Source organism: Ferrimonas aestuarii, from assembly GCF_005116665.1.
Lineage (GTDB): Bacteria > Pseudomonadota > Gammaproteobacteria > Enterobacterales > Shewanellaceae > Ferrimonas > Ferrimonas aestuarii.
The window spans coordinates 1-115,343 of sequence record NZ_SWCJ01000014.1 but is presented as its reverse complement, the minus strand read 5'-3'; the positions used below and the strand labels follow the sequence as shown (position 1 = coordinate 115,343).

Annotated in this window: 93 protein-coding genes and 2 tRNA genes (1 of these 95 running past the window's edge); 35 read left to right on the top strand and 60 right to left on the bottom strand. The window is 50.9% G+C overall.

Going from position 1 to position 115,343, the window contains the following annotated elements; translation table 11 throughout:
* The 10 genes from FCL42_RS16020 to FCL42_RS15975 form a co-directional block, all read right to left on the bottom strand.
* A protein-coding gene (locus tag FCL42_RS16020) for a glycoside hydrolase 5 family protein (protein WP_136864437.1) crosses the window boundary here: on the bottom strand, window positions 1–838 show its 5' portion. The gene continues 764 nt to the left of window position 1, outside the view; 838 of the gene's 1,602 nt are visible here — the first part of the coding sequence; its start codon is at window positions 836–838; the stop codon falls past the left edge of the window.
* A 162-nt stretch (window positions 839–1,000) separates the two neighbouring features.
* Window positions 1,001–1,990, bottom strand: coding sequence for a helix-turn-helix domain-containing protein (locus FCL42_RS16015; protein ID WP_136864436.1), 990 nt, complete (start codon window positions 1,988–1,990; stop codon window positions 1,001–1,003).
* A 204-nt stretch (window positions 1,991–2,194) separates the two neighbouring features.
* Window positions 2,195–3,865, bottom strand: a complete 1,671-nt coding sequence (fadD, locus tag FCL42_RS16010) for a long-chain-fatty-acid--CoA ligase FadD (RefSeq protein ID WP_136864435.1) — start codon at window positions 3,863–3,865, stop codon at window positions 2,195–2,197.
* Window positions 3,866–4,181: 316 nt separating this feature from the next.
* On the bottom strand, window positions 4,182–5,291 hold the full coding sequence (gene rnd / locus FCL42_RS16005; protein ID WP_136864434.1) for a ribonuclease D: 1,110 nt from the start codon (window positions 5,289–5,291) through the stop codon (window positions 4,182–4,184).
* Window positions 5,292–5,294: 3 nt separating this feature from the next.
* Window positions 5,295–6,971 (bottom strand): long-chain-fatty-acid--CoA ligase FadD, encoded by a 1,677-nt coding sequence (gene fadD, locus FCL42_RS16000; RefSeq protein ID WP_136864433.1) that lies wholly within the window; start codon window positions 6,969–6,971, stop codon window positions 5,295–5,297.
* Between the two features lie 146 nt (window positions 6,972–7,117).
* Complete coding sequence (locus tag FCL42_RS15995; RefSeq protein WP_136864432.1) at window positions 7,118–7,975, bottom strand: alpha/beta fold hydrolase; 858 nt, start codon at window positions 7,973–7,975, stop codon at window positions 7,118–7,120.
* Window positions 7,976–8,060: 85 nt separating this feature from the next.
* The gene (locus tag FCL42_RS15990) at window positions 8,061–8,885 is read right to left on the bottom strand and encodes a class I SAM-dependent methyltransferase (protein ID WP_136864431.1); all 825 of its coding nucleotides are present in this window, start codon (window positions 8,883–8,885) and stop codon (window positions 8,061–8,063) included.
* 87 nt (window positions 8,886–8,972) lie between these two features.
* Entirely contained in the window at window positions 8,973–9,248 is a 276-nt protein-coding gene (locus FCL42_RS15985) for a hypothetical protein (RefSeq protein ID WP_136864430.1), read from the bottom strand.
* A 37-nt stretch (window positions 9,249–9,285) separates the two neighbouring features.
* Window positions 9,286–9,975, bottom strand: coding sequence for a tRNA (adenosine(37)-N6)-threonylcarbamoyltransferase complex dimerization subunit type 1 TsaB (tsaB, locus tag FCL42_RS15980; RefSeq protein WP_136864429.1), 690 nt, complete (start codon window positions 9,973–9,975; stop codon window positions 9,286–9,288).
* Window positions 9,975–11,897 carry an ATP-dependent DNA helicase gene (locus FCL42_RS15975; RefSeq protein ID WP_136864428.1) on the bottom strand — a complete coding sequence of 641 codons (1,923 nt, stop codon included), beginning with the start codon at window positions 11,895–11,897 and terminating at the stop codon, window positions 9,975–9,977. Before FCL42_RS15975 ends, tsaB begins: the two co-directional genes overlap by 1 nt.
* Window positions 11,898–12,358: 461 nt before the next feature.
* Between FCL42_RS15975 and hisG the strand changes: the two genes are divergently transcribed.
* The 8 genes from hisG to hisIE all read left to right on the top strand — a co-directional run bounded on the left by hisG (window position 12,359) and on the right by hisIE (window position 19,705).
* A complete protein-coding gene (gene hisG / locus FCL42_RS15970) occupies window positions 12,359–13,303 on the top strand; it encodes an ATP phosphoribosyltransferase (protein ID WP_136864427.1) in 945 nt (314 codons plus the stop codon).
* Window positions 13,304–13,319: 16 nt separating this feature from the next.
* Entirely contained in the window at window positions 13,320–14,606 is a 1,287-nt protein-coding gene (hisD, locus tag FCL42_RS15965) for a histidinol dehydrogenase (RefSeq protein ID WP_136864459.1), read from the top strand.
* A gap of 8 nt (window positions 14,607–14,614) precedes the next feature.
* Complete coding sequence (gene hisC, locus FCL42_RS15960) at window positions 14,615–15,745, top strand: histidinol-phosphate transaminase (protein ID WP_136864426.1); 1,131 nt, start codon at window positions 14,615–14,617, stop codon at window positions 15,743–15,745.
* A complete protein-coding gene (gene hisB, locus FCL42_RS15955; RefSeq protein ID WP_136864425.1) occupies window positions 15,742–16,809 on the top strand; it encodes a bifunctional histidinol-phosphatase/imidazoleglycerol-phosphate dehydratase HisB in 1,068 nt (355 codons plus the stop codon). The genes hisC and hisB overlap by 4 nt, the downstream gene beginning before the upstream one ends.
* The gene (hisH, locus tag FCL42_RS15950; RefSeq protein ID WP_136864424.1) at window positions 16,809–17,477 is read left to right on the top strand and encodes an imidazole glycerol phosphate synthase subunit HisH; all 669 of its coding nucleotides are present in this window, start codon (window positions 16,809–16,811) and stop codon (window positions 17,475–17,477) included. The genes hisB and hisH overlap by 1 nt, the downstream gene beginning before the upstream one ends.
* On the top strand, window positions 17,474–18,214 hold the full coding sequence (gene hisA / locus FCL42_RS15945; RefSeq protein ID WP_136864423.1) for a 1-(5-phosphoribosyl)-5-[(5-phosphoribosylamino)methylideneamino]imidazole-4-carboxamide isomerase: 741 nt from the start codon (window positions 17,474–17,476) through the stop codon (window positions 18,212–18,214). Before hisH ends, hisA begins: the two co-directional genes overlap by 4 nt.
* A 130-nt stretch (window positions 18,215–18,344) precedes the next feature.
* Window positions 18,345–19,118, top strand: coding sequence for an imidazole glycerol phosphate synthase subunit HisF (gene hisF / locus FCL42_RS15940; RefSeq protein WP_136864422.1), 774 nt, complete (start codon window positions 18,345–18,347; stop codon window positions 19,116–19,118).
* Entirely contained in the window at window positions 19,115–19,705 is a 591-nt protein-coding gene (gene hisIE, locus FCL42_RS15935; protein WP_136864421.1) for a bifunctional phosphoribosyl-AMP cyclohydrolase/phosphoribosyl-ATP diphosphatase HisIE, read from the top strand. The genes hisF and hisIE overlap by 4 nt, the downstream gene beginning before the upstream one ends.
* Before the next feature lie 84 nt (window positions 19,706–19,789).
* Here hisIE and FCL42_RS15930 read toward each other — a convergent pair whose 3' ends face one another.
* The 5 genes from FCL42_RS15930 to FCL42_RS15910 all read right to left on the bottom strand — a co-directional run bounded on the left by FCL42_RS15930 (window position 19,790) and on the right by FCL42_RS15910 (window position 23,847).
* Complete coding sequence (locus tag FCL42_RS15930; protein ID WP_136864420.1) at window positions 19,790–20,611, bottom strand: SAM-dependent methyltransferase; 822 nt, start codon at window positions 20,609–20,611, stop codon at window positions 19,790–19,792.
* A 191-nt stretch (window positions 20,612–20,802) separates the two neighbouring features.
* Window positions 20,803–21,135 carry a hypothetical protein gene (locus FCL42_RS15925; protein WP_136864419.1) on the bottom strand — a complete coding sequence of 111 codons (333 nt, stop codon included), beginning with the start codon at window positions 21,133–21,135 and terminating at the stop codon, window positions 20,803–20,805.
* A 127-nt stretch (window positions 21,136–21,262) separates the two neighbouring features.
* Complete coding sequence (locus FCL42_RS15920; RefSeq protein ID WP_169308420.1) at window positions 21,263–23,008, bottom strand: GGDEF domain-containing protein; 1,746 nt, start codon at window positions 23,006–23,008, stop codon at window positions 21,263–21,265.
* 10 nt (window positions 23,009–23,018) lie between these two features.
* Entirely contained in the window at window positions 23,019–23,249 is a 231-nt protein-coding gene (locus FCL42_RS15915) for a hypothetical protein (protein ID WP_136864417.1), read from the bottom strand.
* Between the two features lie 331 nt (window positions 23,250–23,580).
* A complete protein-coding gene (locus FCL42_RS15910; protein ID WP_136864416.1) occupies window positions 23,581–23,847 on the bottom strand; it encodes a hypothetical protein in 267 nt (88 codons plus the stop codon).
* A 554-nt stretch (window positions 23,848–24,401) separates the two neighbouring features.
* On the opposite strand from FCL42_RS15910, the gene FCL42_RS15905 reads away from it, so the two are divergent.
* Window positions 24,402–24,650, top strand: coding sequence for a hypothetical protein (locus tag FCL42_RS15905; protein WP_136864415.1), 249 nt, complete (start codon window positions 24,402–24,404; stop codon window positions 24,648–24,650).
* 7 nt (window positions 24,651–24,657) lie between these two features.
* Here FCL42_RS15905 and lpxM (FCL42_RS15900) read toward each other — a convergent pair whose 3' ends face one another.
* From lpxM (FCL42_RS15900) to FCL42_RS15890, 3 genes are all read right to left on the bottom strand, one after another.
* The gene (gene lpxM, locus FCL42_RS15900; RefSeq protein ID WP_136864414.1) at window positions 24,658–25,605 is read right to left on the bottom strand and encodes a lauroyl-Kdo(2)-lipid IV(A) myristoyltransferase; all 948 of its coding nucleotides are present in this window, start codon (window positions 25,603–25,605) and stop codon (window positions 24,658–24,660) included.
* Window positions 25,606–25,765: 160 nt separating this feature from the next.
* Window positions 25,766–26,719 (bottom strand): lauroyl-Kdo(2)-lipid IV(A) myristoyltransferase, encoded by a 954-nt coding sequence (lpxM, locus tag FCL42_RS15895; RefSeq protein ID WP_136864413.1) that lies wholly within the window; start codon window positions 26,717–26,719, stop codon window positions 25,766–25,768.
* Between the two features lie 194 nt (window positions 26,720–26,913).
* Entirely contained in the window at window positions 26,914–27,339 is a 426-nt protein-coding gene (locus FCL42_RS15890) for an OsmC family protein (RefSeq protein ID WP_136864412.1), read from the bottom strand.
* Between the two features lie 143 nt (window positions 27,340–27,482).
* On the opposite strand from FCL42_RS15890, the gene FCL42_RS15885 reads away from it, so the two are divergent.
* On the top strand, window positions 27,483–27,917 hold the full coding sequence (locus tag FCL42_RS15885; RefSeq protein ID WP_136864411.1) for a nucleotide triphosphate diphosphatase NUDT15: 435 nt from the start codon (window positions 27,483–27,485) through the stop codon (window positions 27,915–27,917).
* Between the two features lie 10 nt (window positions 27,918–27,927).
* Here FCL42_RS15885 and FCL42_RS15880 read toward each other — a convergent pair whose 3' ends face one another.
* From FCL42_RS15880 to pheS, 6 genes are all read right to left on the bottom strand, one after another.
* Complete coding sequence (locus tag FCL42_RS15880; RefSeq protein WP_136864410.1) at window positions 27,928–28,635, bottom strand: SGNH/GDSL hydrolase family protein; 708 nt, start codon at window positions 28,633–28,635, stop codon at window positions 27,928–27,930.
* Window positions 28,636–28,683: 48 nt separating this feature from the next.
* On the bottom strand, window positions 28,684–29,757 hold the full coding sequence (locus FCL42_RS15875; RefSeq protein ID WP_169308418.1) for an NAD(P)/FAD-dependent oxidoreductase: 1,074 nt from the start codon (window positions 29,755–29,757) through the stop codon (window positions 28,684–28,686).
* Between the two features lie 4 nt (window positions 29,758–29,761).
* On the bottom strand, window positions 29,762–31,825 hold the full coding sequence (locus FCL42_RS15870; RefSeq protein ID WP_136864408.1) for a LodA/GoxA family CTQ-dependent oxidase: 2,064 nt from the start codon (window positions 31,823–31,825) through the stop codon (window positions 29,762–29,764).
* Window positions 31,826–32,079: 254 nt separating this feature from the next.
* A complete protein-coding gene (locus FCL42_RS15865; RefSeq protein WP_136864407.1) occupies window positions 32,080–32,379 on the bottom strand; it encodes an integration host factor subunit alpha in 300 nt (99 codons plus the stop codon).
* Between the two features lie 4 nt (window positions 32,380–32,383).
* Window positions 32,384–34,771 carry a phenylalanine--tRNA ligase subunit beta gene (gene pheT / locus FCL42_RS15860; RefSeq protein ID WP_136864406.1) on the bottom strand — a complete coding sequence of 796 codons (2,388 nt, stop codon included), beginning with the start codon at window positions 34,769–34,771 and terminating at the stop codon, window positions 32,384–32,386.
* A 10-nt stretch (window positions 34,772–34,781) separates the two neighbouring features.
* Window positions 34,782–35,765, bottom strand: a complete 984-nt coding sequence (gene pheS, locus FCL42_RS15855; protein WP_136864405.1) for a phenylalanine--tRNA ligase subunit alpha — start codon at window positions 35,763–35,765, stop codon at window positions 34,782–34,784.
* A 326-nt stretch (window positions 35,766–36,091) separates the two neighbouring features.
* Between pheS and FCL42_RS15850 the strand changes: the two genes are divergently transcribed.
* A complete protein-coding gene (locus FCL42_RS15850; protein ID WP_136864404.1) occupies window positions 36,092–36,694 on the top strand; it encodes a GNAT family N-acetyltransferase in 603 nt (200 codons plus the stop codon).
* A 244-nt stretch (window positions 36,695–36,938) separates the two neighbouring features.
* Here FCL42_RS15850 and FCL42_RS15845 read toward each other — a convergent pair whose 3' ends face one another.
* Window positions 36,939–40,007, bottom strand: coding sequence for an efflux RND transporter permease subunit (locus FCL42_RS15845; protein WP_136864403.1), 3,069 nt, complete (start codon window positions 40,005–40,007; stop codon window positions 36,939–36,941).
* A gap of 2 nt (window positions 40,008–40,009) precedes the next feature.
* Window positions 40,010–41,101, bottom strand: coding sequence for an efflux RND transporter periplasmic adaptor subunit (locus FCL42_RS15840; protein WP_136864402.1), 1,092 nt, complete (start codon window positions 41,099–41,101; stop codon window positions 40,010–40,012).
* 154 nt (window positions 41,102–41,255) lie between these two features.
* Between FCL42_RS15840 and FCL42_RS15835 the strand changes: the two genes are divergently transcribed.
* Entirely contained in the window at window positions 41,256–42,194 is a 939-nt protein-coding gene (locus FCL42_RS15835) for a LysR family transcriptional regulator (protein WP_136864401.1), read from the top strand.
* 72 nt (window positions 42,195–42,266) lie between these two features.
* Here FCL42_RS15835 and FCL42_RS15830 read toward each other — a convergent pair whose 3' ends face one another.
* Both FCL42_RS15830 and FCL42_RS15825 read right to left on the bottom strand, forming a co-directional pair.
* The gene (locus FCL42_RS15830) at window positions 42,267–43,520 is read right to left on the bottom strand and encodes a peptidoglycan DD-metalloendopeptidase family protein (RefSeq protein WP_229359883.1); all 1,254 of its coding nucleotides are present in this window, start codon (window positions 43,518–43,520) and stop codon (window positions 42,267–42,269) included.
* Window positions 43,521–43,649: 129 nt separating this feature from the next.
* Window positions 43,650–44,423 (bottom strand): methyltransferase, encoded by a 774-nt coding sequence (locus FCL42_RS15825; RefSeq protein ID WP_136864400.1) that lies wholly within the window; start codon window positions 44,421–44,423, stop codon window positions 43,650–43,652.
* Window positions 44,424–44,674: 251 nt separating this feature from the next.
* Here FCL42_RS15825 and FCL42_RS15820 point away from each other — a divergent pair, with 251 nt between their 5' ends.
* On the top strand, window positions 44,675–45,865 hold the full coding sequence (locus FCL42_RS15820) for a class I SAM-dependent methyltransferase (RefSeq protein WP_136864399.1): 1,191 nt from the start codon (window positions 44,675–44,677) through the stop codon (window positions 45,863–45,865).
* A gap of 78 nt (window positions 45,866–45,943) precedes the next feature.
* On the opposite strand, the gene FCL42_RS15815 is transcribed toward FCL42_RS15820, so the two are convergent.
* Both FCL42_RS15815 and FCL42_RS15810 read right to left on the bottom strand, forming a co-directional pair.
* Window positions 45,944–46,372, bottom strand: a complete 429-nt coding sequence (locus FCL42_RS15815; protein WP_136864398.1) for a hypothetical protein — start codon at window positions 46,370–46,372, stop codon at window positions 45,944–45,946.
* Between the two features lie 63 nt (window positions 46,373–46,435).
* Window positions 46,436–46,756: a hypothetical protein gene (locus FCL42_RS15810; RefSeq protein ID WP_136864397.1), complete on the bottom strand. Its 321-nt coding sequence runs from the start codon at window positions 46,754–46,756 to the stop codon at window positions 46,436–46,438.
* Window positions 46,757–46,929: 173 nt separating this feature from the next.
* Between FCL42_RS15810 and yfcE the strand changes: the two genes are divergently transcribed.
* Complete coding sequence (yfcE, locus tag FCL42_RS15805) at window positions 46,930–47,475, top strand: phosphodiesterase (RefSeq protein ID WP_136864396.1); 546 nt, start codon at window positions 46,930–46,932, stop codon at window positions 47,473–47,475.
* Complete coding sequence (locus FCL42_RS15800) at window positions 47,465–48,031, top strand: VOC family protein (protein ID WP_136864395.1); 567 nt, start codon at window positions 47,465–47,467, stop codon at window positions 48,029–48,031. The genes yfcE and FCL42_RS15800 overlap by 11 nt, the downstream gene beginning before the upstream one ends.
* On the opposite strand, the gene FCL42_RS15795 is transcribed toward FCL42_RS15800, so the two are convergent.
* Entirely contained in the window at window positions 48,028–49,164 is a 1,137-nt protein-coding gene (locus FCL42_RS15795) for a MalY/PatB family protein (protein WP_136864394.1), read from the bottom strand. The genes FCL42_RS15800 and FCL42_RS15795 overlap by 4 nt on opposite strands.
* Window positions 49,165–49,240: 76 nt before the next feature.
* Between FCL42_RS15795 and FCL42_RS15790 the strand changes: the two genes are divergently transcribed.
* Window positions 49,241–50,161, top strand: coding sequence for a DUF368 domain-containing protein (locus FCL42_RS15790; protein ID WP_136864393.1), 921 nt, complete (start codon window positions 49,241–49,243; stop codon window positions 50,159–50,161).
* Window positions 50,162–50,303: 142 nt separating this feature from the next.
* On the opposite strand, the gene FCL42_RS15785 is transcribed toward FCL42_RS15790, so the two are convergent.
* The 4 genes from FCL42_RS15785 to FCL42_RS15770 form a co-directional block, all read right to left on the bottom strand.
* The gene (locus tag FCL42_RS15785; protein ID WP_136864392.1) at window positions 50,304–51,107 is read right to left on the bottom strand and encodes an SAM-dependent methyltransferase; all 804 of its coding nucleotides are present in this window, start codon (window positions 51,105–51,107) and stop codon (window positions 50,304–50,306) included.
* The gene (locus FCL42_RS15780) at window positions 51,083–52,870 is read right to left on the bottom strand and encodes a GGDEF domain-containing protein (protein WP_136864391.1); all 1,788 of its coding nucleotides are present in this window, start codon (window positions 52,868–52,870) and stop codon (window positions 51,083–51,085) included. Before FCL42_RS15780 ends, FCL42_RS15785 begins: the two co-directional genes overlap by 25 nt.
* Entirely contained in the window at window positions 52,870–53,091 is a 222-nt protein-coding gene (locus tag FCL42_RS15775) for a hypothetical protein (protein WP_136864390.1), read from the bottom strand. Before FCL42_RS15775 ends, FCL42_RS15780 begins: the two co-directional genes overlap by 1 nt.
* Window positions 53,092–53,275: 184 nt before the next feature.
* A complete protein-coding gene (locus FCL42_RS15770) occupies window positions 53,276–54,091 on the bottom strand; it encodes a M23 family metallopeptidase (RefSeq protein ID WP_136864389.1) in 816 nt (271 codons plus the stop codon).
* Window positions 54,092–54,172: 81 nt separating this feature from the next.
* Here FCL42_RS15770 and FCL42_RS15765 point away from each other — a divergent pair, with 81 nt between their 5' ends.
* The gene (locus tag FCL42_RS15765; protein WP_136864388.1) at window positions 54,173–55,519 is read left to right on the top strand and encodes a dihydroorotase; all 1,347 of its coding nucleotides are present in this window, start codon (window positions 54,173–54,175) and stop codon (window positions 55,517–55,519) included.
* Window positions 55,520–55,573: 54 nt separating this feature from the next.
* Here the strand turns inward: FCL42_RS15765 and FCL42_RS15760 are convergent, their stop codons facing one another.
* From FCL42_RS15760 to yejK, 4 genes are all read right to left on the bottom strand, one after another.
* Window positions 55,574–56,053, bottom strand: coding sequence for an immunoglobulin domain-containing family protein (locus FCL42_RS15760; RefSeq protein WP_136864387.1), 480 nt, complete (start codon window positions 56,051–56,053; stop codon window positions 55,574–55,576).
* Between the two features lie 10 nt (window positions 56,054–56,063).
* Window positions 56,064–56,768 (bottom strand): SIMPL domain-containing protein, encoded by a 705-nt coding sequence (locus FCL42_RS15755; protein ID WP_136864386.1) that lies wholly within the window; start codon window positions 56,766–56,768, stop codon window positions 56,064–56,066.
* A 114-nt stretch (window positions 56,769–56,882) separates the two neighbouring features.
* Window positions 56,883–58,253, bottom strand: a complete 1,371-nt coding sequence (locus FCL42_RS15750; RefSeq protein WP_136864385.1) for a YjiH family protein — start codon at window positions 58,251–58,253, stop codon at window positions 56,883–56,885.
* Window positions 58,254–58,698: 445 nt separating this feature from the next.
* Window positions 58,699–59,721, bottom strand: coding sequence for a nucleoid-associated protein YejK (gene yejK, locus FCL42_RS15745; RefSeq protein WP_136864384.1), 1,023 nt, complete (start codon window positions 59,719–59,721; stop codon window positions 58,699–58,701).
* 88 nt (window positions 59,722–59,809) lie between these two features.
* Between yejK and FCL42_RS15740 the strand changes: the two genes are divergently transcribed.
* The 3 genes from FCL42_RS15740 to FCL42_RS15730 all read left to right on the top strand — a co-directional run bounded on the left by FCL42_RS15740 (window position 59,810) and on the right by FCL42_RS15730 (window position 62,576).
* Window positions 59,810–60,037: a YejL family protein gene (locus tag FCL42_RS15740; RefSeq protein ID WP_136864383.1), complete on the top strand. Its 228-nt coding sequence runs from the start codon at window positions 59,810–59,812 to the stop codon at window positions 60,035–60,037.
* Window positions 60,038–60,225: 188 nt separating this feature from the next.
* Window positions 60,226–62,016 carry a DUF3413 domain-containing protein gene (locus FCL42_RS15735; protein ID WP_136864382.1) on the top strand — a complete coding sequence of 597 codons (1,791 nt, stop codon included), beginning with the start codon at window positions 60,226–60,228 and terminating at the stop codon, window positions 62,014–62,016.
* A 53-nt stretch (window positions 62,017–62,069) separates the two neighbouring features.
* Window positions 62,070–62,576, top strand: a complete 507-nt coding sequence (locus FCL42_RS15730) for a M48 family metallopeptidase (protein WP_136864381.1) — start codon at window positions 62,070–62,072, stop codon at window positions 62,574–62,576.
* Here the strand turns inward: FCL42_RS15730 and FCL42_RS15725 are convergent.
* Window positions 62,573–63,139, bottom strand: coding sequence for a TetR/AcrR family transcriptional regulator (locus tag FCL42_RS15725; protein WP_136864380.1), 567 nt, complete (start codon window positions 63,137–63,139; stop codon window positions 62,573–62,575). The two genes, FCL42_RS15730 and FCL42_RS15725, sit on opposite strands and share 4 nt — an antisense overlap.
* Window positions 63,140–63,212: 73 nt before the next feature.
* On the opposite strand from FCL42_RS15725, the gene FCL42_RS15720 reads away from it, so the two are divergent.
* Entirely contained in the window at window positions 63,213–63,749 is a 537-nt protein-coding gene (locus tag FCL42_RS15720; RefSeq protein ID WP_136864379.1) for a dihydrofolate reductase family protein, read from the top strand.
* A gap of 74 nt (window positions 63,750–63,823) precedes the next feature.
* On the top strand, window positions 63,824–65,119 hold the full coding sequence (locus FCL42_RS15715; RefSeq protein ID WP_136864378.1) for an MFS transporter: 1,296 nt from the start codon (window positions 63,824–63,826) through the stop codon (window positions 65,117–65,119).
* 300 nt (window positions 65,120–65,419) lie between these two features.
* Here the strand turns inward: FCL42_RS15715 and FCL42_RS15710 are convergent, their stop codons facing one another.
* Window positions 65,420–65,752 carry a DUF4231 domain-containing protein gene (locus FCL42_RS15710; RefSeq protein ID WP_136864377.1) on the bottom strand — a complete coding sequence of 111 codons (333 nt, stop codon included), beginning with the start codon at window positions 65,750–65,752 and terminating at the stop codon, window positions 65,420–65,422.
* A 58-nt stretch (window positions 65,753–65,810) separates the two neighbouring features.
* Here FCL42_RS15710 and FCL42_RS15705 point away from each other — a divergent pair, with 58 nt between their 5' ends.
* Window positions 65,811–66,479, top strand: coding sequence for a cupin domain-containing protein (locus FCL42_RS15705; protein WP_136864376.1), 669 nt, complete (start codon window positions 65,811–65,813; stop codon window positions 66,477–66,479).
* A gap of 219 nt (window positions 66,480–66,698) precedes the next feature.
* Here the strand turns inward: FCL42_RS15705 and FCL42_RS15700 are convergent, their stop codons facing one another.
* The 7 genes from FCL42_RS15700 to FCL42_RS15670 form a co-directional block, all read right to left on the bottom strand.
* Entirely contained in the window at window positions 66,699–67,487 is a 789-nt protein-coding gene (locus tag FCL42_RS15700; RefSeq protein WP_136864375.1) for an ion transporter, read from the bottom strand.
* A 78-nt stretch (window positions 67,488–67,565) separates the two neighbouring features.
* Window positions 67,566–69,359: a hypothetical protein gene (locus FCL42_RS15695; RefSeq protein WP_136864374.1), complete on the bottom strand. Its 1,794-nt coding sequence runs from the start codon at window positions 69,357–69,359 to the stop codon at window positions 67,566–67,568.
* Between the two features lie 9 nt (window positions 69,360–69,368).
* Window positions 69,369–70,298 carry a DNA repair protein gene (locus FCL42_RS15690; RefSeq protein WP_136864373.1) on the bottom strand — a complete coding sequence of 310 codons (930 nt, stop codon included), beginning with the start codon at window positions 70,296–70,298 and terminating at the stop codon, window positions 69,369–69,371.
* A 3-nt stretch (window positions 70,299–70,301) separates the two neighbouring features.
* Window positions 70,302–70,706 (bottom strand): hypothetical protein, encoded by a 405-nt coding sequence (locus FCL42_RS15685; protein WP_136864372.1) that lies wholly within the window; start codon window positions 70,704–70,706, stop codon window positions 70,302–70,304.
* 12 nt (window positions 70,707–70,718) lie between these two features.
* Window positions 70,719–71,897: a hypothetical protein gene (locus tag FCL42_RS15680; RefSeq protein WP_136864371.1), complete on the bottom strand. Its 1,179-nt coding sequence runs from the start codon at window positions 71,895–71,897 to the stop codon at window positions 70,719–70,721.
* A gap of 102 nt (window positions 71,898–71,999) precedes the next feature.
* Window positions 72,000–72,926 carry a WYL domain-containing protein gene (locus FCL42_RS15675; protein ID WP_169308416.1) on the bottom strand — a complete coding sequence of 309 codons (927 nt, stop codon included), beginning with the start codon at window positions 72,924–72,926 and terminating at the stop codon, window positions 72,000–72,002.
* 677 nt (window positions 72,927–73,603) lie between these two features.
* Window positions 73,604–75,061 carry a cryptochrome/deoxyribodipyrimidine photo-lyase family protein gene (locus tag FCL42_RS15670; protein ID WP_136864369.1) on the bottom strand — a complete coding sequence of 486 codons (1,458 nt, stop codon included), beginning with the start codon at window positions 75,059–75,061 and terminating at the stop codon, window positions 73,604–73,606.
* A 228-nt stretch (window positions 75,062–75,289) separates the two neighbouring features.
* Here FCL42_RS15670 and FCL42_RS15665 point away from each other — a divergent pair, with 228 nt between their 5' ends.
* Window positions 75,290–75,856 carry a DUF1415 domain-containing protein gene (locus FCL42_RS15665; protein ID WP_136864368.1) on the top strand — a complete coding sequence of 189 codons (567 nt, stop codon included), beginning with the start codon at window positions 75,290–75,292 and terminating at the stop codon, window positions 75,854–75,856.
* A 130-nt stretch (window positions 75,857–75,986) separates the two neighbouring features.
* Here the strand turns inward: FCL42_RS15665 and FCL42_RS15660 are convergent, their stop codons facing one another.
* From FCL42_RS15660 to FCL42_RS15645, 5 genes are all read right to left on the bottom strand, one after another.
* Entirely contained in the window at window positions 75,987–76,121 is a 135-nt protein-coding gene (locus FCL42_RS15660) for a DUF1826 domain-containing protein (RefSeq protein ID WP_267873239.1), read from the bottom strand.
* Window positions 76,122–76,338: 217 nt separating this feature from the next.
* Complete coding sequence (locus FCL42_RS15655; protein WP_136864366.1) at window positions 76,339–77,088, bottom strand: aspartyl/asparaginyl beta-hydroxylase domain-containing protein; 750 nt, start codon at window positions 77,086–77,088, stop codon at window positions 76,339–76,341.
* Window positions 77,051–84,058 carry a type I polyketide synthase gene (locus tag FCL42_RS15650; RefSeq protein WP_169308415.1) on the bottom strand — a complete coding sequence of 2,336 codons (7,008 nt, stop codon included), beginning with the start codon at window positions 84,056–84,058 and terminating at the stop codon, window positions 77,051–77,053. The genes FCL42_RS15655 and FCL42_RS15650 overlap by 38 nt, the downstream gene beginning before the upstream one ends.
* Before the next feature lie 75 nt (window positions 84,059–84,133).
* Window positions 84,134–84,787: a hypothetical protein gene (locus FCL42_RS21735; RefSeq protein WP_169308414.1), complete on the bottom strand. Its 654-nt coding sequence runs from the start codon at window positions 84,785–84,787 to the stop codon at window positions 84,134–84,136.
* An 11-nt stretch (window positions 84,788–84,798) separates the two neighbouring features.
* Complete coding sequence (locus FCL42_RS15645; RefSeq protein WP_136864364.1) at window positions 84,799–85,425, bottom strand: hypothetical protein; 627 nt, start codon at window positions 85,423–85,425, stop codon at window positions 84,799–84,801.
* An 870-nt stretch (window positions 85,426–86,295) separates the two neighbouring features.
* Here FCL42_RS15645 and FCL42_RS15640 point away from each other — a divergent pair.
* From FCL42_RS15640 to FCL42_RS15615, 6 genes are read left to right on the top strand one after another with little or no spacing between them, the layout of a single operon-like run.
* Window positions 86,296–87,957: a DUF4135 domain-containing protein gene (locus FCL42_RS15640; protein WP_169308413.1), complete on the top strand. Its 1,662-nt coding sequence runs from the start codon at window positions 86,296–86,298 to the stop codon at window positions 87,955–87,957.
* A gap of 11 nt (window positions 87,958–87,968) precedes the next feature.
* Complete coding sequence (locus FCL42_RS15635; protein WP_136864362.1) at window positions 87,969–93,158, top strand: DUF6603 domain-containing protein; 5,190 nt, start codon at window positions 87,969–87,971, stop codon at window positions 93,156–93,158.
* A gap of 8 nt (window positions 93,159–93,166) precedes the next feature.
* Window positions 93,167–94,876, top strand: a complete 1,710-nt coding sequence (locus tag FCL42_RS15630) for a hypothetical protein (protein ID WP_136864361.1) — start codon at window positions 93,167–93,169, stop codon at window positions 94,874–94,876.
* A 12-nt stretch (window positions 94,877–94,888) separates the two neighbouring features.
* Window positions 94,889–95,893, top strand: a complete 1,005-nt coding sequence (locus tag FCL42_RS15625; protein WP_136864360.1) for a hypothetical protein — start codon at window positions 94,889–94,891, stop codon at window positions 95,891–95,893.
* Window positions 95,893–100,989, top strand: coding sequence for a hypothetical protein (locus FCL42_RS15620; protein WP_136864359.1), 5,097 nt, complete (start codon window positions 95,893–95,895; stop codon window positions 100,987–100,989). Before FCL42_RS15625 ends, FCL42_RS15620 begins: the two co-directional genes overlap by 1 nt.
* Window positions 100,990–100,993: 4 nt before the next feature.
* Window positions 100,994–103,465: a hypothetical protein gene (locus tag FCL42_RS15615; RefSeq protein WP_136864358.1), complete on the top strand. Its 2,472-nt coding sequence runs from the start codon at window positions 100,994–100,996 to the stop codon at window positions 103,463–103,465.
* A gap of 13 nt (window positions 103,466–103,478) precedes the next feature.
* On the opposite strand, the gene FCL42_RS15610 is transcribed toward FCL42_RS15615, so the two are convergent.
* The 3 genes from FCL42_RS15610 to FCL42_RS15600 all read right to left on the bottom strand — a co-directional run bounded on the left by FCL42_RS15610 (window position 103,479) and on the right by FCL42_RS15600 (window position 106,506).
* Window positions 103,479–104,363 (bottom strand): phosphotransferase, encoded by an 885-nt coding sequence (locus FCL42_RS15610; protein WP_136864357.1) that lies wholly within the window; start codon window positions 104,361–104,363, stop codon window positions 103,479–103,481.
* A gap of 810 nt (window positions 104,364–105,173) precedes the next feature.
* A tRNA-Pro gene (locus FCL42_RS15605) sits at window positions 105,174–105,250 on the bottom strand.
* A 125-nt stretch (window positions 105,251–105,375) separates the two neighbouring features.
* Window positions 105,376–106,506, bottom strand: a complete 1,131-nt coding sequence (locus FCL42_RS15600; protein ID WP_136864356.1) for a M14 family metallopeptidase — start codon at window positions 106,504–106,506, stop codon at window positions 105,376–105,378.
* 138 nt (window positions 106,507–106,644) lie between these two features.
* On the opposite strand from FCL42_RS15600, the gene FCL42_RS15595 reads away from it, so the two are divergent.
* A complete protein-coding gene (locus FCL42_RS15595) occupies window positions 106,645–107,169 on the top strand; it encodes a DUF2058 domain-containing protein (protein WP_136864355.1) in 525 nt (174 codons plus the stop codon).
* A 63-nt stretch (window positions 107,170–107,232) separates the two neighbouring features.
* Here FCL42_RS15595 and FCL42_RS15590 read toward each other — a convergent pair whose 3' ends face one another.
* Together FCL42_RS15590 and FCL42_RS15585 are read right to left on the bottom strand one after the other, a co-directional pair.
* A complete protein-coding gene (locus tag FCL42_RS15590; RefSeq protein ID WP_136864354.1) occupies window positions 107,233–108,405 on the bottom strand; it encodes a MalY/PatB family protein in 1,173 nt (390 codons plus the stop codon).
* Between the two features lie 96 nt (window positions 108,406–108,501).
* Window positions 108,502–109,362, bottom strand: a complete 861-nt coding sequence (locus FCL42_RS15585) for a LysR family transcriptional regulator (RefSeq protein ID WP_136864353.1) — start codon at window positions 109,360–109,362, stop codon at window positions 108,502–108,504.
* Window positions 109,363–109,459: 97 nt separating this feature from the next.
* Here FCL42_RS15585 and FCL42_RS15580 point away from each other — a divergent pair, with 97 nt between their 5' ends.
* Together FCL42_RS15580 and FCL42_RS15575 are read left to right on the top strand one after the other, a co-directional pair.
* Window positions 109,460–110,524, top strand: coding sequence for an HlyD family secretion protein (locus FCL42_RS15580; RefSeq protein ID WP_136864352.1), 1,065 nt, complete (start codon window positions 109,460–109,462; stop codon window positions 110,522–110,524).
* A gap of 10 nt (window positions 110,525–110,534) precedes the next feature.
* Window positions 110,535–111,536, top strand: a complete 1,002-nt coding sequence (locus tag FCL42_RS15575; RefSeq protein ID WP_136864351.1) for a DUF2955 domain-containing protein — start codon at window positions 110,535–110,537, stop codon at window positions 111,534–111,536.
* A 7-nt stretch (window positions 111,537–111,543) separates the two neighbouring features.
* Here the strand turns inward: FCL42_RS15575 and FCL42_RS21730 are convergent, their stop codons facing one another.
* The gene (locus FCL42_RS21730; RefSeq protein WP_169308412.1) at window positions 111,544–111,702 is read right to left on the bottom strand and encodes a hypothetical protein; all 159 of its coding nucleotides are present in this window, start codon (window positions 111,700–111,702) and stop codon (window positions 111,544–111,546) included.
* 63 nt (window positions 111,703–111,765) lie between these two features.
* Window positions 111,766–111,856: transfer RNA gene (locus tag FCL42_RS15570), tRNA-Ser, on the bottom strand.
* Between the two features lie 221 nt (window positions 111,857–112,077).
* Between FCL42_RS15570 and FCL42_RS15565 the strand changes: the two genes are divergently transcribed.
* Window positions 112,078–113,184, top strand: a complete 1,107-nt coding sequence (locus FCL42_RS15565; protein WP_136864350.1) for a M20/M25/M40 family metallo-hydrolase — start codon at window positions 112,078–112,080, stop codon at window positions 113,182–113,184.
* Between the two features lie 569 nt (window positions 113,185–113,753).
* Entirely contained in the window at window positions 113,754–115,166 is a 1,413-nt protein-coding gene (locus FCL42_RS15560; RefSeq protein ID WP_136864349.1) for a DUF4397 domain-containing protein, read from the top strand.
* The last annotated feature ends 177 nt before the right edge of the window (window positions 115,167–115,343 follow it).

The window sequence follows — 115,343 nt, the reverse complement described above, 5'->3', positions numbered from 1 at the left end:
TGACTGGCTTTAATGCCTTGCCGACTAATGTGGCATAGCCCTTAGCGTTATTAGAGCCACCGAATACCGAACTAAAACTCTGAGGCTGATAACTGTTCACCCCCCAGAAATCCACACTCGGGCATGCTGCCATTTCGGTCTCACACAATCGAGGGATTTTCGGGTCATCATGGTTGGCAATGCCAACTAATTTATCTGGTGCAGCCGCTTTGGCTTTCGCCGCCATGGATTCAATTTGCCTCCACCAATACTGTTTTTTCTCGGCATCACGAGAGTAGGTATCGACAGTATTATTGTCGACCTCATTGGCGATCACAAACCCCATCACAGCGGGGTGTTGCCCTAGAGCAGTGAGTGTTTGTGTAAGATTATCTTCCCACCAACTGGCTCCAAGTTGGGGTGACTGTCCATAGTCAAACAATGTCGGTGGTAATGGGAACCCCACTAATACGAACAGCTCAAGCTCGAAGCAGGCATCCAAAAACGCTTGGTGGGTATAGACTGTATCGGCATTATACTCAGTGGGCAACTGCTTGCTTAGCATGCTGTAAACCCTGATGGTATTTACTCCGAGCGCTTTAATTTTTTTTAAATCACTACGCCAAGTTTGCTCCCAACTGGTAATTGTGGCTGCCCCTGCTTGATAGGTATCCCAAAACCAATCACCACAATTAGCCCCCTCCTTATTGGAAGCACCTATCGGACAAGGAGAGTAGCAGATCCCTTTAATTCTAAACTGAGTCTGCGCAGATTGATTGCTGATGCAGGTTAAAGCCGCCACCGGCCCTGCCGAAGTTACAGTAACCGAACAACGCCATTGAGTACGATGGTCACTCATAAACACCTCCTGTGTTTCTAATTAAAAATCCATTTGACGGCGTATTACCCGCCATAATTGCCAGTTAAGTTTGGAACAGCTGCAGTGATCTTCAAGGTATTAAAAAGAACAACGGCAGCCCTTGGGCTGCCGTTGTTCTATCTGGTGATAGTGCTCTACTCACTAACTGGCTAGAGGCCACTGAGAGCGAAGCTGTCTCGGTGTACAGCCATACCATTTTTGGCAAGCGCGTCCAAAACTGCTCTCATCCTCGAAACCCAGAAGCAAAGTCAGCTCCTGCAAGCTGACGTACTCAAACTTCAGATAGCTGTTGAGCAGCATCCTCCGAGCCTCGACCTGAATCTTCTTTAGAGTTTTGTCTTTGCTTGCCAAACGGCGCTGCAAAGTCTGGCAACCGATTCCCATCTGCGAGGCCACCGCTTTGCTTTGAATCTTGCCCGCAGGCAGCGCGTTCAGCAGCACCGACAACGCCCGTTCACCGTCGCATTCACTGGACGACAATCGGCGGATGTTGGTTAGAACGTCTTGCTCATAAAACTGCCACACGCCATCGGCAAGGGGCTTAAACTGCAAACTGGCCTGGCCGCGGCCAATCACCAGGGTGTTCGATTGAGCTGGAATCACCTGTGCGCCGAACTGTTTAGCCCAGCAATGAGCTTGTTCATCAGGCTGCTTTAGCTGAATGGAGGTAACGTTAATCGATTGGCGACTCGCCAAATGGGCAACCGTCAGCAGCAACTGCCACTGAGTTAAAATCATCGACAGGGGCTGAGGAAGATCACTATCTAAGTGGATTAGCAGCAGATCCTCTTTGGTTTCCACCGACATGGTCTGCGGTCCAAACGCGTGGGTGAAACTTGCCATGCGTTCACAGGCTTGCAGCAAATTATCGCAACTGACCATCGCCCGCAGCATGGGATTGAATCGGCCACTACCACAGAGGTGACTCAAAGACAGGGCTAATTGCGCCGGAGGAAGCTGTTGCTCCATGCTTCGCCATAGCTGCAGATATTGTTCACCTTTGACGGTGGCACTGGGGTTACCCAGACTGCATTTCGTCAGTTTGGCTTCCGATTCCAAGCGTGGCAGATCAAAACCGATGGCATCGAATGCCAGCTGCCAACGAAAATCTAAGGGGTATCTTACCGGCACTTAAGGCCTCCATTACCTCTAGGGGACTCCTATAGAAATACGCCAAGGTTGTTGCTCAAGCAAGCCAAACTGTACCTAAGCAACACATGGCCGCGCAATTATACTAACTGGATCACAAAACGAAACAGGCAACCCGAAGATTGCCTGTAATTAAGTTTCACAAAATGTCATGAAGCGCCTGATTGTTCACATCTTTGTTATCAATTAGGCCGCTTGTTCCTCATCGCGTAATGCCCGGCGCAAAATCTTACCGACGTTGGTCTTAGGCAACTCGTCACGGAACTCGATGATTTTCGGAATCTTATAGCCAGTCAGGTGCTGCTTACAGTGAGCAATAATGGAGTCTTTGTCGGTGTTTTTACTCGTCACCACAAACACCTTCACCACCTCTCCGGACACTTCATTGGGCACCCCGATGGCCGCAGCCTCAACAACCGCATCGTGCATCACCACCACATCTTCAATTTCATTGGGGAACACATTGAAACCAGAGACCAAAATCATGTCTTTCTTACGATCCACAATTTTGAAGAAGCCACGGTCATCCATGGTGGCAATGTCGCCGGTGGACAGCCAACCGTCATCGTCAATCACCTCCGCGGTCGCTTCCGGACGCTGCCAGTAACCTTTCATCACCTGTGGGCCGTGGATCTGAAGCTCACCGCGCTCCCCATGAGGTACCTCATTACCATCCTCATCGATCAATCGAATGGAACACGATGGCAATGGCAAACCGATGGTGCCGTCATACCCTTTAGAATCATAAGGTGCCACAGAAGCCACTGGAGCACTCTCGGTCAACCCGTAGCCCTCAAGCAGGCGCGCCCCCGTGGTTTCCTGCCAGCGAGAGGCCACCGCTTGTTGAACCGCCATGCCGCCACCAAGGGCCACTTTCAGCTTGCTGAAGTCCAGATCCGAAAATCCAGGGGTGTTCAGCAGTCCATTAAACAAGGTGTTTACCCCAGTAATGGCCGTAAACGGGTACTTGGCGATGATCTTCACAAACTCCGGCATATCCCTTGGGTTGGTGATCATCAAGTTGGTGCCGCCCAATTTCATGAACGTCAGGCAGTTACAGGTCAGCGCGAAGATGTGATACAGCGGCAGAGCGGTAACCACCATCTCCTCGCCCTCTTCCAGGGTTGGACCAATCCAGCTGCTTACCTGCTCTAGGTTCGCCAGCATATTGCGATGGGTCAGAATCGCCCCTTTGGCTACGCCAGTGGTGCCTCCGGTGTACTGAAGAAATGCGGTGCTTTCGCTGTCGATGGTCGGTTTATTGAAAGGAATTCGGCTACCGCGCTTGATGGCGGCGTTCATGCTGATGGCATCAGGAAGATCATATTTGGGAATCATCTTCTTGACGTGCTTAACCACTAGGTTTACCAGCGACCGTTTTGGCCAAGATAGGCGGTCCCCTAGGTTGGTAAGAATGACATGTTCAACCGGCGTTTCTGCCACTACCTCTTCCAAGGTGGCGGCAAAGTTTGAAACAACGACAATGGCTTTTGCGCCGCTGTCGGTCAGTTGATGTTTTAATTCGCGCGCGGTGTACAGCGGGTTAACGTTTACCACCACCAATCCAGCTCGCAGCACACCAAACAGTGCGATGGGGTACTGCAGCAGATTTGGCATCATGATGGCGACGCGGTCACCTGGACTTAACTTCAAATCCTGTTGAAGGTAGGCCGCAAAGTCTCGACTTTGTTTATCCAGCTCTTCGTATGTAATGGTACGTCCCATGTTGATAAACGCATCACGGCTTGAAAAGCGCGATACCGACTGCTCAAACAGATCAACTACCGATGAATATCTATCCGCATCAATCTCTTGAGGCACCCCTGCTGGGTAGCTGGATAGCCACACCTTATCCATGTTGTCGCTCCTTCTCCAGACGGCTTATCCATGCCGTTTTACATTCGACTTGTTTCGCTTTTTAAACGGTTATTGTGACCATAATCACACAAGATCATGGTGATGTCAGCCCCAAAACCACATTGAATTAACAAGAAACACAAGCACTTAACCCTAGAAACGAAGTGGTACGACCAGACAGGTTGTTGATAATTAAACATTCATTTGGAACATTTGTTTAAAGCAAGCGCTCTAAAAAAGCCTGAACCACTAAAAAAGCGACACCTCCCTAGGGGAAATGTCGCTCATAAAAATTCGTTCTTTTAGAATGCTTTTTCTACAACGTCAGCTCAGAAAGGGCGTTTGAAACTAAATCGCCTCGCCAACCCTGCAAAATAATCGGTAAGCTCTCTGTTGGCGCAAATCGCCACTTTAGATACTGCTGCACCAGCTTTTTCGATGCCAGCATCTCACTGGCCACCTGATGCTCCTCAGAGAGCGCCAGTAGCAGCTTTCGCACCTTCTTGGCAGCATCACGAAACTCTGGATCCGCGTTCAATGGATCCACCGGCGGGGGCGGATTATCCACATTCGCGGCGGCAACTGCATTGATGATGTTGCGACCATGGCGCTGGACATCTCGTTCAGTCAGACAATCAAGCTGAGCCAAGTAGCCAATGGAGTGAGGTGCTCGTTTAGCAATTTGAAGCAACGCGGCGTCTTTAATGACAAAATTCAGTGCCAGATCCCGCTGCTGCGCGACCTTTAACCGCCACGCCGCCAATGATTGTAAAATGGCCAACTGCTCTGGGCGAAGCTGATAGGCATTTTTTACCTTCAAGTAGGCGTAATCTGGGTTCACTGGAGACAGGCGATCCGAGGTCAATCGCTGACCCTCTTGCAGTAGCCAAGAGTGACGGCCAAGGGTTTGAATCTCCTCATCCATCATTCGGTACACTTTCAGCAAGTAGAACACATCCGCCGCCGCGTAGTTGAGCTGCTTATCTGATAGAGGCCGACGCAGCCAATCGGTGCGCGCTTCGCCTTTATCCAGCTCAATGTCCAGATAGGCTTGAACCAGCTTGCCATAGCCCATGGCGCCGCCTTTATTGAGCAGCACTCCTGCAACCTGAGTATCAAACAGCGGTTTGGGTTGCACTTTGCCCTGCTGCGCGAAGATCTCCAGATCTTCACTGCAAGAGTGCAACACCTTAACCACCGACTCATCTTCCAATAGCTGCCAAAAAGGCGTCAGATCGGAAATCGCTAATGGGTCCACCAAGGCCAAGGTGGTGCCATCGAATATCTGAATCAAACCAAGCTGGGCATACAGAGTTCGCGTTCGAACAAACTCGGTATCCAGCGCTACCGCATCGTGCTGGCGACACTGCTGGCACAGCTGCGCCAACTGGTCATCGTTATCAATCCACTGCCAATCAAGATTCATCGGCTACGCCTTCTTTAACTCTTCTTCGCGCAGCTCACGGCGCAGAATTTTACCCACGTTGGTTTTCGGCAGCTCGTCTCTGAACTCCACCAGCTTAGGCACCTTGTATCCGGTTAACTCTTTCCGGCAATGGGCGATCACCTCTTTGTCGGTCAGGGTTGGGTCTTTCGCTACCACGAACACTTTAACCAGTTCACCTGATACTTCGTGAGGCACCCCAACGGCGGCCACTTCCAGAACTTTCGGGTGGCTGGCCACCACGTCTTCCACTTCATTAGGGAATACGTTAAAGCCGGAGACCAGAATCATGTCTTTCTTACGATCAACAATAAAGAACTGACCTTTCTCATCCATGTAGCCGATGTCGCCGGTATAGAGCCAGCCTTCACCGGTCATCACTTTGGCCGTCTCTTCCGGGCGCTGCCAATAGCCTTTCATCACCTGCGGGCCCCGCACTTGAAGCTCACCTACCTCGCCTTGAGGCAAAGGCTCACCAGCTTCATCAACGGCGCGCATATCAGTAGAGGGCAAAGGCAACCCGATGGCTCCGGTATACTCCTGCTGATTGTAAGTTCCCGCAGCGGCAACCGGCGAGCACTCCGTCAGGCCATAACCTTCGATCAGCGGAATTCCCGTTACCTGTTTCCACTTTTCAGCAACCGCGCGCTGCACCGCCATGCCACCGCCAATGGTGAGTTTGAACTCGCTGAAATTGGCATTTTTAAACTCATCTTGGTTCAGCAAGCCGTTAAACAGAGTGTTGACTCCGGTTAAGGCGGTAAACGGGTACTTTTTCAGATCGCTAATAAACGAAGCCATGTCTCGAGGGTTGGTGATAAGCAGATTTTGACCACCCAGCTTCAAGAACAGCAGCAAATTCACGGTGTTGGCAAACACATGATAGAGAGGCAGTGGCGTCACCACCAGCTCCTCGCCGTCTTTCAAGATACCGCCGAAATGAGCGTTGGCCTGCAACATGTTTGAGATCAAAGAGCGATGAGTCAGCATGGCGCCTTTGGCCACACCGGTGGTACCACCGGTGTACTGCAAAATGGCGATGTCTTCACTGGCAATGCTCGGCTTGACGTACTGCATACGGCGGCCACGGGACAGCGCTTTGCGCATGGAGATCGCATAGGGAAGATGGTATTTCGGCACCATCTTCTTCACGTACTGCACCACGAAGTTGACCACGGTGCGTTTCGGGGCCGACAGATGATCGCCAATTTTGGTCAGAATCACGTGCTCGACCGGCGTATCGTCCACAATCTGCTGCAGGCTCTGACCAAAGTTGGTTACCAACACAATGGCTTTGGCACCGGCATCACAGAGTTGATGCTTGAGCTCTCGGGGGGTGTAGAGAGGGTTGACGTTAACCGCCACCATGCCAGCACGCAGCACGCCCAGCAGCGCCACTGGGTACTGCAGCAGGTTCGGCATCATAATGGCGACTCGATCGCCCTTTTGCAGTTTCAGGTCATTTTGCAGATAAGCCGCAAATGCTCGGCTCTGCTCTTCCACGCGGCGATAGGTCAACACCGCCCCCATGTTGATGAAGGCCACCTGATCGGCGTACTTCTGGCAACTCTGCTCAAAAAGATCCAGCAAGTTACGGTATTGGTCAGGATTAATCTCTGCCGGCACGTCCGCCGGATAGCTGTTTAGCCACGCCTTTTCCACTCTGTTCTCCTTTGCATCGAACAGGACTACTGTTAGAGCTGTTTGCATCGCCCTGCCACTGCAAAGCGAGTGAATTCTAATAAGTTTGCTAATTTTAGCGATCGCACCGACGAAACACAGCGTTTGGCGGCGCGTTCGACGAAATTTTAAGCCAATTCGGCCAAAATAAATCGTGAAAGGGCTTCAGGGTGCTCCATGTGGCAGTGGTGACCACCAGGGATGGTTTGCATCCGAGCCTGTTTAAACCAATTTTGTCGCTCAGGCCATCGGGCTTTTAACTCCTCAAAGCCTTGCTCGCCCAAGACCACCAGCATCGATGAGGTCAACTCTGACATCAACGAGGCCGCTTGCGCCTCGGTCATCATCCAAGCGGAGCGCACTCTCAGCCGCGGATCCGAGCGCCAGCTCCACCGGCCATCGTCCCCTTGGCAAAGATTCCGATCCATAAGCAGTTTCGCCAAGGGCAATGCAAATCCACCCGCCGCAGCCCGTGCTTGATACAAGGCATCGAGACTGGCGTAACTGCCCGTCGAACTTGGCTTGTCTCGGCTTTCAAAGCCGCGCCTTAAGTTCGGTGCGGTATCTTTCTCGGTTGCCGTTAAGGGACCTAAAGCCTCGACTACCACGAGCTTATCAACCCAGTCGGGGTACAGAGCCGCGAACGCTTTGGCAAGAATGCCCCCCATGGAGTGCCCCAGCAGCAGCGCCGGTGGTTGATTCAACATGGGCCACAGCAGCTTCAGCTCATACAGGTAATCGAGAAAATGATAAAAGTTCCCTGGGTTACGATTATCCGAATGGCCGTGACCAGGAAATTCCAACGCCAGCACTTGATACCCTTGCCGCACCAGATACGGGGCCAAAGGGGCGAAACTGTTACCGTTATCCAACCAGCCATGCAAGCAGACAACAAGCGGAGCGTCTGCCTCTCCCCAGTGTAATGCGGTCAATCGAATGTGTGGCAATGTAAACGACACTTCCGTTGGCGGCAGCAAGGTTGCCATAACTCCCCCTTAGTTGTCCTGACGGCAAACGCAAAAACTCCAACCAGACTAACTGGTTGGAGCAGTTACGTTATTGTTTATAAAATCAGATCTCTGGCTTGTAGAACTTAAGCGTCATGCGATCAGACTCGCCAATGGCTAAGTATTTCTCGCGATCTTTCTCTTTTAAGCGCAGGCTTGGCGGCAGCGTCCATACGCCTCGCTCGTAATCTTTGGTGTCTTTTGGATTGGCATTAATTTCCGATTTGGCCGCCAGCTTAAAGCCAACTTTTTTCGCCAGAGCGATAACCTCGGCTTCATCCATGTAACCAGACTCCGCTGGCATCTGTGCAGTGCCGCGGTGTTCAACCACGCCAAACACGCCACCAGGGGTGAGCACCTCAAAAGCCGATTGGAACACGGTTTCCATCTTGCCTTTCATCGCCCAGTTATGAAGGTTTCTAAAGGTCAGCACCATATCAGCGCTGGCTTCCACGCCTAAGTCTGGAGACAAGCTTGGGTCGAAGTTAATCACCTTGGTGTTGCCGTAGATCTCTGGGTTATCTTTGACCTTCTGCAGATAGCGCTTACCGGCGTTTTTATAGAAATTCACCGTCTGCTTATCGCTGGTGTCGAAGTTGGCCGCCACGAACTGACCGTTATCTTTCAGATAAGGCGCAATAATTTCGCTGTACCAGCCACCGCCAGGCCAAAGCTCAATCACCGTCATGTCGGGATGGATACCGAAGAACGACAAAGTTTGCGCGGGATTACGATACGGGTTTCGGGCGATGTTTTTCTCGCTTCGATGCTCCCCTTGAGCAAACTGCTGCAGCTTGGCATCAACGTCTGAATCACTGCCATGGGCCCAAGCGGCACCACTTAACAGCAAGGTAGGTATAAGAAGCGCAGTGCGCAGAAAGGGTTTCATATCCATGAGTCCTATTGTCCTTAGTGTCGGGCTCTACGCTACTGACTTTTCATAGGAATTCAAAGGTTACGAAAAAGAAAAAAGTTTCTAAACGTAAAGATCGACGCCAATCATCGCTTGCAGATCTTGTCGCAGTTGATGATTGGACATCTCTTGATAGGCATTAATGGCCGCCGATTCCGAGTGATCATTAACCAGCTGTGCCCTGCCCGCCTGAAACTGTTGCCAGGTTTGGGCATCCGCTGGCACCACTAGCTGGGTGCGAACCGGCGTGGCAACCTCCTCTACGGCCACCGCCTGCCCACGGCGAAGCGGCTGCTTCTCCGGTAAGCTTTGGGGCTGTAAACCAACGGGTTGCAACATCTATCGATTCCTCAGACAACGTATTTCAGCAGTGGTGTTATTTGCCAGGGGCTTTCTTCCAAGCCACGTTATCCCGTAGATAAACCGGCTCGACGCTCTCCAGTGGCTGCGCAAACCCTTTAGAAAACAGAGATAAGGCTAGCGGTACCATCATCTTAGCACTTGGCAGACGACATTGGCCATCTAGGTTTAGGCGACCGTTATCCAGAAGTTCTGGGTAGGTTTCAAAACCGGTCCCCACGGCGGTGAGATCCTCACCCTGTATCAGCGGCAATGCCATAACCGCATCAGGGGCGATCACCAATTCCTGCTCAATCAGTGTGGCTAGGCCGTCAACGTTTTCATAACGGCCCACGTAGACTTCTCCCATGCGGGCATCAATGGCAGCAATCACGGTTTTAGCACCGTTATCCATTGCCCCTTGCGCCATGGCCGCTAAGTTTGAGATCGGCAGTACCGGCAGTTCAGCGCCCAGCGCCATGCCCTGCATCATTGAGGTACCGATGCGGATACCCGTAAAGCTTCCAGGGCCGCGACCAAAACCGATGGCATCCAGATCCTCAAGAACTACACCGGCATCGTCCAGCAACTGCTTCACAAACGGCAGGATCTTTTGGCTATGCTCGCGAGGCGCTTCCTCACACAAACTGGTCACGTTGCCATCAATCACTAGTGCCGCTGAGCAGTTTTCGGTGGCGGTATCGATGATAAGGATCTTCTCTGACATTACTGTTCTCGTAACTGTGTTAACTTAATTAATGCGTTGTCCAACTCGCGAGTGCGGCTCATGGCCGGCAAGCTGGCTAAAAACTGTTGGCCATAGGGCCGGTGCACCAAACGGGCATCCCCAATGACCAACACCCCATGATCCTGTTCACTGCGGATAAGGCGACCCACGCCCTGTTTAAGCGCCAAGATCGCCTGTGGCAGTTGCACTGTGGTAAAGGGATCTTGGCCACTGCGTTCACAAGCATTGACTCGAGCGCGAGCCAGCGGATCGTCCGGAGACACAAAGGGCAATTTGTCGATCATAACACAGCACAGGCCTCGGCCTCTAACGTCAACCCCTTCCCAAAATGCGCTTGTCCCCAACAAAACGGCATTGCCATAGGCATGATAACGATGCAAAAGCTGCCGCTTAGAGTCCATCCCTTGAACCAACAGCGGCCGCGTCTGCAGCCGACTGAGCCGCTCTCCCACCTGATGCATCATGTGATAACTGGTAAACAGCAAAAAGGTGCGGCCATCGGCGGCATTGATTAGCTTGTCGGCGATCTCAGTAAGCTGATCTGCCATGCGAGCATCATGGGGCTCGTACAATCCTCGAGGCACACACATCAGCGCCTGTTTTTGATAATTAAACGGGCTGTCCAAGGTTAAGGTAGTGGCGCTATCTAACGCCATCTGCTTGGTAAAATAACTGAAGTTACCATCAACTTGCAGGGTTGCTGAAGTAAACAGCCAGGCGCAGTGGTACTGGTTATAGAGCTCGGTTAACTTGTCTCTCACTGACAGCGGCGTTGACACCAGACTAAAGCCCTGATTGCGCCGTTCGAGCAGGTAGACTTGAGACGGTTCTGGCTTGATGAAATGCTCCACAATCCCCTGAAGCCGAGCACTGCGTTCATAACAGTTGTCTGCCAACTCATCACGACCGATGTGAAAGCCCAGCTCCTTCGTCAGCCTCGCCAACGCAGTGGCCACGCCGCCCAAGGTGTAGATAACCGATTCTACCTTTACCAGCTCCAACCAGTTGCTAATGCCAAATTTACTCAGGGCCTCGGCGAGGTCATCACTCCAACTGATAAGATCGTCTGCTTTAGTTTCCAGAGACTTACAATCCTTCAGTAGCTGATACAGCCGCTTTACATCCCGAGCCAAATACACCAGTGAACTGGAGTTAAATCGCTCACCGAAGCGGTTAAGCGCAATATCGGGCAACTGGTGGGCCTCATCAAACATGATCCAATCGAGTTTCGGCAGCAGCTCACCAAAGCCGGTCTCTTTGAGGCTAGAATCAGCAAAAAACAGATGGTGGTTGATCACCACCACGTCCGCCGCCAGCGCCTTCGCGCGAGCACGTTTTAAGAAACAGCGCTCAAACTCTGGGCATTTCTGCCCAAGGCAGTTGTCGTTGGTGGAGGTCACCTTACGAAGAATTGGCGCGTCTTCCGCCAGTGAGTCCATCTCCGCCATGTCGCCGGTGCTGGTGCCATTGGCCCAGCTGCGAATGCGGATCATCTGATCCATCTCGATGGGGGTTTGGTTTTCCGGATCCGCCAGATGACGACCAAGGTGATGAGGGCATAGATAATTGCCTCGGCCTTTTAACAGCGCCACCTTGCAACCGGCCTCAATTAGAGGCAAAAGTGCGGGAACGTCTTTGAAAAACAACTGATCTTGCAGGTTTTTGGTTCCAGTGGAGATGGCCACCTTTTTGCCGCTTAACAGCGCAGGCAGCAAGTAGGCAAAGGTCTTGCCAATGCCCGTACCCGCCTCGGCCACCAAAACCTGTCTTGGCTTAGTGTGATTGGCGATCGCCTTAGCCAACTGCTGTTGTGACTTGCGATAGCGAAACTGATTCAGCTTGTCCGCCAGCATGCCATCTCGGCTAAACGCCTGCTCTATCTTGGTGGGGAAACGGGCCATGAAACGTCTTTAGGAAAAATGGGGTCGCCATTATGCCACAGTGGTTGCTTACCACCAGAAGCCAACTGTTTGGATAATTAAAAATAGACAATTATCCGTCGCTGCCAATCAGTTACCTGTCTCAGCCAAGCATCAGAACCCACTTTGCTGCGCCAAACTCAGCAATGCTAAAAAACTTTACATTGGCAGTTGCAATTCTAAAAAGCCTGTTTTAGCTTAAAAGCACGACCTAAATTTGGTCACCCTATTTTTACTTTGCTGACAAGAGGTCAGCAAACTTAAAGGAATCAAGCAATGCCAATGTTTACTGCGCTACATCATCACCATTCCATGCGGTAGCCTTTGGCATTTCGCTGGAAGGCTGCTGTTTAAACGGCACCTCCAGCGGTTTCAACCTGAAAACACGCAAAAACCCTGGAGCAAGTGCCAGGGTTTTTCGCTTTTTAACAGGATTGAAACAGATGACACTAAACCAAACCTCAAACCAACAACTTGGCCAAGCCACCCCAAACACTCAGGCTCGCCTGCGTATCGCCATCCAAAAGTCGGGACGACTGGCCGATGAGTGCGCCACCCTGTTCAAAGGCGCAGGCTTAAAACTCAACCTTCGTGACCAGCGCCTGTTAAGCCACTGCCAAAACCTGCCTATCGACATACTTCGTGTTCGCGATGACGACATTCCTGGATTGGTAATGGACGGCGTAGTCGACCTTGGCATTGTGGGTGAAAACGTACTGGAAGAGGAACGCCTTGAGCGCTGTGCCACCAATCGCAGTGCCGAGTTTGCCACTCTGCGCCGTTTGGACTTTGGCGGCTGTCGCCTCTCCATCGCCATCGATAAAGACGCTCAATACCAAGGGCCCCAGTCCCTAGCTGGCACCCGTATTGCCACCACCTACCCTTACCTGCTGCAGCGCTACTTAGACAACGCCGGCGTGAATGCCAGCAGCTGCATGCTCAAAGGCTCGGTGGAGGTCGCCCCTCGAGCGGGATTAGCAGACTCCATCTGCGACCTAGTCAGCACAGGCGCAACCCTCGAAGCCAATGGCCTTAAGGAAGCAGAGGTGATCTTCCGCTCCAAAGCCACTCTAATTCAAAGCACCAAAGTACTGGATACCGCCACCCAAGAGCTGGTGGACAAACTGCTGACTCGCATCAATGGCGTGATTCAAGCCAAAGAGAGCAAGTACATCATGCTGCACGCCCCCAAGGCGCAGCTGGAACAGGTGATCTCCCTGCTGCCTGGTGCCGAAAACCCAACAATCTTGCCATTGGCCGACGACAAAGAGCGAGTGGCACTGCACGCAGTAAGCTCAGAAACCCTATTCTGGGACACCATGGAGGAGCTAAAAGCCCTAGGTGCCAGCTCAATTTTAGTGTTGCCCATTGAAAAGATGCTGGGATAAGAGAGCCGTTATGACCATGCAAACCTTTGTTTGGAATACTCAAGACCCAGCGCAGCAGCGTGCTCTGCTGGCACGCGCTGAACAGGTGCAAAGCCAAGATCTTAGTAAGGCGGTGTCCGAGATTTTGTCCCAGGTAAAACGTCAAGGTGACCAAGCGCTTATCGAACTGAGCCAACGTTTTGATGGGAGGGCGCCAGAGTCGCTGGTAATGAATAGCGACCAGTTAGCCGAGCAAGGCGCTCGCATCGCCCTAGAACTGAAACAAGCCATTGATGCCGCCATCGACAACTTAGAGCAGTTTCACCGTGCTCAGGCATTTACCACGGTGAAGGTGGAGACTCAGCCTGGTGTATTTTGCGAGCTTCGAAGTGAAGCCATTGAACGAGTTGGCCTTTATGTACCCGGCGGCAGTGCCCCTTTGGTGTCCTCAGTATTGATGCAAGCGCTGCCGGCGCGCATCGCTGGCTGCAGCGTTCGAGTGATGGCCACACCACCGCCGGTCAATGACGCCATCTGTTATGCGGCCTGGCGCTGCGGCGTTACCGCCCTCTATCCCATTGGCGGTGCCCAAGGGGTAGCCGCCATGGCCTATGGCACCGACACCGTGGCTAAGGTTGATAAGATCTTTGGTCCGGGCAACCGTTTTGTCACCGAAGCCAAGACTCAAGTCAGCCAACAAGGATGCGCCATCGACATGCCCGCAGGGCCATCGGAAGTGTTGGTGATTGCCGATGACGATGCCAGTCCAGCCTTTGTAGCGGCGGACTTATTGTCCCAAGCAGAGCACGGCGAAGACAGTCAGGCGATGCTCGTCTGCCTATCCCAAGGGTTTGCGGATACGGTGTTAACCGAAGTCGAAAGCCAACTGGCGGCGCTTACTCGCTCTGAAACCGCTCGCACCGCCCTGTCCCAAAGCCGAATCCTCATCTGTGAAAATCTGGATGAGGCGTGCGAGATAAGTAACGCCTATGGCCCAGAGCACCTGATTGTGAACACCGGCAATCCCAGATCCCTGCTGCCTAAACTGCGTGCCGCAGGCTCCATCTTCTTAGGGCCGTGGTCACCGGAGTCCGTCGGCGATTACGCCAGTGGCACCAACCACGTGCTGCCGACTTATGGAGCGGCACGCAGCGCCTCCAGCCTGTCTTTGGCGGATTTTTGTCGCCGCTACACCGTACAGGAGTTAACCCCAAAGGGGCTGGATAATTTGGCACAAATCGTAATGACGCTGGCTGAAGCAGAAGGGCTGGACGCCCACCGCAACGCGGTCGCCATCCGTTTGCAAGCCGGGAACGCCGTTTAGGAAGCACAATGATGACTCAAACCGATAATTACAATCTTGCTCAACGCCTGTGTCGCCCAGAACTTCGAGAGCTGGTGCCCTACGCCTCGGCGCGCCGGGAAGCCTCTGGTGGCGAAGTGTGGCTCAATGCCAATGAAAACCCGTTTTGCAATGCCGCTCTGCAAGGGGTCAACCGTTACCCGGATTGTCAGCCCGAGGAGCTTCGAAACCGCTATGCCACCTATGCAGGCCTAAACGCTAATCAGGTACTGATCACCCGTGGCGCCGACGAAGGCATTGAGCTGCTGATCCGCACCTTCTGCGTACCCGGCAAAGACAAAGTCGTGAGTCTCACCCCAAGTTACGGCATGTATCGCATCAGCGCTGTGACTTGCGGTGTGCAGTTCGACGCCGTGGAGTGGGAATCGGGCTATAGGCTGCCCCAAAGGCTCTATCAAGCAGGTCAAGACGCCAAATTGGTGTTTGTGTGTAACCCCAATAACCCAACCGGCACCTTGGTGCCCGTAGAAGAGCTCATCAAGCTAGCAAAGGCCCTGCCAGACACCCTTGTCGTGATTGATGAAGCCTACATCGAGTTTTGCCCAGAGCAAACCATGGCTGACGAATTAGCTCAGCTAGCCAATCTCGTGGTACTGCGCACCCTGTCAAAAGCCTTTGCGCTCGCCGGTGCTCGCTGCGGGTTTGTGCTTGCCAGTGAGGACGTGATTAGCCTGCTGGAGAAGGTCATTGCCCCCTATCCGGTGCCGCTGCCGGTAGCAAGCCTTGCAGAGGAAACCCTGTCAAACTTCGGCATTCGTCGTATGCAAAGCCAAGTCAGTCAACTCAACGCCCGGCGGTTGGAGCTCTGTCAGAGGTTATCAGCTCTTGCCATGGTCAAAGAGGTGCTGCCATCAGCCAGTAACTTTGTGATTTTCAATGTGGGCGATGCCGAGCTTAGCCAACAGATTCTCTCCTTACTTGCCCAAAAAGGAATACTAATCCGTGCCTACAGCGCCCTGCCCGGCTGGCTGCGAATCAGCATCGGCTCAGACGGCGAGATGACTCAACTGTACCAAGCGCTTAAACAGTTAGACTCCCAATGCAGTCAACAACCGGCGCAAAAACAGACACAAGAACAACAACAGGAAACGCAATCATGACTCAACCCATCCTCTTTATTGACCGAGACGGTACTCTGGTGGAGGAACCGGCCACCGACAAGCAACTGGACTCTCTGGAAAAACTGGTGTTTGAGCCCGGCGTGGTTCCGGCGCTACTGTCACTGCAGCAGGCTGGCTATCGTTTGGTGATGGTTTCCAATCAAGATGGTTTGGGTACCGACAGCTTTCCCAAAGACACCTTTGATGCGCCCCACGACGCCATGATGGCGCTGTTCACCAGCCAAGGGATTCGTTTTGACGATGTGCTTATCTGCCCGCACTTCGATGACGATAACTGCAGTTGCCGCAAGCCCAAGTTGGGGTTGGTTCGAGACTACTTGACCCAAGGCAAAGTGGACTTCACCCGCTCGGCCGTGATTGGCGATCGCCAAACGGATCTGCAACTGGCCGAGGCCATGGGCGTAACAGGCATTCGCTATGACCGAGACCTCTTTGGCTGGGATAAGGTGGTGGCGAGGCTGACGCAAACCGAGCGCCAAGCCACAGTTCGGCGCACCACCAAAGAGACCGATATCGAGGTAAGCGTCGATCTGGATAACAAAGGTCAAGTCAGCATCAATACCGGACTTGGCTTTTTCGACCACATGCTGGAGCAGATCGCCACCCACGGCGGCTTTAACATGACTCTTTCCATGAAGGGCGACTATCACATCGACGAGCACCACAGTGTTGAAGACGTGGCGCTGACTCTGGGGCAAGCCCTCAAACAAGCGCTGGGTGATAAACGAGGCATCGGCCGCTTCGGTTTTGCCCTGCCGATGGATGAAACCGGCGCCCAGTGCCTACTCGATCTCTCAGGGCGTCCATTTATGAAATTTACCGGCCAGTTTACCCGTGACAAAGTCGGCGAGCTTAGCACCGAGATGGTGCCGCACTTTTTCCGCTCACTGGCCGACAGCTTAGGTGCCACCTTGCACCTCACGGTGGATGGCGACAACGAACACCACAAAGTGGAAGCGCTGTTTAAAGTCTTCGGTCGCACCTTGCGCCAAGCGATTCGCATTGAGGGCAGCGAACTGCCCTCCTCCAAAGGAGTGCTGTAGTGACACAGGTATTAAGCTCAAACGCAGTCACCATCATCGATACCGGCTGCGCCAACTTAAGCTCGGTGCGTTTTGCGCTAGAGCGCATCGGTGCCACGGTTACCGTAACCCGAGACCTTAATGTGATTGCTGCCAGCCCAAGGGTCATTCTTCCTGGCGTTGGTAGCGCACAGGCGGGCATGGCTGCCCTAAATCAAACCGGGGTACTCGACCTGTTACCTAGCCTGACTCAGCCGGTGCTTGGGATCTGCCTTGGTATGCAGATGCTTGGCATTAGCAGTGAGGAAAGTGCGGTGACCGAAAGCAGCAATGACGCCATCGATACCACCGTGCTCACCGGCATCGTGCCCTTTACCATAGAGGCACTGAAAAGCGGCGGCATGCCCCTGCCCCACATGGGTTGGAACACCCTTGAGGTGGACGACCACCCACTGTTTCAAGGCATTAACGATGGCGAGTACGTCTACTTTGTTCACAGCTATGGCGCGCTGCTGCCATCAGATAAGCCAAACGCAAATGCTGATGTGACCATCGCTAAATGCACCTATGGCCACCCCTTTGCCGCTGCCGTGGCACAGGATAACTTTATGGGCGTGCAGTTTCACCCGGAGCGTAGCGGTCAAGTCGGCGCTAAAATTTTGAAAAATTTCATGGAGATGAAAGGATGATCATTCCAGCAATCGATCTTATTGACGGTCAAGTGGTGCGCCTTAAGAAAGGCGATTTTAATCAAGTCACCAATTTCGATGCCGATCCTCTAGCACAGCTTCGCGCCTATCAGGACGCTGGCTCTTCGCTGCTGCACATTGTTGATCTCGATGGCGCTAAGGATCCCGATAAGCGCCAGCTCGACACTCTCACTCGATTGGTGGCGAATCTAAACTGCCCCGTGCAGGTTGGCGGGGGCATTCGCAGTCTCGAGGAGGTGACGGCGCTGCTCGATCTTGGGGTGAATAAAGTCGTTATCGGTTCGCTGGCCGCCAAACACCCAGAGCTGGTGGCGGGCTGGATCACCGAGCTTGGCCCAGAGCGCATCACCGTGGCACTGGATCTGCTTTTGGATGACAACGGCAATGCTCAGGTTGCTACCCACGGTTGGCAGCAAGGCTCGGGCAAATTAATTGAAGAGGTACTGACTCCCTTAAGAGCCGGCGGCCTCAAGCATGTGCTGTGTACCGACATCGACCGCGATGGCATGTTGACCGGCCCGAATGTGGCGCTGTATCAAAAGCTGGTATCTCAGTATCCGGAAATCCGCTGGCAGGCCTCCGGTGGCATTGCCGAACTCAGTGATCTTCGCGCCCTTAAATCCATTGGCATTGGTGGCATTATCATCGGTAAGGCGCTGCTAACGGGACGATTCACCATTGAGGAGGCGCTGTCATGCTGGCAAGACGATCAATAACCTGCGAACTCAGCAATCAGGGGCGTCTTCACCGCTGGCAACCAAAGCAAACGGAGACGTGCGCCGCCAAGCGTCTGTCGCACGGCAGAACCGGCATCCGAAAATGCAGCGACACTGGGGGAACAACGCCATGCTAGCCAAACGAATCATCCCCTGTCTGGATGTGAAATCGGGACAAGTGGTCAAGGGAGTGCAATTTCGCAACCACCAGGTGGTGGGAGACATCTTGGATCTAGCCAGTCGCTACGCGCAAGAAGGCGCAGACGAGCTGGTGTTTTACGACATCACCGCCTCCAGCGACGGACGTACCGTCGATAAAAGCTGGGTAAGCGCCGTAGCCGAGCGTTTAGACATTCCGTTTTGTGTTGCTGGGGGCATCCGCACCCTTGACGATGCCCAGCAAATTCTGGCCGATGGCGCCGATAAGATCTCGGTGAACTCCCCCGCGCTGGCGGATCCTAGCCTTATCAACCGCCTGAACGACACCTTTGGTCGTCAGTGTGTGGTGGTCGGCATCGATTCTTGGTTCGATAAGGCCAGTGGCAGTTACAAGGTATATCAGTTTACCGGCGATGAAACCGCTACCCGACAAACCCAATGGTTCACTCAAGACTGGGCACAAGAGGTGGAAAAACGGGGTGCGGGAGAGATTGTGCTGAATGTGATGAATCAAGATGGCGTGCGTCAGGGCTATGACATCAAGCAGCTGTCTGCGGTTCGCCAAGTCACCAATCTGCCGCTGATCGCCTCCGGCGGAGCCGGCGCCATGGAGCACTTTTATGACGTATTCACTGAGGCCAGAGTCGATGGCGCCCTAGCCGCTTCGGTGTTTCACAAACAGATCATCGACATTCAACAACTAAAGCACTACCTAAAACAACAAGGGGTTGAGACACGCTTATGACCACACTATCAATTGATTGGGCCAAGATGGACAACCTAGTGCCCGTAGTGGTTCAAGATTATCGCAGTGGCCAAGTATTGATGCTCGGCTACATGAACCCTGAGGCGATGGCGGTAACCATTGAAACCAAGAAAGTTACCTTCTACAGCCGCTCAAAACAGCGCCTGTGGACCAAAGGCGAAAGCTCAGGCAACGTATTAACCTTGGTTGAGATAGGCACCGACTGCGATAACGACGCCATCTTAATTCAAGCGGTTCCCGAGGGGCCAACTTGTCACCTAGGCAATACCAGCTGCTTTTTAGAAAACCAGCCATTTTTAGGCCAGTTGGCCAGCCTAGTTCACGCCCGCCGTGATAGCGAACCTCAAAGCAGCTATACCGCCAGTTTGCTGCAGGGCAATCCCAGACGCGTCGCCCAAAAAGTCGGTGAAGAGGGCGTTGAAGTGGCACTGGCCGCCGCCACGAATGATAAGCAAAATCTCATCGATGAAACCGCCGATCTGCTGTACCACCTAACGGTACTACTCGAACAGCAACAACTGCCGATGACTCAGGTGATCGACAAGTTGATTGAGCGCCATAAGTAGAAACGGGACTAAGGCTTAGCCATCAATAACAATAAGGCCAGCAATCGCTGGCCTTAATTTTCCTTGCTATTCACAAGGGGTGATTTAGTTCTTCTGCTGCCAAGCAACCGCTTCTAAAGTTTTGATTTTATCAATCATATGTTGATCAAATTCTGCTTTAGCTAGGGGTGGAACCACTAAGGTGGTGATCTGCTTTAATTCAGCTTGGGCAAGCTCCCCAAGCTGAATATGCTCGATACGACGGGTCTCTAATGGTGAAGTCGCCGCCTCATAAAGAATCACATCGTGATCCAGTGGGTAATAAGTGGCAAGTTTATCAACTAGCAACTGAACATAGGTCGGGTTTGTTTCATACCAAGTTCCCGTCAAATCACCGACCACACCGGGTTGCCACAAAATCAACAAAGAGGTGTTATCAATGAGCTTCTTTTGAATGAGAAACTTAGTACTCTCCATCGATTGTTCACCGTCTGTTGCCGGATCCATCTCTAAGTCGGCAAACAAACAATCCGATGCGCAGATACCCGGCTCAACAGTCGCAGTGAAGCCCTCCTCGCGAACCAAGTTGATTGCCTTTTTCGCGACACAAGCAAACACCATTGGATGACCGTAAAAGATTGCCGCTACTTGCTTACCCATCTTAACCTGAGCATGAATAGCTGCAGCCATATCATCGTATGTCTGGGATGAGGCCTTCCCCTTACCTCCCCCTTCGCCATACTCTAAGGTCAAATCGATAAACTCTTTGCTCATTGACTTAATCAACTGAATGCTCAAGTGACTGGAAGGCGCAGCCAATACCACATCGGCGTTTTCAATAATTGAACGTACACGTGCAGTCATCTGACCACCTAAACGCATACCGGATCCCGCACAAACTAAACTTCCTTTTAAACTATTTTCCATTAAAAATCTCTTATCCTTACTTTTTCTAGAAACTCATTATTATGATCAATATTCAGCTGAACCAAATTTACTAATTGAATATAACTCTGAGATTAAAGCCTTAGCACAATTGATCCAACAATTATAAAGCAATGTTTAGACACAGTAATTATTTAAAAAATACTTCGTATCCATCCACTGCTCTTTCATCTTTAGTTTTGATAAGGATCGGTTGTTTTATAAACAGTTCCCATAATCAGAAACTCAGAATTTTGAACACCTATAGCCTTTGCAATTTGTACCTTATCTCCGCTCTGCACGGCAACAATTTCTTCAGTATTCAAGCCATAGGCTAACATCAGGTTTGAGCTATGCTGTTGATGTAATTCAACGAACTGTGGATTGCTATCTAGCTCATTTAAATAATTCAGTACAGTTGATTCGGTTCGAACCGAACTGGAGTCAACGCATGGCGCACCCGTAGGCACTACTGCGCCAGTGGCAATTAGTGCAGCTAACAATGAAGACATAATATCATCTTTCATTTATATGACTTTTATTAATCGACTAAAGTAATTCATCTTTTTCATCATAAACTAACCGTATCATTTCAGCATAATTTAATACATAATGATTGCTTCTCAACAAACTAAAATCATTAAAGACAAATTTTTACACCGCAGTAATCCTGGCTTTTTCAAGCTCTCCATAATTTGACGAAATACAGTTTCTCCCCTTAGATTTAGCGGCATAAAGACATCGATCCGACTCGACTAAAAGTTTATTTAAACTATCCACTTCGCCATTAATTTCAGAAACACCAAAACTCGCAGTTATAACTAGCATTGAAGATATGTCTTTTGTATTAATTTTTTCCAATGCCTCTCGGCAACGTTCAGCTAAAACTAAAGCTTGACTTAGTTCAGAGTTCGGCAAGCAAATAATAAACTCCTCCCCCCCCAATCGTCCAACAAAGTCATTTTCTCGAATATTTAACTTAATAGTTTTTATAACAGTCAGCAAAACCCAATCACCAACACTATGACCAAATCTATCATTTATTGATTTGAAATTATCTAAATCAAATGTAACTATCGAGAAATTTTCTCCATTTTCTTTACAAGCTTTAAGCTTTTTCCTAGCTAAAGAAAGCACACTCGATCTAGATATTGCTCCAGTAAGAAAGTCCGTATCTAACGACTTTTTCATTCTGATTTTTTGCCTTACTAAAAGATATATTACTAACGTTAGTATGAGGATTCCAGCAAAAGCAGAAAATACAGCAACTCTAAAAACTTTTTTCTGTGAATTTAAAACTTCTCTTTCTAAGATTAAATTTTCATTCGATAGACTTAACTTGGAAATTTGATGCTCCAACTCTTTAGCTCGGATTTTATGACTGTTAAATAGTCTCGATTTTTCAACCAATTCTCTTTCAAATTCTTTTTGGTTATCAATTAAGATTTTGGCGTAATAAAGTGCAGCCTCACTATCTCCGGTAATCAAACTAACTTTAAACAAACCATCCAACCCATCAATCATGAATTGATAATCACCTTTATCACTAGATCTAGAATAGGCAGATTGGTATAGATTATAGGCTCTTTCAATGTTGTCTGTCTGTAAGTAGTATTCAGCCAAAAACAACTCTAATTCAAAAAACTCTCTGGGTGAACTTGATACTTCAAGGTTGTCATACATGGAAATCAATCTAGCAATACCATCAAAATCAGAATTCAATTTATTATTGCTAATTTGAATCAAAGGTGTAATCAATTCAATTATGAAACGATCATTTATCTCGCCACAATACCTTATTGCCGCACTCTTATTTTTAATTATTTCTGGGAACCTCTTTAATCTGAATAAATTTTTAATAGCCCTTGAAGTTCCATAGCATAATATCTCCGACGACCTAGATTCATAACCTTCCTGTATTATCATCTCCGACAAAAGGTATGATTCCTCAAACATGTACAAACTCTCATAAACATCAGCTATTGAGTGATAAGCAAGAGATTTCAATTTAGGTTCGTTTATGTTTGGAAGAATTTCAGTAACTTTACTTGTATAATAGAGGGCCTTTTCCAAGTTTCCTAGGTTGACGTATGACTCAGTAAGTTGATAATAAGCACCCACTTTTATGTTATCTTCAGCTTTATCCCATTCATAGGAGTTCAATAACTTAATTCTACCTTTAAAATCTCCCCAAAGGCTAAGGTAGTATGATTTTGCAAAAATTAGTTTTTGCTTTTCGCTCAAAGATAACTTGCGTTTCTCAAATAATTCCAACTCACGCTTTACTTTACTTTTATCTCTATAATCAAGGCTATACAAGCTATCAAGGCTTAGATCATTCGCAGATGAAAAGTGCGATAAAAATACAATTAAGATCGTAGTTACAAAGCGCACTTTCATCTTTACCAACTTAATCCTGGTTAACGTCGGTGACTCTTGCCGTAATCCCTTTGATAATAGCCTCCGCATCCTCCACTCCAGCAGCCTTGGCGATTTGTGTCTTATCCCCACTCATCACCGCCGCGATCTCTTCACTATTCAGGCCATACGCCTTCATGGAAGACTCAGTGTCTTTATCGTGGGCGGCTTTCAGATCTGGGTTAGAATCCAATTCATTGAGGTAATCAAGCAGCTTTGACATTGTCAGTCCCTTAAGTTGGTGCATTTACTAGGAGATTCACTTCTCCTTTATGTGATTAAGGTCAATCATATCAATAGGGTGTGACATTGGTAAAGCAGTTTTTAACACCAAATTAACACCATTTCTGGCGTAACACCCCGCGTAGTCGACAATACAAAGTAAAAAGCCCCGACCGATGGTCGGGGCTGTAGCAGTGACTGTTGAGACGTGATGTCAACTCAGCCTGGCAACTGTTGTTGTGCTATGTTGCCGTTGTTATTGTCTGACGTCCTGTCACGAAAAGGTCATATAGAGACCTTAGTCATCACCTCAAATTATGCTTCCGGTGACTTTAGCTAAAAAGGTCGAAATCGCCGGATTCGATCTGCTCTTTGAGCGCTTCGTAATCAGATGCCTTAAGACCAGTTAGCTCAAAACCGTGAAATTGACGCTGCAAGTTGGCATGGGTCGACTCCAGGCGTTGACACATCTGCCCTTCCGCAATCTCGATAGCCGAATCAGCCGTTTCCGCTTGTACTTCAAATTGTTCAAAATGAAAACCGATGAAATTGTCTTCCTGATCCATTTCATTAGCTCGGCCAATAACTACGTAGTCCACTTTTTTAATCCTTCCACCCAGAATTTCACTATAAGTTATATTCTTTATTCTTTAATTGAAAGCACTATATTTTCACGTTAATAAACAATACTTTATTAGTAAAGTTGTTCTAATACACTAAAAAATAATCAGAAATTCGCTGAAGATCAGATTCGGATCACTAATTACCATCGCATTATGTAATTAAATTTCAGGCATATTATTTTCAATAATATCAATACGTTGGCAATCACTTGTCTGAAACTAAATTCTTAAGTACCTAATACTATTAATAAATAGTATCGTAGTTGATGGCATAAGGTTATCTTCATAACTTATGAACCAATTCACAATTTTACTATTCGATTATTTTAAAGGTAACAAAATATATATTGTTGTTTTACTTTATAAAATTAGAATACAAAATTATAAGTTGTTATTTATTATAAAATTTTTTAACTCATCAGTTAGTTGCAAGTGATCATGATCACAATCTGTCATGAGAACCTTGACGAGTTAATGATAATGATTATCATTAAGATCAGTGACACAAAGTCAGTTCAAGGAGATGAACCATGCTATTTACCATTGATGCCAACTTAGAATCCAATCAGCCCCACCTAACCCTCATCCACACTCGCTCTGGACGCCATGTTCTGGAACTCGCTTCAGCAAGGCTACAGATGTTGCTTGAAAGCGGCATTGTGGCCGTCGAAGACCTTAGCTCAACCAATCCCAAGCAACTTCAAGAAGTCGCTTGGGAGCTACTGCTGTTTGATTCTTCACTGCCAGATATCGAGCGAATTGCGCAGCTAGAGGCGTGACGAATGACTAATACAGGCGGGACTCGCCCTCTTGGCGAGTCTGAAGCACTTTTAGGAACCACATGTATTGGCAAGGATGTGCCGCGATTATCCGCTCCATCTCTTGATTAAGCAGCTCAGCTTCTTCCTGCTTGGTCATCGATTCAGGCAACTCCAGCGGCGCACTGACATTCAATTGCATTTTGGCCTCATTCGGCGCGATGTCGATTGCCAGAGGAAGCACCACCGCATTACCACAGCGAGCCAAACGGCCAATCACAGGTAGCGTGGCTTTGTGCGTTGCAAAAAACGGCGCAAATACGCTCTTTTCTGGTCCGTGGTCCTGATCAGGAAGATAAAGGAAACATTCGCCACGACGAAGCCCTTGTACCAAAGTTCTCAGGCCCGCATCTCGATGGTAAACCGTTCCGCCCCAACGACGCCGCTGCTTGCAAGTGAACCAGTTAAACACCGGGTTCTTATGGTGCTTAACCATGCCCATCATAGGTAGACCTAACGCAGACAGTCGAGCACCAGCAAACTCGATTCCGATAAGATGCGGCACCAAAAACACGATTGGTTTTCCCTGGTCCCGTGCCCGTTCGATATGCTCAATACCATTAATATTAATGGCACTTTCAATGTCTTTACGACGATGACACGCCAAGGCTCCCATACCCAAACCGACCCGTAGGAAATTGAAGATCATCGCATCGATGATCTTATCTCGTTCAGATTCGGGCATATTAGGAAAGCAAGCTTTCAGGTTTGCATGGGTAATCCGCTTTGGCTTCTTACCCACTTTACGCAGAATCGGCACACAGCCTTTGGCTATCATCCGCCGTGCACGATTAGGGATCAGTGCCGTCGATGCCATCATCAAAACGGCAATCCAACTCGCCCAATACTTTGGGGCCAACATAGCCCGGCAAAATTTAACTTCGTAAGGCTGATTTAAATGAATAGAGGACGACATAAAGCTTAACGCACCACAACTTGTTAACAATCACTCTACCGAAAGGCAGGTGTTGCCTCAAACGATAACTGAAAAGAGTTCATATTTTTGTGAAAAATCGATCTCTTTTTGACCATAAAAGGTCAACTTAGTTCTCTGTATGTCGCTTGAATATTTTACATTAGTGCCGTTTATAGGGATCAGGCTCACCTTCAGGGCGACTTTGCAGCACTTTTAAAATCCACATGTACTGCTCTGGGCGAGGCGTAATCAACGCTTCGATCTCTTCGTTCATTCGCCTTGCATCTTGAGCCAGATCGCCAGTTGGCAGGTCTAACATCGGCGGGCGAATGATGCCTTGAAACTTTTGCCGCTGTCGATCGTAATTTGCCACCATTGGGATCACCACCGCATTGGTGGCCTCGATCATTCGTCCTAGCCCCGGCAAGGTGGCTTTGTGGGTGCCAAAAAACGGCACGTATTCGCTGCGTTTCATGCCATGATCTTGGTCTGGCAAATAGTAGGCACTGTAGCCCTCGTTAATCGCGCCTAAAAGGCACTTAATGCCCGCACCTCGGCCAAAGATCTTGCCTCCATAACGGATGCGTCCCTTCTGCATCAGATAATCAATAAACTCATTTTTTTGAGGGTTGACCATGGTGGTCATGGGATAGCCTCGAGAGGCCAGCAGCACGCCGGGAAAATCGATAAACCAGGTATGAGGCACCATAAAGATGATCGGCTGTCCCGACTCAAGATAGGGCGTAATGTGCTCTTCACCAATTAACTCGGTGTGTTTTTCCAAGTATCGAGAACTGCGCACAATGAGGGTGGCACTGGCTGTCAATGACATGCCGATATGCTTAAACATCTCATCCAGTACCGCTTCCCGCTTCGTTTCGCTCCACTGAGGAAAACAGAGCGACAAGTTCACTCGCGCACGCACTCGGGTTCGTGGGTTTCTCTTACCCATACGAAACCCTATCTGGGCGCCGATAAAGTCTCGGACTCTGGCTGGTAACCAAGCGCAGATCACCGCAAACACCACGTACAGCCAAACGCCCCAATATTTGGGTGCTAAGAACTTAGTTTTGAATGTTGGACGGTGCTCAAAATTAGTTTGGGGGGAGGTCAAAGCTACACTCTATCTGTAAAACGGCATCCCTGAGGCTCGGCAGCAAGCCTATCTCTTTGAGGAAGAGCAATAAATGGCTTCAGTCAATCCGGTGACCGCATGCGAATTATGGCTAGAAATTATAACAGTGACGGCATCAAAAAAAAGTGGAAGCGGCAGAGGATTTAATCACTCCGCCGCTTTTTGCTGAAAAGCTAGCCAACGCGGTGCTCAATCACACTGGCACGAACAATGTTGTCATGAATCGGGCAGCGATGGCAGGTTAGCTCCAGTAGCTCCTGCTTTTGTGCCTCGGTGATGTCAGCATCAATGTCGGCGACGATGGAAAAAGACTTAAAACCAACCGGGTCGTCAGTCGGCTTACCCGCTAATCCCGCCGGGTTCAACGTGGCTTCAATATGAACATCGATGCCTTTTAGGTCAATTTTCATGTCACGAGCCACCATCTTTGCAATAGCGGAGATGCAGCCGCCAAGGGAAAACAGGAAGGTTTCCAGCGGGTTTGCTCCCTCATCTCCACCGCTTGGCTGGTCTATCACCAACTGATGCTGTCGAATCTGGGAAGTCACCTTCCAGCTGTTGCCCATTGATGTGGAGACTTTATAAACTTTATCCGCCATAACAACCTCATATATCGGTAAATTAGAAAATTCTAAATTATAGTAAGACAACCATCCCTCGGTGACAACTGCATTTTGACTTTATGGCCATAGTGTTAGATGCTGCCAGCACATTTCGCTAAAACCAACGATTACTGCAGTCTATGTCGTCAACCGAATCTCTCCCTAAAGTAGGAATAGGCATCATCATTCGTCGCAACGATGGCCACATCCTCATCGGCAAGCGTAAAGGCAGCCATGCTCCCTACTACTCCATTCCCGGCGGGCATCTAGAGCTTGGCGAAACCTTCGAGCAAACCGCCATTAGGGAGGTGATGGAGGAAACCGGCCTGACCATTACCGATCCTATGGTTATTGCCATTACAAACAACCTTCGCACCTATCGTGAGGAGGGCAAGCACTATGTCTCCGTAGTATTGCTAGCAGAGCACGGTGGTGGCGCACCCATCAACCGCGAGCCTGATCGCTGCGAAGGGTGGCAATGGGTCGATCCCAACCATCTGCCAATGCCTCACTTTGATGCCAGCGAGCAAAGCATTGCCTGCTACCTTCAAGGCGTTCACTACCTAAAGGCCTAACCCTCGGCCACTACTTCAGTATTTGGGCGGCGGCTGCCCTTCCCCAGAGTTGATATAGCTCGTCGCTGGGGTGGAAACCATCCCTAGCCAACGGTGACGACACCACATGGCGAGTCAAGTCCAATTGAGAGGCGGCGGGCTTGTCATCGAGAAGCTGCTTCAATAGCGCATTTTTATGCTCCGCCTGCTGACCTAAAACCCACCGTAGGGGCTGTGGCAAAGAGGGAAATCGCCCAAGAGGCGGAATGGCGGTAAAGATCACCTGTTTGCAGCCATACTTGCCAAGCAATAGCTCAAGCAGATCCGTCTGTAGTGCCAACCACTTCTGTGTGCCCACTCCCCGAGTGATGTCATTGACCCCGAGGGAAATAAGCGCCACATCAAACGTCTCCGGACGTCGATTTTGCAAGTATCTGAGCATTTTGGCTGAGGTTAAGCCACTTCTGGCGATGATGCGCCAGCTAAAATTGTTGTGATTTTGCTGCTCAAGGGCTTCAACCAACTGGCCACTCAGTGCTTGAGACTGCTCATCAACCCCCACTCCCGCCGCAGCAGAATCTCCTAAAATCAATATCCTGAGATTGCTCTCGTCGCCGCAGCGCCCCTTCCGTTTGCCTTTGGCTGCCGGTAATCGCAAGATATTTCGCCTTACCCACAGCCCCTGCATGACCATAATCGGCAACATCAGCACCATTAATACTTGTCGAGTCACGCTCATCCTATCTTTCCCGTTTTATCCCTGTAACTGGTTGGTAAACCGGCGCTATTACGCGCACTGATGCTTCCAAAACTCACTGTCATAATGTTGCATGGCACGCAGATAGAAGCCTTGCCGCCGTTGGTGATACGCCCTGTAAATACGATTGAGCTGGTGTTGATACCGCTGCCATTGCAAACCGTCCTCCTGCGGCTGGGCGTTTAGGTAGGTTGTAGCCAGCTGATGAGCCGTCGCCATGGCATTAAAGATACCTTGAGACGAGATGGGGTCAAAGCTTAACGCCGCATCACCACAAGCAGCCCAACCGTCCCCGTAAGCCTGTTTTAGATAGCCTCCTCTGGCATCACTTAGCGTTAGAGCCGATGGGTCGAATAGACTGGGGTCGATAAACTGGCTGATTAATGCGGTATCAGACAACTGGCTGCGCCATAGGCCGTCAGTTTGCCTCAAGCGTTTCGCCTGTGGCATGTGAGTATGATAGATGGCCAGCCACTTTCGGCTTGGCAACTGAGCGCCATACCACCAACCGGTTTCATCGCTCTCAATGAGGGTTTTGCCAACCGCGGCGTGCCCATCTTTTACCGCCTCTGATAACGACCACGCCGCCATTAACGGGCTCGTCGTTTGGCGTTCCACTCCCAATAGCCGAACTAAAGCGCCGTTTCTGCCACTGGCATCAATAACAAATGCCGCTTGAAGCCGCTGGCCGTCATCTAAGGTCAGCTGCCACTGTTCAGACTGGCGAGTCGCAGCTTGTAAACGACCTTGATGGGCGTTCGCACCGGCCGCCATCGCTTTAGTTAGCAGCTGCTGCTCAAAACGGCAACGATCCAAACGCCACCCCATCCCACCAGGCTGAGTGAAGGCATCTTGGCTCAATCGCTCATCACACCACAGTGTCTCAGAGCCACTTATTGGCATATGATGGCACTCATCTAGCCCATCAAAATCGGTGGCAGACAGCAGCGCTGCCATGGCGCTTGGTACTGACTCGCCAACTTTATGTGTACTGAGTTCCAGCGGATCCACAATCACAACGTTCACGTGGCACCGTGCCAATATTGCCGCAGCAACGGTGCCAGCAGGGCCAGCACCGATCACTGCAATATCACAGTGAATCAAACAATTATCCCTTTGTTGGTTTACGACGACGCAGCGCCACCGCATGTTGCCACTGCTGCTTACTTGCCCAGCCAGCCTGCTCTAGCTTATGTTCAAGCTCGCTAGCCCTTTGGGCTAATGGCGTGGAGGCATCCGATTTTAGCGTGGTGGCCAGCTCGGAAGCCGCTTGCTGATAACGTGCATTTTCAACGTAGATCACCGGAGGAAAATCGGGATCATTGTCCAATCCGGGCCGAGCTTCGATGATCCCCTGCTCAGCAAAGTGGGCGACCATTCTCTCCATCACCTGAGCCACGGACGGTACCTTACCGGTCTCCAGAGGACGGTCGATAAAGCGGTTCCAGCTGGCCCTCTCGTTGTAAGCCATGATCCGCACCTCTCTCGGAAGCTCCGTATTCATCACCACCTGATAAGCCTCTTCGGTCAAAACGGTATTCGGAACCCGTGCCGGCCAAAAACTTGGCAGATAAAGGTCATAATCGGGATCATAGCCAGAGCGGCAAAACGCGGTGTCTCCCTGCCAAGGCAAGCCCATCCACCGGGTTAAGCCGCCAGCAATCTGGGCGTAAAGGGGCCCATCCGGAGCTAAGGCGCTGCGTTGGGTCAGTGTGTCACCGTAGGCATTGAGCGCTTCTCCTGACTCGTTGGGCCGAATTCGAAACGGTTTTTGATACATGCTGGCGTGGCGCATCGGCCAGGTCAGCTCACAGCCGGGGTGAAAGGCATCGGCAAGGCAGAAGGTCATCGCGGCGCGATCAAGCATGTGTGGCTGTTCTGACACCGCTACCTGCTCAAGACGACGGGGCGGCTCGTAGTCTGCCTCCCAATCATTAACAAAATCCCCCGCTGCCCAGCGTGTTAAGTGCAGCTGTTGTAGTGACGGTAAGGCCAACATGGTCTCGGGAGAGTCGCTAAACAGATCGCCACCAAAATCATCGCCATACAACCACGGCCACAGCCTAGGTTCATTATCTTTTGGAAGGTGGGGACGAAACGCGTTTAGGATCTGGTTGCGCAGTTCACCATAGGGATCGATCACTTTGACTTTCGCAGATGAGGGCCGAGCAGATCCCAGAGGCACCTGTGCCAATTTGGCGATGAAGGCGGGATTGTCAAAGTCCATGGGACAGCCCTTGCCATACATGGCAGCAAAGCCCTTATTTACCCACTGCAAGTTGGAAAAGCGCTTAAGCAGGGGCAACACATCCTGAGTAAAGCAAGTTTGTTGGGGAACGCCATACCAGCCATTTTCCGTATACAAGTCCACCATCAGATCATACATGGTGCGCCAACTGGTTAGCTGAGGCGCGTAATTTGGTGGTGTGGTTACAACCCATGCGCCCTCCACCGGAATGGATCGTCCCTCAATTTCCACGTCCGCATTCACTGGGCCGTCGGACATATCGTCGTACCAATCGGCGGCATTATTAAAGGAATCGGGATCTTTCGCTTTAAAAGGCGGTTTTCCTGAGGGGGAAGCCGATTTTCCGTAACCACCTAAAAACAGAAGCCTGCCTTCACTGTCGGTTTGCAGCTCACCAAGGTAAACCTCATTTCCCTTAAATTTACCGCTGTCGAAACGAAATGCGGGTCCTTGCTGAGATACGCCGCTGATCTCTCGGCTGCCAGGATCAATAACCAACTCGTGTCTATCTTGGTCTTTTATCTTAGGGTTTCTGCGAGTAACCGAAAGTGACTCGGCGCTGGGAATGTCCATCGCCTGAATGAAGTGGAACCAGTTGGCTTTGCGGTTGGCCACATGCACCCGCCAACGAATGTCCGCCTCTTTCGCGGTTAATTCACGGACAACCTCACCAAGCGCGTTATAACCATAGATACGAAAACGCGCCGCTTGGCGTTTCAGCTTCTGATCGGATGTTCGATAAAAACCCGGCTCTTGAGGAAGTGGTTCGGCAACTTCCGGCCCGATGAAAAACGCCTCCTCCGCATCCCCCACTCGAGCAACCCCAATCCCCGGGTAGATGGCCGCGCGCACGATCTCATTAGACTGACCGTTATCGCTGTCTTTAGACGATTTAGGCTTAGATTGCTTTTTTTGACTATTCACTTAACAACTCCTTTTGTTAAATCAAATCTTTAATGTGGCCAACATAACAGCTTTACCCACACTCCACTAACGCCAGCGGCGAAGCTGTTGGTATCCATTTTCAATTCTATTGGGCTTATTGGTACGGAGGCTACCGACATTCCCCTATTCGGTTGCCAGAATTTACCTCAACGGCATTCATAAACTGCAAAGCCAAACGAGCAATAAAAAAGGCGAGCCATTTGGCTCGCCTTTTAATCAGATTGGATCAGAAGTTAGACGTTCTCTAACTCCAAATCTTCCACTCTGGCTTTCAACTTCTGACCTGGACGGAAGGTCACCACACGACGTGCCGAAATTGGGATATCCTCTCCCGTTTTCGGGTTACGGCCTGGGCGCTCGTTTTTTTCCCGCAGTTCGAAGTTACCAAAACCTGACAGTTTCACTTGCTCACCGCACTCAAGGGCTAAGCGAATTTCTTCGAAATACGCTTCAACCAGATCCTTGGCATCCTTTTTGTGCAAGCCAAGTGCTTCGGTCAGGTGTTCTGCCATATCGGCTTTGGTTAACGCCATGGTATCAATCCCTCAGCTGTGCATTGAACTCTGTATTTAGAGCTGCAACGATGGTCTCTACGGCGTCGGCAATATCTTGCTCTTCCAAGGTACGCTCGACATCCTGTAAGGTCAGGGCGATCGCCAGACTCTTCTGGCCCTCATCGATACCCTTACCTCGGTATACATCGAACAAGTTTACGCCAACTAGTTGTTTTACGCCAACTTTCTTGATCAGGCTTGTTACGTCACCCGCACCTACCTGCTCATCAACCACGATGGCGATGTCACGGCGGCTAGCCGTAAACTTAGACACAGGGCTAGCCTCTGGCACCTGACGGGTCTCGATGGCAGCCATCTCTAGCTCAAACACCAAGGTACGACCGTTTAGGCCCAGCTTCTTCTCATGTTGAGGGTGTACTGCCCCCATCACGCCAACCACTTTACCATCTTTAACGATATCAGCGCTTTGGCCTGGGTGAAGAGCTGGATTACTGCTCTTTTGGAAGCTAAAGGCGTCGGCGTTGTTAGTCAAGGCCAACAGCGCTTCTACGTCACCTTTTAGGTCGAAGAAATCCACACCGCGGCTTTCCAGCTGCCAATGTTCATCGCTAGCTTGACCTGCGATCACGCCAGCAATCATCTGCTCCTGACGGATGCCGTTTTCTGCCGCTTCATCAGGAATAAAACGAAGGCCAGTTTCAAACAGGCGAACGCGAGATTGCTGGCGCGCTTGGTTGTAAGCAACGGAGCCCAGCAGGCCAGTCCACAGAGACAGGCGCATCGCAGACATCTCAGAAGAGATCGGATTTGGCAGAATCAGTGGCTCAACACCCGGGTGCAGCAGAGATTGCAGCTTAGGCTCAACGAAGCTGTAGGTGATCGCTTCCTGATAACCGCGATCCACAAACAGGCTGCGCATGCGCTTAGCTGGCAGGTTCGCCTCTTTCTGCTCCGGCATCTCTAGAGCCGCAATTGGCGCTAGATTAGGAATGTTGTTGTAGCCATAGATACGAGCCACCTCTTCAATCAGGTCTTGCTCGATGGCCATGTCGAAACGCCAGCTTGGGGCTTTAGCAACCCAGCCGCCTTCGATGGTATCAACGTCGCAGCCCAAACGAGTCAGGATCTCCACCACGTCTTCATCACAGATGTGATGGCCCAGCAGGTCGTTCAGCTTGCTACGACGCAAGGTGATGGTAGCCGCTTTAGGTAGATGTGCTTCAGATGCCACTTCCACCACAGGGCCCACTTCACCGCCACAGATGTCGATAAGCAGTGCAGTAGCACGCTCCATGGCATCCGCTTGCAGTTTAGGATCCACACCGCGCTCATAACGGTGAGACGCATCGGTGTGCAGACCGTAGGAGCGAGCACGGCCCAAGATGGCCAGCGGTGCGAAGAACGCACACTCCAGCAGCACGTTTTGGGTATCGCCGTTTACGCCACTGTGGTCACCACCGAAGATGCCCGCCAGAGCCAGAGGACCGTTGTTGTCGGCAATCAGCAGGGTGTCGTCTTTTGGCTCACACTCGTTTCCATCCAGCAAAGTGAACTTGTCACCGGCTTTGGCCATGCGAACCTGAATGTCGCCACTCAGCTTATCCAGATCGAACGCATGCATCGGCTGACCCAGCTCCAACATCACGTAAGCGGTGATGTCGACAATGGCGTCGATAGAGCGAATGCCACCACGGCGCAGTTTTTCCTGCATCCACAGTGGGGTTGGCGCTTTCACGTCCACGTTCTTAATCACGCGGCCCAAGTAACGCGGGCACTGCTCTGGTGCGTCTACCTTGATGCCGATGGCATCATCAATGGTGGCTGCTACAGGGGAGATTTCTGGGGCAGTGACCGGCAGGCGGTTCAGTACGCCTACTTCGCGAGCCAAACCAGACAGGCCGAAGCAATCCGCACGGTTGGCGGTCAAATCCACTTCGATGATGCTGTCATCAAGCTGCAGGAACTCACGGAAATCGGTACCGATGACCGCATCCGCAGGCAGCTCCATGATGCCATCGCTCTCTACGTCGATGCCCAGCTCCGAGTAGGAACACAGCATGCCGTGAGAAGGCTGACCACGCAGCTTCGCTTTCTTAATTTTAAAGTTACCTGGCAGAACCGCACCCACGGTAGCCACGGCCACTTTCAGGCCCAAACGGCAGTTTGGTGCACCACACACGATGTCCAGCAGCGCTTCGCCGCCCACATTCACTTTGGTTACACGCAGTTTGTCGGCATCTGGGTGCTGGCCACATTCAACCACTTCACCCACAACCACGCCGGAGAACTCACCGGCTACCGCTTCTACGCCGTCCACTTCCAGGCCGGCCATGGAGATCTGCTCACTGAGCTCATCGGTTGAAATCGCAGGGCTTACCCACTCGCGCAACCAAGATTCACTGAATTTCATTGCTGGCCTCTTATTGGAACTGTTTTAGGAAACGAAGATCGTTCTCGAAGAACGAACGCAGGTCGTTCACGCCGTAGCGAAGCATCGCCAGACGCTCAACACCCATACCAAAGGCGAAACCAGAGTAGATTTCAGGATCGATGTTTACCGCACGCAGCACGTTCGGGTGAACCATGCCACAGCCCAGTACTTCCAGCCATTTGCCATTCTTACCCATCACGTCCACTTCCGCAGAAGGCTCAGTGAATGGGAAGTAGGAAGGACGGAAACGCACCTGCAGATCTTCTTCAAAGAAGTTACGCAGGAACTGGTTAATCACCCCTTTCAGCTCAGCAAAGCTTACCTTCTCGGTCACCACCAAGCCTTCTACCTGATGGAACATTGGCGTGTGGGTTTGATCGTAATCGTTACGGTACACACGGCCTGGGCAGATGATGCGAATGGGTGGCTGCTGCTTTTCCATGCTGCGGATCTGTACGCCACTGGTGTGGGTACGCAGCATCAACTCAGGGTTGAAAAAGAAAGTATCGTGATCAGCACGGGCTGGGTGATGCGCAGGAATGTTCAGGGCATCAAAGTTGTGGAAGTTGTCTTCCACTTCTGGACCGGTGCTTACGGAGAAGCCGATCTCAGAGAAAAACTGTTCAATACGCTCGATGGTGCGAGTCACTGGGTGCAGACCACCAGTGGCAAGCTTGCGTCCAGGAGCGGTGACGTCGATGGCTTCCTCAGCCAATTTGGCGTTCAACGCTTCGGTTTGCAGGGCTTCAATACGGGCATGCAGAGCACGTTGCACCTGCTGTTTGCCTTCGTTAATAGCTTGGCCTGCTTTTGGCTTCTCTTCCGGTGGAAGGGAGCCTAAAGATTTCATTAGAGCGGTAATCTCGCCCTTCTTACCCAGGAACTGAACCCGGATATCATCAAGCGCTTTCAGGTCGCTGGCGGCGTCGACCGCTGCCAGTCCTTTAGCGACAATTTCTGCTAATTGCTGCATGGTAGTTTTTCTCTGTTCCAACCGCGAATAAGGGGGGAAAGGGTTTTATCGAAACGTTCAATTGTACTTTATTGTGGAGATCATAAAAACCGTAATTTACTGACATTTGCCCGTAAATCACACTATCTGAGCGATTGGTTGGCAGCCTGACTAAAGTATTGAGGGAAAAGCGAGCTTGTTGCTGTCAATCTTAGTAGCCATGAACCGGATTTTTAATTGGGAAACAGCGCTTTTTCCAACCAAGCCACACTGCTACACTGAAGCTCTGTCCACGGGTAAATCCAATTCAAAACTGAGGTACCGTGAAGCTACTAGGGAGCCATGCCATGACCACACTCGATGCCCATGCCGCATCCCATTACCATGCGCTGACCCACACCAATATGGGTACCGACGTGACGGTGCGCGCCATCCGTAGCGAAGACAAATACGCCATTTTGGATCTCTACCCTACTCTGTCTCCTCGAACCCTCTACATGCGCTTCTTTCGCGTCATCGATGCCCCCAACCTTGAGGAGATCAGCCGCTACACCGACATCGACTTTGCCACCCAACTGGCTTTTGTCATTGAGCTTGGCCCAAGCAAACAGCTGGTGGCGGCTGGGCGCCTCATCCGCGCGACCGAGCAATCCAAAGTGGCGGAGTTATCCTGCTTGGTGGTGGATGACTACCAAAACAAAGGCATCGGCAGCGTGTTAGTCAGAGAGCTGTTTGAGCAGGGGCGATATTGGGGCGTCGAGCAGGTCATTGCGCTGGTACACAGTGAAAATCACCCCATGCTGCGGCTGCTTAAATCTCAAGGTTACCCCTGTGAGATGCTATACGATGAGGGTGAGTTCACCGTAACGCTAGACATTCACCACGAACCGAGCAGCGACAACCGCTTTAGTTACCGCAGTAGCTTAGGCGCAATGCACCAAGGGATCTAACCAGCCACTACTACAACCAAAGGCGCGACAACAGCCGCTCTTTGGCAACCGTTGCAATGACCTCTCTTGTACAAACTCCACCCTGCATCTGCAGCCCATAAAAAAGGCTTCGAGACAATGAGCTCCCGAAGCCAAAACCCACGAGGGTCGATGATGGGTTGTCAGGTTGTATCAACCTCAATAAGGCAAGCTTGAACCTAGGGTGTAGAAACCTGGATAACCAAGTGGATGCCCCTTTTTGGTTTTAACTTGCTTCAGGAGCCTTGATGCCAAATAGCAAGCTGTAGCAGACGGGTAGCACCACTAGCGTCAGCAAGGTTGCAAACCCTAAACCGAAGAAGATCACTACCGCCAGTGACTGAAAAAACGCATCGGTTAGCAGTGGCAACATCCCCAGCATGGTGGTCAGCGCCGCCATGGTTACTGGGCGGACCCGGCTCACGGATGAATCGATCACCGCTTGATACGGCGACTTTCCCTGAGATTGTTCAAGGTTTATCTGGTCCACCAGTACGATGCCATTTTTAATGATCATGCCACTGAGACTCAAAATGCCCAGAATGGCGAGAAAGCTGAGTGCGGCATCGAACACCAACAGGCCCGCGGCGACACCGACCATGGATAAAGGTACGCAGATCCAGATCGCCAGTGATTGTCGTATCGAATTAAACAACAGTACCGTAATCACAAACATGGCCAGATAACCAAACGGCGCTGAGGATTGAACGCTCTCATTGGCTTCGGTGGACATCTCATATTCGCCGCCCCACTCCAGTTGATATCCTTCCGGCAGTTCAATGGCTTCAACTTTTGCCCTAATTTTGGAGAGTAAGGCATCCGACGTGGCCCCAGAGCCAATGGCGGGATCGGCCATCACGGTGATGACCCGTTTGCGATCCCGGCGCATAATAATGGGATCTTCCCATTGTGCATCAAATGACGTAACCACCTGCCCCACAGGAACGAAGGTATTGTTGGTGCTGCTCCACACCTGCAGCTTGTCTAAGCTGTCCAAATCTAAGCGTTCTGACGATGGCGAGCGTGCCACAATCGGCAATTGGTGGGAGCCATCCCGGTACAGCCCCACGGTCTGACCACTGAAATTTCGCAGCAAAGCCGCATCTAAGTCCTGTTTGCTCACACCGGCGCTGCGGGCACGCATCAAGTCGAGCTCAGGCCGCATCAACAAGGTTTGATTTCGCCAATTGTGGCGCACGTTGTCCGCCAACGGTTCATTGCGTAAAACCCGCTCTGCCTGGGCTGCCAGTTCTCGTAATACGTACGGGTCATCGCCATAGAACCTAGCTTCAATACGCGCCGCTGGGTTTGGCCCATTTTGCAGTGTTTTCAGTCGATATTGCGCCTGAGGAAACTGATCCCGTAACCAGACTTGCAGCACCGGCATTTGGGCTCGCATGCTTTCAAGGGAGTCCATCTCTATCAATAACTGCCCGTAGGCGGCGTAGGTTTTCTCTGGCACATAATCCAACACAAATCGCTGCGCCCCTTGCCCAATCACCGCTGTCATGTTGCTCATTCCGGAAGGTTGTAGCGCCTCTTTCTCAAGCAACTTCTGTTCAATCTCAGCAACAAGGCGCTGGGTATGCAGAATGTCGGTGCCTTCCGGCATCCAGATGTCCACCATAAACATCGGCGTACTCGAAGGGGGAAAGAACACGTTTTTTACCTTCGACATGCCCAAACTGGCCAAAGCCATCATAGCCACCACCACGAGTGCCGTTGCCAAACGGTGATGAATGGCAACATCCAGCACTTTGCGGTAGATGGCATAGCCAACGCCCTGATAAAGCGCTTGCTGCTCAGATTGCTCCTGATTTTTAAACAACAGGTGGCAGAAAAACGGCGTGATGGTTATCGCGGTTAACCAACTGATGGACAACGAGAGCAACAAAATGGTGAATAGGGAGCCACAGAACTCTCCAGAGGCATCATCAGACAAGCCGATGGGCGCAAAGGCGATGATGGCGATGGCGGTGGCTCCGAGCAGGGGCCACTGAGTCTGACTGACGATACGCTTGGCCGCTTCTAGCCGAGTTAAGCCCTTTCGAAGCCCCACTAAAATGCCGTCGGTAACCACAATGGCGTTATCAACCAACATCCCCAGTGCAATGATCAGAGCACCCAAAGAGATCGATTGCAGCTGCACCCCGAGTAGCTTCATGCCAATAAAGGTACCCAAAATGGTGATCAGCAACACCGCTCCCATCAACATGCCGGAGCGAGCTCCCATGGTAATTAGCAGCACCACGATAACGATCACAACGGACGAAGCGAGGTTAACCAGAAACCCACTAACCGACTTATCAACTAGGGCACCTTGGTTGTACATTGGAGTTAATGTCATCCCAAGGGGCATTGAGCCCTGTAACTGTTCTAGCCTGTCGCTAATTGCCTGTGACACGTCGACCACATTGACGCCGGAGGCAAATGAGATCCCAATAGACAGTGCCGGCGCCCCTTGACTGCGATAGAGAGTCTGTGGGCTGTCTGAGGTCGACTTATACACCTTGGCAATATCACCAAGATAGACCCGCTCAGTGCTGCCTGGGGGACTGACTAACACCCGCTCCAATTCCCCTACATCGGTGAACTCCCCAGTAGAGTGCAGCCGAATCCGATTACCATCAAGCAGCGCTCGACCACCATTGGATACCCCATTTTGAGTTTGCAGCAAACCATAAAGGTAATCCGGATTTAGCCCAAGCGCAGCAAGCTTCTGCTGGCTAAATTCCACCATCACTTGCTCTTGAACTCGGCCCTCAACCACCACCTTTTTAACCCCAGGCACTAACACTAATTCTCGGCGGAGGTAATCAGCCTGATTGCCCAGCTCTCGGTTGCTGTAAGCGTCACCAGTTAGGGTAAACAGGTAACCGTACACATCTGAAAAATCATCGATGATCATTGGCGCATTCACCCCTTGAGGCAACGTCATCGCCTTATCGTTGACTCGGCGGCGCAGCTCATCCCAAATCTGAGGCAATTGCGTCTTGTCGTAGATGTCCTCCATCTCCACTTCAATCTGTGATACTCCTGCGGTATTGATGGAGGTCACGTGTTTCAGCTGCGACATCTGCTGGATGGCATCTTCTAAAGCCAAGGTCACCTCTTCCTCGACTTGCTGTGCCGAAGCCCCTGGATACTGGGTGATCACCAACGCGTTTTTGATGGTAAATTCCGGCATCTCCAGTTGGCCCAACTTGGTAAAAGAGAGTACGCCCCCCACCGTTAGCAGCACCACAACCAACCAACTGATGACATGATTTCGAATGCTGTATTCAGCAATATTCATCGTTAAATCCCCCGCGGCCAGCTCAGAGCCTTGACCTGTTGATCAGGACTTAGAAGCGCTATGCCGGAGGCGACAATCTGGGTTCCCGCTTCGAGGCCAGCGGTGATCTCAATCCCCTTGCCATTCAATTTGCCTAGGGTGACGGAATGAGGCGAGACTCGACCAGTGGCGGGGTTAAACACCCACACTTGCGCTTGGTGAGCCGCATCATCACGCTCTACCGCATCGATGGGAACCACCACCGACGCAGCGGAGCTCATGAGTAAGCGGCTGCGGTCGATGCCCACTTCGGCGCTCATGCCCGCTATCACATTCAACCCCACAGGCGGGGTCATCGCGTAGGTCACTTCATAGGTCTGACTGCCGGTGCTGGCAACACTGCTGTGCTCCATGTAAGTCAACGGCATTGGCTGAGTTTCGCCACTAGGCAGTTCAAAGCGAGCAAAGGCTCGCATCTGCTCTCCCAGACTGCTGGGCTCGGTTTGAATAAGCAGCGACTCAGGTATTTGAGCTTTCAGCTCCATAAGGTCGTCCCGCTGTAAGGTCAAAATCACCTGAGTCGCCTGAACCATTTGATAATTATCGGTGTGTACCTTAGCCACAACACCAGAGAAGGGGGCGGTAATCTGAGTGTATTCAAGTTGATTTTTCGCCAACGCCAATGCGGCCTTTGAGGATTTCAGCTGCGCCTTAGCGACGTCGACTTCAGCCGGAGAGATGAGATTATTCTCAAGCAGTTTCTGTTTTCGGCGATGATCCAATTGAGCCAGCTCATAATCGGCCTCGGCATTCGCCAACGAATGCCGAGCGTCTCGGTCATCCAGTTGTGCCAATACCTGGCCCTTATCAACCTGCTGCCCCTCCTTTAACGCCAGCTCGGTCAAAACGCCACTGACACGAAACGCCAGTTCTGCGGGCTTATGGGCAGCAACGACCGCCGGAAAATAACGAATCTTGTCTGCCGCCGACTGCACCTCAATCAGTTTGACCGGTCGAATCACGTCCTGATGAGCCTTTTCTGTCTCCTTACAGCCACTCAAAAGCGTCATAACGGCCACACTTACCACCGTCAACATCAATCTCTTTGTTACCACCTAATGTCACCTTCATCGATTTACTGCTGTTGCGACCATTATGAGAAGCGTTACAATCCCAAACAACAGGACTTACCGGAACCAAAGGTTTCGATATTCGGAACAAAAAAGGCGATAAATGCCATTGAGCAAAGAGACTGAATGTGAGTAGCCAATGAAAACCGAAGACATCAAACTATTTCATATTATTGTGGATTCCGGCAGTTTGGTCCGCGCTGCCGACCTACTGTCGCTGCCAAAATCCAATCTCAGTAGGAGGCTTAAAGGCTTAGAGGAGGAGATCAACGCGCACCTATTTCATCGTAGCTCTCGAACCTTGACCCTAACCGAAAAAGGCCAACTGTTTTACCAAGAAACCAAATCGATGGTCGCCGATTGGGACAATCTGCTGCAACGTCTAGACAGCAACGCATTCGAACTCACCGGCCACCTGCGAATTCAAGTTTTACCCTTACCAGAAATTGTGCACCTGCTCGACGGCATCCACGAATTTATGGCGCTTAACCCCAAAGTTACCGTGGAGGTTATTACCCATGCGCAAGAGACGAACTTAATTGAAAATCACATCGATGTGGCATTTCGCGTGGGGGATCAGTTGGAAGATTCAAGCCTGATCGCTCGACCTTTGAAGCAGGTAGACTTTGGCTGCTATGCCAGTCCTTGCTACCTAAACCAACACCCAACACCCAAACGGATTTCGGATCTGGAAGCGCACCGGTTTATTCAATGGCGACAGCCAAACGGTAAGTTAATTAAAGATGTGTTTCAGGAAGGCTTCACCCAGAACACCAAAAGCAGGCTAACCGTCAATCACCCCGAGCACTTACTGCATGCAGGGCTAAAAGGCGCGGGACTATTTTTCTACCCAAGGCATATCGGCAACCAACTGGTAAAGCAAGGGCTACTGGTTGCCTTACTCCCTGAGTTAACCCCAATGAAGAGTACTGGTTGGCTGGTTTACCCTAATAAGAAAGCACTTTCGAATGCCGCCGCTCAGTTTATCGACTTCATCACCAAAGAAGCCGAACTGATTAACTTCAATACCGTGCTTAGCCCCTACAGTGGCCTCACTCAAATTATCGATAGCAACTAAGCACCAACTCTAGGCTGAGCTCAATCTTTGAGTTCAGCCCTTTATTCAGGGCAATGGTGACGAATAAGCCCTCTACTCCCCTTCCACGCCCATCAGCTTACGATAGTCATGAACCGATGCATAAAATTGCTGGCGTTCACTCTTATCCACGGCGGTGGCTTTCGGGATCTTAGCCGTGAGTGCATTGACTGGGCGGCCATTGATGTGAAACTCATAGTGAAGGTGGGCGCCAGTGACCCGGCCTGTGGCCCCAGACAAGCCGATGCGCTGGCCACGAGTAACGCGTTGACCTTTACGAACTTGCACTTTTGACATGTGCAGATAACGGGTGCGGTAACGGCTGCCGTGATCAATCACCACATACCGGCCCGCATAGGGGTGGTTTTCCACTCGGGTTACCACGCCATCCCCCGCTGCGAGCAGCGGCGTGCCACTTGGCAAAGCCCAATCGGTGCCATTGTGAGGTTTCACCCGTCCGGTCACTGGATGCAGGCGTCGAGGATTGAAGTTATCGCTTATGCGGTAGTTGCCATTAAAGGGTCTGCTCAAAAACGCGTTCTGGAGGCTACCGCCTTCGCCATCGTAAAACTGACCATCGGTATGGCGGAATGCTTCCACATGCTTATCGCCACGGCTAAAGCTTACCGCCAACACTTCGCGATTGCCGGTGAACTCGTCTTCCACAAATTGCGACTGACGAACTACGCCAAATTTGTCACCGGCGCGCAGATCGCGGCGGAAGTTAAACTTATCTTTAAACAGGTTGGCGATGGTAGCCACATCGTTGGCACTGAGGCCCACTTCGCTGGCCACTTTGGAGAAGCTGCCATGCACCTCTCCGGTAATCGACTCAGCACGCCACTGCCCCTCAAGGCGGATCTCTTCCACTTCAAACCCATCTTCCACCCGAGTAAAACGCACTTTATGAGCTGGATTGAATGCCAACTCCAGCGCCATCAGCTTGTTATCGGCTTCATCAAGCCAGAAACCTAATCGGTTTCCCGGCCTTAGGGTATCCAAAGCCAGCACCGCATAATCCGCTTCCAGCACTTGATACATCTGAGCTTGGCTAATATCCAAATAAGAGAAGATGCCGCTTAGGCTGTCGCCTTCAGCAATTTCATAGATAAGGGTGGCTGGAATCTCAACGTCGGCGGTTGATTCCGGAGCTTGCCACTCGCTGCTGGTCAGTTGTGGCAGCCGAATCTTACTGTAAGGCTGCTGGGCCCCGCTCCAGAGCATCGCAGCCAGTACAACACCGGCCCCGAGGCCGATAAGCAATGGCTTATTATTATCGAGCTTTATGGCTCTGAGTTGTTGGCGCACCTTGCCCCCAAAAACAGTAATGATTTTCGATTTTAATCACCGCACGATGCCAAGTTAGGCTGCCGCTGTCAAAAAACGGAAAAAAAGTTTAGATCTGCCGCACAGTGTTAAATCGCTGTAATATGCGAATTAAGCAGGCTTTTTCAGCAAAAGATGGGTATATCGTCCCAGATCGCGAAACACCGGCTGATCACAATAGAGCAGCTCCAGTTGCGTCAACTCCTCGAGGCGATTCTCCTGCATCGACTTATCGCGAAGGTAGTCATGAATCACCCGCACCCCGACCTGACGCTCTAACACCAAGCCCGCCTGTTGCAGCAGATGGATAATCTCTTGATTATCGAACCCATGCTTAGGCGCCAGTTTGACCTTCTTTTTGCCATGCACCATGGCATGACCTAGATTATCAAAGTTACCGCACACCAGATTGTGCATCTCCATGCCGCGGTAGTTGAAGAACATCAGCGACAGCATGCCACCTGGGGCGATGCGAGGAATCAACTCTAAAATGGTCTGCTGCGGATGCTCTAACCACTCCATCACCGCATGACAAAGTACCAATGGGTACTGCTGTTGATGCTCGGTTGCCAAAGCTTGAATTGGCAGATTGAGCGTGGTTAACCGCTCGGCCACCCCGGATTGCTCGGCATTGGTTTTAGCAATGGCCAGCATATTCGCTGACAGGTCGCACAAGGTGATGTCATGGCCCATGGCGGCTAACTGCAAAGAGAGTTGTCCCTGACCGCCCCCAGCATCCAGTAATGAACAGCCCTTGGGTATTTTTGGCAACGCGTGCTCTAGCAATTCGCGCATCACCACCGCTTGGCGCAACTTACCCTTACTGCTGTCATAAATGTTGCGGGCAAATTTGTCTGCCCGGGTATCAAAATTAACGTCGGCCACGGCCTACCCTCACAAAATCAATGCTTGCCATTGTCGACATCTCCGATGCGCTGTAAAGGGGATTTTTCGTTACTCGCACGGTACTTTTAATTCGACCAACAATTTGCAGGGTTAATGACCCCAAAGTTGCCGATTTCTGCAGCGCCCGTCCGATTTTGCCGCACCTATTCAGCCCCAAAGCTCCCTACACCTTGCCTCAACCGTCCATCACACCTACAATCCGCGCCATGACAGCTAGTGTGGAAAAAACAATGACTAATAGCGTGGTTTTGGTAAAAGGCCGAGAGAAGTCTCTGCTACGTCGCCATCCTTGGGTATTCTCAAAAGGCATTAAGAAGGTGAACGGCAAGCCAGGTCTTGGCCAGACCGTTGATGTGCTGTCCCATGACGGTCGCTGGCTAGGCAAAGGCGCCTACTCTCCTGAGTCGCAGATCCGAGTTCGGATGTGGAGCTTTGACCAAAACGAAGAGATCGATCGCGAATTCTTTAAACGCCGCATTGAGCGAGCTCAGCAAGGTCGGGATCTCCTGCCACACCAAGACCGCGTGACTGGCTACCGTCTGGTGGCGGCAGAGTCTGACGGGCTGCCAGGGATCACCATCGATCGCTTTGAAAATGTGTTGGTGTGCCAACTGCTTAGTGCCGGTGCCGACTTTTGGCGCGGTGATCTGATCTCAGTATTAGGTGAACTCTACCCTGAATGCGCCATCTATGAGCGCTCTGACGTCGATGTTCGTAAAAAAGAGGGGCTGGTGCCCACCTCAGGCCTGCTAAAAGGTGAACTGCCACCACAGCCGATGACCATTGAAGAAAATGGTCTGAAACTGCTGGTTGACGTGGTCAGCGGACACAAGACCGGTTACTACCTGGATCAGCGCGACAACCGCCTTGCCTCCAGCCGCTACACCAAGGGCAAAACCGTATTGAACTGTTTTAGCTACACCGGTGGCTTTGGTACCTACGCCCTCAAGGCCGGTGCCGCCAAGGTTGTGAATGCCGACGTATCTGGTCCGGCATTGGCACTGGCTAAGCAAAATGCGCAGCTCAATCAACTGGATCTGTCCAAGGTTGAGTTTTTAGAAGCGGACGTATTTAAGTTACTTCGCGAATACCGAGACAACGGCACCAAGTTTGATGTGATCATTCTCGACCCACCAAAATTTGCCGACAGCAAAGCCCAGCTTATGGGAGCGTGTCGTGGCTATAAAGACATCAACATGGTGGCGATGCAGATTCTGAATCCCGGCGGTACCCTACTGACCTACTCCTGCTCCGGCCTAATGGACGCCAATCTGTTCCAGAAGATCGTGGCCGACGCCGCCGTAGATGCTGGCAAAGACGCGCAGATCATCGAGCGCTTGAGTCAAGCGGGAGATCATCCCATCGGCAGCGCCTTCCCAGAAGGTTTCTACCTGAAAGGCTTGGCCGTCCGAGTGTGGTAATTGCCGCCTAATACAGCACAAAAAAGCGCTCTGAAGAGCGCTTTTTTTATGTCAGTCGAATGGCCAGACTGGAAGTTATTACTGAATAGCCTGGGCCAAACTCGCGGCATCGCCAACGGCAATGGATTCAGAGGCGGTTATTAACCACACCTTAGCTTCATGGCGCTCAAGTTCCGCTAGAAACGTATTGTCGACAAGGCAGATTGGGTAATCCCGCTTTTTCAGTGCTGGCTTCACAAACCAAGAGAAGATCAAACCCGGTACCTTGCTGCGATCTACCACATAGAGCAGTTGCTGGCGAGCGAGGGTTGGCTGTTTATCCAGTACGCTGAGCACCATTTCACTGCCCGCCTGATCGTGGCTCACAATTAACATTGGCGCCCCTTGGCATTGCAGTTGGTGCTGTGTCTGAAAACGACTAAGCCCTTCCGGCTCAACAGGCGTCGCCCAAGCGCCGCAGGCAATCCCCAACAACAGGGCACAACCGGTTCGAATCATCTTTATCATGGCGCCAGCATAGCCAGTGCCTCCATGGGTTGCCAAAACAAAGTGCGAGACTGAGACTCACCTCTAATGACAGTGGCCGCTATTGTGACACTGAGCCAAAAACTGACTCAGATCCCAAGCGATGGACTCGACCTGTACACCCAAGCCTAAATGATGCTCATACAGGCGCAGCACCGATTGAATATTATGGCTATCAAACTGTTCAAATCGAGACGAAGCGATCCACAAATCAAAAGCCAGTGCCGACTCAAGCTCACCAAGGCTACTTAAGGTCCGTTGTGGTAGTAACTGTTGCAGCATCAGACTGACATCGGCCATCTGATGGCTGATCAGGCGAGGCGTAAAGTGCAAATTTGAGTTCAGGCTGAAGTGATGCGTGTCCATCGCCAGCGCTCCTTTGAGTCGATAATCACGCCCATGCTACTGAAGATCTTACCGTCACAGGCCGAGAGGGATCACAAAACCGGTAAGGGATCAAAACCTGAGACCATAGTAGTAGCGTTAACCTGTGACTGTGATTAGACTAAAAACACGCTTTTGATCGAACCTTTCATTCCATGCTTTTTATTTCTGATATCCATGGCTGCTTGCCCGCGCTTGAGAAAGCGCTGTTTTGGGCCGAACGCCTGCAAGCCAAACACCTTATCGTATTAGGTGATGTCCTTAACCACGGCCCACGAAACCCGGTTCCCGATGGCTATCAACCAGCCAAGGTCGCCGAGCTATTGAACCAGTATGCCGATCGCATCTTGGCGGTTCGTGGAAATTGCGACAGCGAAGTGGATCAGATGTTGTGTGAGTTCCCACTTCTGGCGGATTACAACAACCTGCTGCTTGGTGGCAAACGAGCGTTTGTTACTCATGGGCACCTTTGGAATGAAAACAAGCTGCCACCATTAGGCAGCGGAGATATTTTTTGCTTTGGTCATAGTCACTTACCCATGGCAATGTGGCAAAATGACAAGCTGATGTTCAACCCAGGCTCCATCACTTTGCCCAAAGGTGGCCATCCACCGAGTTTGGGGCATTTTGATGGCAATGCTCTGCGGGTTTTGGATCTCGACGGTAACCTCCTACAACAGGCATCGATAAATGAACATTGAACAGCTTTTGTCCAAGCTACCTGAATTTGGGCACAACATGACTCAATTTGCCCGTCGCTTGGGCTTGGTCCAGGCTGGGCTAACGGTGGATCACATTGCCCTGAGAGTAACGGAGAAGCAGGATGCGGATCATCTGCTTACCCAGTTTAAAAAACGCGGCAAAATACTGTCAGACAAGATCATTAACGGTCGCCCCATCTACCTGATTGAACTGGATGAACCGCTTAACGTGGCGGATTGGCAGGTGTCGGTGGTTGAGCTGCCCTTCCCCGATGGTCGCAAACGCCGCGACGGTTGGGAGCACCTCGAATTTGTATTGCCCTGTGAGGCAATCACCGCCGATCAGATGCTAAAGGCCGTCAGACAACTGCCTGTGATTACCGCTAAATGGCCGGTGATTCAAGACAGTACCTTAGGGATTGAAGTAAAAACCAGCGATTCCAAAGCCGATGATGAGCCGGTGGCTAACCCCACGGTCTCCTTTAAACAGGAGCAGCTCACCATCAAACTTCACCCCTATGACATCCGCCAGGTCATCGGCGCCATGCCGGTCTAGCCTTGGTATTCAGTAATCGCCTTTTGCATCCGGCTTAAGGCGATTTGAAGCCGAGACTTAGGGCAGGCAAAATTCAGACGCACGAAACCTCTGCTGCCAAAGTCCGCGCCGCAGGACAAGCCAACCCCATAGCTTTCAAACACCTTAACCGGATCAGCCCAGCCTAGTGCCCGGCAATCTATCCACGCCAGATAGGTCGCCTGAGGTGTCATCAAGGTCAATTGCGGCATCGCCCCCAGTTTCCCATCAATCTCTAACCAGTTATTCCAAAGATACTCTCTCAAACTGTCCAGCCATGGCTCACCATGTCGATACGCCGCTTCCATGGCAGTAATGGCCAGTACATTATGCGCCGGAGCAAAACCGGAAAGACGCTGTTTTAAAGCCAGTCTCTGCTCTGAATTTGGCACAATGGCAAACGCTTGAGGTAACCCCGCCAGGTTAAAGCTCTTACCCGACGACACCAACACTGCCGCCTTATCATCTGGGCCGATGTAGTTCAGCAGCGAGCGGTGTTGATTGCCCGGCATGATCAGATCCCCATGGATCTCATCACTGATGATCTCAAAGCCGTAGCGCCGACTGAGCGCCACAAGCTGCTTCAATTCCTCTTCAGTCCAGATGGTGCCCCCTGGGTTATGGGGGTTACACAAAATGAACCCGTCCATCCCTTGCTGCGCCGCTGTTTCAAGCTGAGCCAAAGGCATCGGGAATACACGTTTCCCCGCTTCTTCATGAGCTTCCAGCGCGATGGCTACCGACTCAATCTTGAGATTTGCCGCCACCTGAGCGATAGGCGGATAACTTGGGGTGAAATAGCCCACTTTGGAAAACCCTTGGGCCAGATAGTTAAATCCTGGCACAACCGCCGGCACAGAGACCAGGTGGCTTTGCGCCACACTCACCTGCCAACGCCTAGCTAACCAGTCACAGATTACCCCTTTGGTTTCATTGGAGATAACCCCATACCCATACACCGGATGGGCGGCTCGCTTTGCGATGGCGTCGACCACAGGATCAGGAATGGCAAAATCCATATCTGCAACCCACATGGGTAGCACCGACTCATCTTGGTAGCGCTGCCATTTCAGGCTGTCACTACCACGTCTCTCAATTAATGAATCCCAATGCATTGCATCCTCGTTTACACGACTTTTCTACTTGCTGGCCCTATAATGCCGCCTATCACTATTTTTTACAGCCAGTTATATGAAATTGGATATTAAAACCTTTGCCAAAGGGATGGCCATGGGCGCCGCGGATGTGGTTCCCGGTGTCTCCGGCGGCACCATTGCTTTTATTACCGGTATCTACGATACCCTGCTCGAAAGTATTCGTCGCATTAACCCAAGCCTTATCGGCCTATGGCGCAAACAAGGATTGGCTGCGGCGTGGAAGCACATCAATGGCAGCTTCCTCGTTACTCTGGTTACCGGTATCGGCATTAGCATCGCGACCTTTGCCAAGGTGATCTCCTACCTATTGGTTCATGAACCCATCGGGCTTTGGAGCTTTTTCTTTGGGCTAATTCTGATCTCCATTGTGCACATCGGAAAGCAGGTTCAGTGGAGTCCAGTCACAGCGGTGTCGCTGTTGGTGGGAACTGCATTTGCTTACACCATCTCGGTGGCCAGCCCATTGGCGCTCGACCCGACCCCACTCAATATTCTAATTGGGGGCATGATTGCAATCTGCGCGATGATTTTGCCCGGGATTTCAGGCAGTTTTATCCTGTTGCTGTTGGGGCTGTACGCGCCGGTTTTGGGAGCAATCACCGGTCGAGAGTTCGACATTATCGGCATTTTTCTGGTTGGCGCGGTTCTGGGAATCTTGAGTTTCTCCCACGTTCTGTCGTTCCTATTAAAACGATTTCACGGAGCAACTCTGGCTTTTCTTACCGGTCTGCTTATCGGCACCCTAGGTAAGATCTGGCCATGGAAGCAAACCTTAACTTGGCGAACCAACTCCAAAGGGGAGCAGGTGCCACTGCTTCAGGAAAACCTAACGCCAACTCAGTTCGAGCAGCTAACCGGCGATCATAGCCAACTGATGCTGGCCATCGCCTGTGCCGTTGTCGGCTTTACTCTGGTGCTGATTCTGGAAAAATTCGGTCAACGAGACTCGAACTAAAATCTGTTCATCTTCGATGTTTAAATTTACTTATAGAACAACGACTTTTCATTAAGGAAAACAAAAAGTCAGCAGATCCAAAAAACGATTAAAAAAAGGGGCGAACCGTGAAGTTCGCCCCTTGTTTATTTCATGTCCCGTCCTACCAGTTACCCAACTCTTTCGCTTTTAACCCCATGGCATCAAGTACCTGCTGATCCCAATTGGGCTTTGAGATGGGAGGAATCACTAAAGTACTGAAGCCATAAAGCTCCGCTGAAGCCAGGTCAGACAATGGCAACCACTCTTGACGACTGCCATCTAAGGCGTGAATGGCCGCCTCATAAATACACACCTTATGCTCTGCTGGATACCAGCGCTTAAGCTTGTCCACCAAATGTTGAATGTTCTCATCTTTAGTTCGATGCAGTTCTTTAATGGACACATCTCCGGCCAGAGAGATCTGCCACAACACCAGACAAGTCGTTGGCGCAATATTAATGTCGTACATCAGCAGATGGGTCGCCTCATAGTGCTGAATGCCGTTACGACCAGGATCAATTTCTAAATCGGCCACTAGGCAAGAGTCGGCACCGACGGCAGCATGAAACTGGGCTCGTCCACCTAACTCTCTGGTTTCATCCACACACCATTTGGGAAAATCAGCAAACACTCTAGGGTGGCCATACATGGCCAACGCCACGTTTTTTCCTGCCGCCACCGCCGACATCACCTCATCTTTCATCGCCAGATAGGCTCGGTGGCGGTTAGGTTGTTCGTGATAGTGCCGCTGAATCGAGAAACTGTTTGGGTTCAGTCCCTCAATGTACGCTTCAGCTATGCTGGAGGACTGCCCGTAATAGACGATATCAGCGCTGCGAATGATTGATTCGGTTCGCTGTGTTGTTTGCATTGGCACGTTGATGCCAACGCCGACAACGTCTAAGGCTCCAATTCTTGCTTCCATTGCTCCACCTGTTGCTGTTGTTGCTGCTTACGTGCTTCCCTGCCCGCACGTTCAACTGATTGCGTAATCTCCTTAAGATCAAATGGTTGATCTCTACGACGTCTGAGATCAGTTTCCGCTTTAATCAAAAGCTCGTTGATAGGTAACTGTTTATGATGACCGGACACGCCAAAGCTGATCACTAACGCATCATTGAGTTGCTCCGGATTCTGCATTGCCAAAGTTTGAGCGAATAAATTTTCGGCAAACTCTGCTGCCCCTTGTTGGGAAATTCCACCGCAGCATATGGCGAATACCGAACCACTGACTCGGCCTAACTGCATTTGATCGTCGATTTTCCGACGGAGAAGCGTAGACACCTCAGTTAGGATTTGATCGCCCACTTCATAACCATACTCTTGATTGATCTCATGCAGTTGCTCAACCTTTACCAACACCATCGCCATAGGGGTGCTGGGATCAAGCGGCGCCATCATCTGTCGACAATCAGCCATCCAGCGATTCTTTGGCGGCGCCATTGTGATTGGGTCTTTAGATGCTTGCTCAACGTGACGAAGCTTACTTAGCAAGCTTAACCTAGAGCGATATAACCAATACAACACACCAATAATGGTAAGCATCAGTACCAGTAAAACTGCAAACCGAGTATTTTGATCAATCTCTCGCTCTTGGTTTTTATCAACAAGCTGCTTAAGATCAATGTTAAATTCAGATTGCATCTTTATTCTATGCTGAGCGACCAATTTTTGTTGTTGTTGGAAGCTATATCGCTCTTGTGCAAAAGAGTGTTTGCGCCAATAATCAGCCGCAAGTTCGTAATCTTTCTCGTCAGTTGCAACTTTTGCTAAATACTTTAATGCAAGAGAGCGAAAATTAAATGTATTTCTATGAGCAAAATCGCTTAACAATTGATCTGCGGCCCATTTAACTTTCTCAAACTCACCGAGCCCGTAGTATATTTCTAACATTTCTCTTAAAATATACCAACGTTCTGAACTAGGATCTTCACTCTCGAAGTGATGCATCGATTCCTCAAGTAGATCTCTAGCCTTTTCATAATCATTATTAAATTTTGCTAAACTAGAGTTAGTGACCAAAAGAATTGATTTATTTGTCGAATCGATTCCAATGCACTCTTCATTTGCCTTTGGCACCCATGTTTCCGTACCAACAATATCATTTGATTCGGACGCAATAGATGCTAAACCTAAATAATATTGACACCTGAACATTGGGCTTTCAGTCGCAACATCTTTATTAACAGCAGTCGCCATCTCTTTTGCAAGCGATGTATCCCCCATAGTAACCATCATAGATGCCAAATTCATAAACACCATGTTTACTAAAGGATCTTCCAAATTCAAGTACCGGCTTCGGTAATATTCTAAAACCGTCTCATAAGCCTCCAACTCTCGATCCAAGTGAGATAGAGAAATCATCTTGACTGAAATTGCTGAAGCGTATGTTCTGGTATCATTCAGGCGCGCAGCACACCTTAAGGCATCATTAGCCGAAACCAATGCGTTAGTGCGTTGAGCCAGCCTGAAGTAAGTGACAGCCTTTGCTCTGATTAATATGCACTGTTCTTGCGAATTCGGTTCGGCCAAGAGTAAACGGTCATAAACTATCTGAAGAGCTTTGCTTGCCGGATAGTCATATAACTTTCTAACCAACGAATCATCATATTCAGATCCGCTGGCTAAAACAGGTATAAAAGTGACTAAAACCAAATACAATTTTAGCCACTTAGAAGTACAAATCACTAGTTAGAAATCCCAACGAAATTAGGAAGTGTAAAAATTTCAACTAGCTTTTTATCGCCCACTTTGGAGAATTTTGCATCGGATAATTTCAAGACTTCAGACTTAGCTTCCATATCCAAACCCAATTCATCCATAACCAGATCAGGGTTTACATTAAAACGCTGATGGAGGTCTGCGTCTAAGCCGAGTTTAATTAACAGCTGTGTTGCTTGATGGTTCATGTCACACTCCTTGTGGCAATCATTATTAGTCAATAAGAGTTTGCTGAAAACTATGTAAGAGATTGACCATATACTCTTTGAATATCAATCACATCCATGCGAAAGTCACCAGCAATTTGATGCTAGCAACTTCCGCCAGAACGCTCAACGACAAATTTGTAAAATCCGCGTTCTTTTGACGTTTCTATTTTTTCCTCGGCATTGGCGGTACCAATAATGCGGGGTCCAAACGCTCCCCATACCAGTTAATGCGCCAATCTAGATGAGGCCCAGTCACTCGGCCCGTAGCACCGATTTCAGCCACCACCTGCCCCTGCTTTACCTTGGTACCCACTTCAACCAACAACTTCGACAGATGAAGAAAGCTGCTAGAGACACCATAGCCATGATCGATGATCATTGTGCCACCGGAAAAAAACATATCTGGTACCGCTAGGGTGATAACGCCATCTGCCGGCGCCACCACGCTTGTGCCTGTGGGTCCAGCAACGTCCACTCCAAAGTGAGGACGTTTTGGTACGCCATTGTAAATACGCTGGCTACCATACACCCCAGTAATAGGCCCCTGCGCCGGCCAAATAAAGCTAGACTGCCATGCCATCAGATCGGAATCGGTAGCTCGTGCAGCCTTCACCTGCGCAGAGTCTTGACGTGAACGCTTAATGGCGGCCTCATCCGGCTCCATGATCTTTTTGGCGATGCCCTCAATACGCTGCAACCGGTACTCTCGCTTCGCCAATTGGATGGGCTGCTCCACTACCTTGCCCGACGGGGTTTCCACCTTCAACGTGTGAGTAAGCTCTGCATCGCGACCAAATCCAAACACCACTCCGCCATTGTCGGCCACACGAATCGATTGACCATTCAACCAGACTTGACTGCCAGGTTCGACCGAGGTGCGTATCAATGACCCTTGAGTCAGTTGCCCCTCCAGTTCCACAGCTTGTGCCAAAAGGCTAAAAAAAACAGACGAAAAAACAATAAATAAACGTAATAACATTCCAAGTCCTTATAGGCGAGTTGCCCCAGTCTCCGCTATTATAGGTGGCGAATGTACCCATACAAGAACCAAGGGCCTGACATGACAACCACCTTAATAAAAAATGCCACCCTGTTAAACGAAGGCATCCGCCAGCAAAGTGATCTGCTGATTGCTCAAGGCCGAATTGCTAAAATTGGCCAGAACCTAACTGCGCCAGATGGCGCGCAGGTAATCGATGCAACGGGCAAATTGCTGATCCCCGGGATGATTGATGACCAGGTACACTTCAGGGAACCAGGTTTAACCCAAAAAGGCAGCATGGCAACGGAATCCCGCGCCGCAGTTGCCGGCGGCATCACCAGCTTCATGGAGATGCCAAATGTAAACCCACAAACCACCAATGCCGCCGCACTGGAAGCCAAATACGACCGCGCTGCGCAGGTCTCGGTCGCCAACTACGCGTTCTATCTCGGTGCTACCAACGATAACCTAGAAGAGATCAAAAACTTAGATCCTCAGGCCGCCTGTGGCATTAAGATCTTTATGGGTGCCTCAACAGGCAACATGTTGGTCGATAACCGCGAAACACTGGAAGCCATTTTCGCCAACGCCAAGGTGCCAATTGCCACCCACTGCGAAGATACGCCGATGATTGCCGCTAACGAAGAGGCTGCCAAGGCCAAATTTGGTGATGCGGTGCCTATGAAGCTTCATGGCGAAATTCGCTCTCGTGAAGCATGCATCAAGTCGACCAAAACAGCCATTGAACTGGCCAAAGCTCACGGCACTCGACTGCACGTACTGCACATTACCACCGCAGAAGAGCTGGCGCTGTTCGAAGCCAATAAATCCCTCGATAGCCTCTCCAGTGCCAATATCACTGCGGAAGCTTGTGTCCATCACCTCTACTACAGTGACAAAGATTACGACACCTTGGGTGCGCAAATTAAGTGTAACCCGTCGGTGAAAACCGAGCGGGATCGCGCTGCCATTGTGGACGCGGTAAAGCGGGACGTCATCGACATCATCGCCACCGACCACGCCCCACACACTTGGGAAGAGAAACAAAATACCTACTTCAAAGCACCATCGGGTGTGCCTCTGGTTCAACATGCACTGCAATCACTGTTCGAGCACTACCATAATGGCGATCTGTCCCTTGAGACCATCGTTCAGAAAACCAGCCACGCCGTAGCCGAGCGTTTTAACCTGAAAGATCGGGGTTACCTGCGTGAAGGTTATTGGGCAGACTTGGTGTTGGTGGATCTGGATAAGCCATACACGGTGTCCAAAGACAACATCCTGTATAAATGCAACTGGTCGTCCTTTGAAGGCCACACCTTCCGCTCATCCATCGAAAGCACTTGGGTTGGCGGCATTCGAGTCTTTGATGGTAGCAACGCCACCAGCGAGCCAGTTGGTCAACGGCTTCAGTTTGACCGCTGATATTTAGATGCAAAAAAGGCCACCCTTGAGGTGGCCTTTTTAATGGGTTGCGTTTTATAACGAACCGCCCTGCTCGCCGTGTTCAGCGTAATCCAGCGACGGGCCTTGATAGGTATGATGCCAAAACCCTGTTTTCGGGTAGGTCTCAAGCTCAACCAGCTCGCCATTATCAACCCGTTGGCGCAACGAGTTCCAGATCTGTTTGCCCTCTGGGCTTAAACGATAATGGTATTTATATTCAGGGTGCTTCAGCATCAAAATGCTTTTAATTGCAGGAAGATACTCTTTAGAGACAAACTCCATGGGCAGATCGAGCTGGTAGTGTTTACCCTGAATATTCATGACTGTGGCTTTGCCCATCACCGGACCCGCCAGATACTCACCGACAGGAACCTTAAAGCAGATCTCAAAATCATCGGCGGTGACATTAGCCACTAATTCGTTAGCCAAAAGTGTGCGAGGTTCTTGGACAGAATCATTGCTTGCACAGCCAGCTAGGGCCGTTAAAAGGGCTAAGGCTACCAGTATGCGCATTTGCCGCTCCTTAATCAGTTAAGTAGTACTCGATGGTTGAAACCACTCTTACTTTTTTAATGTGAGGCGTCGTCGAATCGCGGTCGCGGATCGAAAACACCCCTTGCTGAGCGCGGCGAATTTTTCCTAATACACTGTCGGAATCTTGAGCAAAACGTTGAGCTACTTCTCGACCATTACGGGTCGCTTGCTCAATCATTTCAGGCTTCAGCTCGTTTAACCCAGTGAATAGAAATTCCGTTCGCGCGTTATAATCTTCGGAAGCCAGATTAACCCCCTGCTTAGCTAACTGCAATAACTGCTGCCGTGCCGAAATCACAGTTTGAACTTTACTCGTATAAAGCGTCAGAGTTACGCTGCCACTGTAACGAAGAGGCGAATTTTCTCCATATGACTGCGCTAACTTGTCGACGATCTGAGGCGTACTCAGGGTAATTTCTGACTCGGGAAAACCAAGATTAAGGAGGTAGGCTCGAACCTTTTGAGACTGCCCCTCCAAAGACTGATAAATGCCCTCTAAGTCATTGCCAGCACTAGTCATTCGAATCGGCCAAATGGCCGTGGTCGCGTCCACTTCGCGCTCAGCCAGCCCCTTAACCACCACGGTTCGTTCCATCGATTTAAACGCCAGCATGCCGTTGGTTACAATGGCACTGGCACCAATAAACGCCAACAAGATACTGATTCCAAGAATTACCGTATTTTTGGTAGACATAATTTACTCACCGCAATCAATTTATACGCCATTCTAGGTATGGTTAACCACATAGTCCAGATACGAAAAAGCCAGCAGCTAGCTGGCTTTTTCTATATTTTTCAAAATACTGATTTAAAAAATCAGGTGAGCCATGCCCGCAATCACTGGCAGAGAGATTACGGTACGAAGCAGGAAGATAATGAACATCTCTAGCAAATTTACCGGAATCTTACTACCCAACAACAGCGCACCCACTTCAGACAAGAAGATAAGCTGAGTTACAGACAGTGCCGCGACCACAAAGCGGGTCATCTCACTGTCGAAACTGGCAGCGATAATTGATGGGATAAACATATCCACAAAGCCCACTACCATGGTTTCTGATGCTGGCTGCGCCAGTGGAACCTGAAGCAGCTCAAGGAAAGGAACGAATGGCATTCCCAACCAAGTGAAAATTGGCGTGTATTCAGACACAATCAAGCCAATGGTACCGACCGCCATGACCACAGGCAGTACGCCAAACACCATGTCCAATGCGTTCTTAACGCTCACTTTAGCCACGGAAGCAACGCTGTCAATTTTGCTAGTGACGGTCAACGCATTTTGCAGACCGTAAGAGAGAACCGATTGACCTTCTGGCACCACTTCGGTGTCGACCAGACGCTTGCTGCCATCAATAAGCAGGTCTTTCTTGTTAGACAGAGGCGGAAGGCGCGGCACGATGATCGCCACAATAACACCAGCCAAACATACGGTAGCGTAAAACGGGATAAACAGATGTTCCAGTTTAACTTGGGCAATCACCACCAATGAAAAGCTGATGGAAACCGCAGAGAACGTGGTGCCAATTACCGCGGCTTCACGCTGAGTGTAACGCTTCTCTTCGTATTGCTTGCTGGACATCAAAATACCAACACTGCCATCACCTAGCCAAGACGCCATACAATCGATAGCGGAGCGGCCAGGAAGGTTAAACAGTGGGCGCATTACGCGGGTTAGCAAGCTGCCAATCATCTCAAGCAAACCAAAGTGAGTCAGCAGCGGCAACAATAAGCCAGCGAAAATGAACACCGCCAGCAAAGAAGGCATCAGCTCGGCGAACACAAAACTGCCGGTATTGTCACTGATTACCGCCTCTGGGCCAACGCCAGCAACCACCATAGCAACGAATGCCGCTCCAATTACACGGGTCGCGGCCCAGCCTGCGGAAATATTGAAGATATCGTTAAACATCTCATTACTCAGCAACGCCTTCGGCTTAAACACGCTTGCCACGATGGTGAAAATCGCAGAGACGATCAAAACCGCAGCCACAACGGTGCCCGCACTGCCACCCAATGCGGATAACAGGGCATCCTTTAAGACAGCAATGGGAATGGTCAAGCCACCCTCAAACATCATTGGCGTCATAAACAGGAAAATGCCCAACAGAGAAGGCAGGACGAACAGCAGCATATTACGGCTGCTTTTCAACTCAGACAGTTGTGGTGTTTGCTTTTGCATAACCCGCACCTTAGGTATTCATATTCGAAATCCGCCGGATTCCGAATAGTTATTCACAATATTCGATTTGCTGCGCAGACTATCTTAGAGAAAGGGCAATGTAAATTACAAATTCACTAAGCATGCATAAAAAACCACTCGAAAACGCTATTTTTACATTTTTGTACATCGAGATAGCATTTTGCCTAGCCCCGTTGGCCTAGATTATGCCCAACTGGCAAGCCAATGATCGCGCCGTTAAAACCAACCAGCCGACTCAATTGAAGCAAGAGGTGCTGCTGACATTAGCGCCAACAACCCACCTCGCAACAACGTAAGAACCGCCAAAGATCGTTAAGGGCCACAAGTGATAGTGATCAGAGTGCCAGTCTGGTTGTTACTGCAAATCAAATTCAAAAAAAAGGGCCTGATGTTTGCCATCAGGCCCTCACAAATGTGATTTTTATCACGCTTTGGTGCGTCTTTGCAATTGATCCAGCAGATTTGGCGGCACACCTTGAATCGTTAAGGTGTCATTTGCTGGATTCCACACCACGCGCTCGCCAAGATGCTGAGCATCAAAGCTAATGGAAACGCCACCGCCGGTACCAGAAAACTTTTTCAGTTGGCGCAAGGTGCTGGAATCACCGGGGAAGGACTCTTCCAGATCATACTCACCGGCAGAGGTGAATTGATAGAAGTCCTCCGCACCGCGGTCGGCAAACTCATCAGCAATGTCTTTTAGCATCACCTCACCGCCAGAATCGATCTGAGTCTTGCAGTAATCAAATACCGCATCGCGACACCCCTGCTGCTCGCCCTTATCCAGATCCGTCGTTGCTACGTAGTCTTCTAACGCCTGAACCAGCTCTTTGTTTTGAACTTTGGCATTAACGCCTTCGATGCAGCCCATGAAATCAAGGAAGAAATCAGCCACCTTGCGACCCGCGCGACCCTTTACAAAGGAGATGTACTTCTTCGACGTGGGATCCGCCTGCATCTCAGTAAGGTCAATGCGCGCCGCCAGTTGCAAGTTAGACAGGTCTAGGTGCTCCGATCCCATCACTTCCATCTCTTGGGAAACCGACACACTCGGTTTTGGAGACATCAATGCCACAAACAGGTAGTCACAAGCCATATGGTTGTACGCCGCCATCAGCAGATAACCGCCGGTGGCAAAATCGTATTTGCTCAGTTCAGTTTCAAGCAACTGACCGGCTTTCCCGCTTAACTCAACAAAACCCAGGTTACCGCTGCGCCACTCAAGCAGCGCCTCTTTAAAGGCGTCATTTGGTTCACCATCGCCCTCGGGCACCCCAAAGTGGCCAAAGCCTTTACCCGCTTTAGCGGTGTATAAGCGATGAAGTTCGCCGAGCAACTCGTCCAGCGCTTCAGTGTGATTTAATGGCTGCGGACGCAACTTACAGGTCAGTTGCCCCTCAGGATTTCGCTGAACGCCATGCAGGATGGCCTGATCGATTTTTAACATCGTGTTCCTAGGGTTAGTGGTTAGCTTTGAATTGGGCTATTATACTGCGCCTTGATTCTATTACTAAGTTAACCTCACAGGAAATCGAATGGCGATTCTGTCTAAATACAGCAATGATGAAGTAGAAACCTTGCTGAACCAATTGATCTTGGTCCTTGAGAAAAATGAGACCCCAACCGATCTCGCCCTAATGGTTTTAGGTAACTGCGCCACCGATATCATCAACCGCAACGTTGCCCCTGGCTCCCGTAAACGTTTGGCCGAACAGTTCGGTCAGGCCCTGCTGGCGTCTATCGACACCCGCGCTGACGCCTAATGCCTAAGGCACTGACGCGTTATCCGCGCCAGTGTTTTTGATGCAGCGCACTTTGGGTTCCTAAGGATCTGGGAACCCTGCTAGCTCTCTCTGAATGTAAAGCTCACCCCACATTAAGCTAGCTAACTGGAATTTAAGCGGTTTTCCGCTTAGGATAAACTCCATAACTCTGGCAGAAAACTGAATTCATGTACGCATCTGAACTGCAGCGAGACAAAGTTTCCCGATTGGTCACTTGGGGACACTGGTTTGCCTTCTTTAATGGCATCATCGCCACCCTTATTGCCATCCGTTACGTAAAGCTACTGGGTTGGCCGGAAACCCTTCTTGCTCAAGGCTATGCCGTCATTACTCTGGTAGGGCATTTTGCCTTTGTCAGCTTCCTCGGTTATCTGCTGCTGCTGTTTCCCATCACCCTGCTTCTGCCCTACTCCAAGATATTAAGAGGCTTAGCGGCGGTGTTGGCCACCATTGCCCACACGGTGTTGGTGTATGACATCTTGGTGTTCGATCACTATCGACTTCACCTCAACCCCTTTGTGTTCGATCTGTCATTCGCGGATCTCCCGCAACTGATCAGCAACGCTTGGTTGCTTATTTTGCCTGCGGCCATGTTGGCACTGCAGCTCACCTTAGCAAATGGCCTGTGGCGACGCATCGAGCGCCTGTCTCGGAAAAACCTTGGCGGCAAGGTAACCACGGTGATGGTTGCATTGTTCCTTGGTAGCCACCTGCTGCACATCTGGGCCGATGCCAATATCTATCAGCCAATCCTAAAGCAGGACAAGATGCTGCCTCTGCACTACCCCGCAACCGCCAGAAACTTTATGGCCAAGCAGGGAATTGTTGACGAAGATACCTACATTGAACGAGTCCAAACTGCCAAGCCAACCGACCAGTTGAACTACCCGGTTGAGCCGATGCAATGCAGCGTCGAGGAAACGCCTAGCATTGTGATGGTCACCGTTGAAGCCCTGCGCCAAAACATGATCAACCAACAAACCATGCCTAAGCTGATGGCTTGGTCACAGCAGGCTCAAGTGTTCACTCAGCACTTCAGTGGCAGTAATGAAGCGGATCAAGGGATACGTTCCATGCTCTATGGCATGCTGCCCTCCTATGAAAGCTACTTAGAAGCGGATCGCAAAGCGCCCATTTTAACTCAGGAACTTAAAAAGGCCGGTTACAATCTACAAGTGCTCGGCTTCACCCAAACTCAGCAAGGGCTAAAAAACGCCATCGCTCTAGAACAAGTGAATAAGCTGCCTGAGTACCATTACGAAACCGCCGCAGAACGTGATATCAACACCACCCAACAAGCCTTAATGGCCCTGAGTATGAACAGTGGCCCAAGCTTTACCTTGATCAACTATCACGCACCGTCGGTGTACAGCACACCGGTAGGCTTTGTTGGTCTGCCAACGGTGAAGCCCAGCGAGGGATACAACGAAGCGCAAGGGGTATTGTTCAACCAGTATCGCAGCTCGCTGAACTTCCTGGATACCCTGTTGGCGAAACTACTAGAGCAGCTGCCTAAAGATACCGTGGTGATCATTACTGGTACCCATGGTCAGGAGTTCACCAGCCTGAATGATCACCTGACCCGCAATTTCTCTAATGCCACGACTCAAGTACCGCTGATGATCCGCTGGCCCAACGGTACCCAAGGTAAGGTGAACTACCAAACCAGCCATTATGCCATCGCCCCAACACTGTTAACCCAGGTATTGGGATGCACAAACTCCCCAGAACAGTACAGTTTTGGGGACACGCTCAGTGCCCCTTCCCACTCCGATTATCTGGTTATGGCGAATCGTCGTTACTTTGCTATTCGTACCGACAACTCCATCACCGTAATTGGTCGGGGCGGCGATTATCGTGTGTATGATCATCACGATAACCGAATCAGAAAAGCCAAACTGAACGCACCGGCAATGTTGTCTTTGATGAAAGAGAACCGCCGCATGTTCATCAAATAGCCCTAAAAAAATTGAGTCCGCATCAACCTGTTGATGCGGACTCTCCATAAATTATGACCGCCACACGCTTCCTAACAGGGTATCCCCAGCCTCTGCTTGATAAAGTAGAGCCGCTAATTCACGACAATCGCATCGAAGCGATCATCGCCAAACGCTACCCTCAACCACATCAGATAAAAACCGATAACGCGCTGTATCAGTACACTAAGGCGTTAAAAGATCGCTATCTAAAGCAATCGGCACCGCTTGCCAAGGCGGTATTTGATCCCAAGATCCACATCGTGAACCACGCTTTAGGTACTCACACTTACCGAGCTCGAGTGCAAGGGAAAAAGCTCAAGGTACAAAATGAAATTCGCATCGCCCGCTTGTTCCGTGACCTTCCTGAGCCCTTTCTACGTATGATTGTGGTCCACGAGCTTGCCCACATCAAAGAGAAGCAACACGACAAAGCGTTTTACAAACTCTGCCAATATATGGAGCCAGACTACCATCAGTTGGAGTTCGATCTGCGACTGCTACTGTGCCAGTTGGAATGGAATAAACAGTCTGGACGCTAGTCAGAATCGACAAGGTGACCAAGCGCCAGAGTAAAAAGATTGAAGGATGGGGCAATCATCTCGACATCCAAAGGCAAACCACTTTGATTGCACTCCTGTGCTAAAGCAAAGCCATGGAGGTAATCGACCCAGAAGCTGAGTGCATGCTCAAGCTGCTGCGATGATAAATCAAGGGGCTTCAAAGCCTGCTCAAACCGCTCGCTGAACACCTCCGCAGGGCCAAAGTCGCTCATGGTCAACAGGGTTGTTAATAAGCCGGGATAGTCCTTTAACAACGTCAGGTAACTGTGGCTCAAAGCCAACAACTGCTCCTGCCAATTCTCTGAGGCAACCGGCTGATAGATCTCCTCCATCACCGATATCGTCACCCCTTCAAGCAAAGCCGCTTTGTTGTCGAAGTAGTGGTAGATTGCCATGCCATCCACCTCCAGCGTCGCCGCCAATTTCCGAATACTTGGCACCTTCCCCTCTTGTTTAAGCATAGAGGTGGCCGCCATCAATATGCGGTCCTTAGACAGGCCCTGACCTTTTGGGCGACCTCGAGTTTTGGGCTTGACGGTCATAATTTCTCTCTCTAGAATCTCAATTTCTACATTGTAGAATAAATTTATAATTAACTCAAAGAGAGTATGCGTAATGACTAATATCGTCTATATCGGAACCAGCCTAGATGGCATGATTGCGGACCAAAACGGCGGCCTAGATTGGCTACACTGCATCCCAAATCCGGACAACGATGATCTAGGTTTTGCTGCATTCCAAGACAGCATCGACGCCATTGTCATGGGCCGAACCACCTTTGAGGTCGTCATGAGCTTTGGTGGCGAATGGCTCTATACCAAACCGGTGTTTGTGCTGAGTAATACTCTTAACCAGTTACCAGAGTCTGTGGCTGACAAGGTGGAGCTGCTTGCTGGTTCGGTAACAAAGATATCCACACAGCTACAACAGCGCGATTTTCATCGCTTGTATATCGACGGTGGACAAGTGGTTCAGCAATTCCTTGCTGCTGATGCCATCGATGAGATGATCATAACCCAGTTGCCCATTGTACTTGGGGGTGGCACACGCCTCTTTGGTGACCTAGATGCCGCCAAACACTTTGAGTTAGTCAGCAGTGAAGTCCTGCTCGGTGCTATGGTGAAAAGTCATTACCGTAAAGTGAAAAACTGAATCTCACAAAATCGATAGCCAAATCAACATCATCACGTTAGTTTTAGCTCAGATTCATTGAACCGGAGTCGGGTGTGAGCAAACGTGAAATCTTTGGCTGGGCGATGTTTGATGTTGCCAACAGCGCCTACACCACCGTGGTAATCACCGTGGTGTACAGTGCGTTTTTCATCAGCCACGTCATTCCGTCTGGCAGCGTGTGGGGCAACAGTTGGTGGGCCCTTGCAATCTCACTCTCCAGTCTGCTCGCGATGTTTCTCGCCCCTCTCATTGGCAGTTGGATCGACCTCTATGGCGGCAAAAAGCGCTGGCTAACCCTACTGATGCTAAGCTGCGCCACCGCCACCATGGGGCTCTACTTTGTACAGCCAGGAATGGTGATCTCCGCGGTGATTATTCTGGTGTTCAGCAACACCGCTTGGATGCTGTCTGAAAGCGTTTGTGCCAGCTTTCTGACTGATATCGCGCACGAAAAACAGATGGGGCTGGTGTCTGGAATCGGTTGGGGCCTTGGGTATCTGGGTGGACTGCTCAGTCTCATCCTCGTGCTATTTGGCATCATCACCGCCACCAGTGACTCTCCCGCCTACCTACACCAAAACCAGTTGGCGATGGTTGCCGTGGGGCTTTACTTCATGTTGGCATCCATACCCACCTTAATCTGGCTAAAAGAGCGCCGGCCATACACCATGGGCCAAGTACAGTGGCAAAGCCTTGCGAGTCACAGTTGGCATAGCTTTCAGGCGAGTCTCAAACTCACCCATCAACTGCCAACTCTGTATCGATTCTTTATTATCTTCACTCTCTACAGTGCAGGCATGGCAACGGTGATCAAGTTCTTCGGCATCTACGTCGAGACGGAGCTGAGCTTAAGCGCGGCAGAAAAGACCACGGTATTTTTGGCCTTACAAGTCTCCGCCTTTGTCGGTGCCCTGCTGTTTGGCTGGTTGGAATCGCGAATTGGCGCTCGCTACACCATCAGCCTGACGCTGCTATGGTGGATGGCTGGCCTCGGCTGCATTCACCAACTAATTCCCCTAAGCGGCCTCATCGGAGTGGAGATTAATACGCTGTTTATCGCCTGCACCGTCATCGCCGGAGCCGGCTTAGGCTCAACCCAAAGCGCCAGCCGCGCCTTAGTTGGTCAACTCAGCCCGAGTCAACACAGTGGCCAGTTATTTGGATATTGGGGCATGTTCTCAAGATTGGCCGCCATAATTGGCACCACCAGCTTTGCACTGGTCTCAGATCTGTTGTCATCTCAGCAGGCACTGCTGTTGGTGATGGGGTTCTTTGCGGCTGGGGCCGCCCTTATTTTAAAACTGCCCATCGACACTGGGATAGCCCAAGCGCGCTCATATCGTGACTAAGAACGAAGTTATTGAATATATTGCGAAGTTAATCGCTTTTTTTGGCGTCAAATACTAAGGTCTTGCGCGCTAATTTCAGATGGTAAAACCGAATCTACCCCCAAAAGCTTTCGAGATAATATGCAGCCATCCGGTCACCAGACCGCCTACTTGCTGTCATAAGAGGACGCTGTATGTCTCAACCAAAAAGCCAAAATGTTATGAACTGGGGCGCCGTTGCTTTTGCCGTTGTTAGCCCGATTCTGATGCTACTTTTGATTAGCGGCTTAGTAGGCTAACCCGTTCGATGGATACCGGAATCTATGATGTGGCCTTATTAATGGCAGTCGCCGTTTTTGACGCCAATGGTTGTCCCAACCCAACCGGCAGCGCAGATTCCGTTTCCTCTATTGGTGCCGCTGCGCCCTGCTGAGTCAACTGGCTCTGTTGCCACTGAACGCTCTCTTCCGCCAAGATGGCTTCGACATTAACAATCAATCGCTGCAGTAACATTGAGTCGGTGAGACCGGCTTGGGAATACTCGCCACTTCGCCCCAGAAACCGAACTTTTTCGGCTTTGAGCTTTTCGCTGATCATTCGAAAACTCAACCAATTGGTTTTGTAATCCCCCAAAGCCGAAGCGCCCCGCGACATTTACAGGGACAATCTACGGCTTTATTCTGAATCAAAGCCGATTCAACAGGGACGCGTTATGGAACCCCCCCCCCCCATCAAACCAATGATAGTTAACTCCCAGTTAATGGATTGGCAGCCCAGTCCCAGCCCAATGGTTTGGCGAAAGCGGCTCTACCACGAGGGCGAAGCTGAGTCCGGCGTTGTCACCTCCATCGTTCGCTACGACCCTGGTTCACAATTTCGGTCCCACCCACATCCGCAAGGGGAGGAGATATTGGTGCTCGAGGGTGTGTTTTCAGACGAGCATGGCGACTACCCTGCAGGCAGTTACTTGTTAAACCCAGAAGGCGTTAGCCACGCCCCCTATTCCAAAACAGGTTGCGTATTGTTTGTAAAACTCAGGCAGTATGCTGGCGAAAAGCGCCGCCACATATTACTCAACACTAACGAGCAAGAATGGCAAACAACCAATGTCAAAAACAAAAAGATTAAGCCTCTGTATCAACAAATTGGATTTAACGATACGACTCAACTGGAGCGGTTACTTGCCCAATACTCGCAGCGGCGGCATTACCCAAATGGCGCCGAAATTTTGGTGTTAAAAGGCAGTTTTCTGGATGACCATCAGCGCTATCAACAGGGCGACTGGTTAAGCCTGCCTCCAGGCTTTGCCCATCAAGTTCATTGTGATGAGGACTGCGAACTGTACTTGAAACAAGATAGGCGAAAGGAATCGGCAGCATAGTAACCAAACGGAATTGCCCGGCAACGTTCTAAGGCTCAATCTGGGGTGGTAAACTGCTATTTGGCAATGGAGAAAGAATGAACTGGGCCGCCCAACCGAAACAATAAAACGACCAATCCCCCGCCTTTACCCGCAGACGCTTTAGCTAACCCCGTAAAACGCAAAGTCCCCAGGTGCATATCACGCTGGGGGCTTGATCTTTGCTCATCAGCGCGAACGCTACTTCATTTTGTTAATGATTTCAGTGAGCTGTTGAATCTGCTGATTTTGCTTCTCAATTGTGTGAGTCAGCCCCTCAATCCGCACCTCCAGCTCATGGTTGTTATCCAGCACCATCTCATCAATAAAGATGGCGTTGGCGAGGGATAATGCGAAAAAGCTGCCGAACACTATCACCGCAATAACATAAGCTCGGATCAGGTAGTAATCTAGGCTGCCTTGCTGAACCAACGCTGGCACCTCATTCCACCCCTCTACGGTAAACAGCGAAAACACCGTGTAGCTGGCGACAAAAGGATCGGAGAAGTGACTGGGCAGAACGTTGTGGAACAGCAGATAACCACACACCGAGAAAAAAGTAAGCAGCACCAGTAACATCAAAAATACCCCACGGGAGGCCTTGATGGAGCGCCCTACCCCGGAAACCACACTCTCAACATGAGGGATCAGGCTTAAGATTCGCAACATTCGTAGCAGACGAATGATCCGCAGCGCCGTTAATGCCTGAGCGTCAGCAACGAAGAAGTGGCCCGCCACACTCAGCAACACAATAAATAGGTCGGCGACATTCATCGGTTTTTTGAAATACTCGACACCGTACTTATTGATCTTTACCCCAAGATCAATGAGGAACAGCAGATCGATAACTACCTGAATGCTCTCAACCGCCAAGGCATTGTTGACGGTTTTATCCACCACCAACAATACGCATTGCACCACAATCAGGGTACACAGCGCCTGCTCGCTTAAGCCGCGGTATTCTCGAACTCGACTGATTATTGCATTCATAAATTTCGCTACTAAAAAATAAGATCGCCGAGAGAAGAACCACCTCTCTCGGCGTTAGAGAGATAACGACAGAGTCAGTTAGGCAACCACCAGACCGTCACCGGTTTCCAACAGTGCCATGAAGTCATCCGTAGAGGTTAATTGAAGATCCACATCGAAGAACTGGGCCAGATCGTAAATCGAATCGTTCACCGGCTGCTTATTCTGGATGGCGGTTGCCATGCGAGTATTGATCTCGGCAAATCGAAGCTTATCTTGCGCCAATCGCTCCAGTGAGGCGGACTCATACGCATCAGTATTGGCTTTGATCTGCTTTACCCGCTCAGCAAAGATATCTTTAACGCGCTCTGCTCTGGCCTCGGCCTTTGCTGAGAACAGATCCAGTTTATCCAGCCCCCAAACCACCAGCGTAGACAGCAAACCGCTGATTACCGGCAGAATCAGATCGTCATATTCATCCAGCGGCGGTGGCAAATTCACGAAATAGTAAGTGGCAATGGTCGCGGTGGTGGTAGCCAACAATTTAACGATGGCGTCGCCCTTTTGAGCCGCCGACATCTGCTCACTGGGCGTGGTCAGAATCTTGATGGCACCAACAATGGCAGACCAGCCTTCAACGATGATTTTAAGAATGTTCTTAAGCATTCCCTGAACCATCTTGATCACCATCTTCAGCAGCATCTTGATAAGCTCTTCCAACTTGGCGAAGAACTGGCCTTTGGAAGCCTGTTTGAAACGCTCAATAGCCACCGTGGCCACCCGTTTAAGGCGAGCACCTATGGCGGCACCATCAGAGGTCTCTGGCGAAAACCCTGACGTTAAGCCATTTTTGAAACAATCGAACAGTTCAAATGCCAACGCTTTGAAAAATGCCGTAACGGCAGCGGACTGCACCTTGTTCTTGGCATCCCCTAGCATCTCACCGCCTAGATGAACGCCTTTTTCCAAGGTTTTATCGCGAATCAGTTTATCAACCCCTTCACGGCTGTTTTTATCCACTTCCAGCGCGCGTTGCTCTTGGGCTTTGGGCAAACGTTTTTCAAGAAATGCCAAGCGATCCTGCTGCTTTTTAGTGGCGTTGCCGGATTCAATCTCGGAGCGTAACGCCTGCTTCTCATTGACAATGTCACCGAAACTGCGGCTGCCGCCTTTGGCCGCATTCAGGCAGCCGTTAACCAGCACGTAGTTGACGTCATCGTTCATGATATCGACCATGTCCTGCTTATCCAGCAGCAAATTCCATTTATTCTCGCTGTGCACTTTCTCAAGGGAGACGACATGATCAGTCTCCGCCGTATGCAATCGCTGCTTGTCGCCCTCTTTTACCTTGCGATCGGCGTAGTGTTTGGTTTGAGCCAACTCCATTTTGTCGTTGAGCTCATTTTTACTGCGGCCAAATCGATCGCTATTTGATTCTTTGTACGCGTCCATCCGCGCCGTATCTTCATATTGGCTGCGGTTGTTTTTGTACTCGCCGCGATAATCCTCACTGATATTGAGCTTGTCAAACAGCGCCTTGGACTCCATGGTGCGGTAATACCCAGCTGCCCCTTTGGAGTAATCGACACTGCGCACCTCGTTTATGATTGAGTGAGCCGTTTCCCCTTCAGGCACCGGCATGCCGCGCTTTTTAAAGAAATCCAGGCTACTGCCGATCATGGTGCTCAAACAGGGCACAACTAAGGACTCAACCAGATCGTTTTTGTTGGCAAAATCCTCGTAGATTTTGTCCATCACCACCATCGACGACTGACGCTCGTACAGCTCGATGTCAATCAGTCTGCGACTGAGCTTCAGGGGGGACACCCCAGTGAGCTGCTTTTCCATCTCAGCCCGAGTCATGGTGGGTTGGGCATAGTGTTCCATAGACATGTCGTTTCCCTATGCCGCGTGAACCGCGAGTTTGCTGGCACTTTGATACAGAGTCTTAGCTGAGTCGATATCAGCGTCCACTGGCAGGCCTTCGTCGCTAAGATAGCCTTGGTTCGACATGTGGTTCAGCACGATCGATAGGTTAAACAGCGCATGAAACTCTTCAATGTGAGCAATGGGGATCTGTCTAAAGTCCAATCGATGAGTCATCACATTGCCGGTCGCCAGCAGCAGATGACGCTGACTTTGGATGCCATATTCAAAACGATCCAGCAACGCACTGTAGTTACCAACCAACTCATCGAAGTAGCCTTGGACCTGTTGGATGGCCTTGAGAGTGGTCTTTAGCACCACTAAGTGCGACTGCATCTTTCGAATCTCTTCGTTGATGCGCGCTTCTTCCTCTTCCACTCGCTTTAAGCTCTCTTTGGCCTGCTTACGGGAATGAAAGCCTAGGGTAAACAGATAGGATGCCACCCGTGTCCAGCTGAACTCATCAAAATTAATGGTGATGAGTTCACGCTCATGACGAATGCCCTCACTGCCTTTTATCTCCAGCACGTGCTTATCAAAGAACTCTTCAAACGGCTGCCCCTTGACGGTGACGTTATGCAAACGCTTGGCCACACGAACAAAACGATTAAAGTGGCAGTCGTAGATCTCCTGCTTGCGCTGGTTCACCTGCTCAATCTCCAAGCGAATCGATTCCGTGATTCGCTCCGAGTCTTTCTCGTAATCTGATCGAGCTTGGTCATATCGAGTTTTAATCTGCTTGTACAGGCGCTCTGCTTTTCTGGCCGTGTTTTCCCCAGTAAAGCTATGCCACGCTTTCTGAGCCTTATTTTTCACTTTATCCGCCACTTCTGACACGGTGTCTTTGATCTTATCTACCGCACGACTCACCTTAGAGGCGGCCCAACTGCCTAAACGTCCTAACATGGTTTAATCCTTCAAAACTAGGCCATAACCTTCAGCGACCAGGTCGTTCATGGCCTCAACCCAGCGCTGCAACCGCTTCTGCTCATGGCTGGAGATAGTAAACTGCTCACCCAGCTTGGCGAGGAAACTCAATTCCTGCTCACAGGCATCGCCATCGGCCAGTGCCACCCCAAACAGTTCCACCATCACCACACGCTTAATTCGTAACTCAGTGTTGGTGAAAAACTGGATAACGTTACCAATGTCGCCTTGGTGCTTTAACTGATAATCAGGCAGCGCACATTCACTGCAGAAACCGCTAAATACCCCAGCCTCTTCCGCTTGTAATTTGCCATCCAACTCCATCACGTGCTTGGCAAGCTCAAGAAACATGGCGCTCTGTTCTGGGTTTAGTTCATTCAAATACATGGTTATTTCTGCCTACAGTGTGATGGTTTGAGACTGTTGTTTGCCGTTGGTATAGGTGTACTCAATGCGCTGGCTAATCTCACCGGCGGCATTGTAGTGATAACTGAAGATCTCGCGACCAGATTCGTCGTATTCCGTACCAACTTTCGGGCTTTGGCGATCGTCAAAGATCATCTCATACTTAAGCTTGTTGTTTTCAAAGGTCTCCAGCTTGCTCTGCTTACCCTCGTGATAGGCAATTTTGGTCACCTGATTGGTGTGCTTATCTTCAATGCGAGTCACCTTGCATTCGCCCAGATATTTGATGGCATCTTCGCTTTCCACGGTAAGCTCTTGATGCTTAGCTAACTCATTGCTCAGCTCAGCCATATTATTGATGCGGATTTGTTGCACCATCTCCGCCAAACGAGCGAATTCTGACAGCTGCTGCTGACGCAGTTCAAATTTGCCACTGCGGTTATCACGGCCATTTTGCCCAATTGCATCCTGCAGAGCTTGGTTGCCTTTAAGCACAGATGCGCTCAGCTCCGCCCCTTGAGATTTGACTTCGCTGCGAAGCGAAACGTCGGTGTCGGCAAGATCTTTGCTGAGATTATTCAACTTACCCATCAACGCAGCTGCCGCCTTGGCTTGATCATCAAAACCGCGGGTTGATTCACCATGTTGCGTGGTCAGTTGGCTCAATAATTGAGACTGATTTTGAACCACTGAGCTCACCATTTGCTGATGCTGCTGAGTTGCGGTCGCAGCGTGTTCAGTAAGCTGCTGGTTCAATTTGCTGGCCTCAGCCTGAACCAACGCGGTGTGGTTATCGGCCTGCTCAGACAGCGAGGTAAGCAGAACCGACTCCAGCTTGGCAATGCTTCCCTGCAGGCGCTCCCCTTGACTGGCTACCTGAGACTGGGTGTCCTCCGCGGTATGTTGTACCGTCGATTGCAGAGCCGAGAGCACTTCAGATAGCTCAGTTTTAAACGCCTGAGAAAACTCTTTGGCAGCAACAAGCTGGGCACTCAAACTGCTCGCTTGAAGTTGCTGGACGGTTTGAGACTCCTGAACCGCTTCAAGCTGAGCTTCGAAACGTTCGTTCATCGCTTTGGTATTTTTAGAATGAAGCACGTACAACGCCAACAGCACAATTAAGTTGCTGGCACAGACAGTAGCTACGATGTGTTCAAGAGTGAATTGAATCATACAACCTCAAATAACCTGTTGGTTAGTAATGCTATTTTCATTTATGTCGTTTGTGCACAAAAAAGGCTGTGCCTACCTTCGAGTGGCCTGCAAACCGCAGAGCTACTCAGTAAATCCTGGGGTTCGCTGCATCGCGTCAAAACCGGCCAACTCGGCACGATTATCGAGATACAGCTGATACCGGAACCCCGATAACACTGCATTTTGGGAGCAATCCACGTCCCAAAGATTCAGGGTGTAATCCAACAGAGCCAGCCGGGTTTGCAGCTCAAGACAGCCATTGGTCATCCCGTAATCCAGTTCAATTACCTCATGATGATGCTCGAACTTCACTGGATGGGGCACCAACCGCAGCGTGACGCGTTGTTGCCAGCTGAGATCGTCAGCCATCAATGCGGACTCTGGCGCACGCTGGTCAACTCCAGTCACCGAACGCATTCGGGTTAACACCAAATCTTTAAACTGAGCACTGCCATCACTACCAATCTCTGCGCCTCTTACATGCCAGCGGTGGCCGTTAGAAACTATGGTGTGGGGCGCAAAACGTTTAAGGGACTCTCTCGTCAAAGACAGGTAACGAATATCCACCAGAGTTTGCTGATGAATGGCTCGGGTAATGCTGGGTAAGATGTCTGACGAGAGGTTTAATAACGCGCGGGAGCGCTGCTCAAATGGGCTATGTACCCCTTGGAAGTAACCCGCCAACGCACCTCCTTGATTACCCCACTCACCATCAATGGACATCACTGAACGATTAAACTGAGTAATCACGTAATCAGGGTTATGTTGGCACAAAGGAACAAAGTCAGAGACCCGGCGATAACGCTTCACACTGTGATCGAGTACCGGCTCAGGCTTGCCCTGCTCAGCCAACAATTGGCGATAGCGAGCGAGATCTCGCGTTGCCGCAGCCTGAGCCACACCGAAACGCTCCATCAACTCACTGCGCGCAAATTCGCCTTTAAACACTAGGCAGAAGTCGATGAACATCAGCCTTTCGATCTGTCCTTGAGTTAAGCCATCAAACATAGAAATTAATTTTCGCTTTATCAGTATGTTACTAAGTTCCCTTGAATACATGGAATCATTATGATTCCAACTTGGCAAGTTAATTTTTATCCATCAATGAAATAAACCTCATAAAATGCGACAAACTGAGAGGTGGCTAACACATTGAAATGGCGGGAAGTTAAGATTGTTCAATTAGAAAACAAGAGAGAGGAATTCGGCAAAGCCGTGGGCAACCAGCGCATTGATGCCAAGCAACCTTTCGTTCGATAACTCACTTTGCAATACCTAGCTTATCCGCTTATGTAAGCTCAAAAAAAGATAACCCTTTACGGTTAGGACTTATTGGACTGACTGATTGACAGGCTGAGGATAGACCCGACACTTTCGACAAGGAGACGGTTTATAACCCATGGTGTATTGACAGCGAGGGCAAGCTCGACGCACTTTTTCCGTTTTGGGCGCCTCAATAACAATCGGTTGAAACACCGGCTTAATACGCCGCTTCACACACGCAGCGATGGCCACTGCCACCACAACCAATCCAATCACTACCCCAAGCACGCACACCTCCAGAAAAACCCGATTCACCTTAACCAGTAAACCCAGTATTTTCTGTGAAGTACCGCGCTAACACGCCAATCACTCAAGCTGTCTCCAATTTCACGCTCGCCAGCTTTAGTTCAAAACACCAATGGCTAAGATTTTGGTCGTACATGACGGGATAATAGCTCTGCGACTTGGCCTTTTACTTGAGGCAAACTGCGATAGTGCCACAGGCGAGCTCGCGCCTCGCACCCGCTCTGTTCGGGAATAAACACCGGTGCAAGATAGACTGAGTCCTCTGAAACGCCACACATCTGGGCCTCCATCACCGTCAACTTCCACGGTTTGAACAGCTGCGGCACAGGAACGTCAATCAGTTCGGGGACCCAACGCTTAATAAAGACGCCGTGAGAGTCCTGTTCTTGCGCTTGTTTGGTCGGGTTGTAGATGCGGATGGTATTGATGCCTGTGACGGACGCCTGCATCTGAAACTGGGGATAGTGAATGCCCGGTTCAAAATCGAGAAACAGCATAGCCAGATGAGTGACTCCACTGCGCCAATCTAGATTGAGGTGATGACACAATACGCTGACCAGCATCGCCCGCATGCGAAAGTTAACGTACCCCGTGTGTTGCAAGCAGCGCATGCACGCATCAACCAAAGGCACACCTGTTTGTCCTTGGCACCACGCATCTAAGGCTTTATCACGGATCTCATAGGGAAAGTTGTCGTAGCCTGAATTCATGCATACAAACTCAATCTCATTCTGAGATTCAAATTTCTGCATGAAATGGCAATGCCAATGAAGCCGCGAGGACAGCGCAGATAAGCTGCGCCTAAACCCAGGCTGCTGCCAATGGGCCAACACTGCCTGATACACCTCCCGCAGCGACACATTGCCCCAGGCAAGATAGGGAGACATACGAGAGCAGGCCGTACGGCTCGACGTTGGACTGGAAATAGAGCGATAGTAATCTCGGCCACGCTCGCTGAAAAAACTGTCCAGCGTCTTGTTGGCCATGCTTGGCCCACCAGTTTGCATGCCGCGCTGCTTTTGCCGCCACCGCAGCGGAAGTTCAAAGCGCAGTGAGTCAGGTATTTGCGTTTGGCTAACAAACTCAGCGTCACCGAGCACGGGCGTAGCCAGTTGGGAGCGCATCACCCGATTCCAATGAGCATCCCAGCCGTCACGATTACTGGCACCTCGAATGACGGCACCATGGGCAAACTCAAACCACGGAATGCGATGATGCTGACACAATTGTTTGATGCGCTTGTCACGCTCAAAGGTCACCTTTAGACCGATCTCTTGATGAGAGTAGATCCCAGCGACATCAAAATGGCCAATCAGCTCACGCAGCGCCAATTCCGCCTCGCTGCGCATCACCAACACCTCGGTAGCATAGCCAGCAAGCCGCCGATTCAGATCGTCAATTGACTGGGCAACAAAGCGCCAGTGGCGCAGGTCATAATGCGGGTTTTCCAGCAGTTCTGGCTCAAACAGGTAGAGCAGTAACACCTGATGGCCACTCTCGATAGCGGCCTGTAATGGCTGATGATCCGTAAGGCGAAGATCTCGCTTTAACCACACAATACTGATCGGCTGCAAAATTACCCTCCTACTAAACAGGAAGATACGCGCACCTAACATTTTGGTTCAGTGATAAACGCAAGCCACTTACTGCTTACGAATTGAATAACCTAGCTCTTCCGCCTTAGTAGACCGTGTGACCTTTGGTTCACTTCCCATCGCCTCAAGGAAGGTTTGCGGGTATATTGCCTCAGCAGATCAGACTGACCTGATTTTATTGTTCACGCAGCAAGGATGTCGCCACCTATGAATACCCATACTATACAAGCCAACATTTCGGCCGAAGTACAACAAACGCAGCAATGGCTGGAGCAGATCGTCATTGGCCTAAATTTTTGCCCATTTGCCAAAAAAGAGTTTGTGCGTAATACCATAGTGTATGCTCCCACTCCGGCGACAAAATTACGTCAGGCTATGGAGGCGCTAGCTAAGCAATGTGAACTCTTAATCGCTAACCCTCAATTGGAAACCACTTTACTGATATTCACAGACGGTTTTGCTCAGTTCGAGCGATTTTTAGAATTGGTCGACGATGCCGGTGATCAGATCGTCGAGTTAGGTTATGAGGGAATTTTCCAGCTAGCCAACTTTCACCCTGACTACTTTTTCGACGATGAACCTGCCCACTCCCCTGGACACTACACTAACCGGTCTCCCTACCCTACTTTGCACATCATACGAGAGCAGAGTATGGAGAAGGTGCTAAAACAATACCCAAACCCAGAGCAAATTCCTCAGAACAATATCGCAATGACTCAAGCCAAGGGCATTGCTTATTTTGAGCAAGTGCTAAGCAGCATAAAAGGCGATTAAACCAACCCGCACGAATTCAATAAACTCTGATTTGCCTATTTTTGCTTTGATCGCTTTCTCATACTTGTCACATGGCTAAACTAAAGCGCTTTTCGAGAAATTGCAGTTTAAATAAAAACGTGCCCTGTCACTAATCACTAAAATCTAAAGTGAATAACAACCGGTTTTGACCCAAAGGCACTACCGGGGAGCGATGCACTAATCCCGCTCCCTCATTTCTAATCAAGCGCTCGCCTTTCATCTGCGCGACCTCTCTTCGGTGCAACTTCTGAAGACTGTCTTTAAATCAATACAGTCCGGAAACGCTGTCTAATTGACCATTACCCCATGGCACAGTGTGCTCCTATCAACCGCTTCATTTGGCAGCCACTGTGTTGCCACCTCATGATTGAGAGCTTAAACATACAGAGCATCAGATGCTACCCATGGATTTACTGAACAGCTCCCCACTCACTTTGGCATTCGAATTCCAAACACACCTCTTAAAGGGCAAAGCGGCGCTGTATTGGCAGATAGAGATAGATAAGCCCCCGAAACAGGTGATACAAACCACGCTTTAGTAGCCCTGGGAGCCGATTCAATAACGATGAAGACTGATACAGCATCTGGATCACCGAGGACGCTAAGACGTGGGCGCATACCCCGTGCTGTCGATCGATAAACTCCGGCCTAACCACGTCGATAATCATCACTAAGCGACGGCGATCGCTGTGATTCCATGCCGTATGAGTCTGGGCGTCGCAGAAGGTCAATGCGCGGCCCTCTTCCCAACCTCGAATGTCCGTCCCCACCTGCAGACCACAATTAGGCAGTGGTTCGGGTACCGACAACGGCAGGTGACAGCGATAGACCGCGTCGGTATCGCCTTGGTGAGGGTTGATGTTGGAGCCTGGCTCCAACACCGATAACGACGCGGACACCAAGCCGGGAATCGACTCCAGCAAGCCTACCGTTTTGGGGCAACGCTTGCAGTTGCCATGCATAGTGAATCGCCAGAAATAGAGCCCCATGGTCTTCCAATGCCGCGGCGGAAATGACATCGCCTTGTTGATGTAATAGGGGCGAAGCTGCTGCGGCCTAGATTCCGATAACGCAATCAATTCATCACGGAAGACCTGCCAGTTGTCTTCAAGGGTCTTCACCCATGGCAGGCCATCGGAGTCGTAAAACGTAGGCTGGTCACCGCTATAGCGTTCACCCAGCATGTTGTACCATGGCGTCGTCTGTGCCATCTGTTCCCCCAGTCGAATGTTGAGTTATTTCCAATATTGCCGCGTCCAACGCCTGTGCCAATTCAGAGGAATTATCGACGACAAAACGATGGCCACCCTCCACCTTCTTAAACACAAACCCTCCCTCAGTAAACTTCTGCCAGCGCCTCATCGATGCCTCATCCACCAGCGGGTCTTGAGCCGAATATACGGATGCAATTGGTACATGAAGGCGATCTTCAGTGGGTTGATAGGTTTCAAACAGTGTCAAATCGGCCCGCAGTAGCCCTATCGAACGACTGATGGCTTGCTTGCGTTCGCTTCGGTGCATTGGGCTTTCATACTTATCAAGCACGGCATCAACGAGCTGCTCATCGGCAAGCTGATGTATTGGGTGCGCCCGCTTGCCCTCAGGCGGATTGCAACCGGAGACAATCAAACCATCGATGGCCAAGCTACTGTGTCGCTCCAGTCGCTTGGCCAGCTCTGACGCTATCGCCGCACCCATGCTGTGGCCATAGATAAAACAGGGACGGCGAATATCCGTAAGTTGGGCAATGATCTGTTCCACCATCGTCTCCATCTCCACCACCGCCGATAGGTGACTCATCTCTTCTCGGCCCGGTAACTGGATACCGACCAGGTGCACCTTGCCTTCCAGCTCCGCGGCCAGTGGTTGATACGCAGTGACCCCAGAACCAGCAAAAGGCAGACAGATCAGCATGGGCTCGACTTCGGAATTTAACGGTCGTAACCAACTTTGAATCGCCGGTTCACCATCCCGAGGCTCTCCTTCCGAATCCTCATACGCAGCTCCAATAAGATTCTGATAGATAAATTCATTAACCGCCTTGATGGTCGGGTAGTTATAGGTAAGCGTGCTGGGAACCTCGAACTGAAAATAGTTCTCCAACGCCGCCGCAAAAGACAACGCCATCAGCGAGTCCATGCCCATAAAATTGAAACGTTGTTGCTCATCGATACGGTCGGCACTCTCTAACAAAGTGACCGATTTCAGCTCCAGCCGCACCGCCTTATTGATCATGGCCATCGCCTCGGCTGCGCTAGCCTGCTTGATGGCGCCGATACGGTCCTCAGTGCGAACTGCGGTTTGCTCACGGCTCTTAGTGACGTTGGCAAACGCAGATGGCTGCAAACAAAAGTCGATGAACACTTGAAAGGTATCCCAATCGTTATTGGTTATCATGCTCAGCGGTCGTTTGGCGACATAGGCCGCCTCCATCGCCTTCAAAGCCTGTTCCGGCGCCAGCAGCTGCAGCCCCAGCTTGGCCATCACCTCTCGCTCAGCCGGCTTAGCACTCATGCCTACCTCATCCCAAGGCCCCCAATCTATACACAGACTGGGCAGCCCCTGCTGGGCACGGTGAAGACTCAACATGTCCATAAACTGATTGGCCGCCGTGTAGTGGGCCAGATTCACCGAGCCCCAGAAAGCCGATACCGACGAGAACAGCATAAAACAGTCTAGGTCCCGCTCTCGGGTTAACTCATGCAGCGCATAAGACGCTGAAACCTTGGTCTTCAGAGTTTCGATAAACCGCTCGCGGTCTAGATCCAATACCTTGCCGAACCAGTTCTCGCCCGCGGCGTGCACAACCCCGCGCACCGCAACTCCCTTAGCATCCAACCGAGAAAACAGCTCACTCAGGGCTTGGCTATCACGAACATCTATGGACTCGACATGAACCCTTGCGCCTCGCTGCTGCAGCTTGGTCACCTGCTCCGTGACCGCAGCATCGGGATGTTCGGCATCAATAACTGTCGGCAGGCTGCGGCGGCTGATCAGAATGAGGTCTCGACCGCCCTTGTCGACGATCCAGTCGGCCACCTTGAGTCCTAAACCGCCCAAGCCCCCAGTAATCACATAGACACCGTCGTCACGAAGCGTGGCTGCTGGTTGCGACTTCAAAGGCGCCCGTACTAGCTGCTGAACGTACTGCTGCTCCCCCCTAACGGCGATACAATGTTCAAACTCAGGGGTCACAACCTTGGCAATCACCTGGTTGGCCGCGCGCTGCGCCTCAGCATCAAGCCCGAGGTCAATCATTCCGCCACGCCAAGCCGGATTTTCTAAGAACAGGGTCTTACCGAAACCCCATAACGGAGCAGACGCCAGATCCGTCTGTGCTTCATCATCCACCGCCTGAGCACCGACTGTCACCATCCACAAAGGATGAACATACCCTTGGTCATACAACCCTTGTAGCATCGGCAATAGCAGGTTAAAGCGATTGGCTTGAGTGTCATTGAGTCGATTCAGATCCAACGTCTCGACAGCCATGCCACTTAGATTAACAACCGTCCGCCATGGCGCCGCCGCGGATCGGCTCTTGAGGTTGAAGATCCGTCCCAGAGCCTGACTCCATTCGCCGCGAGAACGCTCACCTTCAATATGGACATCGGCCTTGCGCGACCTACCCTCACCATAATGCAGCCAGAACACCGACTGATTATCCGCCTTAAGCTTGCCGATCAACGACCGAGTCAGTTCATCATCGGCACCGACGATCAGCCAGTTCATTAACTTCGATTCTACGGGCAATGACGGCAACGACGGCCCCGGTTGCCACTGCAAGCCATAATGCCAATCGGCAGTCTCATCCTTGGGTGTTGAGGTCGCACTAAAGGCGGAAAAGTCCTCTGGGGTGATGTCTTTGATCCAGTAGGGTCGCTGCCTAAACGTCAGTCCGGGCACCTGATTGGCCCGCACCACGCCTGTGGTCACCGGCTCCCAGTTAACGTCCACGCCTCGCTCATACAAACGACACAGTGTTTCTAACAAGAAGTAACTCTCCGTACGCTCGCCCTTTTTCGGGTTTAAGGTTCGCAGATAGAGCGCATCCTTACATCCCAAGGTTTCCCTTGCTCCAGCGAGAGAGCTGGCACCAGGCCCCAGTTCGATAAACTCCAGCGGCTCTCCTTTGAGGGTCGCCATCGCTGGGGAGAAAAGCACGGTGTCCCGCATGTGTCGAACCCAGTAGGCGCTGTTTGGGGCATCGTTTTTTAGATGGCCGGTTACGGTAGAGATCCAACACCGCTTCGGCGGCTGAAACTGGATGTGCTTCAGGCTATCGGCAAAAGCTTCAAGGATGGGGTCCGTGGCACTGGAGTGGAATGCCGTATTGGTTTTAAGGTAGTAGCTTTCAATACCCCGAGACTGGAACAGCACTCGCATCCGCTCCGCCTCTTGGCCGTCACCGGATATCACCGTCTTATTGGGGCTGTTAACTGCAGCGATCTGAGCCTTATCAAGATTAAGCTCGGGCTCGACCACCTCTCGAGAGGCAAAGATCACCACCATAAAGTTACCTGGCTGCAAGGTTTCGGTGAGTTGCCCTCTTCGGTACAGAATGCGCATCGCCTCTTCTGGTGTCATACAGCCCGCTAAGCACGCCACCGCATACTCACCCAAACTGTGGCCCACCATGACCTCTGGTTCAACGCCGCATGCCTGCATCAACCGTGCTAACGCATACTGAGTCGCGAACAGGATTGGTTGCAGATACAGATCGCGCCACTTGCGCGTATCCTCAATCTCAAACGCCAGTTGAGTCAGGGTAAACGGATGGTCAGCCCGTTCAACTGCCGCCACGCAGCGATCGAAACTCTCGCGAAACAGTGGAAAGCGTTGATACAGCTCCTGTCCCATTTTCAGATAATGTTCACCCTGGCCGGTAAACAACCAGGCACATTTTACCTGCTCGCGCATCGGCATGGGTTTGCGCGATGAATTCAGCCACGCCGTGAGCCTGTCTGTGACGTTGCTGCGATTCAACGCCAAGTTGGCTGTGCGATAGCGCAAATGCGAACGGCCCAAGGCAAACGATCGGCACATTTGGTAATAGGGTAGAGTTGGAAATTGGGCTAGCCAGTCTCGAACGCTTTCCACGTGGGCCGTGAGTGCGGCTTCGCTGGGTGCCGACAACACTAGCGGGTGCGGATAGATTGTAGGTTGCCCATCCGGGAGAGCCTCAACAGGCGTTGATTGTGGCGCTTTGAGGATGACATGGGCTAAGGCACCGCCAAAGCCAAAGGAACTGATTGCCGCCATACGCTCCGAAGCACAAGACCAGTCTGCCCGCTCTTGGGCTATCTGAAATCGGGTGTTATCAATGGCCAAGGCTGGGTTGACTTGGCTAATCAAGATCTGCGGGGGCACTTGTTGGTGGCGCATCATCAGCAGCACCTTGATCACGCTCGCGATCCCAGCTGCCGCCTCAAGGTGTCCGATATTGGCCTTAACCGAGCCAAGGAAACAGGGCTCATCGTCACGCTGACCATATTGCTCGACAATGGATTTGACCTCGACTGGGTCCCCAGCTGCGGTCCCGGTACCGTGAGCCTCAACGTAACTTATCTCATGACCATCGATGCCGGCTTGGCGCCGCGCCCGAGCAATCAATCGTGCCTGAGAGTCACCATTAGGATGGGTAATGCCACTACTAGCACCATCCTGGCCACTCACCGATGCTGCCACCTCGGCTAGGATGGTATCGCCATCTCGCAGCGCCGCGGAACGGCGTTTGAGCATCACCAAACCACACCCCTCTGCGCGAACATAACCGTTAGCAGAGGCATCAAAGGTTTTGCAGCGACCGTCGGGGGCCATCATGCCAAACTGGCTCAAAGTAATGGTTGGGCCAGGTGATAAGATGGCGTTAACGCCACCAACAATAGCCCGCTCACATTCGCCATTTCTTATAGACTGCACCCCCAAATGAAAGGCGGTTAACGACGATGAACACGCCGTATCCACGGTCATACTAGGTCCGTGAAAGTCGTAGAAATAGGACAGTCGATTGGCCGCTACTGAGTTGGCATTTCCCAGCCCAGAATAGGCATTAAAGGTCTCCATCCCGGAGCTAAGCTTCACCTTAGAAAGCAGGTAATCATTGGTCGAAAGGCCAACAAACACACCGGTATCCGAGCCGCGAACGTTGGCTACGGGGCAGCCACAATCCTCAAGCAAGCGCCATGAGGTTTCAAGTAACAATCGCTGTTGCGGATCCATCTCTGGCGCCTCGATGGCCGAGATAGAAAACAGTTCTGAGTCGAAGTGAGAGACCCTGTCGATAAAGCCAGCCCACTTGGTATTAAGCTTACCCGGCGTCGCTGGTGCTGGATCGTAAAACACCTCATTATTCCAGCGCTCACGGGGCACCTCAGAGATGCAATCAACCCCTTCTAAAAGGTTGTGCCAAAAGGCCTCCGGGCTGTCGGCTCCGGGGAAACGGCATGCCATGCCAACGATCACCACGGGGTCCTCATCAGAAGACTCAGACCCGACCTGCCAGTCAGTTGCAGGCAGATCATAGAGCACTCGCAGTTCACCTTGGGCGTATCGCTGACAACAGGCTTGGCGCGCAATCTTGTTGTTGGCAGTACGGGGCAATAGGCCTGCTGCGACCAACACCACCCGGTCAGGCTTGATATCGAACCCCTCGACGATCGCTGCGGAGATCTTCGCTGCCACTGCTTGGGCCCGCTCTAGGCTTAGGTGTCGGTGAGCTTCGCGAAATACCCACAATTCGTCTCCATTTGCACCTGGGTGAGACACCACCGCCGCGCCATGACCGGACTTGGTGTCAACAACAAGAGCCTCAAGATCCTCGGCGGCGTGGTTACGACCGCGAACGATAACGACGTCCTTCTTTCTGCCAGTAACAAACAGACGGCCCTGTCGCAAATACCCCAGATCGCCCGTCGGCATTTTGCCCGGCGTAGATGAGGGTTCCCTGCCGAGATAGCCAGCAGAGACTGAACAGCCCTCCACCCAGATCTCGCCAACCTCTCCGTCTGCAAGTGGTTCACCACTACTCACATCACAGATGCTTAGTTCGATGCCATCAAAGGCCGCAAATGGCAGCAGTTCGCGTGACGCGTTCGGGCCGCTTCGATAGCTTTCTACGAGAGGAATAAGCTCCGTTAATCCCTGCTTCCCTCCCGCCGCGATCAGTGTCGCCTCCGCCAACCCGTATACCGGTCGTATGGCGTTCTCAGCCATCCCCAAAGCCGCAAAACGCGCCACAAAGGCTCGTAATACCGGCATATTGACGGTTTCTGAGCCAACGCAAAGCCACTTCCAACTGCTGAGATCGCACTGATCGCTGACTTTGGCATGGCGGGCGCAGAGATCGAGAGCAAAGGTGGGTGCCGCAGCCACGTTAACCTGATATCGACTCACCGCCTCCAGCCACAAACCCGGCCGTGCGAGAAACGAACTGGGTGACAACAGTGCCGCAAATCCACCTTTGTAGAGGGTAAAAAGTAGATGTCCCACAAGGCCCATATCATGATGCAACGGCAACCATCCTGCGACGCGCAATGGCTCATCACCGCACAGTTGCTGTTCCAGACACCCAACATTGGCAATGACATTGCGGTGACTGATCATCACCGCTTTGGGTTGCGAGGTCGAGCCGGAGGTGTATTGCAGATACGCCGTCGCCTCAGATGCAGCCTCTGGTATCTTCGCAGGCTCTACCTTCAGGTAATCTAAAGCGGTGAAACTCAATACCTGCACATGGGCTAGATTATGAGCATCTAGGTGCGACCGAACCCACGCCTCTTGTCCCTCAGCCACCAACATCAATTTACCACCGTGAGCTTTGAGGGCCTGCACGCAGCGCTCTAGTCCAGTAGCCACTCGCTTATTGCGCAGCGGCGGCATCGGCGCCGGTACAAGACCAGCAAGCAAAGCCCCCCCGAATGCCAAGACAAAGTCATGTTCATCATCCACCGCCAGCAACACGGTATCTCCAGCCTCAGCGTAGCGCTGTAGTGCCGTAGCCACCTGCAGAGACTGATCGCGCAGCGCACCATAGGTCAGGCTACGTCGCTGATTACCCTTGTGATCGAGAAATGCCAGAGCCTCTCTGTCTGGATGGTGAGTTGCTGTGTGGTAAAACAGTTCGGTTACGGAGGTGACTGGGGCATCGTTAAAGGGTGTGCTGGGGCTTAAACTCGGCATCGTATCTCCCATAAAATAGCTCGCTACCAGCCGCTTACGCGACTGGAAGCGTTCATAGATAGTGAGGGTGTGTTGTTATTGTTTGTACAGAGCAAACGGTGCAATTTTGCCCTCGGCACCGGCCTTTCCGGTATTACCATTTCCTAGATTTCCACCACCGGAGCCAGCCTCACCTGGATTTCCACCCGCTCCACCTTGAGAGGGTGATGCCTCAACCGTAATGTCCAAGGTTGGGTCAGTCAGGTGGCAATAGATAGAGACATACTGCGCATCGCCGCCCGCTCCTCCAGTACCACCATCGCCGCCTTTACCGCCCTTACCCTGAGCTCCTTTAGACGCGTTGTTGTTACACCCAGTTGCGGTGTTACCTGGATTGCCTCCCTCACCACCGGTGCCACCGGTTCCACCGGTTCCCCCTTGCTGACCCGGCCCACCATAGATCTTAATGACGGTATTAACAGTAAGATCACCAAGGCTAAGGGTTCCAGCCGGGCTCGCACGGCCAGTCTTACCGGGGCTACCTGGATGCCCGGTGCCACCATCATGTCCGGTTGGGCCATTGCCCTGTTGCCTATCACAATGGTATCGACAATCGCTGCTACTATAATGATTTGTCGCATTGGCTCCTGTGCCGGTCTGTACGGCACCTTTGTCGCCAGCGGCGCCTTGAGACGCAGCAGTATCGTAGGCGGCGCCAGTAATGGTAATGATGCTTGGGTTATCAGACATGACGAGCTCCTTTAGGCCGACTGGCACTGCTGTGAATTGACAGAGAACTGGGTATTGATGATCAACTCGGAACCCGCACCGAGAACAATCTTACCGATGTTGATAAACAGCGGCTCATCACCACTAAGCACCAATTTCTTGCCCGGAGGCACAGTCAATGTCTCCATGCTGTAGGCCGTTAGAGTGCCTGGATACATGTGCTGATTAATGATACTTACCCAATCCTGAACGTCTTGCTCATCGGTGGCATTACCCAAGGCATAGGCGATGGCCGCTTCCGACATATCTTTCTTCATATCGCTTGGGATCTGCGCCTTAAGAACACTCGGATCAACCGACATCAGCTTATTGATCACCGATGGCTCCGGAGCCGGCGGCACTGGAGGCTCCTCCCCTTGACTGGGATTCTGAATATTCGGGGTTACCAGAATCTTCCTCATGTCCTCGATGGACGCTACCGACATCTTATGGGGCGTAAAGTGAGACTCCCCGGTCGAGGACATCTTCATAAGGTCAGGCACCTGAGAGTGATCCATTTTGGCAAAGGTATCAACAGTGGTGAATTCCATCGGTCCTAGACCAATACGCGCATTGATTTCAGCGAAACGAGCCCGCTGCTCTTCGGTGAGAAAATCCATTTCCCCTCTCCTATCGTGTTTAATAAAAAGAAACAACAACGTTAAACATCTCTCTAATAATTAGCCAAGGGTGTTAATAAGCAAGATCATTAGAGTATGTATTCGAGCATCTACCATTCACAAATCACTAGCTTTGAATGCAAGATATCGATAGACACATCGGTTCGCACGGAAAATATAGGACTAGTGCCACAATTAAAAACCAACGTCACGAGCTAGTTCGAAAGTTATATTCCATAAAAACAAAAAGATAGACAAAAATAAAGCACACCCAAGTAAAACTTAGTTCAATCTTATTCAATCCAGCTAATGATAACTGTACTTTTGACCTGTAAGAGATCCACCACACTTAATGACAGCGTGTTACTCAGCCCCACCAAAGTAAGGCATCTCGCACAAAACAAAGGGCTAAACTCCCCGAATAAATTAGTCACATAGACTAGGTTGGTAAGCTATACCTAGGTAGGCACCAAACGTATGCAAAATGACTTCGCACATTAATGGATTAATGTCATGGATTATCAGAAGCTCGTCAAAGAACTAAAAAGCCTCAACGTCAATGTTTCTGACAAAGCGAGAAACTACCGGGCTAGTCTGTATCTAAAAAATTTAAAAGACACCCAAACATATTTGACGAAAACCCTAGCCCAATCGAATTCTGGAATTGGCAGTAGTGCTTTTAAGTTTTGTAAAACCGCACTGCAATTTGGTGGTTTAATTCAGCAGCTTGCTGATGTGCTTGACCATTATAGTTGCCCCGCTCTTCAGGGGAACCTCAGTCCGTATTTAAAAGAAGGAAATAAAAAAACCTATTACGATTATTTTGATGACAACATCTTCGATGCTAATGACACAGTATTTGACACCAATGTGACCAAGTTTTGGAATCTAACCCCACTCTCCAGTCACGCCATCACTCAACTGGTCGACAACTTTCAGCGTAATATCAAAACCGCCTGTCAACGCGTCTATCAGGACATCACCAAGCTGGAAGCCTGCTTTGAAGGGCAGTACGACGACAACTTCAGTCTTAACTCGTTAAAGCGCATCAAATCCACCGGTTCAGACTTTCATAAAGGTGGTCAGCAGGTACTGATCCTGACCTTTGGTGCTTCAGATGAGATAGATTCGTCGCCCGCCCCATTGATCAGCAGTTTCAATGTTCAGGTGGTCTATAAGCCAGGCGATATCGAAGCCGACTGCCTCATATCCGGCAACAGTCAGGTGGTCAATAAGGTGCTTGGCAAGACCTTCATGACCAACAGCCTGTTTGAGATCTACAATCAACAGCTTACTGAACTAAAACAGCAGCAACCATCGTTTGCAGGGCTGCCTCTGGCGACCTACCGCATCCTGCCCATCGCCTATCAATCCGATAATAAAACGCCCCTGAGGCAAGCCTATGGTTACCTAGAATATCTCGATAATGATGTCTCCGGCACCTTTGCACAGATCTTCGGTTTCTACCCGTTTGCCAGTAGCGATTACCTGATTTTCAAGTCGGAGAGCAAGGAGCAGATCGTCAGTAGCTTCTACCGTCAAGCGGGCGCGATGTCAGCGGTGGCAAGCAGCTTCTCTATTATCGACTTGCATATTGAGAATGTCCGCGTTGAGACCCGTAAGCCCTACTTCATCGATATGGAGGTCTGCCTCACCAGTCCAGTGGATGACATTGAGCTCACCTCACTGCTGAAGGACAAACAGGGCGGCATCAATGGGATTTCCCTTAATTATCAGGACTTGACCTATTCCTTTAAGAACCTCCTAAAACCCGATGAGGCGGAGATTACGACAGAATATCCAGATGTCTATTATCAGAACCGCCTCTGGCAGGTCAGTCCCAAGAATCAGAAGCAACCGATCCCAGTTAACGCCAAGGTGTATCAATCCGGAGTGGCCGATGGCTTTAAGGTGTTAGAGGCGGCGCAGTCGTCAGGCAAGTTTACCCACTGGTTTCAACGATTGAACAACGTCGTGGTTCGCTATCTTCCCTGCAGCACCACCGACTTTAAGGCCATAGCTACCACGGCGTTCTTGCAAGACCCCGAGGATCAACGCAAGAAAAATCAACCCGTTAATAACGCTATCGACGACGCCTTGTTGAATAAACTTACCAACAACTTCAATAAATACAAGGAGGCGGGCAACACCCTTGCCCCTCCAGAGTTCCTCAGTTTAACCCCATCGGTAAGCCAAGCGGATTACCGGAGCCTGGACATCCCAGTGTTCTACCATCGCATCGGCTCCACAGACCTATTGGACTCCCTGGGCCAAGTCGTCGCCATCCCAGCCAATGTGACCGTGTATATCGGTAACACCCCGACCGTCGTCGCGGTCAATAGCGTCTTCACTGGTACCACCTTCTTCCAAAGCTCCCCCATGGCGACCAAGGTTCAACAAGCCCAGGTAGAGATACTCAGTAACGCCAGCAAAGCCGCCGCACGGGAGCAACTGTTGACTCAGTCAATCAGCAGCTTCTTCAGCGCCGACACCAGCAAGACCTCTGAGACTTTCCGTCCGATTAAAGCATAGGGACACGCACAATGAGCACCATAGACAAAAAAGGCGATCTTGATGCCAGTTCAGCCGGTACGCTAGAAGTTGGCGAGAAAGATACCCAGCATACGCTAAGTGCCATCATCAGTGCCGTTGACGCACTTAATATTGAAAATGGCAACCTCAGCATCAGTCCCGCAGACTTTAATCTTCCCTTTATGGACACCGTGTTTAGCCGCATGCTGAACGTGCCGTCACTCGCCTTTACCGGGGCGGCAAAATCCACCGACGACACCGAGGCCTCGATTACCGGAACCGTCGACCTATTTGGTTACACTAAGCTAAGCTGCAGCCTCAACTTCAGCAACGATGACGATAACGTGCTCGCCGCGGTATCGGCGACCCTAGCGCCGGATCAAGCCATAGCAGTGCCGCTACTTCCTTGGCTTAACACTCAATCTCCTACCATCAAGGCCTCGATTACCGAGAACATCGATATCTGCAACCTCGGGTTTGATGTCGACATCGTGCTGGAGAACAAGGACACCATTCCGGTGTCCATCAACAACCAACAAGCGGATCGGTGGCAACTCGAGATCGCCAAGGAATTCGATCAGTCGGTAACAGCCGACGATCTAGTTTACCTAGCCGGCGGTGAAACCTTGGACAGCTTCCTGCCTTCGGAGCTGACTAGCATCCTCCAAGGCATCCAGCTAGACAACCTTGACGCCAGCTTTAATACAAAGGATCACATCCTCGAGAACTTTACCAGCGCCATCACGGTAACCAACGGCTGGCCTATGGTTCCCGGCGTTGTTGAGCTCAAGCCGGGACTAGGGATCAATCTCACCATTGGCACCAGCATCAATTCCAGTGAAAACAGCTCAGAAACAGCAACGGAAACCGCCGAAACCGGATCGATAACCACCAGCATCAGCACCGCAGCCAACGTCAATGCCACCTTCTCCTTAGGTACGGTTGAGGTTCCCATCTCCATTGGGGCGAACATCGATGGCAGTACCAATCTCTGGACCTTCGGTATTCAACCGGATCAGCAGGTAATGCTACCCAGCTTTTCGGATCTTCTCGCTCTGGCTGGTGGCAACGACTTCCTGAACACCTTACCTGCAGGGTTAGCGCAGATCCCTGAGATCAACATCGATAAGTTCACGGTCGACGTGGATGTCACCAACAAACAGCTCACTGAACTGGACTTTACGGCCACTACCGCCAGCAGTTGGCCGGTAATAAGCGGCTACTTTGAAGTGAACCGCATCAGCGCCGACTTTGCCATCACCAACCTCACCACACCGGCAGAGCGACAGGTTATTGGTGATCTTTACGCGCAGTTCAATGTTGGCGACGTGCCATTGCGGTGTCAGTTGCAAAACACCCCAGAGGATCAAGACTGGAGCATCACTGCCGGTCTGACGCCAGGCTCGGTCCTTGATCTCACCCAAGTGGCCACCAATCTGTTCGAAGGCTTGGCAACCCTACCTGATGATCTGCCGAAGGTGACCTTTAATACCCTTGAGGTCATCGTCAGCCCCGAGAAGCAGACCTTCAATTTTGCCGCGGCCTCGACAGACAACTGGCAACTGCTTCCCGGCTTTGCCATCGACGGCATCGGTACCTCGTTTGACCGAACCGTTAAAGAAACAACCGCTGAAGAGGGAACCGCTAAGAAGCAAACAGCAGAACTCTCAGGTCAGATCAGTGCCACCACGGTTGTCGCAGGTATCACTCTGGACCTCGAGGCGGCGCTTAACGACGCGAAAACAGAGGGCTGGAACTTTAAGGGAACCCAGCAACCAGACAGTAAGCCCATCGGTATTGGCGATCTTATCCAGTCGCTCGCGAGTATCTTTGGCAACGTCGAACTGCCCACCATCCTAACCGGACTTACGGTTGAATCACTTGCGGTCTCTTTTAACACCACCACCAAGGACTTTGTATTCCACTGCTTGGTCAAGGATGCCGCGATTCCCGCATTGTCGCTGGCCATCGATATCGCCATCACTCACAAGAATGCCGAAGAGTACGAAAGCAAGTACTCCGGAACTGCAACCTACAAATCTGGCAGCGTCGACCTCAGCTTCGAACTCGATTTTATCAACACCGTCGCAGAGGGTGACACTAGCTCTAAGACCGTGGCCAAGTACAACGCTGAAACCCCGCCAACGCTGCAGCAGTTTCTCACCATGCTGGCAACGGACCTCGGTTGGGACGCGAATCTGCCCAAGGAACTCAACTTCGATGCCGATCTGAAGAGCATGACCCTCGAGTTCGACAAAGCGAAGAATAAACCAACCAAGATTGATGGCGCCGGGCTGTTTGACCTCTCCTTTGGCAGCGGCGACCCTTGGACCTTCTACACCAGTTACTCCAACGACACCCACTTTGATGGCAAAGACAGCCGCGCCATAGGGTCTGGCGAGGACCCCGCCTACGTCTTCGGTGCGGCGCTCAGTGGCATTCTGGATCTCTCTAAACTGCCCTTAGTCGGTCAGATCCCAGGAATCAGTGATTTCTCCATCGATAAGCTGGGCTTCTACTACACCGACGCGCCATTCACTGAAGAAAACAACAAGCTGATTTTCTCCGTTGCAGAACTCGGAACCGATACCCAGCTGCAACCGGATGCGCCGGCAGCATTTGTCAGTCAACCGGGTTTCAGCCTGATGTCGCTGTTTGGAAATCAGAGCGTTCCTGAAGACAATCAACAACCCAACGCCACGCCTCTGGGTACCTCCACTGGCACCCCAGCTGCCGGCGAAGCACCTAGCTTCAGCGACAACACCAACGTTCCGCGCAAGCCCATTAGCTGGCTGTCACTAAATAAGACCATCGGACCGGTCTCTCTCGATAAGGTTGGCCTCAGCTTTTCACTACCTTCAAAGGGCACGACCGGAGAACTGGGCATTCTCGGCCTCTACTTAGAGGGTGGCTTTGCCGTCGGTGGGCTGGCTCTGCAGCTCGATGGTTTGGGGATCTCCTTCCCACTTCCCGCACCAGGAGGGAAGCTGCAGAATCCGCTCGACGATGTCGACTTCCATCTACACGGCGCCGCCATGCAACTGCAGGAACCGGGTTTAGATATTGCCGGCGGTTTCCTATCGCTCTCCGATGATGACATCAACATGATCGGCGACTTCAGCCTAAAGGCCGGCCCCTACGGTCTCTCCGCCTACGGTGGTTTCGCCGGAGCAATCTCCGATCCCTCACTGTTCGCCTTTGTGCACTTGAACGCACCACTCGGCGGACCTCCGTTCTTCTTCGTCACCGGGGTGTCTGGTGGCTTTGGTATCAACCGAGCCTTTAAGCTGCCTACCTTTGCTGAACTGCCTACCTACCCGTTGCTGCCTAGTGCCCCTGCGGTACCCACGGCAGACGACCTGGCAGGTAAGAGTAACGAAGAAAAGCTACAAGCGATGACCGCGGCTCTGGTGGGCTTGTCGGAATACATCCCAGTTGAGAACGGCCAGTATTGGTTCGCCCTTGGCTTAGACGTGACCTCATTTGAGATGATCGAGGTCTCCGCCATTATGTCGATCTCCTTCGGCAACAGTCTGCAGTTCGCGGTAATTGGCGCCGCGGTCATGACCTTGCCAGTGAAAGAGCCAAAGCCCATTGCCTACGTGCAGATCAACTTCGAGGTATCGTACTCCTCCACCGATGAGCTGCTGGCGGTCCAAGGTGCCATCACCCCGTCGTCATTTATCTTTGACGGCTTGGCCCAGCTTCAAGGCGGTTTTGCCTTCTACACCTGGCTCAGTGGTCCTCACGCCTCAGATTTCGTCCTGACCATTGGTGGCTACAGCTCTCACTACACGCCCCCTAAACACTACCCGATGGTGCCCCGCGTTGGCCTGCGCGCCAATCTGGGCGTCGTCAACATCGTAGGCCAGTCCTATTTCGCCTTAGTGCCCAACGCGATGATGGCTGGCATGTCCGTCAACGTCACCGCCAAACTTGGCCCTATTTCGGCCTGGTTCTATGCGGGTACCGATTTTTACTTAGGCTGGAAGCCGTTCAGCTACTCCGCGGATGTCGGCATTACCCTCGGTGCCCGTTTTACCCTAAACCTGGGCTTTGTTAAGACCAAAATCACCGTCCATGTGGGTGTGATTTTGTCCTTGTGGGGTCCTGGGTTTGGTGGCAGCGCCAAGGTGGATCTGGACATCATCTCGTTCACCATCCGTTTCGGCGACAAACGCCAGCCGGTCCCCTTGGTGGGTTGGGATGACTTCAAAGACTTCTTGCCAAGCGTGCCGGTAAGTCAGCAACAGCCGGAGCCGAAACCTCTGCGGACACAGAGCTTAATGTTGGCGGCCATTGCCGATCCCAAGGCCGCCTCATCCTCGACGCCTGAGCCTTCAGAGAAACCGCTGGTCAACCTGTACATCAACACCGGTCTGTTAAAACAGTTCAGCGATAAGGATCGCATCGATGATCTAGACTGGTTAGTTGACGCCAATCAGTTTGAGATCCGCACCGAGAGCACCGCACCGTGTTCGGCGCTGAACTACAACCACGCCACCTTGGCTGACGACTACAACTACCTCAAGCCTGGCGACCTCGGCGAGCAGATCCGCTCTACCGACCATAAGGATCAGCAAGCTCCGTATTACGTCTACGAAACCCCTAAAGGCGATACACCGTGGTACGAAAACCATTACGGCACACCACCTATGGGACTGACCGACATCGAGTCATCCCATAATGTCACCTTCTACAACTACGTTAACGGCAATAAAGGCGACGCGGTGGAGGATGTGATCGTCACCCTCAATACCAGCAACGTGGCCAAGTCACTGTGGGGCAACCAGCCTGTCTCAACCAAGAACGCGCCGGCAACCGAGTCCACCATTGCCAACTCGTTGGTTGGATTAGCCTTCTCACCGATGATCTGGTCGCCCAAACGCACCACCTACATCCCCTATTACTATCTGGTATTCGATACCAACAACCTGTTCCTTGAGCCATCCGTAGCGCCGGAGATCACTGACACTTCCTTTAGTGATCCGAAACATATCTATCAAGAGATGCAGGACGGTAGCCTGTTTAAGTCAACTCAAGCCGCCCGCAGTGGCGTAGTTGATCTGTTGACGGATCTTGGCTTTGACGAACTGCAATTGGACAACGCGAGCGAGCTTAGCACTCAGGACTACGTCGCCGACCCGGTACTGGTCTACATGAGTTCAACCACTGAAACCCAACTAGGACAACGACAATAGGGCATACCATGGCAGATTCCACAACCCGACCCAGCGACGTGCAACTGTTCGCAAAAAAAGCGTCCTTCATTCAGCACAGCCTGCCCGGCCTTGAGGCTGGGGTCTATCAAATTGAGGTAAAGCAGGAGCTGAACAAATCCGACGGCAGCTCCATCTCTGAGGGGCCGCTACCAACCATCAGCAAACGTTTTGGGGTCGTCGGCCCCAAGTACGCTATCCCCACGGACGCCGTGCAATCAGAGTATCCACCGCGGGCCGCCGCTGGAGGCTTCTCTAACAGCTTGGCTCATGTGGTCCTAAACAAGGTCAAGTTGCCCTGGATTCGCTCTCCCTACCTTCCCGGCAATGAACCGGCCATTGAGGAGCGTCAATACACCACCAGCTACGGGGGCAAAGAGCACAACATCGCATACGACGATGACAAGGCGACCTGGCTGGCGGTGCTCACTATCAGCCCATCGGACATTAAAGGTGCCAACCCGACCAGTCTTATCACCCAAAACGGCAGCGCCCTTGAGCTGATTCCAGATAAGTGGAAGGCCAAAGGTGCCAACGGCACCACGCCTCAAGGCCAGCTACCGAAAAACGGTTACTCCATCTTTTCCTACACCTTGGAGCCGGGCCAACCAGCACCGCAAGCAGATACCGTCGACCCGGGTGTTGGATACAACGCTGAGACCACCTGTAATTTCATCGACATTCCCGCTAGCGTATTTAATCGCATCTGCCCCAGCATCGACGATCTTAAGATGATGGCCCATGTGCGCGCCGTAGAGACCGACGCCAAGCCCATTGCCGATGGTGCCACGTCAGAGATGCAGCAGAGCTTCTCGCTAGTAGTCGGTAATCGGTTGCCGGAAACCATGGAGGCGACACAGACCCCTCCGGCGCCACAGGAGCAACCCGCAGGCGGCAACAACATGGCGGTACTAGTATCACTAGAACATCTGGAAAATGCCCTCCGAGGGCACCCCAGCGACGGCTACTATGCCAAGAACGTTGCCACCAGTGGCTTTGTCCGGCTACCTGTGCTCCATCAATGGCAGTTCGTGTCCTGGCCAGACACCAGCTACAACTTTGTTCATATGCTCAAGGCCCTCAATGGCCGAGACCCGGATGGCCCCAATAGTGGCGAGAAGGTACCGACTCCGCAGTTTCGCAGCCCTCACCAACCGAATTACCAAGCGCCTCTGACAGAACAGCAAGCGATTGTCAGTGATATGCTACAGCTTGGGTATTCGCCGATGAACCAGTTGACCCGAGTGCCGGATATTAACGGAAAAACCACTCAACCGATCCAGACCGTATCCTGGTACCGAGGTCCGTTCGCGCCATTTCCAGTTGCCAATAAACAACAGTTCCTCTCTGGCAGTGCGGCCACCCCATCAGCACAGCAGCCACTGATCTACTCCGCCGATCAACTGCTGCGGTTTGATCCCAATGTCGGCTTGTACGACACCTCCTACGCGGCCGCATGGCAGATTGGGCAGTTGATCTCCCTACAGGATAAAAGCTTCTCCACAGAGCTATATCGGTGGAAAAAATCCACCAACCAAACCTACCGGATGATGCTTGAGGACGCAGTACTGCAAGACAGTCTGCCGGGGATGATGAGCTCATTTCGAACCGCGGTGGCCTCGAACAACGCGAGCCCAACTCGCAACAAAGCCCTCTATAAGGGGGTGATGAACTTCATCGCCACCCCTAAGGCCGACTAAAGGAGCGCCCTCATGTTAAAGACCCAGAGCCAGTTCACCGATCTGGCCAGCACCCTGGCCTCTGACGGCATACCTAACGATCTACTCAATTGGATGACGCGGCTAAAGCTACTCATCGGCGTGCCATTTCACTATCTGGTCCCCAGCGAGGAGTTCCTGCCACCGGAAAGCATTCGCTTCTTTTATCTAGATCCCAACTGGACCAATGCCTTGGCTGATGGCGCTCTCAGCATTGGCCGCCACTACAACGGTGACGACACCGCCCCGCCGACCCAGCATGCTGAGATGGCGACCGGCGCGATGGCCAATGACACCACTACCATGAACCAGGTGAACTTTCGTCGTACCCAGCTAAAACAGCCCGCCCTAGAGGCGGGCTCCAACGCGCTGAATACCGTACGCACCGGTTTCTTGCTCAACTCAGAGGTGGTCAAAGGTTGGAAGACCATCGACGTCGCCGGCTACCCAAAAGGCGCGTCTCCTTACGACTACGAGAACGGCACCATTGCCAGCAGCGATGTGGCATCACTGACCATCCTCAGGCTGGTACGGCTGTCAGATAAGGTGATGCTGGGAATCTTCGAAGGAGACCTGTATGAGTTGGTATTGCACCAGCCTCCGGAGGCGATTCATTTTGGTTTCGAGCAGGTATTCACAACCAGCCAAGGTAATAAGGTATCGAAGACGCTGCGGGTACCAACAATCAACTGGGATGACCCAGATACCCAGTACGATGCCGACAGCCATCAGGACGTGGAGATAGATACGGTGTTTGCCGACCAAGACGCCCGGGTTCTGGACATGATGGCCCTGTCTCAGGGTTTGGGGGCAGCGCTGCATACCGCAGGGGTTCAAAGCAATCCAGATATTGCCGCCCCCGGTTATTACCAAGCCCATCCGAGAGACGACAACTACAAGAATCACCTACTAGCGTCGGACTTCGCCCTAGAGATGGTTCACGGGGTCGGTCTGGTCAGCTTTATCAATAGCAACGACAGCCAAGAGAGCGAAAAATAATGAACGTAATCGTGCCTATTCATGTCGAGGCCTTGAGGGTCGCTCCTTCAAGCAATCAAACCGCCAAGACCGCACTCTATGATTTTGCGCAACTTGGTCAACAACCCGCCTCCTCGCTAGGCGGGCTTATCGCCTCCAACCGTTTTGCAACCGCGCAAACCAGCCTCAACAGCGAGCCAGGGATCCATCTGCACTGGACTCTGCCCCGTAGCTATACCCGCGGTGTGCAGGATGAAGCCTCCGGTGATGTGCGCTATCCCGTCATGCCTAATCGCTGGCTAATTATCCGCTTTTTCAAGAACAAAGCTGGCAATAGCCACATTCGTCTGTGGGTGATGGAGAGTGACTCCCACACCAACCAAACCCCGGATAAAGTCAAAACGCCGACGGCGATTCCCTGGATGGACAACCCAAATGCCCTCCAAGGTGTTCAGGGCAACTACTTGGGCAAGACCATCGACCTATCTACTGGCAGTTGGAGTGAGCCTACGGATCTGCTGAAGGCACTTTCTGCCTCAGGTGGTCAGAACGGCTATTTGGGTGAAATGTTTCAAGCCACCTATGGCTACGGTGAGACCTTTACCGCATTCTACCCCAACTGCAATCAAGTGCTGGGGATCTGGGACACCCTTGACGATTGCTTTGACAACCCAGAGACTGAGCTTGAACTCAACACCGACTTCAGCGTCTCGTACGGTGTCATGGGCTGGGTCAGTGACCTCTCTACCGACGAATGCAACATCATCGTCAACCAAGCCCTAGATGCTTACAACAACATGGGTGACGATAAGCCCGACTTCAGCGACTATCTGCAGGATATCTTCGAGCAAAATCTCGGCTGGTCGCTGTCGTCATTTGACGGCATCACTCCGGACAACGCAGGCAAGATTCAAGCCGTTGCCTCCGGCATCCTGTCCGACATCGAGTGGAAAATCAAAAGCCCAGGGAACCCCAGTTACCCCACTGCAGCACCGTCGGCTGACAAGGTGCAGGTGGCCATCGGTAATAACACCGCTGAAGCCCTCTCCGCCTACCTCTCTTCAGTGGAAGCAGGCAACGCCGCACTGGATAACGGCGAAGGCGTCGACTCCAACATCGAATGGCTACTTAATGCGCTCCAGTACAACCAACTGCATGGCTTGGCTGCGGGCGAACAAGGTGTGGGTCAGTTGGAATCCTTCCTACACGGTACCGCCTTTGCTGACGTCCCCGGGGGCTATCAATGGGGCGTTAAACAGAAACACGATGCCAATCCCACCTCGGGATCATCCGCCGACAACGAGGTGCCTTTGCCCGACTATCTGTCCAAGGTATTGGCGCAGCTCAACGACAAACAACACAGTCTTGATGCCGTCCGTGATGACATCAATGGCCGTCGAAAACAGATCTTCTTCGACTGGGTCCATCACGTTACCGCGATCAATGACCACGTGCTAAACAACCCCAACGCCCTAAGCAATGACAACACTGGGGCCTTTATGGTCGATGGTCTGTTTCAACTGTTTCCGCGCTTCCTGCAAGCGGGCAACTACTCCGAAGCCGGTCAAGAAAGCAGCCCATTCTCACCTGAATGCGACAGTTTTCAGATTGAGGTTCCCGACAGTTTCCCCAGTGACGGCGGAAAAAAGCTCGCCACCTACACCTTCAATGCCAGCCCCAACGGCGCTGGAACCGCAGTGGTCAATCCGCTACTAGAATTGGGATTTGGCCTAGATCAAGCCGTTGGAGAGGCCTTTCCTACGGCAGTCTCTAGCTTACAAACCGCACAAAGGCTGCTTAGGCAAGCCAAGGTTGGAGGCAGCGATGCTGGCCAGAACATCCTCAGCGCCCAAGGTTTAGTCAAAGATGCCGCTACGGTGATGGCCATGGCTCATACTTCGATGACCGCCCTATCCAATACCAAGTCAGGTCTGTTGGCACAGGCAAAAGTCTTGCAAGACGCTCAGTCGAACCTGACCCAGTACGTCGAACCAAGCAGCGGCGTCTTCGCCAAGGATCTGCCATACACCCCAGATCCAGGCAAAGCCCCATTGCCCGCTGGCCAAAGTTACACTGGTGCCATCGGCCTCAATACCCTAGGCAACCTGAAAAGCTGGGAAGCCACGGACTCGGGCTTTATCGGCATCAAGGCTCTGATGGATCGACTCAGTGGCCAAGGCGGCAATGCTGCCAGCCCAGTAAACACTTCAGCAGCGGCTCTTTATCTCGGTTATGCCTACTTCTACGCCAACTCCAACTTGGTGTTTAAGACCTCGTCGGCCTACTACCTGCAACTGTGCGAGTATGAGATCAATCAAGCCATCGCTGCGGCATCAACCGGCTCTGCTGCTCTTGGTAGTGCGCTAACCACCTTAGGCAGTTCGACCCTGAAGACGTTTAGCAGCCAACTGGCCACCATCAGCGAACAAATCCTACCGGCGGTACTTAATGATTTAACCCAAACCCAACCGGACCTCGATGCCGCGCTCAATGACATCGACGATCTGCTGGCCTCTGCAGACGCCCAAGCGCCGTCGATTACCGCCCTTCAGCAGATGGCCAGAGATCCCGATTGGCAGAGTCTGCGAAACAGCATTGGTGAAGCGCTTGAGACCGTCGCTGGCCGTCTTGCCGACGCCCAACAGGTGACGCTATGGAATGGATTCTTAGGTAGTAAGGTCTCGTCGCTGTTTGAATTAACCGCAACGCCAGCAGATTACTACAAAGAGCCCACCGAACCGGTGATTCTATTGGCCCAATCCAAAGTCGGGGATGGGGATGACAATGACAACCCACTAAGTGACCTGGTTCGCAACGGTAAAGCGGCAGTCATCCCGTGTCGATTGAATGCAGAGATTGTTACGCCAAGTCAGCCGGTGACCTACCCTGCGCCACTGAGCCAACTGTCAACTAACCTCAATACCAAGATTCCAGGCCTATCACAAACCTTGCAAAGCTTGGCCCAGGAGCTGTATCTGTTGACGCCAGAGTTATCGAGCACTGTGACCGAGGCCGATCTCGAGCAGGCGGCGGCAGACAATCAGCAACTTCATTACAACGCCCTGCATAACGTCACGCTTTCCTCTGCCCCACAGGGGCTCAAAGGTAAGCTGCCCTATTACACGGCGTACAATTGGCGTCAGAATCGCGATCCATTCCTACCATTGTTTATCTGGTGGAATGCCGATTATCGCTTTAGTGATCAGTTTGATACCGCCACTCAGTCCTATCCGAGTGATTTCCTGGACCAATTTGAACTCGGTCAATATGAGGTTGAGCTGCAACCCTCGTCATCGGCGATCAACAACTTTAAGCCGGGAACCAGCACAAACAACTCCTTCCCCGTTCACGGTTTGATCTCACTGTCGTCTGCCGCCACCACCAGCCTGTGCGATCAAATCAGCACCTATTGCAGCCACTACCTCAATTACGACCCACAGCAAGGGGCACCGGTTAGTGGAACCGAAAACTATGACGAAAAACTCAAGTTTTATCAGGCTTACAGCGACTATAAAACGCGTAATATCCTTAGTCAGGGCTTAAGTGGATTCAATCCCGGTATCGTAACCCGTGAGCAAGAACTACAGATCCCAATCAACATCCCCCAGAATTGGACCAGCCAAGACCCCAAAACCGGATTTGGCCTGGCTTTACAGAACCTATGGCCGACGTCGTTGCTGCACGGACAATCGCTGGATTGGCCCATTGAATGGAATGACGAAGGCCCTAATCCCGATGCCTTTGCCGGTGGCAACACCAAGGCCTACTTTAACCCGCTGAGGGCGGGATTTCTCAAGCTCACTGACATCGTTTTGGTGGATGCCTTTGGACGTTCAGTCACGCTACCTAAGCCCAACCCAACCGCCGTCGCCGAGACCATGACTTCAGCGCAAACCCCGCCGGATCAACAAGGGCACAACACCTACCTTGCTCCTCGACTGGCCCAGCCTTCGCGTGTCAACTTTAACTGGCGCGCCGCCGAATCCACCAGTGGCATCAGCAGTTATCTAGAGGATGGCGACCATCCTGCTGCCTCCCCAATCTGTGGCTGGCTATGGCCCAATCACCTAGATGACTCGCTGATGCTATACGACGCCGCAGGTCGGCCAATGGGGTCACTAGGTACTCGAGAAACCAAGCTGCATTGGTTCCCCGTTCCCGGAGAAACCACGGAAAAAGGCGCCAACAACCGCGACCAGATGCAAGCCTACTTCGCCGCCAAGCAAGCCAACTCGGTTTTCGTCGACTTTGTTTGTGATTATCTGTACGCCGATAGCACTTCGGTCATCGACACCCGATTCCAGCAGTTCTTAGAGGTCACCAGAAAGGCGCAGCAGTTTATCGTCACCCCAGAGATGCAGCAAAGTGCCAGTCTTGGAGTCTTAATGGGAGAGCCCTTGGTCATTACTCAGGCGTCGATCTCAATCACTCAGAAAGGGGCACCTTTTGTCGGTCTAAACGACCGAACCTATCCCAAGTGGGATCAAAGTGGTCCTCAGTTTGCCATCAACGCCAACGAGTACATCCCATACAACTTTGGCAATTTTAATGAAGGTAATCTGAGCAATCTGGATATCCGCTGCCGCATTGGCATGGCCGAGATTCAAACCCCTAATGGCGCTAACATCCCCTACTTTAACGATGGGGTCGCCGGTTACTTCCTCGGCGAAGATTGGGGAACTCTGTATACCCCAGTCGCCATGAACAACAGTAATGGGATCACTTCTGTCGCTGCGGCTGGTACCTCGCCGCTAAACCTCAAACCCAACGGCTCTGAGGCGATGCTCACGCTCGTGATGAACCCAAGAGCCGCAGTGCATGCGACCACTGGCGTGCTGCCGATGAAACCATTGAGCATTCCACCGGAGCTGTTTGCCGACGTCTTGCAAAAGCTGCAGATCACCTTCCTAACCGCACCACTATTACGTGCCCAAACACCTCCGGCTATCCCGTTGCCAGCTGAAGCTGGCTATGACTGGTCTTGGGTGGAGATAGGCGCACCGGATCTGCCGCTGCAACCGGCCCAAGGCGTCACCAACGCCGTATTCCCGCAAAAACCACAGATGCTAGTCGACGGCTGGCTGAAATTGAACAACGCCAAGCAAACTCAAGGATGACATCATGGCTAACCTATTTGCGCTGACACTGAGCAATCCAGATATCAGCGGTGACGACAAGGCCACCATCTATACCGGACTGGATAAAGGCAACAAGCTGGATTTGACCCTGACCAATAACTCAGGCTTTGACGCCAGCTTTACCTCATCAACCAACCTGCTTATCAAGATCGCCAAGACCCTGATTGATGAGGAGGGTATTCAAGGGATCACCGTGGCAGCGCCATGGACCACTGACGGTTACTACACACCAGACAACGATCCGGATAAGTCGGATAATAAGGCGTATTACGTACTGAAACTTAAAGCACCATCAGACGGGGTTCCCTTTAAAACCGGAAGCGACAATGCCGTCACCATAAACCTCGACTCAGTGTCTCCCTCTGCTAAGGGCACCGCCAGCCTGTTTGCCTGCTATGACTTCCCCGGCATTGAGATGATCACCTCAGCAACTCTGGCCGCCTTAGCGGCACCCAATGATAACGATAAGCCGCTGCTGGGTAACGAGAATGCCTTACGAATGACGGTGCGAGTCAATGACGGCAGCGACACCAACCCTTTGGTGTTTACCGACAGTGAAATCCCGGTCACCGGCGTCAACGCCGCCGAAAACATCATCCACATCAACCTTAACTTTCAGGATCAAAACCTGCCCTCAACACATACCCAAACCGGTTTGGGCTATCTACTGGAAAGCTGGGATCCCAATAATCCACCAACCTTCCAGATCCAATTCCCCTATTTTAGTGCCAATGCCAAACTGCCAGCTCGATATGATCTAACCAACGATTTCAGCCAGGGGGACCCAAACTACAACCTGTACACCTCGGCACGAAACATCAGGTTGTCTCTGAGTGCCACAGATCCCAAGGTATTGTCCAACGACTGGTGGGAGATCATTCCACCAACCAACGATGACAATGCCCCGTTCTGGAAGGTTCAGCCCAAGACCGCCAATAGCCACGTATTTACCGGCGTAACGAAGGGAACCCACGCCTCCGGGCCATTCTTAGATCTCTACTTCAGCCATATCTATTCCAACCTTCCGATTGACCAAGACTCTCCGGAGACACTGCTGTACGTGGAGACCTATAACTTCGAAGGGTTTAATGATCGCCTAACGCAACTGCCGCTGTTCAAAGAGCCGTCGGTGAAGATCAACAAATTTAGCGGCGAGATCGATATCCAGGGTGACACCACCACCCTGCAGCTCATCTGGGATACGGAAAACACCGAGTACTGTGAGCTAACCGGCTCCAGTGAACGCTTGCTTTCCAACAACTTGAACAACCCCTTTCGTCAAACGATTAATCTCACTAAACCATTGAAGAGCAGCTACACCCTTACCGCCTTCGGCCAAAACGGCAGGTCAAAGATCCAAAAGACCATCTACATCAAGTGGAAGCAATCCTCTCGCGTCTCCCCCCAGAGCTTTGATGCACCAGGACCGCTGCAAGTGTCCCCGGATGGTGACTGGTTGTATTTGGTTAATCAACATGGGATCAAGAAACTGGATAGCTCAACCTTGGTGGCGCAGGATGAAGAATTGAATCTCGGCAGTGACTTCGCCAAGAACGTGGTGCTTAACAGCAATGGCAGCGTCGTGTACGTGGCCATTCAGGATACCCAAGGCAATGGTCGAATCTCGGCCTACGACAGCAGCTTCCAGTCGATTGACGTCAGTAGCGCCCCCGGTGGCAACGCGGCGCCGAATCTCTACCCGATGGCATTGTCGGCGGACGACAGCCAACTGGCCATCAATCAAAGCCGACCCTTAGGGCCTTCAGGCCCCAATATTCAGGGCTTTACCCCTTCAGATCTCAAGATCGTTGACGGCTCCCCTTATTCCAGCAATGACGTTCGTGGGATCGGGCTCGCCTTTGGTGACAACAACCTGTACTTCTCTGACAGTCAGGGTTTGGGCGTGCTCGACAGCAGCAGCTTTACGCCGATTGCCCACAGTCCCGTATCCATAAAATCAGACCAGACCGTCAGCTACAGTCCCGGTCCCATCGCCGTCTCGGCTGACAACAGTACCGCCGCCACCTTGGCTCTAGGCTACAACGGTGCAGACCGTGCCTTTGTCTTGTGTACCGTTGATGTCGGCTCAACGCCAATGGCACTAAAAAGCCGAAATCAGGTATTTAACGGTTTTAGTGCCAACCCTGAGGTGGTTTCAACCGGTCTTGGCTACTCCTACGACGATCAGTACCTATTCGTCTTTGGTGCCGATTATGCGGCTGGGGTTACCGACCATAACACGACTCGGTTCAGCGTGTTTAACCCCGACACCTTGCAGGAGTTATCCTGGTCACCCATCAAGGTCGATGGGCTGTTTGGCAGCATCGCCATGGCGCCCGATGGGGCAAGGATCTACGCCAGTGTGGTGAATACGAGCTCATTATCCCCAAGCGATCCGCCTATTCCTAAACCTATCACCGGTTCGGTTCGCACCTTAATTCCTTACTTTGATTAGCAAGCGCCATTATTTAACTAGCCCCAAACACCAACTCATAAAGTGTTTTGGGGCTATTTTCAGCAAGGTCAATTAATTCGGAGTACCACTGCCTCTTATTATTTTCCGGGCTGCGACACAGAAAGCCTGCCACAATCTCTATCCAACTTAACAATAACTCTCGATTTAAATTACCTAAGCGTTCATACTCATCCAAATAACAGCGCATAAAGTCTGCCAATGCTTGCCTATCTTGAATCTCGGCTTTGCCATCTTTATAGGCATGGAAGCTGACCTTGACCCAAGTTTTGGCCACGTCGGCCATTGGATCGCCACTAAACGCTCGCTGCCAATCGATGACGTAGGCCTGCCGCTGAGCCATTAAGGTATTACGAGGATTGAAGTCGCCATGACATAACATCGACGGATCGGACATCGTCTCTAATTGGCGCAACAAACGCCGCCTTCGTTGGGACTGCAAATGATTAAATCGGTCAAAGCTGCTAGAGAAAAATTGCTGTTGGCTAGGTAAAAATTCGAAGCTAGGAATCCGGTGCACCTGAGTATGCAAGCGTGCCAGTTGACGGGCTATCAACTCTCTATCCTCAACCCGCTGCTTAATGGATTTATCTACCGGCGAGGCGTCAATCCAATGATAACGAAACCCCCACTGGGATCCGAGTTGTATAGCCTCGATCAGCTTAACCGTAGCCAACGGGGTGGCCTGCAGTCGCTTCAAAACCTCCACCTCAAAATGCACCGCATCAACAGGTAAATCAGCATTATAGATTTTTACGGCATGGCCAAGCTCATTGGTATATATCCTGCCTGAAAATCCCTTATCTCGATATTCAAAACCATCCAAGCTGTCTATTTTCGTTGGATTCAATGAGTTTACAATATAGTCTTCCGCTGACATGTACCGTTCTCCAATATAGATAAACTGAACCTATAACATAGCATCTAAAAATAAAACCATCAGTCAAGTAACAATTTAATTTAACGTTCAGAGCTATTTTATTTTTCCGACTGATAATGATCTAAATAACTCCTCTTATAAACGAAGCGGATTTGTGCCTTATAAAACGGATACCATTACTGAGACGATAATGCCCGCCAGAGCCAGAACGCGCACATTTTCTGAGCACTACTAGTCAGATTTGACCCTCAGACCCAGCTGTAAACTTATACTCCCTTTTTCGGAAGCCTCGCATGCACGTCGATGCCTTTTCTCAATATTTCTCGGTGACTCAAAGCCCACGACAGTTCACCAAAATCTGGTATCCACTGTTTGTACGCTTTACCGTATGCGCCACCATCGCCCGCGTGTAAGAGTGGGAGGATATCAAGGACTTCCCTGAAGCCCATCAGGATTGGCTTAAAGGCAAGGGACTTTCCCGCGACGAGCTCCCGGCTCACTATACTATCCCAAGGGTTGTTTCCCCGAGCCTTCACAGTTCTAGGACTGCTTCTTGCAATCGGTAGCGGCTGTCAGTGCCAGTTTCGAAAGCGACCTTATCGCTATTACATCAGCTCAGAAGAGCTAATTGTCTAGCCGAAAACTCACCAAAACATCATCCAAATACGCCTCTTTTATAGGGGCGTTTTTTATGCCTTTTGTTTAAAACGGGGTTGGGGGTTTGGGGGAGTTTTGCGGTTTCATACAATCGGCCAAAAACGAAAAAACCCGCAAGCTCTTGATGAACTTGCGGGTTTCTCTGTTGAATAGTGGTCGGCCAGAGAGGATTTGAACCTCCGACCCCTGACACCCCATGACAGTGCGCTACCTGGCTGCGCTACTGGCCGACAACGAATTGGATAATACCCTGTCCGAGTAGAATTGCAAGAGCATGAAAATCAATTGCTTCAGTTTTCATCAATTGCTTACAGTTCTTAGGCAAATTCAGCCTAACCACCTAATTTTAAGCAACTTATCTATCTGGCGCCGGCAGTCTAAAGGTGTTGGTTAGCACCTTGTAGAGTTCAGTCCCCTGACGCACACTGGCGGAAGCAAAATGAAGCACTGGTATTACCGCTTCAGGCAACGTGAGCTCTCGGCCAACCTGTTGCGCGGTACCTAGGGCGTCGAAATGCCAAATTTTCGCCAACGGCTCACCCGCTGCCACAGGTTGGCCCAAGGCCGCTAAATACTCAATTTGACCACCGTAAGGGCTGTACACTGCCCGATAGTCCTTGAGTAAACAGGCGTGCAATTCCGGCGCTGAATCAGATGCTTGATACGCACTTTCTGCCAACACGCCACGATGACTCAGGTAGTTCACAATCCCCTGAGCATCGAGCTTGGCCGCGTTCATATCCAATTTTTCTTGAGATCCCAACTCCAAAGTAAAGGCATCCACCATTACCGGCAGTTTACGTCCCTGTTTCTGCATCGCTTCGCTTAGCTGCCACCATGGGCTAAAGCTGGCCTCATCCAACGCCCCGGCAAAATCACTGGGGATGATGATATTCAGTCCGATGCCAAAGTAAGGGGCATCTTCAATGGCATAAGCGGGAACATAGAGGTGGCGAGCTGAGATTGGGCCGGTATGCAGATCCAGCACAATGTCAGCCTCCAGCGCCATCTTTTGCAGCCGTAACGCCAGATGCTGGCCGCTTTTCACCCCAAAAGGCGAGGCCAGCTTATCGTCAATCTGCGCCGCCATGGCGGCGCGCAGTCTGGATGCTAATTCGGCCTCACTGGCATCGAAATGGTGATTAACCAGCTCATCAATAATGGCGGCGTCAAAATGGTATTGACGATTCCAGTTCTCACCGGTGATGGGATCAAAGCGCCCTAAAGTAAACTCTCCACTTTTTTGGTTGATACCCAGTGGGTTTGCCATGGGCACTAGGGTCACGTCTCCAAGTGGCGGCTGACGTTTAAAGGCTTCAAGCAGTTGATGAATAACGCCGTTGCCCTGTACTTCCGCGCCATGAATGTTGGCTTGAATGTAGACGCTGGGGCCCGCGCCCTGCCCCTGAATCTTAATAACGGGAACCGTAATGTCTGTCCCTGTCGCCTGTTGGCCAACCACCAACTTACTGGTTGAAATCATCATTTTCGCCGCTGCTGTGATTTTTCGGCTCAGACTAAGGGAGTGGCCAAGAAAAAGCCAATCTTTATCCTGCCGGTTTAGCAAATCGACCACAGCTGATACACTTTGGTTATTCGTATGAACACCTCGTTAGGAGAGGCCATGTCACTCGCCGATCAGCTATTAAAAGCGGGCCTGGCCGACAAGAAGTCGGTACAAAAAGCCAAGAAAGAGAAACACAAGCAACGTAAATCCAAGCAAGTGGTTACCGATGAGTCCAAAGTATTGGCAGAGCAGCGTCGCCAAGAGCAAGCTCAACGTGACCGTGAATTGAATCAGAAGAAGCAACAAGAAGCCGATGCCAAAGCAATTTTGGCGCAGATCAAGCAGCTGATTGATACCAGTAAGCAGGATCGCAGCAGAGGCGAAATTGCCTATAACTTCTCTGATAACGGCAAAATTACCAAGATTTACGTAACTGAAGCTCAGCAGCGCGGCTTGATCAATGGCCAGTTGGCCATTGTGATTCAAGGCGACAACTACGAGTTGGTACCAACTAAAGTTGCCGAGAAGATTGAACAGCGTGACGCCAGCATCGTGATTGCTCTGCCAAAAGCGGAAGTGGAGACCCCAGAAGAGGACGATCCATACGCCGATTATCAGATCCCTGATGATCTGATGTGGTAAGCCCTAGAGCCTTAAGAGCCGCCTTATTAGGCGGCTTTTTCATTTCATACGGCCCGTCACTGATTACCGCTCTTCCACTGCCACTTTCAATGCCAACATGGATACCTTTAGCTGCGATAAAGGCACTGCAAAGTTCATTCTATAAAAGTGACTGCCTTTCTCTCCAAACCAACTGCCGGGCGTTAATGCCAGCTTTGCCTTGATGGTGAGCAGCGACTTCAATGCTTCATCCTCCAAACCTAAGCCGGAAAAATTTAGCCAGATCTGATTCGTCCCCTCAGGAATGGTCACTTCAACATCAGGCAATTCAGTTTGGATAAATTGCACCAACCAATCGCGATTGTTCTGAGTGTAAGAGACAAACTGCTCAAACCACGGTTGCCCTTCTTTATAGGCGGCAATGGTGGCGTAGGTTGAAAATGCATTGCCATGATCCAGCGCCATTGAGCTCACCAAATCTTTAACGCGTTGGTAAAGACCATCGTCTTCGACATACAGATAGCCGTTAGCGATACTGTTCAGGCCAAAATTCTTCGCAGGGGAGCCCAACAGGGTAATGGCGTTGCGGTAGTCAACACTGGCAAGGCTGATGAAAGGTTTATCATCAAAGACAATATCTCCATGAACTTCATCACTAACGATCAGCACATCCCTTTGCCTAGCAAGCTCAACCAACCTGCGCATCTCATCCTTGGACCAAACTCGACCCACTGGATTGTGGGGATTGCAAAGCAGTATCATCTTTACTTTGCCACTTTGGATCTGGCTGGTTAAGTGCTCAAAATCGATCTCATAGTGGCCATTGTTCAGTGCTAATGGATTTTCAATAACCTGCCTACCCGCTGAGCTGATGAGGCGGTGAAATTGATGATACACCGGTGTCTGAATCAAAACGCCGTCACCCTCTTCAGTGAACTCTCTGATCACTAGGGCAATGGCACTCAATACTCTAGGGGTCTGCACAAATCGCTTCGGATTTAACCCGAGGCCGTGCTGGCTGCGGTTCCAGTCTGCAATCAGCTGAAACAGCGTTTCAGAATCAAACTCATAAGAAAGAGTTTGCCTATCGACTAAGTGCTGCATCGCCTGAGTAATGGGCGCTGCAACTGGAAACGCCATGTCCGCTATCCAGTAGGGAGTGACTTGGCTGGTGCCATAGATCTGATTCAACATATTGGCATCAGACTTGATGAATTTATTGCTGAGTTCGGGGTTATTTGGCTCGGTCTTAAACATTACGGCATTCCAAATCGTCTTTTGTCTGCCTTAAAGACGCTTTGCCCCTGCAAAAGACGCATAAAACTTTTTAATTATTTCGAAATTTTATGACTGCTATTGAAACTGCTGTCGAAATAGCTCAATCAACGCTTTGACTTTCTTAGGCAAAAACAGCGCTGACGGGTAGATGAGCGTGAGCTGCTGCAGCGGCTTAGTCAACTCAGGAAGCACTTCGACCAGCTCACCCGACTCTATCGACGGCTTAGAATGAACCTGAGGAATGAAGGCGACACCGTCACCATTGATTGCCAATATCCTCAATAAACTCAGATCATCGGAACGCAACGCGAGAGTTAAGCGCTCATCCAGCAACTCGGCGTTATAACGATTAGTCAGAATTCGATGGCAAGACAGCTGCTCTAAGCTTTCAATACTTGGGTGACTTGCTAAATACTTAGGTGAAGCAACGAAATGACTAAAATAGGGCAAGATTGCAAATTGCACATAGCTGTCGTCCATGACCTTCTCCGCGCTGGGTAGCAACTGCAAATCAAACGCCTCTCGGCGCAGGTCGACGCTCTCTTGACGACTCTCTATCTCCAAAGCCACATCAGGATAAAGCCGACTGTATTGGCTAATAATGGCACTTACTGGCGCAGAGCTTATTAGTGCCGCTGGGATCGCCAGCCGCAACTTACCCGACAGTTCGTGTTGATCCTCTTGAACCAACGACAACCCCTGCTCTATCTGAGTCATCGGCTCAGAGATAAGATCAAACAACCGCTTTCCCGCTTGAGTCAGTTCAATGGTTCGCGTGGTGCGGATCAGCAGTTGGCACCCCATCATTCGCTCCAACTCCTGAATGCGCCGACTCACCTTTGAGCGCTGCAGAGCGTTGGATTGCGCGGCAGCGCTGATGCCGCCATGAATTACCGTCTGAGCAAAAAGGTATAGATCATCAAAACTTGGCTTCATTGTCCTACAAATAGGTCGTATATGTTGAATCAGTCATTCTACTGAACTTTGGTCAGCTTCTCTATAATCCCGCCAATTAAGAAAAATTGGTCATCACATGTCATCAGATAAAGTATTTAAGCGCTGGATGCAAGGACTAACCGTCCTGTTTATTACCCTATTCGCCTACATTGTCATCGCCGACAGACACGCCCCGTTGACCACAGAAGGCCGAGTTCAAGGCTATGTGGTTCAGATAGCGCCAGAGGTCTCGGGCAAGGTAATTGAGGTGATGGTGACCAACAACCAACGGGTAGAGAAAGACCAGCCGCTGTTTCGCATTGATGACCGCAAGTTTCAGATCGCCTTAAACAAAGCCAAACACAGTTTGCAATCCGCTCTGGAAAAAGAGGCAACGCTCTATTCGCAACGTAAAGCGGCGATAGCCAACATCGCCAGAGCCAAAGCACAACGGATCCATGCGGAGCGAGAGTACGTTCGCCTGAGCGCCCTGTCCAAACAGAAGCTCACCTCCCAATCCAATCTGGATAGCGCGAAGGCCGAATTGGACGTTGCCAAAGCCTCACTTGCCGCCCAACAGCAAAACCTCAAAGTCATTGAGGCTCAATTGGGCGCCCACCCTGGCGAAAGTGCCGCTGTGGAGCTGGCTAAAAACGAGATCGATAAAGCGCAGCTAGATCTATCTAATACGCTGATTACTGCCCCCACTGACGGCGTGATCACTAACCTTCAGCTTCAAGCGGGCAGCATCGCCATGACCAACAGCCCAATGCTTAGCTTTATTCCAAGTCGAAGCCTTTGGGTTGCAGCGGATTTTCGAGAAAAATCGGTAGCTAAAGTCGACGGCAGCTACCAAGCATTAATCGCATTTGATGCCCTACCTGGAGAGGTTTTCCCATTCGAACTCAGCAGCCGAGACTACGGTGTTGCCGCAGCTCAGCAACTCCCGAATGGCTCACTCACCAAAGTTGAAGGCAACAACCGCTGGGTCAGAGACGCTCAGCGAACCCGAGTTAACCTATCTGCAACTGAAGCATTACCATCGCCCCTGTTTGTCGGCTCTCGCGCCACCATCGTGCTTTACCCTGAAGAGGGTCAGTTTTGGCAAGCCATGGCCAAGATGCAGATTCAGCTCGCCAGCTGGTTCCACTTCATCTACTAGTTGATTGCCAATGAAAACGCTACGGATCTGGTTCGCATGCTCACTGGCGTTAGCGGTAACCATGCTATTTGATTGGCCTTATGGTTTTTTCGCCATCTTGCTGCCGATGTTCATTCTTGGCAAAAGCGATCAGCTCAACATGCCAATGGTGATCATTGCGCTGGTGTCTGCCATCTGGACCACGCTGCAAGCCACGCTGATTGTGCAATCGCTGCAACAGCATCCACTGCTGTTAACCGCCGCAGTAGGTCTGATGATGATGGCAAAATGCATTGAGATGATGCACCCCAAAACCTTCCTGTTCGGATTTATGGGGCTGCTGGTTGGCTCCATCAGCCTCAACTACGCCAGTTATGATTTTATTAATATTGAAGAGTTTAACGTCAACCTCTGGGTTATCGCGTTAGTCAATATTGGCATCTGTTCTTTGGCGTGGTGGCTGTTTCCAACTTCAGACTCCCAGCAAGCTCCCGCGATGCCGCCAAAAAACAGTGAGCTGCACACCATTACTCAAGTGGCCACCGGTTGGTTAGTGGTGATGCTGGCATTTGTGGTGTTTCAGTTTAGCGACTTGTATGACTCAGTTTCCGCGCAGGTTTCAATCATTATCGTCTTGGTACCAATGACGCTATCGGGCTCCTGGGCGTTGGCAAAAATTCGAATCATTGGCACAGGCATTGGGTGTCTGGCGGGATTGGCGGTGCAAGTGGGCTTAGGGCCTTGGTTTAGTCATGGCCTGCTGTTCTGGTTGGCGATGACCCTTGCCATGGGGCTATTTTGTCACTGGCAAACCAAAGGGCCAGTAAAAGGCGGAATCGCTTTTTCGGCGATGTCTGCCCTAACGGTACCACTAACCACGACCCTAGTTCCTCAGCAGCAAGATGCGTTCTTCGCCATCCTGTATCGATTTAGCTCCATCTTTTTTACGGTGGTGCTCACGGTTATCGCCATTTGGATTATCGACCATGGTTTAAAGTGGTGGTTTCGCCATCATCAACCAAGCACAGCCTAAGCATCCTTTAAGCCTTGGTCGATACCGGTTTCACCGCACCATCATAGTGCTCTTTTGCCCGCTCTCGCAGCGGGCCTTTTTTACCCTCACATTCATAACTGGCAGTTAACTTAGTCGCTTTCGGGCCATCGCAAACGATGCTAGTCGCTTCCGCTCCTTTCTGCACCCTATCTCACTTTTCCAAACCTGAAAACGACAAAACCCGCCAGTTAGGCGGGTTTTTGTTGTATGGCGGAGAGATAGGGATTTGAACCCTAGAAGGGCTATTAACCCTTGCCGGTTTTCAAGACCGGTGCTTTCAACCACTCAGCCATCTCTCCAGAGCCGCCAATAGTAGTGAACTCATGGGGTGCTGTAAAGCCCTTATGGTTTAAGTGGTGACGAATGCATCAATTGAGGCCAATTCCCTGTCTGCTTGTTGATTTAATCACCGCGACTGAAGAATTTGGATAAAAACATTACCGTTTTGTTATCCAGCTCAAAGTGCCGAACATGCAGTTTAAGTATGGTGATCGGCTTAATTATAAAAATCGGAGCTGTCATGTCCCACATTAACTCTTTTCGCCTAGTCGAACACTTTCTTGAGCTGATTCAGATCGATAGTGAATCGGGCAACGAACTGGCAATCTCCGAGCACCTAGCTCAGCAACTCACTGAGCTGGGCTTCGACGTACAAAAGCGCACCGTTACTGACGCCGTAAGCAACGGGAACAACCTGTACGCCAAACTGAAAGGCAGTCTAGAAGGCAGCATTTTAATGAGCTGCCATATGGATACCGTCACGCCTGGCAACGGCATTAAGCCTGTTATTGACGACGGCATCATCCGCTCAGAAGGCAACACCATTTTAGGCGGCGACGACAAATCCGGCATCGCAGCCATCATGGAAGCCGTAAAAGCGATTCAAGAGGCCGGCCTACCCCATAAAACCATTGAACTGGCATTCACTGTGCACGAAGAAGGCGGCCTACACGGTTCTCGCCAATTTGATATCCGTGATATCGAGTCCGATTGCGCCATCGTACTGGACTCCAGCGGTGACATCGGCACCATCATCACTCAAGCGCCGGGGCAGCAGAGCTTTAAGATCACCATTACCGGCAAACCCGCCCACGCAGGCTTAGCCCCAGAGCAAGGCATCAACGCATTAACCGTAGCGTCAGAGGCCATCAGCAAAATGAATCTATCGAGAATTAACGAAGAAACTACCGCCAACATTGGTGTGGTAAAGGGCGGCAATGCCACCAATATTGTGATGCCAGAGGTGTATTTGGAAGCGGAAGCTCGCTCTTTGAATGATGAAAAGCTCAGCGCACAAGTGGCCCACATGGAAACCACCTTCCAAGATGCTGCTGACGCCCATGGTGCCCAGATTAACATTGAAAGTTGCCGAGAATACGTGGCGTATCAGATTGACGAGGCGCACCCTCTGGTCGATAGCATCAAACGCGCCTTTGAGAAGTGCGATCTGATGCCTCGCACCAAATCAACGGGAGGCGGCTCAGACGCCAACATCTTTAATGCTAAGGGGCTTACTACGGTTAACCTTGCAACAGGCATGTCTAAGGTACACACCACTGAAGAGCAGATCGCCATTGACGATCTGTTCAATATTAGCCGTTTTGTTGAGCAGTTCTTAACTCAATAAGCTAAAAATACCCACACAATGTTTGACGCGTAAGATAGCGCGTCAAACATTCCCACCGCAGTATTAACAGCCACACTAAGCACTCAGAAAGTCATCATGACTTTCTAAAATTAAGTGATTGTCAGTAAAGTCCTTCTTAAACAAAAATATTCCACTTTAACCTGTCTGCTTTTAGATTCATTCTGGAGTTTTTCAAATGGCATCCTATAAGTTTCACTTTGATCAATGGCTTAAATTTCGGTTACACGAGATCTTGCTCTGTCATTTAAATTTAATTATTTCCAGTTGTTAATTGCCACCAGTGAATCATTCTAAATCCAATTCTAATATACTAACCGATTAAAAATTGGCCACTAAATAAAATGCACGTTACCACAATGCCAATATAGACCTCCAAAGAACCTCGCTCAGTTAACAAAATCACAACACCCCATCATCAAAATCACAACCAATGTAAAATTATGTTTTATAAGGAAAATATTAGTGACCAATTGTGATTCTCACACTATGTTCACGTTGTCAATTGATTGACTTCACCGAAAAATAACTAGTGAAAGAATGGAAGCATTATGAACTCTACAACCAAGTGGTTCGCACCACTATTGCTCGGTTTAACCCTTTTTGGCTGCGGCTCCAGCAGCAGTGATAGTAATGAGACGGCCTATTTTCAACTCTACAATGCCTCACCTAACTCACCGGATCTCACCATCACATTAACAGACAGTGATGACGACGAATTTACCTACAGCAATATCAGCTTCCCAGATGCCTCTGGCTATTTCAGCCTAGAAACTCGCCACTATGATTATACTATTTCATGGGAAGACACTAATAACGACTTGATCGATATTCATCAGTCATCTTTAGACATAATCAAAGATCAGCTTCAGCTATTAGTAGTAACAGGAGATATTAATGTTCCCCAAGTCGCTCAATACGGTATTGAAATCGAAGATCTTGATGAAGACGAATATGACGACATGTTCGCGCTGCGCTTCTTGAACATAAATACCACAGCTCAAACACTGGACGTCTACATCGCCGACATCGATGAGACTTTTGAACAAGCGGTACTTCTAACTCAAGTCGACCACGAATCACTAACCGATTCAGTCTATCTGGATATCGATGATTACAAGGTGTTTATTACTAAGGAGAACGACGATGAGGTGCTGTACGAGTCTGCTGAGATCACATTCTACAGCTCGACCCAGTACATCATTATTGCCCGTGATAACGCCGGTGCAGGTACCTCCCCGCTTACGCTAGACCGACTGACCACCAGTTCTGGTGCCATTGAGTACCCTGACGTCACCGCTGAGGTCAAATTCAATGTCTACAACGCGCTTGGTTTACACGAGCTGCTGCCGGAAAACTGCGGAGTACTAGATATCGACGTACACAGCTTAAACATACAGTTCGATATCAATGAGTTAGCATTTGGGGAATTAAGCGAGCAGTTCATTGCAGAAGAAGGGGATTACACCCTCAACTTTTACGATACCGCCACGGGTACCATGATTGACAACAACCACCTGTTCTCATTAGAAGCTGACCAAAATCGCACCGTGTTCGTATACTCCCGAGAATACGAAGGCGATCCCGACAAAGATGAGCAAGATTGGTTAGAAGTCCACAGCCTAGCCGTGGACCACAGCCAACGTCAGTCGATCTACGACCATAAGATGGCCACAGTTAATTTTGTCGACGAATACAGTTACGTGACGTACTACTTTGTTCTGCCAAATGAAACCATCGATACCGCCAGCTATAGCGTATCGGTAAACTTTGGCAGCAGCAAAGAGGTATTGCTGCCTAATGCTGAATATCTTATCTATGCCGTGGCTGAGGAGTACAACACTCAATTAATCTTAGATACCATCGAACTCACGCTAGATGAAAACAGCGGTGAGTACTTCCTGTTAATTGAAGAAACTCCAGATACCAGCAGTGGCTTTACCATGAGCCATTTCCTGCAGTAGGCTCCGCGCTGCCGAAAAGGCCAACCCTAAGGTTGGCCTTTTCGATTTTTGGTGACCCGTCCTGAAATAGGTTTACACATTGGAGACCTATTATGGAAAAGGTAGAGCCCAAGCGACGCAGACGCTCGCAGCGTGATTACCCAATGGCCTTTAAATTATCTGTGGTTGAACAGGTAG

Excerpts from the sequence above, each read along its gene's own strand:
- FCL42_RS15665 (WP_136864368.1), top strand. The coding sequence starts at position 75,290 with ATGAATACCCATACTATACAAGCCAACATTTCGGCCGAAGTACAACAA.
- FCL42_RS15800 (WP_136864395.1), top strand. The coding sequence starts at position 47,465 with ATGAACATTGAACAGCTTTTGTCCAAGCTACCTGAATTTGGGCACAAC.
- FCL42_RS15705 (WP_136864376.1), top strand. The coding sequence starts at position 65,811 with ATGGAACCCCCCCCCCCCATCAAACCAATGATAGTTAACTCCCAGTTA.
- FCL42_RS15645 (WP_136864364.1), bottom strand. The coding sequence starts at position 85,425 with ATGGATTTTCTCACCGAAGAGCAGCGGGCTCGTTTCGCTGAAATCAAT.
- FCL42_RS15675 (WP_169308416.1), bottom strand. The coding sequence starts at position 72,926 with ATGTTTGATGGCTTAACTCAAGGACAGATCGAAAGGCTGATGTTCATC.
- FCL42_RS15835 (WP_136864401.1), top strand. The coding sequence starts at position 41,256 with ATGAAAACCGAAGACATCAAACTATTTCATATTATTGTGGATTCCGGC.
- pheT (WP_136864406.1), bottom strand. The coding sequence starts at position 34,771 with ATGAAATTCAGTGAATCTTGGTTGCGCGAGTGGGTAAGCCCTGCGATT.
- FCL42_RS15630 (WP_136864361.1), top strand. The coding sequence starts at position 93,167 with ATGGCAGATTCCACAACCCGACCCAGCGACGTGCAACTGTTCGCAAAA.
- FCL42_RS15985 (WP_136864430.1), bottom strand. The coding sequence starts at position 9,248 with ATGTTGCAACCCGTTGGTTTACAGCCCCAAAGCTTACCGGAGAAGCAG.
- yejK (WP_136864384.1), bottom strand. The coding sequence starts at position 59,721 with ATGTTAAAAATCGATCAGGCCATCCTGCATGGCGTTCAGCGAAATCCT.
- FCL42_RS15635 (WP_136864362.1), top strand. The coding sequence starts at position 87,969 with ATGAGCACCATAGACAAAAAAGGCGATCTTGATGCCAGTTCAGCCGGT.
- FCL42_RS15850 (WP_136864404.1), top strand. The coding sequence starts at position 36,092 with ATGACCACACTCGATGCCCATGCCGCATCCCATTACCATGCGCTGACC.
- FCL42_RS15930 (WP_136864420.1), bottom strand. The coding sequence starts at position 20,611 with ATGGAAAATAGTTTAAAAGGAAGTTTAGTTTGTGCGGGATCCGGTATG.
- FCL42_RS15740 (WP_136864383.1), top strand. The coding sequence starts at position 59,810 with ATGGCGATTCTGTCTAAATACAGCAATGATGAAGTAGAAACCTTGCTG.
- hisD (WP_136864459.1), top strand. The coding sequence starts at position 13,320 with ATGCAAACCTTTGTTTGGAATACTCAAGACCCAGCGCAGCAGCGTGCT.
- FCL42_RS15790 (WP_136864393.1), top strand. The coding sequence starts at position 49,241 with ATGAAATTGGATATTAAAACCTTTGCCAAAGGGATGGCCATGGGCGCC.
- FCL42_RS15865 (WP_136864407.1), bottom strand. The coding sequence starts at position 32,379 with ATGGCGTTAACCAAAGCCGATATGGCAGAACACCTGACCGAAGCACTT.
- hisF (WP_136864422.1), top strand. The coding sequence starts at position 18,345 with ATGCTAGCCAAACGAATCATCCCCTGTCTGGATGTGAAATCGGGACAA.
- FCL42_RS15820 (WP_136864399.1), top strand. The coding sequence starts at position 44,675 with ATGACTAATAGCGTGGTTTTGGTAAAAGGCCGAGAGAAGTCTCTGCTA.
- FCL42_RS15625 (WP_136864360.1), top strand. The coding sequence starts at position 94,889 with ATGTTAAAGACCCAGAGCCAGTTCACCGATCTGGCCAGCACCCTGGCC.
- FCL42_RS15575 (WP_136864351.1), top strand. The coding sequence starts at position 110,535 with ATGAAAACGCTACGGATCTGGTTCGCATGCTCACTGGCGTTAGCGGTA.
- FCL42_RS15750 (WP_136864385.1), bottom strand. The coding sequence starts at position 58,253 with ATGCAAAAGCAAACACCACAACTGTCTGAGTTGAAAAGCAGCCGTAAT.
- hisG (WP_136864427.1), top strand. The coding sequence starts at position 12,359 with ATGACACTAAACCAAACCTCAAACCAACAACTTGGCCAAGCCACCCCA.
- hisIE (WP_136864421.1), top strand. The coding sequence starts at position 19,115 with ATGACCACACTATCAATTGATTGGGCCAAGATGGACAACCTAGTGCCC.
- FCL42_RS15925 (WP_136864419.1), bottom strand. The coding sequence starts at position 21,135 with ATGAAAGATGATATTATGTCTTCATTGTTAGCTGCACTAATTGCCACT.
- FCL42_RS15600 (WP_136864356.1), bottom strand. The coding sequence starts at position 106,506 with ATGATGATTTCAACCAGTAAGTTGGTGGTTGGCCAACAGGCGACAGGG.
- FCL42_RS15770 (WP_136864389.1), bottom strand. The coding sequence starts at position 54,091 with ATGTTATTACGTTTATTTATTGTTTTTTCGTCTGTTTTTTTTAGCCTT.
- hisC (WP_136864426.1), top strand. The coding sequence starts at position 14,615 with ATGATGACTCAAACCGATAATTACAATCTTGCTCAACGCCTGTGTCGC.
- FCL42_RS15695 (WP_136864374.1), bottom strand. The coding sequence starts at position 69,359 with ATGTCTATGGAACACTATGCCCAACCCACCATGACTCGGGCTGAGATG.
- FCL42_RS15585 (WP_136864353.1), bottom strand. The coding sequence starts at position 109,362 with ATGAAGCCAAGTTTTGATGATCTATACCTTTTTGCTCAGACGGTAATT.
- FCL42_RS15890 (WP_136864412.1), bottom strand. The coding sequence starts at position 27,339 with ATGGCGGATAAAGTTTATAAAGTCTCCACATCAATGGGCAACAGCTGG.
- FCL42_RS15785 (WP_136864392.1), bottom strand. The coding sequence starts at position 51,107 with ATGGAAGCAAGAATTGGAGCCTTAGACGTTGTCGGCGTTGGCATCAAC.
- yfcE (WP_136864396.1), top strand. The coding sequence starts at position 46,930 with ATGCTTTTTATTTCTGATATCCATGGCTGCTTGCCCGCGCTTGAGAAA.
- FCL42_RS15620 (WP_136864359.1), top strand. The coding sequence starts at position 95,893 with ATGAACGTAATCGTGCCTATTCATGTCGAGGCCTTGAGGGTCGCTCCT.
- FCL42_RS15655 (WP_136864366.1), bottom strand. The coding sequence starts at position 77,088 with ATGGCACAGACGACGCCATGGTACAACATGCTGGGTGAACGCTATAGC.
- FCL42_RS15975 (WP_136864428.1), bottom strand. The coding sequence starts at position 11,897 with ATGGCCCGTTTCCCCACCAAGATAGAGCAGGCGTTTAGCCGAGATGGC.
- FCL42_RS15650 (WP_169308415.1), bottom strand. The coding sequence starts at position 84,058 with ATGCCGAGTTTAAGCCCCAGCACACCCTTTAACGATGCCCCAGTCACC.
- FCL42_RS15755 (WP_136864386.1), bottom strand. The coding sequence starts at position 56,768 with ATGTCTACCAAAAATACGGTAATTCTTGGAATCAGTATCTTGTTGGCG.
- FCL42_RS15735 (WP_136864382.1), top strand. The coding sequence starts at position 60,226 with ATGTACGCATCTGAACTGCAGCGAGACAAAGTTTCCCGATTGGTCACT.
- FCL42_RS15720 (WP_136864379.1), top strand. The coding sequence starts at position 63,213 with ATGACTAATATCGTCTATATCGGAACCAGCCTAGATGGCATGATTGCG.
- FCL42_RS15760 (WP_136864387.1), bottom strand. The coding sequence starts at position 56,053 with ATGCGCATACTGGTAGCCTTAGCCCTTTTAACGGCCCTAGCTGGCTGT.
- FCL42_RS15915 (WP_136864417.1), bottom strand. The coding sequence starts at position 23,249 with ATGTCAAAGCTGCTTGATTACCTCAATGAATTGGATTCTAACCCAGAT.
- FCL42_RS15610 (WP_136864357.1), bottom strand. The coding sequence starts at position 104,363 with ATGTCAGCGGAAGACTATATTGTAAACTCATTGAATCCAACGAAAATA.
- FCL42_RS15685 (WP_136864372.1), bottom strand. The coding sequence starts at position 70,706 with ATGTATTTGAATGAACTAAACCCAGAACAGAGCGCCATGTTTCTTGAG.
- FCL42_RS15795 (WP_136864394.1), bottom strand. The coding sequence starts at position 49,164 with ATGCATTGGGATTCATTAATTGAGAGACGTGGTAGTGACAGCCTGAAA.
- hisA (WP_136864423.1), top strand. The coding sequence starts at position 17,474 with ATGATCATTCCAGCAATCGATCTTATTGACGGTCAAGTGGTGCGCCTT.
- FCL42_RS15700 (WP_136864375.1), bottom strand. The coding sequence starts at position 67,487 with ATGAATGCAATAATCAGTCGAGTTCGAGAATACCGCGGCTTAAGCGAG.
- FCL42_RS15880 (WP_136864410.1), bottom strand. The coding sequence starts at position 28,635 with ATGAGCGTGACTCGACAAGTATTAATGGTGCTGATGTTGCCGATTATG.
- FCL42_RS15680 (WP_136864371.1), bottom strand. The coding sequence starts at position 71,897 with ATGATTCAATTCACTCTTGAACACATCGTAGCTACTGTCTGTGCCAGC.
- tsaB (WP_136864429.1), bottom strand. The coding sequence starts at position 9,975 with ATGTCAGAGAAGATCCTTATCATCGATACCGCCACCGAAAACTGCTCA.
- FCL42_RS15580 (WP_136864352.1), top strand. The coding sequence starts at position 109,460 with ATGTCATCAGATAAAGTATTTAAGCGCTGGATGCAAGGACTAACCGTC.
- FCL42_RS15885 (WP_136864411.1), top strand. The coding sequence starts at position 27,483 with ATGTCGTCAACCGAATCTCTCCCTAAAGTAGGAATAGGCATCATCATT.
- FCL42_RS15560 (WP_136864349.1), top strand. The coding sequence starts at position 113,754 with ATGAACTCTACAACCAAGTGGTTCGCACCACTATTGCTCGGTTTAACC.
- hisB (WP_136864425.1), top strand. The coding sequence starts at position 15,742 with ATGACTCAACCCATCCTCTTTATTGACCGAGACGGTACTCTGGTGGAG.
- FCL42_RS15995 (WP_136864432.1), bottom strand. The coding sequence starts at position 7,975 with ATGGCAACCTTGCTGCCGCCAACGGAAGTGTCGTTTACATTGCCACAC.
- FCL42_RS15615 (WP_136864358.1), top strand. The coding sequence starts at position 100,994 with ATGGCTAACCTATTTGCGCTGACACTGAGCAATCCAGATATCAGCGGT.
- FCL42_RS15565 (WP_136864350.1), top strand. The coding sequence starts at position 112,078 with ATGTCCCACATTAACTCTTTTCGCCTAGTCGAACACTTTCTTGAGCTG.
- FCL42_RS15590 (WP_136864354.1), bottom strand. The coding sequence starts at position 108,405 with ATGTTTAAGACCGAGCCAAATAACCCCGAACTCAGCAATAAATTCATC.
- FCL42_RS15710 (WP_136864377.1), bottom strand. The coding sequence starts at position 65,752 with ATGTCGCGGGGCGCTTCGGCTTTGGGGGATTACAAAACCAATTGGTTG.
- FCL42_RS15905 (WP_136864415.1), top strand. The coding sequence starts at position 24,402 with ATGCTATTTACCATTGATGCCAACTTAGAATCCAATCAGCCCCACCTA.
- FCL42_RS15725 (WP_136864380.1), bottom strand. The coding sequence starts at position 63,139 with ATGACCGTCAAGCCCAAAACTCGAGGTCGCCCAAAAGGTCAGGGCCTG.
- FCL42_RS15595 (WP_136864355.1), top strand. The coding sequence starts at position 106,645 with ATGTCACTCGCCGATCAGCTATTAAAAGCGGGCCTGGCCGACAAGAAG.
- FCL42_RS15810 (WP_136864397.1), bottom strand. The coding sequence starts at position 46,756 with ATGGACACGCATCACTTCAGCCTGAACTCAAATTTGCACTTTACGCCT.
- FCL42_RS21735 (WP_169308414.1), bottom strand. The coding sequence starts at position 84,787 with ATGTCTGATAACCCAAGCATCATTACCATTACTGGCGCCGCCTACGAT.
- FCL42_RS15690 (WP_136864373.1), bottom strand. The coding sequence starts at position 70,298 with ATGTTAGGACGTTTAGGCAGTTGGGCCGCCTCTAAGGTGAGTCGTGCG.
- FCL42_RS15845 (WP_136864403.1), bottom strand. The coding sequence starts at position 40,007 with ATGAATATTGCTGAATACAGCATTCGAAATCATGTCATCAGTTGGTTG.
- FCL42_RS15990 (WP_136864431.1), bottom strand. The coding sequence starts at position 8,885 with ATGAAACCCTTTCTGCGCACTGCGCTTCTTATACCTACCTTGCTGTTA.
- fadD (WP_136864435.1), bottom strand. The coding sequence starts at position 3,865 with ATGGATAAGGTGTGGCTATCCAGCTACCCAGCAGGGGTGCCTCAAGAG.
- FCL42_RS15920 (WP_169308420.1), bottom strand. The coding sequence starts at position 23,008 with ATGAAAGTGCGCTTTGTAACTACGATCTTAATTGTATTTTTATCGCAC.
- FCL42_RS15730 (WP_136864381.1), top strand. The coding sequence starts at position 62,070 with ATGACCGCCACACGCTTCCTAACAGGGTATCCCCAGCCTCTGCTTGAT.
- FCL42_RS15815 (WP_136864398.1), bottom strand. The coding sequence starts at position 46,372 with ATGATAAAGATGATTCGAACCGGTTGTGCCCTGTTGTTGGGGATTGCC.
- FCL42_RS15765 (WP_136864388.1), top strand. The coding sequence starts at position 54,173 with ATGACAACCACCTTAATAAAAAATGCCACCCTGTTAAACGAAGGCATC.
- lpxM (WP_136864414.1), bottom strand. The coding sequence starts at position 25,605 with ATGTCGTCCTCTATTCATTTAAATCAGCCTTACGAAGTTAAATTTTGC.
- pheS (WP_136864405.1), bottom strand. The coding sequence starts at position 35,765 with ATGCAGCAATTAGCAGAAATTGTCGCTAAAGGACTGGCAGCGGTCGAC.
- rnd (WP_136864434.1), bottom strand. The coding sequence starts at position 5,291 with ATGAATCTTGATTGGCAGTGGATTGATAACGATGACCAGTTGGCGCAG.
- FCL42_RS15775 (WP_136864390.1), bottom strand. The coding sequence starts at position 53,091 with ATGAACCATCAAGCAACACAGCTGTTAATTAAACTCGGCTTAGACGCA.